The sequence below is a fragment of the Brevibacillus sp. HB1.3 genome, assembly GCF_013186635.1.
In the GTDB taxonomy this organism is placed as follows: domain Bacteria; phylum Bacillota; class Bacilli; order Brevibacillales; family Brevibacillaceae; genus Brevibacillus; species Brevibacillus brevis_D.
Window position 1 is genome coordinate 173,015 of sequence record NZ_JABMIT010000004.1, and the last position, 115,343, is coordinate 288,357.

Sequence of the window (115,343 nt, forward strand, 5' to 3'; positions counted from 1 at the left end):
TCTGTGCTTTTGCCACGATCTTTTTGACACCCAGGTCTTTCAGCGTCAACACCGTCAGGATACTCGCCTGAATATCGACCCCAATAGCCACGACAACTACGTCAAAATTACGGATGCCGATTTCCTTCAAGGCGCGTTCATCCGTAGAATCAGCTGCTACCGCGTGCGTTACATACTGAATATTTTCGTTAATGCGCTCCTCGTTCTCATCTATACCCATCACTTCATAATCCATCTCGTACAGCGTTCTCGCCACGCTAGAACCAAAACGTCCCATCCCGATAATGGCAAATTGCTTGGACATGTTAATCTTCCCCTTTACGGAACTTACCAATAACAAGCATTATAGCACAACCAAAACATCCCCCACAAAACGGTCATGAACGTTTTATACGAAAAGTATGGTATGCACAAATCAGCGTTTACAAATACTATTTCTTGAATTCATTCTCACAAGAGAGGTGCAAGCGCCGTCATGAACATTGCCTCACTCAATTTACGTCAAGCAATCATGTACAAAATGCAAGGCTCAGATCCAAACGAAGTGGAAGAGACCATCAGTGATGCTATCTCAAGCGGTCAGGAGAAGACACTGCCGGGGTTAGGCGTTTTGTTTGAAGTTCTGTGGCAAAACAGCGATGCTTCCTCACGTCAATCGATGATTACGACTATCGCGGAACACCTGCCTGAGCAAGCCGAAAAGCCAATCTAACCATTTCTTCTTCGAACAGACATGCTACAAAGGGAGGGGCTCCTATGTCCCTCCCTTTTCATTGTTCACTTCTTGACCTTTGTTGAACTGATTGCGTATGAATTGAGTGATTGCCAGCAAGATAGGGATAATGATGGTGATCAAATATCCTACGTTGGTCAAATGCTGTGTAAAAGAAAACAGCTCCACTATATTTTGCGGCACTAACGTTAGGAAAAAAAGCGGCACCATGATCACAATAGCGGTGACTTGCTGAAAACGAATGCCTTTGTGAAAAAAGCGCCGCAATGAAAAAATCGTCGCGTACAGCATATTCCCGATCGTTGTAAAAACGGAAGCAACCCAAATCGCCAGAAAGGCGGACTCAAAACGCTCCAAAAACCAGCCGGTTTTCTGCGTTACCTTGACCAGTTCAAGTGTAGGCCACACCATCCTCTGCAATTCTTCATAACCGAATACAGTAATGCCTGCGACAACAGTAATCACATAAATAACAAGAGCAAAGCTCATACCTGTCATGCTAGCCACCCCAAGCCTTGCCCCAGGAATAGCGAAGGCAAAGTAAACCATTAACAGCTCATACCCAGTGTAGAGCGTATACGTATTCAGCCCCGTTTTCACGACGTTTGTCCATGACTCGAATCGGAATGGCATTACATTGTACCAATCTGCGTTCATGAAGGAGACGAGCGGAATCAAGAGAGACGGCAACAGGAGGAAAGGAATCAACAGCTCATTTACCCTTGCCACAACTTCAATCTCATGACAACAAAGAAACACGACCAGCAATAGCAACGTGATGACAATTACTTCCAGTGGGGTTTGCGGCAATACGGAGGTCACGACGACTTCCCCGAACAATCTGGCTGTGATTCCCGCATTAAGGAACTGATAGAGTATGAAAAGAAATATACACAGGGTACCAATCGCAACACCAAATATCTTCGGCATAAACTCCACAAAGGTAAGACCAGGAAACTGGTTGCTTAAATAAACGATAGCCGCTACAGCCAAGGATGCTATGAAAGCACCTGCAATAGGGCCTATCCACCCCATTTGATGAAGCAGTTCGGTTGCCGTTCTCGGGATGATGAGGATACCCACCCCGATCATTGAACTGATCATAATGCTTGTCAGTTGCCAAGCACCAAAATTACGTTGTTGTTTCTCCACGATGATCGCTCTCCTATTGCATTTCCATACCAAGACGGCGCAGCTTGATTGTGTATGTAACGCGAATGGGGAAATCCTTAAAATCTTGCTTCCAGTTATGAGTTTTCCAGTAGTCTTGGTAATGCTTCGCACGCAGTGTAAGTCCCAGCTTCAAAATGTCACTATTGTACTGCTTTTGTAAATGCTGCAAGAGCTTCTTTGCGCGGTTTTCCATTTCTTTTTTTATAAGCGCTTGCATTTGTAAGATGAATTGCTCAGGAGGAATTTTCAGGTTTTCTGTAAGTTCGACAATATCCCCTTGGAGCTCACATTGATAAGTAGCGGAAGACGATTTGTGAATGATCACCTTCTTTTTTACAAAATGCGGACGAAAGCTCACATATCCGTTCTTGGTTTTCGGCAACGGAATCACAATGTCTCCACCCGGTTTTTCATTTCGCAGCTGAAGTAATACCCATGACTGCACGTGATCCAATATCCCCACCATCTTGTGTCCGCGAAAAACAGCAACCCCTTTCCAGCTCACCTCATTATTTCTTGCCTCTACATAATTCAAAAACGGCTCCATGGTTAAATTAGAGGTCTGATTGAAATAGTCGCCCAATGTTTGGTCTGGAATTCTTCCTAATTTCATGCCATTTTCGATCAGCCCCATCATATAGACGACTGGAATTGGTTCGATTCTCGGTTTGATTTCCAGTAAGGTTGACGCCTTACCCTTCACGACGATCGGCCACAGAAGTCGCCGTATTTGCGGTTCGCGACGAAAACTGTCCATGATGTCTTGGATTCCCTTTCTAGCGATCTCCTCACTTACGGCAAGAATACGCGTATGCCCAAGAAACAATCGTTGGTTTAGCCGCATTTGCAAGTTGTTGGAAGCATCTGTCACCGTTCTTCCTGTCACGCTCATGATTTTCACGGCATCCGCATTATTTCCTCCGCCCTTCCCACTACTCCCCGCGATTTTGATGGGAATAGGGATTTGGACGGTCATTTTATACAGATTTTCATTTTCTTCATCCTGGTCTATCGCAATGGCCAACACCGATGCGCGTTCTTCCAATTCACGTCTGTCCCAGCACCCTGTCAGCAGGATTGTAGAGATGATCAACAAAGCGAAGTATCTAAGAGACTTACCCATCGATATTCCGCTCCTCTCGTCTGGTCACCATGTCGCGGATGAGGATTGCTACCCAGTAAACGACAGGGATCAGCAAATTAATGACCAGGCTAGACAACCCCAGTAACGACGCCACCTTGAATACTTCCGTGATGTTTTGGGGAATGAGGGCAAAGAAGTATAAAGGGATGAGAAGGACAGAAGCCGTGATTCTTTGAAACCTGATTCCTTTCCGAAACAACTGTCTCAATGAATAAACAACTACGTAATACGCATTGGCTACCGTAGTAAAAACAGCCGAAACCCACACTGCCAAAAAAGCGGACTCCAATCGTTCCAAGATCAATCCAGGCACCTGGGTCGTCTTGACCAATTCTAGTGTCGGCCACGTCACCCTCTGCAGCTCTTCATAACCAAACACCGAAATACCCGCAACCACAATTAACATGTAGAGTGATGCTGCAATCAATAAACTGTACAATCCCGCCAGTTCCCTGTTCGTGTTTTGTTGCGCATAGGCGAAAAAGATGAACATAATTTCAAAACCGGAATAGGAATAAATTCCTTCGTACACTCCTTCTAGCATTGATCGGATCGACACATGATTAATCGGCAGGAGATTCCCAATTTCCGCCTTTTGAAATGACGCAATCGCGATAAAAAGAAGGGGAAAGATAATAAAAGGAAACAGCAGCTCGTTCACACGCGCTACTACTTCCACCTCATGCATACACAAAAATAGTATCAACAAAAACATCGTCATGAGCATCACTTCCAACGGAGTCTGCAAAAGAACGGATGTCACAACTACTTCACCAAATACACGCGAGACGACGGCCGTGGAGAAATACAGGTATACCAGATAGATACAAATCCAAGGAAGGCTGAAAACTTTTCCCACCCAAGGCCGTTTGGCAGATCCCCACACCTTGTGACTGTATTCAATAAAGGTTTCCCCTGGATAACGCTTGCTCAATTTGACAATTAACCATAAGGAGACATACGCACCTGCTGAGCCAATCAGAGGGGCGATCCAGCCTGCCTCATATAATTTCGAACTGGTTGTGCGAGGAAGGGTCAAAACTCCGACACCGATTAAGGTACTTGTCATGAGACAAATTTGCTGCCACATCGATAGAGTCTGGTGCCAGCCGTGCCCTTCCCTCCTGTTCATTTCTGGTTATCCTCCTCTCTGATCCGGATTTTATCTTGAACATGAAACATCATCGGTCTTGTTTTCAACATGTGATGGGGTGCCCGTATGAACAAGTCCTTCATTCCATTCAGGTTGAGCGGACTAAGCGGGCTCATATAGGGTACTCCAAACGATTTCAGTGAAGACAAATGAATGAGGATGACAATCAAAAACAGCATAATACCGTATAGACCAAACATTCCTGCCAGAATCATTACCGGAAAGCGGAGCATCCGTATAGCAATCGCTGCACTGTAACTTGGGGATGCAAACGAGCCAATTGTCGTCACAGCCACGATGATCACCATGACAGGACTGACAAGCCCAGCCGTTACCGCTGCTTCCCCAACCACGAGTGCCCCAACAATCCCAATCGTAGGACCGATTGGCCCCGGCAGCCTCACACTCGCTTCCCTCAATATTTCAATGGCCAACTCCATAGACAGAGCTTCGATTAAAGAAGGGAATGGAACGGTAGATCGTCCTGCCGCCATCGCAATGACCAGTCGAGAAGGGATCATCTCTGGATGAAACGAACTAAACGCGATATAAAGAGACGGCAACAGCAAGGCAATGCTGATACTGATAATCCGAATAAAACGAATCAAGGTCGCGATATAAAACCGCTCGTAATAATCCTCAGGACTCTGATAAAACTGCGAAAAAACAGCTGGAGCAATCAATCCGAACGGAGTCCCATCTACCAGAATGCCTACCTTCCCTTCTAAAAGATTGGCCACTACTTTGTCCGGGCGCTCCGTATTTTGAATCTGCGGAAATGGAGACCATCTCCGATCCTGGATCATTTGTTCGATGTACCCGCTCTCCAGCACAGAATCCACCCGAACATTACTCTCGATTCGCGCAATCACTTCCTCTACCATCGGGGGATACGCAATACCCTCGACGTACATGATGTAAATGTCAGTCTGCGTTCGTTCTCCGACAACCATATGTCGCACTCTGAGATTCGGGTCCTTCAAGCGGAAGCGGATTAGTGCTGAATTCACGCACAACGTCTCACAAAAGCCATCGCGTGGCCCTCGTACGACGGATTCCGTCTGAGGCTCTTCCACTGAACGCCTGTCCCAACCTCTCGTGTTATTCAAATAAGCATTTGGACATCCATCGAGGATCAGTACCGCACATCCAGACAAAATATTTCGGACGACCTGCCTCAGTTTGTCTGTCAAATCTAGCTCATTTGTCGCCGGATCATTATAGGTGATATCGGGAGTCGTCATATAGCGAATAATAAAATCACTGATGACATTTCGATCCACCATGCCATCTATAAAAACGATAGCGGCTTGCGTCTTTGTCTTCGTTTGAAAACGACGAACGACGAGATCGTCACATTTTCCAAGCTGCGCTTGAATCAATTGGATGTTTTCCTCCAGATTAGTCGTGAGCGCAACATCCGATACGCTTTCCATGCTCTTGTCGGAGTGCTGCTCCAACGTTTTTGACTGGAGGGCTTCTTTTCTTTTTTTCCATGCTTGAAAAAACTGGCTCAAGCTGCTCACCCTTATCCATGGAATGTAGAATGTAGACTGTCTACAGGTACGGATAGTGTGCCCAATAATGGAAAGGAAATCCTCGTAAATGGCGTATTACAAAAGAAAAACAGGTCCAACCTAAGTCGGACCTGTTAAGCGACTACCTCGCGCTTGTTTTCAAATTTCTCGTAGCTCTTCTCCAGCATGATCGCCTTTAAGATCTGGACACTTTCCCAAACCTCTGTATAAGTCGTATAGAAAGCAACAGGGGCTAACCGGATGATGTTTGGGGCACGGAAGTCAGGAATAATGCCGGCTTCCTTCAAGGCCTTGCATATACGTATGGCCTCTTCGTGCTCAAGGCTGACATGCCCACCTCGGCGATCGTCCTGCTGTGGGTTCGCAATCGTAAAACCCATGTCTGCCAGCTCCACCTCGATCAAATTCATCATGAACCGTGTTAAGCCGAGCGACTTGGTACGAAGCTTTTCCATGGACACCTCCTGGAACATTTCCAACGAACCAAGCAGTGGGGCGAGACTCAGCATATGTGGGGTCCCGATCTGGTAAGCGCCCGCACTTTCGCATGCCTCCAGCGTATGATCCATGTCAAATTGCTTATCCTTTTTCGAGCTGAACCATCCCGCCAATCCAGGAGTCCTGCCAAAATGCTTGCGATTGACATATAGGCTACCCACACTTCCAGGTCCTGCATTTACGTATTTGTAGTTGCACCAGTAGGCAAAGTCCACTCCCCATTTACTGAAGGAGTGCGGGATCGCTCCTACAGAGTGACATCCGTCAAAACCAATCAGAATGCCTCTCTCATGTGCGGCTGCTGTCAACCGTTCGATATCGAGCAGCTGGCCGCTGCGATACAGGACGGTAGGAAGGACAACGAGTGCTACTTCATCCGTCATCGCATCGATAATATCCTCTTCTTCGATCAAGCGGCCATCTCTTGACGCTACTCGAATTAAATGCTCTTCCGGGTCCAGCCCGTGGAGCTTCATTTGACTCTGGAGTGCGTAGATATCGGTAGGGAAATCCAGTTCGGTGGCAACGACCTTCGACCTCTTCCCAACCGGATGATAGAAGGTAGCTGCCAGCTGATGCAGGTTGATCGTCGTAGATCCCGTGACAATCACTTCCTCCGGGCTTGCCCCTACAAGCGCTGCGCTCATCTCTGCCAATTTCTCCGAAAAGAAAAACCACGGATGATGACCCGTTGTCCAGCCTTCCACACCTAGCTCCTTCCAAGACTGCATCATATCCATGACGCTCTTTTCCGCTCTTTTTGACATGAGGCCAAGCGAGTTTCCATCCAAATACAGGCTCGGAAGCAGATAAAACTCTTCGCGATAGCTCGCGAGTTCGTCCTGTGCATCCAATTGCTGTGCGTACGCTTTCGTTAAGCCGCTCGATTGAGACATAATTACCTCCTCAGCTTGTTCTATCGTTATTTCTATTATAGGCTGAATTTTCAAACAAGAGAATCCTATTTACAAAAAGAAAATCCCGTGCCACCTACGACACGAGATTCTTATCCAAATATAGTTGTATTCCCCAAATGACTAGCAAGATTTGCGCGATGCAAAAGAGCGGGAGCAGGATGCGAAAAGAGGTATGCTTGGTCTTATGCCGTTGAATGAGCATACCCTCAAACGCCCCAATCCCTCCTCCTAAAAATGCGACCAAAAAAAGGCTCATTTCTGGAACCCGAAAACCTTTTTCTTTAGCCAGACGCTTGTCTGCCTGCATCAGGTAATAAGCATAGCCATTCACCAGTAAAGCTCCTGCCGCCAGCACCCAGACATTCGAATTGAAGTATCCTACCAAGAGGAGAGCCCAACTAATAACGAGGACCAACACGAAATTGCGGCGGTGGGCAGCTAATTGTTGATGGTACATTTCTTATTCTCCTTTTGCCCGATATGCCCGATTTGCCATAAACTGCTTGCGCACGAAGAATACCACAGCCAATACAATCACGATCACCAGCAAAGCGTAGAAACCGTATTTACGGATGACCTCGATAATAGCTTCCACATTATTACCGAATACATGGCCGAGAAAGTAAAAGGCGATGGTCCAAATCAACCCGATCGGATATGACAGCATCGCATAACGCCGAAACGTCATACCACCAAGCCCGACCAAATAAGGTACGACATGACGGACAACCGGAAATAAGTAGCTGATGCAAAGAGCAGTAGTTCCATACTTCTCCAGCAAGCTCGTTGATCGATTCACAGCGTTCCTCATTTTCTCGGTTTTGCACAGCCACTTTAATATTGGTTTCCCAAAGTACTTTCCAAGTAAAAAGCCAATCGTCAATCCGGAGGCAACCCCTAAATATCCCGCCAAAAAAGAATACCAAGGGTTTAACATGCCAATGGAGGCAAGAAATCCTCCTGTAGCGACAACCAGCTCATCGGGAATCGGCAAGCCTACAATTCCCAGCCAAAGCATGAAAAAAATCGCTACGTAGCCGTATTGCTCTATGATGGACATTAGCAGGTCGACTTCCATGAGGCAAAATCCCCTATCCTTGCCACAGTGCGGTCATTTCTTGACATACTAGCAGCTATGGCATCGCACGATATCTGACTCTATGTATTACGTTATGAACCTCAAAAAAGGTACTTGTTTATTTTGCAATAGATTTGCGTATTTTATCAAGCACAGATGTAACAGACCGCCCTATCCTGATAGATGCTTGAGCGCTTCACGCCTGGACAAACTCGCAAGTGGAGTCGCTTCTACAAATTCACGTACGGCTTTGGGATTGGTTTTCGCATACTCTCTCAACGCCCAGCCGATTGCCTTCTGAATAAAAAACTCTTTGGAATCCGCGCATCTTTCCACCAAAGAAAAGAGCAGCCGCTGATCTGTCTTGTCCTTGTAAGACAATTGAAATAAAATTGCCGTTCGTTGCAGCCACATGTTGGTCCCATCCATCCAGGCTGTCGTATTCGATACGATCAGTTCGGGATGCAAGGCGAACAATTTGCCCGTTATATGGGAAGCCAAATAATCGACGGTATCCCACCACGATTTTGTCGTGATCAGTTCGACAACGAACGGGAGATGGTCAGGGGTGAGACGCTTTTTGGACTTCTCGAGTACGTCAAGCGCTACATACTGGTACTCTCGCGCTGGCAAAGCCCACAAGGAACGAACGACCTGCTCCCAATCTTCGGGTACACCATAATCACGAAAGATTTGTTTGGTCAGTTCTTTGCGCTGTGGTGATTTTATCCCCAGAAAAGGAAAATGATTTTTCATGTACTGCACCATAGGGCCAGCCACAATCGAATCACCATGTGCACGCAACCGTTCCTCGACAGCCTCCGTATACTCACTTGCGTTCATCCGCGCCTCCCCCACTCATCTAATCACCCGGTGGTTTAGCCTGCTACTTGGACGTCCTGCTTGACGACAGCAAAAGCATTTTGCTCTTCGTCTTTGTACGGATAATACACGACGAGTGTAAAATCTCCCTCGACGAGCTCACCAGTCTCCATCCATTTTTCAATATCAAAGGTCACCTTGGCAGTCAGCGTGTGTTTGAAATAATCTTTTTCCAATGCAGCATGTGCCGCAAAATCATCGCGGAGTCGCTCACGTTGCTCCGTTAGGACAGCAAACGTCTGCTGCATCTCTTCCTTGTCCATGACATCCTCCCACCACAGCTTGCGCGGGCGATGCTTCTGGTTGCGCAGGAAATCGAATTTCATCATGCTAAGCACATGACCCATACCATCTACTTCCTGGAATTGCAAAAACTTCTGCAAACGCACGAACAAATCCTCTAATTGATGACCGATTCGGCCCCAACCTTGATTTTCCCAATAATCTCCAAATGCCTGGAAGAAGTCAAAAGCCGTTTCGAACTGATTCGCCAAGAGCCACTCCACAGTATAGTCCATCCGGTGCGCATTCCAGTACTTTTCCAAAATGTCTTCTACACGCTTGATTTTTTGCATGTCATCAAAGGAAAGGACGTTATTCCCCAAAATTTCGTAAGGAGCCTCATCCATAAAAACATAGCCATGATTAGCCGCACGCGCACGAACACCTGTCCCGCGCAGCATTTTCAAGAAACCGAGCTGAAGTTCTTCCGGGCGCAGACCAAACACGTCATTGAAGGTTTTGCGGAAGGACGCATAATCTTCCTCAGGCAAACCAGCGATCAAGTCCAAATGCTGATCGATTTTTTTCGAATCCTTAATTTGTGTCACTGTCCGCGCAAGGCGATCGAAGCGCTGAATCCGCTGAACAAGGCGGTTGGTCTCATCATTCGTGGACTGAACCCCAATCTCGAAGCGGAAAATACCTGGAGGTGCGTTCTCGGTCAAGAAGTCGAGTACGTCCGCGCGCAAAATGTCTGCCGTGATCTCGAATTGAAAGACCGTGCCATTGTGGTTATCGATCAAGAACTGAAAGATTTCCAACGCATATTTCTTATTGATGTTAAACGTTCGATCCACGAACTTGATCGTTTTGACACCGTGATTGATCAAACGCATGAGATCTTCTTTCACTCGTTCCAAACTGAAATAGCGTACGCCGTCTTCAATCGAAGACAGACAGTATTGGCATTTGAACGGACAGCCACGGGATGCCTCAAAATAGACGACGCGGTTGTTCAGCTCGTCCAGATGATCCGCGTAGGGGGAAGGAATGCTGTCCATCTCTTCCACTTGCGCACGCGGCATGGAAAAACGCACGTACTCCTCTTCGCGATAAGCGATACCGGCTACATCACGCAAGCGGGGAGGCTGCTTGGTTTGCAGGGATTCCTGGTACACCTGCAAAAGCTCCAAGAAGGTCTGCTCCCCTTCACCAATGCAGATGACATCGATTTCAGGATGCTTCTTCATCCATTCGTCCGCATCATAGGTCACTTCTGGTCCGCCGAGGATAATCGGAACATCCGGGCAAATCTTTTTCAGCGTGCGCATGACACTGAGGGTCTCACGAATGTTCCAGATATAACAGGAAAATGCAACGACATCAGGCTTGCGCTTGTGTATATCTGCTACTATATTTAACGTCACATCGTTGATGGTATACTCCACCAGCTCAATCGAAGGAAATGCTTCCTGGGCATAGCTTCGCAAATAACGCAAAGCGAGTGAGGAGTGAATAAACTTGGCGTTTAAAGTCGATAGTAAAATCTTCATGAATGGGTCTACTCTCCTTGCAAAATTCGGCACCAAAAAACCATCTGCAATCGATGGTTCAGGTCTGACCGATCTTTTTCCTTTCGTAACAGTACCATACGAGGCTAGTAACGGCAAATCGTTAACGGTTTAATTCACGCACCACATGCCCCAGCTCCGGCACGATCAACCGATTCATCGCCAGTCGTACCGCACCTGTTGAACCTGGCGTGGAAAAAATCATTTTCCCTTTCCGCGTCCCTGCAATCGCACGACTGAGCATCGCTGCCGAACCGATGTCTTCTGTAAAGCTCAACATCCGAAACAGCTCGCCAAATCCTGGCATTTCCTTATCGAGTAAGCCAGAAACAGCCTCAAAGGTATTATCTCGAGGCGAAATGCCAGTACCGCCATTGAGAAGAATGACTTGAACGTCTTCATGTGCGATTCCCGCTTCGATCGCAGCAATGACCTGTACGGGCTCGTCCTTTACTATTTGATAAAGCGCAACGCTGTGACCTGCTTCAGTCAATAGTTGCTTCATTAATTGCCCGCTTTTATCTGTATCCTCTGTCCGGGTATCGGAAACGGTGATGACCATGCATGTGACTTCCTTGGGCGATAGCGCCTTGTGTTCCTGCGTACTCATCCGTATTTTCCTCATTTCTTCAATATATATCTCTTCTCATGATACCATGTTCCGGTTTCCATTACCCTCGTCGTTCCGGCAACAATTTCTTCACTCCCTATACCCGAGATGCTTCGCTTTCCTATATAATGCTGATGACTGCTATTTTTTCGACAGACCAAGGAGGCGTGCGCGAATGCCAGAGCGACCATATTTTTCTTTTCATTTCCACAAACAATCGCACACACCGATCTATGTACAACTCGCTGAACAATTAAAAACAGCGATTCTTCGTGGTGCCTTTCTTGTAGATGGACAGCAATTGATATCGCTGCGAGATATGAAAACCATTAGCGGCTGCTCATTGGAGACAGTCAAAAAAGCATACGATCATCTTGCATTGGAAGGCTGGCTGGAAGCTGTGCACGGCAAAGGTTATTACTTGACGCAGCTTGCCAAAGAAGCTCGTTTGGAAAATCGCCTCCCGCTCACAGATATTCCGATCGCTTCCCTAGCTGATTCCTCCCCTCGTCCTAGCGAAGAGCTAGTGAAACGCTTGCGTGGTGCTTTTTATGAGAGCCTGACCGTATTGGATGAACCGTCCGCGCAAAAGAAAATCAGGCGTACACAAGCTGCCAAGGTTTTTGCCGATCACCTCGGCCGCCGGGGGCTTCCTCACTCACCTGAGCGCCTCCTGCTTTTTAATAGAAGCACGAGCGGCTTCGCCTTTCTTGCCCAGCGTGTCATGAATTCACGTGATGTCGTCTATGTGGAGGAGTACAGCTATCCCGTATTTCTTCGCCTGTTGAGCCAGTGCGGAATTACCGTGCGCCCGATTCGCATGGATGAAGAAGGCGTTTGTATTCAAGCTCTCACAGAAGAGCAGGAGCATTACCCAGCGAATTGGCTTTTGATTAACCCGCATTATCAATTTCCTACCGGTATCAGCTATTCGTTGAAACGAAAGGAAGATCTGCTCGAATGGGCTCAAAGCCATAACGTACGTCTTGTGGAAAACGACCATTATGGCGACCTCTGGTTTGAAGAACCGAGTGTTCCGCTGTACCAGATGGCTGCACAGGCAAAAAGCCCTGTGGAGGTCTACTATCTGCATTCGTTGTCCAAAACGCTGGCTCGCGATCTGCAATTGGGCTTATTGATGCTTCCCTCTGATTTATCGGATGACGAGTTGGAACGCTACAGTCAGCTTGTTTCCATGACAGGAGCTGAGCCATCCTTGCTCGTCGTGGAATCCGCCGTCCGCCTCCTCGATGATCCATGGTTTTATGAAGAGTTTCTGACGGATCGTCGCGCCCTTTTCCAGACCCGCTTCCTGCGACTGTGGCAGGAAAAACGCCAGGCACTCCCTGATCATGCGCGAATGTACCCCATTTCAGGGGGGTTAAATACGTGGATCAAATGGGGCACGCCAACTGCAAGAGCAACCGAACAAGAAGAGAGAGTCGTCGCTATTCTGCGTGAGGAAGGACTCGAGCTGACTGGCGGTCATGCTTTTCGCGTAGCAGATGAGCCCACCGATATTCTGCGCTGCCCGGCTGTCCGTTTTCCACTCGCTCCACTGGAAGAACGAGAGTTGAAGCATTGGCTTCACCGATTGGGTGCTGCTCTACTTCGGTAAGTTTTCCAAGGGAAATGCCATACTAAGAAATGGATTTCCCTCTTTTCCTTTTCACTAGACTCAAAAAAAGCCGAGGTATAACATGCTATGATTAAAAAAATCGTAGAAAAGCTTCACCTTGATCCACCAAAAACGCTTGTTCTTGGGTTTTCCTTGATTATCTTTTTGGGAGCGCTGCTTTTGACTCTCCCGGTCGCTACAGTCGATGGACTTGGTCTGCATTGGCTTGATGCGCTGTTTACAGCCACCTCTGCTACATGTGTAACAGGCTTGGTTGTCGTCGATACCGGAACGACTTTTACTACCTTTGGTCAACTCGTCATTTTATCGCTCATCCAAATTGGCGGTCTCGGCTTTATGACGTTCGCTACCTTTTTCGCACTAATCATGCGCAAAAAGATCTCCTTGCGCGAGCGACTCATCCTGCAAGAATCCCTGAATCAGATGTCGATGGAAGGTATCGTTCGTTTGGCCAGAATGATCCTGGTCTTTACTGCCTTCACTGAGCTGATTGGCGGTGTGCTTCTCTCTATACGGTTTGCCTTTGATTTCCCATTGCCTAAAGCGATCTACTTCGGCTTTTTTCATGCAATTTCTAACTTTAATAATGCTGGCTTTGACTTAATGGGGGAATTCGCCAGCTTGACAGCCTACGTAGATGACCCGGTCGTCACGCTCGTTGTCTGTCTGCTGATCATCCTCGGTGGGATCGGATTCATCGTTGTGAGTGAGCTGTACGATTACCGTCAAACGCGCCGTCTTTCTCTACATACGAAGGTCGTTTTGTCTACGACCGGGATATTAGTTGTTGCAGGAGCTGCTCTGATCTTTATTTTGGAGTATGCGAATCCGAAGACCTTGCAGCCTTTGTCTATGATGGGCAAAGTGCTTGGCTCGCTTTATCAGTCAGTCACAGCACGTACGGCAGGTTCGAACACCTTGAATATCGGTGACATGTATCAGTCATCCCTTTTCCTCATTATTCTCTTAATGTTCATCGGTGCTTCCCCAGGATCAACGGGTGGCGGTATCAAGACGACGACATTCGCCACACTGATTGGTGCTGTTGTCGCCCAAATTAAAGGAAAAGAAGACGTGATCTTCTTCCGGCAGCGCATCCTGCCTCACATGGTCTACAAATCGCTGACATTGACGATGATCTCCTTGTTTATTGTCCTTGTCATGACGATGGTGCTTTCTATTACAGAGACAAGTGCCCGATTCGAGATGATCCTGTTCGAGGTCACTTCTGCGTTTGCTACGACTGGATTGTCCATGGGGCTAACCCCTCATCTGACTCCAATCGGGAAAATCCTGATCGTATTGACGATGTTTGCCGGTCGGCTCGGACCTCTCACCATTGCCTTTGCCCTCGCACAACGCAAGCAAAAGGAGTACTTCCGCTATCCAAAAGGGAAGATCACGATCGGATAAGTCGTATCCTAATGGAGAAAACCCTGCCAGAGCACCCGAAGGACTTTGGCAGGGTTTCGTTTTGTGTATGATTTATTGTGTTTGCCACTGTTTGGACAGCTCGTCGCGAACCAGTTGGCCCATCTCGATTGTACCAATCGCTTTGCTTCTGTCTGCTGCGATATCGCCCGTGCGATGTCCTGCTTCCAGTACGGACCAAACTGCGTTTTCCACCGCTGCTGCCGCTTCATCCATTCCGAGAGAGAGACGAAGCATCATCGCTACGGACAGAATGGTTGCCAGCGGATTGGCAATGCCTTTTCCTGCAATGTCAGGAGCAGAGCCATGAACCGGTTCATACAGGCCAAAGCTGCCAGCTGCCAGACTCGCCGAGGAAAGCATCCCAATCGAACCAGTCAGCATCGCTGCCTGATCACTCAAGATGTCGCCAAACATGTTTTCTGTAACGATGACATCAAACTGTTTGGGTTCACGCACAAGCTGCATCGCGCAAGAGTCTACCAACTGGTGAGACAGCTCTACATCTGGATAGTCAGCCGCCACTCGCTCGGCTACCTTCCGCCAGAGTCGGGAGCTTTCGAGAACGTTTGCCTTATCTACAGATACGAGACGCTTTTGGCGTTTGCGGGCAATGTCGAAGCCAACTCGAATGATTCGCTCGACTTCCGCTTCATGATAGATGCACTGATCTTCTGCAACTTCACCGTTTGGACCGTCATAGCGTTTTTTCTCACCGAAGTAAATCCCCCCGGTCAGTTCACGTACAACGATCAAGTCAACACCAGAAACGACTTCTGGCTTGAGGGTGGACGCATCCACCAGAGAGCTGTGCATGGTAGCTGGGCGAATGTTCGCAAACAATCCGAGTGCTTTGCGAATACCGAGCAGCCCTGTTTCTGGACGAAGATTCCCAGGATTCTGATCCCACTTCGGCCCGCCAACGGCTCCCAAGAGCACAGCATCCGCTTGTTTTGCCAGCGTTACCGTTTCTTCTGGCAACGGTGTTCCATCCGTATCGATTGCGATTCCACCGATCCGGCCTTCTTCACATGTAAAAGTGACACCTTCAAGTTCCCCTACGAGTGTAAGGACTTTGACCGCTTCCTGCATAATTTCTGGTCCAATACCGTCTCCAGGAAGAACGGCGATGCGATAGTTTTTCTTCATCGTTTATCCCGCTTTTCTATACGTAATGGTTTCCGAACGCTGCTGGTTCCTATGATCCTATCCACTTTAAAACCCTATCTTTATATCGTTGCACTGACAGGAGTAGGCTCACCTCTCCGCTCCATGATCTTGTTGACTGCCCGTACATAGGCAATAGCGCTTGCTTCCAGCACATCCGTACTCACACCGCGTCCTGTTACGATCAGATCGTCCTGTTGAAGGCGTACGAACACTTCACCCAACGCATCTTGTCCATGGGTAACAGAAAGAATTTTGTAGTCGACGAGGGAGACTTCTTCTCCGGTAGCGCGGTCAATCGCTTTGTAGATAGAATCAACCGATCCATTTCCACATGCGGCTTCTTCACATACCGATCCGTCGGCACGAATCAGTCTCACACTCGCTGTCGGAACGGAAATGTTGCCGTAAGCGAGCTGCACGGATTCCAGCTGGAACGCCTCAGGTCCACGAACCATCTTGGAATCGACTAATGCGAGGATGTCATCATCCGTGATTTCTTTCTTCTTGTCGCACAATACTTTGAATGCTGTAAACGCTGCGTTTACCTCTTCTTGCTCCAGGTGATAACCCAGATCAACCAACTTTTCTTTGAAAGCATGACGGCCAGAGTGCTTGCCGAGAACCAGTTTGTTTGACTTGAAGCCAACCGATTCCGGACGGATAATTTCGTACGTAGTGACCTCTTTTAACACACCATCCTGGTGAATACCGGATTCGTGCGCAAACGCATTTGCACCTACGACTGCTTTATTTCCTGGCACGATCATCCCTGTCAAACGGCTTACCAGCTGACTGGTCCGTGCGATTTCTTTCAAATTCAGCTTGGTCGTCGCCTGGTAGTAATCCTTGCGTGTCTCCAAGGCAAGGGCCACTTCTTCCAGAGCAGCATTTCCTGCGCGCTCTCCGATTCCATTAATGGTACCCTCTACTTGCGTAGCTCCACCCTCGACAGCAGCAAGACTGTTGGCGACTGCCATCCCGAGGTCATCATGGCAATGACAGCTCAGGCGAATCAGATCAGTAGAAGGCACGCGTTTTTTCAGCTCTCGGAAAATGTTTCCGTATTGGTACGGCGTCATGTAGCCAACCGTATCTGGAATATTTACCGTGGTAGCCCCTGCCTTGATGACCGCCTCTACAACCTCTGCCAAAAAGTCGATCTCGGTACGCGCCGCATCCTCTGCGGAAAACTGAACTTCCGTAAAATATTTTTTCGCATAGGTGACCGCTTCCACCGCCCGAGCAAGGACTTCTTCCTTGCTCATGTTCAGCTTGAACTGACGATGAATCGGAGACGTTGCGAGAAAGACGTGGAGGGAAGCGTTTTGTGCGTTGCGAAGCGCTTCGTATGCCTTATCCATGTCGTCTTTTACGGCACGAGCCAGACTGACGACGGTTGCATTCTTCACCCGTTTTGCAACTTCGGCCACAGACTTTTGATCACCAGGGGAGGCAGCAGCGAAGCCTGCCTCCATTCTGTTTACGCCCAGCTTTTCGAGTTGAAGGGCGATCTCCACCTTTTCGTTCGTGCTAATATTGACGCCCGGAGACTGCTCCCCATCGCGCAGAGTCGTATCAAAAATCTCAATGGTCCGCATGAACTTTTCACCTCCACATTTTTCCCTACATTATATATACATTTTTTACACACCTATTTATTGACCGATTTTCACTTCTTCTTTTTTCGTATCTTTGTTGATCCAAGACATCATGCCACGCAGCTGCTCCCCTACTACCTCGATACCATGCTCGGATTCCAGACGGCGACGGGAAGTGAAGCCAGGACGGTTTGCTTGGTTTTCCAAGATCCAATTGCGCGCGAATGTACCGTCTTGGATTTCTGCCAGTACTTTTTTCATTTCTTTGCGAGTCTCATCTGTGATGATGCGACGACCTGTGCTGTAGTCACCATACTCAGCAGTGTCACTGATGGAGTAGCGCATACGAGCCAAGCCACCCTCGTACATCAGGTCAACAATCAGCTTCAGCTCATGCAAGCACTCGAAGTAGGCGATCTCAGGAGCATAACCTGCTTCCACCAATGTATCGAAGCCTGCTTTTACCAGCTCGCTTGCGCCACCGCACAATACTGCTTGCTCACCGAACAGGTCTGTTTCTGTCTCTTCACGGAAAGAAGTTTCGATTACGCCCGCTTTTGTGCAACCGATACCGCTGGAGTATGCGAGTGCCAGATCTTTCGCGTTGCCAGTTGCATCTTGGTAAATTGCGATCAAACCAGGTACGCCGAAGCCTTCTTGGTATACGCGACGAACAAGGTGACCCGGGCTTTTTGGCGCTGCCATGATTACGTCTACATCAGCTGGCGGCACGATTTGCGCGTAGTGGATGTTGAACCCGTGTGAGAAGCAAAGTGCAGCCCCGGATTTCAGGTTTGGAGCGATCTCGTCGCGGTATACTTGTGCTTGACGCTCATCTGGCATCAGGATTTGAACTACGTCAGCGCGTTTGGTTGCTTCGGCTACAGTCAAAACTTCAAAACCGTCTTTCGCTGCAACATCCCAAGATTTCCCTGGACGAAGACCCACCACTACTTTATAACCGCTGTCGCGCAGGTTTTGTGCTTGTGCATGACCTTGGCTACCGTAACCGATGATTGCGATTGTTTTTCCACGCAGTACCTCTTGTTTTACGTCCGCTTCATAATACATTTTTACCATTTGTATAGCCTCCCTAAAAATGTTTAGTTTGAATTTCTATTCTGAAATTTTTCAATTTAAACCGTTGCTGCGGCTGTTACTGGAACAATACTGCGCGCCATCGCTACTGAACCTGTTCTTGTCAATTCAATAACGCCGTAGCTTTGTAATAGTACGAGCAGCGCATCAATCTTTTCGGTGTCACCCGTTACTTGCACGATTAGTGAGCTAGGACCCACATCGACGATCGCGGCACGGAACGGTTCGACAATTCCATTTAACTCTGCCAGCTGGCTGGGCGATGCCGTCACTTTTATCAGTGCCAGTTCCCGTGAAACAAAAGGGTTCTCGCTGAGATTCGTGACTGAGATGACATCGATCAGCTTGTGCAATTGCTTCATGAGCTGATTGATTTGGCGGTCATCTCCCCCGGTTGAAATGATCATCCGGGACAGCCCCTGTTCTTCCGTGCCTCCCACCGTAATGCTGTCGATGTTGAAGCCGCGTTGGCCGAACAGTGTCGCCACTCTAGTCAAAACGCCTGGTTGGTCGTTGACGAGTACGGAAATGGTATGTTGCTGCATCCTAATCGTCCCCCAATTCCATCTGATCTAGTGTGTTGCCTGATGCAACCATCGGATATACGTTTTCTTCCTGTGCAACTCGGAAGTCCACCACGACTGGTCCATCATGCGCAAGTGCCTCTGCCCAAACTGCTTCGGCTTCCTCTGGCGTGTGTGCTCGCAAGCCTTTTACGCCATATGCTTCCGCCAGTTTCACAAAATCCGGGCTGCATGTCAGATCGATTTGGCTATAGCGGTTATCGTAGAAGAGCTCCTGCCATTGACGAACCATTCCCAAGCACTGGTTGTTCACAATCGCTACTTTGACCGGAATGTTGTATTGGGAGACAATAGCCAGCTCCTGGTTGGTCATCTGGAATCCGCCATCCCCTACGACAGAGATTACCGTGCGATCTGGGTGAGCGATCTGTGCGCCAATTGCCGCCGGGAAGCCGAAGCCCATCGTGCCGAGACCACCGGAAGAGATAAAGGAGCGCGGGTGCTTGAACTTATAGTATTGAGCTGTCCACATCTGGTGTTGTCCAACGTCTGTTGTGACGATCGCTTCCCCATCTGTGGAGTTGTACAAGAGTTCAATCACTGCTTGTGGCTTCAAAACGTCGCCATCTTTTTTGTACTTGTACGGATATTGTTCTTTCCACTCTTTCAACTGGCTGATCCACGCTTCTGAATCACAAGCTTTTGCGAGCGGAGTTGCTTTTGCCAGCGTGCTCTTCACGTCGCCCGCTACTGTTACCGCTGTGTCTACGTTTTTCCCCAGCTCTGCTGGATCGATGTCGACGTGTACGATGCGGGCTTTTGGTGCGAACTCCTTCGTGCGTCCCATCGTGATCCGGTCATCAAAGCGTGCTCCTAGACCAATCACACAATCCGCATTCAAGAGTGCTTGGTTCGCTGTGTAATTTCCGTGCATCCCCGGCATTGCCAACGATAACTCATGTGTTCCTGGGAAACCGCCCAATCCCATGAAGGTGTTGATCACCGGGATGCGTGTTTTTTCAGCAAAGTCGCGCAATTCTTTCTCTGCTTGAGCTGCAATGATTCCCCCGCCCGCCAAAATGACTGGACGCTTCGCTTCACTAACGGCTTTGACAAACTCTTGTACTTCTTCGTCACTTGGTACGAGTGAAGCGCGGTAGCCGCGAATTTCCACTTTATCCGGGTAGGTAAATGGTGCCTTCTCATTGGCGACGTCTTTTGGAATGTCGATCAATACTGGGCCGGGACGGCCAGTTGTCGCAATGTGGAACGCTTCCTTTACAATCCGCGGGAGATCGCGAATATCGCGGACAAAGTAGCTGTGCTTCGTAATCGGGATGGTAATTCCCGTAATGTTCGCCTCTTGGAACGCATCGGTACCAATCAGTGACTGTGCCACGTTACCCGTGATGCAGACCAGCGGAACCGAGTCCATCTGAGCAGTTGCAATCCCTGTTACAAGGTTCGTTGCTCCCGGACCAGAAGTGGCGATACATACACCCGGTTTGCCAGTCGCTCGGGCATATCCGTCAGCAGCGTGGATAGCGCCTTGCTCGTGGCGAGTCAAAATGTGCTTGAAGTAGCTCCCGTACAGGGAGTCATAAATGGGGAGAACCGCCCCGCCTGGATAGCCGAAAATGTATTCGACCTCCTCCAGGATCAAACAGCGAAGCAGTGTTTCTGCTCCTGACACCTCTTCCCCGAACTGAATCGGTGGAATGCCGTTCTTTTTCTGCAATTCGGCCATTTCAACACTCATTGCTCTCTCCTCCTCCCAATTCCAACAGGTATTGAAAATAACTATAGACACATAGAAAAACCCTTTCGCCCCGACACGGTTCGATTTCCATGTCTTTTGGGGCGAAAGGGTTCGCGGTACCACCCAACTTTATCGGCGCCTCGCGGTCAGCCGATCTCAGCCAGTCACAACAAATGTGGACTGTAACACGTTAACGGGTGTTAAGCGGTTTGGCCTACTACCTGCAAAGCAAGTTTCAGCAAAACGGCTCGGAGGTGAGCAATGCGACGTACCCTATACCCGTTTCTCAGCATCAGGGCTCTCTGTAAAAGGGGAAACGCGCACCGTCCTCGTCATAGCCTGCTATTTAAAAAATATTTTCAATATTGTTGTTGTCAGAATAAAGTGTTACGTCTGATTATAGCTAGGCACCTAGGGGGTGTCAACGAAAACAAAAAGATTTTACTAGACTTTCGTCCGAACGAATGCTCAGTTGGAAATGGCTTTACAGCGCGGTTTTTGCGTGAAAGCGGATACAACAAAACAGTCAAAACCGTTTTGTTGACCGCAAGCAGTCGCGTATACTCTTATGAAAAAGTCGAGACGTTTTTTACCAAACTTGTCCCGTTTTTGCAACGGAAAAAGAACGGCTTTGCCGTCCCTCTCCTGCTCTTCCGGTTCCGTTTTATTGCGGAGATTTCAATCCCTCAATCAAAATCGTTGCGACTTCCGGACGTGTAAATTCCGGAGGTGGCGTCATCCCGTTTCTCAACATTTCTCTCACTTTTGTTCCCGATAAGGTCATATGAAAATCTCTGTCATGCGGGCACGTCTTGGTCGTCGCCATCCCTTGGCAGGCGTTGCAGTAAAAGCTGTGCTCAAAAAAGAGCAGCTGGATACCGAGCTCGCCTGGCGCAAACTCGGAAAAGATGTGCTGCGCATCATACGTGCCGTAGTAATCGCCTACCCCTGCGTGATCACGGCCGACGATAAAGTGTGTACAACCGTAATTTTTTCGTACCAATGCGTGGAACACCGCCTCACGCGGACCTGCATATCGCATAGCAGCCGGAAAAGCACCGAGCAGTACACGGTTGTGTGGATAGTAATTTTCCAGAAGGGCGAGATAGCTTTTCATTCGTACCTGTGCAGGAACATCGTCTGATTTCGTTTCCCCCATCAAGGGGTTGAGAAAAAGGCCATCAACAATCTCCAATGCGGCTTTTTGAATATACTCATGCGCCCGGTGAACAGGATTGCGTGTTTGGAAACCAACCACTGTTTTCCAGCCATTTTCTCGAAATCTTTTTCTGGTTTCTGCCGGCGTCAAATAAAAATCAGAGAAGCGCTCAGGCTGTGGCTTTTGCAGGATTTCTACAGGCCCACCCACGTATAGGTTTGGCTTTTCAAACAGCTTTTTCACACCGGGGTGAGCTATATCCACCGTGCGAAAAACGAGCGCTGCCTCACGCATTTTATCTGGCACAAAGCAGCTTTTCACCTGCAAAATCGCATAGTCCACTCCATCTTCCCCACGTAACAGAATGCTGTCACCAGGCACAAGATCGTCGTGCTCATCTGCATCGACAGCTAATGTCACCGGCAACGGCCAAATCGCTCCATTGGCCAGACGCATCGTTTCCACGACCGTGTGGTAATCCGCCTCTTCCATGAAACCAGTCAACGGCGAAAATGCTCCGATGGCAAGACATTCGATGTCCGACAGGGTCCATTTGTCCACGATAATGGCTTTTTTGATCCCGTGCGGCAAGATCGCTTGCTTCACATCTTTCCCTCCTGCGCTGTTCATTTGTGCAGACCGCATTCGGTCTTTTCGAAGCCAGCCCACCGTCCCGACCGAGAATCTTGGCCAGGAAGGACAGCGCGCGTGCATACTCGGCAGCCAATGCTTGGATAGTTCCGGTCGTGTAATGGATTGTAAGGGACATCATGTGCATGGATATATTCCCACACCTGGGCCTCCGTCCAATCTGCTAGCGGATTGAATTTGACCAGGTTGAATTTTTCGTCCCACTCCACTTTTTTTGTATTCGCTCGGGTAGGTGATTGCTCGCGGCGGATGCCTGTAATCCACGCCTGATAGTTGGACAGGACGCGCTTTAATGGCTCTACCTTTCGAATCTCGCAGCAAAGATTCGGTTCTCGCTCCCACAGATTGTCTCCGTGTTTTACTGCCTGCTCGGCTAACGTCACCTGTGGCTGCACTTGAATAAATGTCGTGCCGTATCTGACTTGCAGCTTGTCACGCGTATCGTACGTTTCAGCAAAATGAATGTTGGTATCGAGGTAAAATACAGGAATCGTGGGAGCCAATTTGTGCAGCATGTCGATTAAAACGACATCTTCAGCGCCAAAGCTGGCAGCTAGAATCAGACTCGCTGCATAGTTTTCCACGGCGTTCACAAGTACATCTTGGGGCGCTTGAGCTTCCAGTCTGCTTGCCCATTCCTGTAATTCCTCATCCGCCATTTTCTGGCGATTGCTCATCAGCGAAACTCCTCTCTTGCTAGGATTCACCCACCATCATATGCCTAGTGACTGGAAGTGGCGCATCGTCCACCTATATCCAACTCGCCCAAACCAAACGGTCATGATCGTTTGATTGAATGCAAGCGGTCGCATCCACTTTTTTGAAAAACATATCGAGATGTTTCGATCCCCCGATGAGAGAGGACGCTTTTCACAGGAAAAAAGCCGCCAGACAGGGTCTGACAGCTTTCTTCTGCTTTATTTCTCCTCTTTTTCGTTTACGGTGGGGGCGAAAATAAAAGAGGCTCCGGTTTGTTGCGTGTTTTTGACCTCGTTTTTTTGAACCGTTGGTACGGCGTATGAACCAGGGGTTACCAAGGAAGGTAGCACCGTGTAAGAATCATCCTTGTCTTTTGCAAACGCTCCTGGCACGAGCAATGCTGAACAGACAACTGCTGTTACACCCATCATCATCCATTTTGGTTTTCTCATCTATGTCTCTCCCTATCCAATGTTTTCCTGTAACGCTTTTTATTGTATGGCAGTAGGGAGTCTGCTCGACACGGACGAAAGATTGTTTTTTTCTCAGACTTGAGATGGATTCATTTTTTTCCAAAAGAAAAAGCATCCTGTTCGGATGCTTGAGCCCATTAGTTTTTTTCTTTCTCGTTTACATTTGGAGCGAAAATAAATGCACTTCCTGTTGTTTGGGTAGCTGTTGTTTGCGTACCTGTCACGGCATCTGTCTTCTGGACTACTGGAGCCGTCGTGTTCGAAGTAGGGGCGAAGAAAGCATTCGTCACGGAATATGCGTCATCTTTCTCTTTGGCAAACGCCCCTGGCACGACCATCGCCGAACATACAACTGCTGTAATTCCTAGCATCATCCACTTTTGTTTTCTCATTTTGATTTCTCTCCCTATCCAATGTTTTCCTCTTATGGCTTTATTGTAAGGGATCAGCCAGGTTGTCTAACACGGACGGGAGGTTGTTTTTTACTCAGACCTAGGGCGGATTCTGCTTTAGGACCATAGCCTAGTTCTGTAAACAACGACGCGAATATGTTCGATCGCATTTTTGCTTACACATCAATCGTTGTCCTTGTATGCTTATACAGCTCTTCAATTGTCTGTCCCTTTGCTCGAGCAAGTACCTCCATGCGCACACTCAGTTGCTTTTTCGCAAACTGCTTCAAATCAGTGACCTTCACTCCGAATGCACTCACCCCTTGTGGGTCATCCATCCAGTCGTACAGATGAGTTGCCATCGGAGCCAGCTCCTCCATCTTTTTGGCAATAACATCGTAAATATGCGGATGCTCACAGATCAATCGCTGCAGCAGGAATGTTCCGTAGCTGATGTGCCGCGATTCGTCTGTCTTCAAATACCCGATTCCTTGCATGAGACCAGGCATGAGCCCCGTTTTGCTGAGTGCTTCGTAAAACGCATAATAGCCAGTCTCTGCGAGCACGCCTTCCACAAACATGTTGTAGACAGTAGAAGCTTCTGCGATAGCTTCGGGCGATTTATCCGTCAGCAGACGATGAAGTGCGTTCGGCAGGATCTCATGGAAAATTCGCTTGTACACATCATCGTGCAAATGATGCAAGTCTCCTGACTCGCCGATGTTGTCGAGAACCAACCGGAAAAACTCCGTATGCTTGGCCTCTTCAAAGAGGAAGGTCGTCAAAAACATTTCCTCCTCCAGTCGCCCTTCCTCTGCAATGACCATGATCAGAGGCAAAAGATCGAGGGTGACAGCCTCTTCCCCACCAAGAAAACCAGCAATCCGTCCCAAGGTTTCTTCCTTCTGCTCTGGATTCATATTCGCGTAATCTTCGCGGTCTTGTGTAAAATCAATGTCCTGCGGGTTCCAAATGCCGTATCTCTTCGCTTTTTGATACAACTGGTATGGCAGTAGCTCCTGGTCTAATCCTTTTTGGCTGATCGAAACAAAACCATTCCTCATCCCCATCCAACCTTTCTTTTTTCTGATACGCCTTCTATTTCGAATGAATGAAAGAAGTTGTAGGATTGTTAATTTATACCAATTCTATTCTTTACGCTCTGATCTGCGGTTTGATAAAATGAAGGCGCTGTAGGTTGATTATAGGTCAGGCTGAACGATCGTTCATATCCCCAAAAATCAGGGGGGTCATCACTCAAATGGAGGTGGCAATCACTCCATGGTCAGTCCAGAGCTGAACATGTACATCGATCGAATCGAAGAAACGGCATATTACGAGGAGAAACTAGTGCTTGCTGTACGCGGTTTCGTGGATCTCTTTCCTTTTACAGGGGCCATTCTGTGCAATTACTCCACGCTCAGTCAAACGGGTGAGGGACTATGGTCAATCCTTGACAAAGAGTTATGCTCCATTCGAAATATCCGGGTGGACTTGCGTAATATGCCCCTTATCCAGCAGGCGATCCGTGAACAGAGAGCCGTACTACTAGATTCTGAGGCGATTCGTCAGTTGCCGCCCCATTTAGTGTACGGCGCCCCTTATGCGCTCATTCTCCCTATCAGCTATGGGCCTAATGTACTCGGCTACGCCGGTATTTCCTGGCATCAGGATGGCTGTTCTGGCATCAACCATCCATTGGTACAATCTTTGAGCGCATACTGTTCGATGCTGGGCAAAGTATTGGCAACCGACTCTCTTCGCCCTAAAACCGCCAAGCTCTCACGCCGAGAAGTCGAAGTCATGCAGCGAATGTCATGGGGCGAAAGCGTTAAGGAGATGGCGAACTGGATGGGAATTAGTGAGTTTACCGTACAGGATTACATCAAGTCCGCCTTAAAAAAGCTCGGTGTACAAAATCGCGCACAAGGTGTGGCAGATGCTATTCGCCAGCGAATCATTTGTTGAATAAAAATAGAAAAAACAACCGAATGTGAGCTCGGTTGTTTTTTCTTTGACTCAAACTTCCTTTTCTACGTTCTGATTTCTACCACGTTTCTCGGTGCTGTTCTCGTCCGTTGAATCTCCCTGATTTGAGAAGTAGTCAGATTGCGTCCCACAAAAATGAACGACGAGGTACGATTGTTGAAGCCGAAATTACCAAGGTCGGCAATATCTCGATTCCCCCGAAAGACACGAAAATCGCCTTGATAAGCGGTTCCTGAAAACAGAACGAGTGTCACCCGGCCATTATTCCCTGCTCGTAATCGAAAACTCGACAGTACGTCATTGAATTCAAGAGCTTGACACTCTCTAACTGCTACCCCACGTCTACGAAAACGAATACGACGAGCTTCAAAGTTTCGACCTGCCCATAGGCTTACTCGTAATTCTGCCATGCCACTCACCTCCTTCTATCTTTGCTATAAGATATGACAAGGAGATTGATAGCGTGTGGACAGGTGTAGGATGCTATTCGTTTGATTTTGCTCCAGACCACAACAAAAAAGCCAACCTTGCCCTCAATCGGGAAGATCGGCTCTTCTATTCAAAAATTAAGCGTTCAGTTTGCTTTTTGCAACTGTTGCCAGTTCGTTGAACGCAGCTTTGTCGTTAACAGCCAAGTCAGCCAGCATTTTGCGGTTAACTTCGATGCCAGCAACTTTCAGGCCGTGCATCAAACGGCTGTAGGACAGACCGTTCATGCGAGCTTGTGCGTTGATACGAGTGATCCACAATTTGCGGAAATCACGTTTCTTTTGACGACGGTCACGGTATGCATACAGCAGGGATTTCATTACCTGCGCATTAGCGGATTTAAACAGGCGATGTTTGGAACCGAAGTATCCTTTCGCCAGCTTCAGGATTTTCTTATGACGACGGCGTGTAACAATGCCACCTTTTACTCTTGGCATACTAAACTCCTCCTGGTCTTTCCAGCATGGCGGCCTACTACTAGGCGCTTAGGGAGCTCATGCTGCGTAATGGTGTGTAATAAAGAAAAACTTACAGGTAAGTGAGCATTTGCTCAATACGTTTTTGATCGCCTTTGGAAACGAGTGCAGCTTTGCGCAGGTGGCGCTTAGCTTTCGTCGATTTGTTAGCGAACAAGTGGCTACCAAACGCACGGTCGCGCTTCAATTGGCCGCTTCCAGTCTTTTTGAAACGTTTCGCAGCGGCCTTGTTGGTTTTCATTTTAGGCATCTGAAAAATCCTCCTGTCTAAACTACTATCTTACTGCTTTTCCGCTTTCGGAGCCAGAATCATGATCATGCTGCGGCCCTCGATCTTCGGCTTGCGCTCAGGCGTAGCGAGATCTTCACACTGGGCAGCTACACGTTCCATAACGCCTAGTCCAATTTCGGAGTGGGTGATTTCACGTCCACGGAAACGGATCGTACACTTCACCTTGTGTTGATCCTCCAAGAACTTGCGGACGTTGCGAAGCTTTGTTTGAAAATCGTGTTCCTCGATGTTAGAAGAAAAACGCACTTCTTTCAGCTCGATGATCTTCTGGTTTTTACGCGCTTCTTTTTCCTTTTTCGCCTGCTCGTATTTGAACTTTCCATAGTCCATGATACGGCATACAGGCGGCTTGGCTGTAGGAGCAACGTTTACCAGATCCAATTCAGCTTCCTGGGCAATGCGCAATGCTTCCCTAAAAGGTACGACTCCCAATTGGCTCCCGTCAGCACCGATTAAACGGACTTCACGGGCACGGATCGCTTCGTTAATTAACATTTGATCCTTGCTAATACTTGCCACCCCCGTCAATTTCGAGAAGGAACAAAAATGTGCGAACGCATTCTGCGCCCGCACATATCTCACCTAAGCAATTTCATCAGATCCGAGGATCCTTGCGTAAGAGTTACCTGTCAACAGTCGTATACGACGTCGACCCAGGTGAGAAGCTGGGCGCCTCTGCTTGTTCTCGAAGTATGAAGTGTTGTTTATACACGCAATTTATATTACAAGGTAGCTTGGGTTTTGTCAAGGCTAATACCTAATTATCCCCCGATATGGGACATTTCGACCTTTTCACGCTTGTCGAGACCAGGCGTTTCACTTAGCCGTTCCTCCGAGTAGCGCACGTCACGCCGCTCCCAGATCGCACGTATCAGCTCGCGAATTTCTTCATCCGAGCGTCCATCGCGGACTGGTTCGCGCAAATCATCACCGGATGAAGCGAAGAGACAATTGTACAATTTCCCTTCTGCCGACAGGCGAGCCCGCGTACAAGTGGAGCAAAAAGCTTGGGTTACCGATGAGATCAACCCGATCTCCTGGTCCGATCCCTCATAGCGATAGCGAGAAGCCACTTCTCCATAGTAGTTCGCTTCGGTTGCTACCAACGGCATCTCTTCATGGATCATACGCACAATTTCACGGGAAGGTACGACTTGATCCAGCCGCCAGCCGTTACTGTTTCCCACATCCATGAATTCAATAAATCGGAGGGTGTGCCCTTGCTCACGGAAGTACCGTGCCATCGGCAAAATATCTTGATCATTGACCCCGCGCTGTACCACCATGTTGATCTTGATCGAAAGCCCGGCATCTGCTGCAACACGAATCCCATCCAGCACAGCATCGACCTGATAGCCCCTTCCATTCAACATCCCAAAGCGCTCATTATCCAAGCTATCCAGGCTGACCGTTACCCGATCCAACCCTGCTTCTTTTAGTGCTTGCGCATGGCGGGACAAGAGAGAGCCGTTGGTCGTCATCGCAATATCTTGAACGCCTTCTACTTCACGTATCATTCGAATCAATTCAGGCAAATTTCGGCGCATTAATGGCTCTCCGCCGGTAATGCGGATTTTCCCGACCCCAAGCGAAGTAAAGATCTGGGTCAAACGGGTAATTTCCTCAAAGGTCAGCAACTTGCTTTGCGGCAAAAACTCAAAATCCGGTCCAAAAATATCAGCAGGCATGCAATAACGGCAACGAAAATTACATTTATCAGTGACAGATATTCGTAAATCTCGGAGAGGACGGTTCCGTAAATCAAGCACTTTATCTGGCATAGCTGTTCACTCTCCTTTTATCTATAGGACGACTTTTCCCATTCATCTTCATCATACCGTATTTCGACTTCGTTCCAGTCTATTATCTTAAATCGAAATCGCCAAATTTTCAAACGCAAACAGCACATTGTGGCATAAATGGGTTCGCTTTGCAAAAAAAGAGTACGAATTCCTCCTGACATTCGTACTCTTCCTGCTATGCATTCTTATATCTTAAATTTGCGAATCATTCTTTCCAGTTCGCGAGCCATCTGGTTCAAAGATTCAAATGAAACGGCAAACTCTTCCATTGTGGCCAACTGACCTTTGGAGGAAGCCGCCAGATTTTCAGCATTGTGCGCTGAAACCCTTGCAATTTGGGCAGTCTCGTCCACAGATGCTGCTACTTGTTCCGATCCGGCGGACATCTGTTCAGAGACAGCAGATACCTCTTGAATTTGATCGGTTATCTGTTGAATTTCTTGTAAAATGCGTTGGAAGGCTTCTCCGGACTCCAGGACAGTAGACAATCCAACCTGAACATCTTGATTGACGGAATCCATCGAGTTGACCGCCATGGTTGTATCTGTTTGAATCTCCTGAATCAGGGTGGCGATTTGTCGAGCAGACTCATCAGATTGTTCTGCGAGCTTTCTCACTTCATCTGCTACGACAGCAAAACCTCGCCCATGCTCTCCCGCACGAGCAGCTTCAATGGCTGCGTTGAGAGCAAGCAGATTCGTTTGAGAGGCAATTCCTGTTATCACGTCAATGATTTGCACAATTTCTTTGGAACGCTCACCCAATTGCTTGACGACGGATGCGGAATGTTCAACTGAGCCGCGGATGGAGTCCATTTGCTGGATAGCCTTTTGGATGGACTGGTTTCCTAGCTGCGCTTCATCCGCCGTACTTGTAGATGATTCCGAGATAATGGAGGTTGTCTCCGCCACGCGTTGGATGCCAATCGACATTTCTTCCATCGCTCTTGCGGATTCTTCCGTACCTCGGAGCTGATTTTGCGCCCCGCTCGCTACTTCCTGTATCGTGGTAGATATTTTGTTCGCAGTATCTACATTGTCCGCCATGCGAACCGATATGTTGTCTGACGAAGTAGAGAGGGTGTTCACCGCTTTTTGGACTTCTCGAATGAGTCCTTGGATGGATACCTGCATCACCTGAATGCTATGACCAAGCATGCCGATTTCGTCTTTTCTATCCAAAAGGTTTTTGGGCAATTCCGCGGTAAAGTCACCACGACCGATCTGTGCAATCTGGTCAACGATGGCAAGCAATGGCTTGGTAAATTTATGCGAGAAAAGAACGGAGGCAACAGCCGCTAGTAAGGCAAACAAAATACTTAATGCCCCGATGGTGAACCCGATTTGATTAGCTTCTGCAGAGAGCTCCGCTTTTTCAATAAACGAAATATATTTCCAACCGGTTTTGCTGGAAGTAAAGACGTTCGCCAAATACTCGGTATCGTTCATTGTGACCGCAAAGCTGCTGGGGGTATTCTCTGCAATAGCGGCCAATTCAGGAATTTGCGTATCTTTCAGGTTTTTCGAATTGAGCTCGGGGTTCTTGGGATCAGCTAAAATCGTTCCGTCTTTGCCCACCAGCATGAGATAACCCGTTTTCCCAATCTTAATTTCTTTCAAAATATCGGTTAGCCCTTTTAAATTCACATCCAGTCCAACAACGCCCAATGGTTCACCCTTGTTATCCTTTAGCATCGTTACGTTACTGATCACGATACTGTTGTCGCCCAAATAGAGATAAGGATCTGTCGTAATCACTTTTCCGGGATTCTCCATTGGATTTTTGTACCAATCCCTTGTACGTGGATCGTAATTCGCGATGACATCATCTGTCGGCCACTGTATGTATCCTCCGTATTTGGTCGCTAAATAAATGAAGGCAGTATTCGGATGAGAATCGACAAATCGCAGGAAATCTTGAAAAATAGCGGCTTCTACCCCGCCATTTTGCAGGGGGGTATGCTTAGTTTTGGTTGGTTTGTCCATATACGTCGTGATGGTGTTATCTGCACTCTTCAGTAAGGGACTGCTTGCGATCAGGTTGACGTTTTCACGAATCGAGTCGAAATACAAGTTAATCGCGTTGTCTACCTGAGCCACTTCTTTAGTCGAGGACTCAATAAAATAAGTCTGGATTCGCTCCTCCATACTGACATAGACAAATGAGCTAATCACCCCAATCGGGATTAAAATAATGGCAAGAAATGCTGCTATCAGTCTTTGCTTGATGCTTACCCGCATGCGAACCCCCCGCTGTCCTTCTTGATGTTGATAAGTATACTAACTCTTTTCCCGTTCTTTTTTCCAAGTAAACGTATCAAGTAACATATCATGAAAATAGCCGCCCGAAACTTTAGGGCGGCTCTACTTCTAAACGCTTTTACTTCATTTCATTGATTTCAGTGCGGATTTTTTCTACAAACGCATCCACTGTCATCGCGCCTTCATCGCCCACTCCGCGTTTACGGACGGACAGTGTACCGTCAGCCACCTCTTTTTCACCGATGACCAGCATGTACGGGATTTTTTCAACTTGTGCTTCACGGATTTTGTAGCCGATTTTTTCATTACGGCCATCCAGCTCTACACGAATGCCGGCTTGTTGCAGTTTTTCTCTTACTTGTTCTGCATATGGCATGTGCACTTCGCTGATGTTCATGATGCGTGCTTGGATTGGTGTCAGCCAAATCGGGAATGCACCTGCGTAGTGCTCGATCAGGATACCGATGAAGCGCTCCATGGAGCCGTACATCGCACGGTGCAAAACAACTGGACGGTGCTTCTCGTTGTCTTGACCAACATAAGTCAGGTCAAATTTCTCAGGCATTTGGAAGTCCAGTTGGATCGTTCCACATTGGTGACGGCGTTTCAGCGCGTCGGTAATTTGGAAGTCGATCTTCGGTCCGTAGAACGCACCGTCTCCGTCTTTGATTTCATAGGCCATACCGAGTTCTTCCAACACGGTTTTCAGAGAGCTTTCTGCTGCTTCCCACAGCTCATCAGAGCCCATGGAATCTTCTGGACGAGTGGACAGAGCCACACTGTATTCGAAACCAAATACCTTGTAGATGCTGTCAATCAAAGTGATCATGCCTTTGATTTCGCTCGCGATCTGATCAGGACGGACAAACACGTGCGCGTCATCCTGGCAGAAGGTGCGCACCCGCAGCATTCCATTCAACGCCCCGGAGTACTCATGACGGTGAACTTGCCCGAACTCAGAGTATCGGATCGGCAGGTCACGGTAAGAATGCATCTCGTTTTTATAAATCAGCATGTGACCTGGGCAGTTCATTGGCTTCAATGCGTAAGTCGCGTTGTCTACTTCAGAGAAGTACATGTTCTCTTTGTAGTGATCCCAGTGACCGGATTCTTTCCAGAGACGCTCGTTCATGAGGAACGGAGAGCGCACTTCTGTGTATTGTGCCAATTGTTGCAGACGGCGGGAGAATTGCTCCAGCTCGTTGCGAACAGTGAAGCCTTTTGGCAGGTAGAACGGCATGCCTGGTGCTTCCTCAGAGAACATAAACAGGCCCAGTTCTTTACCCAATTTGCGGTGATCGCGCTTTTTCGCTTCTTCGATGAAGTGCAGATATTCATCCATGTCTGCTTTTTTCGGCCAAGCTGTACCATATACGCGTTGCAGAACTTGGTTTTCTGCTTTTCCGCGCCAGTATGCACCTGCCACGCTCATCAGCTTGAATGCTTTAATGAAGCCAGTAGACGGCAAGTGCGGTCCACGACAGAGGTCGAAAAATTCGCCTTGCTCATACAATGTGATAGTCGCATCCTCTGGCAGGTCGCGAATCAGCTCCAGCTTCAAATGATCGTTCAGTTCTTGGAAAATCGCAGTTGCTTCTTCGCGGCTTACGACTTTGCGGCGAATCGGCAGGTCTTCCTTCACGATTTTTTCCATTTCCGCTTCGATTTTGCCCAAATCCTCTGGGGAAAGGGAAACCGGAATATCCATGTCGTAGTAGAAGCCATCTTCGATCACAGGACCGATTCCGAACTTCACTTCAGCGCCGTAAATACGTTTTACCGCTTGAGCGAGCAAGTGAGCTGTACTGTGGCGGTATACTTCCAACCCGTCGGCAGAATCGAGGGTAACGATTTCAATCGCTGCGTCATCTGTGAGTTCTGTGTACAGATCAACAACCTTGCCGTCTTTTTTACCAGCTACTGCCTTTTTCTTCAGGCTAGAGCTAATGGATCCTGCGATGTCTTCGATAGTAATCCCAGCGTCGTATTGACGAACGGCTCCATCTGGGAAAGTAACATGAATTTGTGCCACTGTGGATTCTTCCTTCCTGTATCTAGTTTGGTTGAGAAAAATAAAAAAACACTCATCCCCAAAAAGGGACGAGTGTGTTCTCGTGTTACCACCCTACTTCAAGTCTGCTCACAAAAACAGACTCCTCATTCCATGTAACGGTATCTAACCGGCATACCGATACTAAAAGCCTACGCTTCGTTCCCGGCAGCTACTCGAAGGTGGTAGATCAATAACAGTTCGCAGCGAGCTTCCAGCCTGTGGCCCGCCTCTCTAGAGCGCCCTTACTATTGTCCGTGTCCTTCTCATCGTATTTATAAGCGATGTAAAGTTGTTGTTGCTATTATAGTTTAGAGGGATTATTCCCGTCAAGTACACGTCGCTCGGATAGACAAAGGGAACAAGAGTGGCAAGTAATGAGCCGACCGTCAAAAATACTGCGGATCGTCTGTACAAGCCCAGGCTTTTCCGAAGCCATATGGAGCACGATACTCTCAGGAGCCAGTGTAACCAAAGCACTGACCAAATAATCCTCGTCTCGGCATTTTTGTTCGTCCATGTTCAGAACAGTATCCAACTGTTCAAGCCAAAGACGATCCCCTTTTTTATCATAAAGATGGAAAGGTTTGTCCACACTAGGAACGACATGAACGATTTCCTGCTTGGTTTCCTGTACAGCAATGAAATAGCGCAGCAGCTCGACAAACTCTTGGTATTGCTTGTCTTCCAGATATTCGTCAATGCCAGTTTCCACGAGTTCGAACAGCTCGTTCCAATGCTCCTGCAATCGAAAACGGATGAAGCCCAATACATTGATCGTTCTCTCCCACTCCAGATAGGAGAAGACTTTGCGATATACGTTTGCCTTGCGTGTCGTAGCCGTTAACAGTTCCCCGCCATCCAGCTCGACTTCTTGGCACATGCGTTGAATATAAGGAAAAATCTCCGTCCACTCGGTTTCCATCTGTTCGGCAGCGAGTAAGTCTGCGGCCATTTCCTCCATAATTTTCGGTTCCTTTACCTGAATGACCCATTCGGCTAATGTAAGAGCAACGAAGGCTCTTGCCCAATCGATGGTCTGCGCATCATACTCGGTCTCACACCAGCTTTGAAAGTAGAACAAGAGGTATTCATTCTCTTCTTGCTCCCTGTATGTAATGCGCACCGGTGCAGTGTTGACCCGCTCCGTCATCTCATTTACGATAGCCCGATACGTGTCACAATGCTCAGGGACATTCTCCAGCAATACGCGAAACGTCTGCATAACCATCCCCCCAACCCGCCATTGTAGTTACAGTATATGTCCCGTCAGGAGCGATATACTTTTAAACGGTTGGAAACTCAGGGAAGGTTGCAGGTAAAAAGTTCCTGATTTAAATACCAAAAAACGCTTCCCTGCCGGTTTCCCTTTGTTAACAGGGGACAGAGAAGCGTTTTTTGGATGTATTGGTTTTTTAGTTTTGCATGACAAAATCACGTTCTGCCATCTCGCCGTCTTTAAAAACGCGCAGAATGTCATACTGTGTGTTGCGCTGTGCAGGGATTTTGCCTGCGCCACGAATGAGTTCCAAAATTTGGTTCGTGTTGACCTTGTACGTACAAGCTGCTGCGGAAACAACGTTTTCTTCCATCATCGTTTGGCCGAAATCGTTCGCTCCATAAGAGAGAGAAAGCTGACCGTAATGCGGACCCATTGTCACCCAAGAAGATTGGAAGTTTTCGATATTATCCAGCATGAGGCGGCTGATTGCCAGTGTTTTTAAGTATTCCTCTGGCGTGTTGTTGACAGCCTTCATATTGGTGTTGTCCGGTTGGAAGGTCCAGACGATGAACGCTTTGAATCCGCCTGTCTCATCTTGTGCATCGCGGATGCGCAACAGAGAAAGTACGCGCTCCTCCATCTCTTCCCCAAAACCAATGACCATGGTAGCTGTACCAGGCAAGCCTGCACGGTGTGCGGCTTTTTGGGTATCAATCCACTCAGTCCACGAGCCCTTCAAACGGGAAATCTTCCGACGTGTACGATCATCGAGGATTTCGCCACCCGCTCCCGGCAAGGAATCGAGACCTGCTGCCTTCAGCTCTTTCAGCACTTCCTCGACAGACATGTTGGAAACTTCCGCGATTTTCATCACTTCCGCCACAGACAGAGAGTGCATCGTAATCTGCGGGAAGCGCTCTTTGATCGCACGCAAGAGGTCGGTGTAATAATCCAGCTTTAGATCAGGATTGGTGCCGCCTTGCATCAAGATTTCTGTACCGCCTACATCAACGGTCTCCTGAATCTTTTGGAAAATCGTCTCTCTGGGAAGAACGTATCCTTCCGAAGAGCCTGGGGGACGGTAAAAGGCACAAAAACGGCAATACGTGTCACATACGTTCGTGTAATTGACGTTGCGACTAATAACAAAGGTCGCAATCGGATCTGGATGATGCTTCTGCATAACCAGATTGGCGTAATGTCCGATCTTTTCGATTTCATTGCTCGCAAACAAAGCCAGACCGTCTTCGAGACCCAGGCGTTCACCTGCGAGAGCACGTTCCAATATAGAATCGATCATAAGGATCACTCCTTGTACCATACGTAAATTCCATCCCACATCATAACACAATACCAGGACATCGGCTATAGCCCGAGGTGCTGGCAGGCACACTTGCCATACGCGAAAAAACCCTGCAAGAGACAGGGCTTGGAATCGCAATGATTCTTATTCTTCTTCATATCCAATCTGTTCGTACACTTCTGGCTCCCAATAAATCACGGTTTGCGCTAATGGCAAATTCGTTTCGCGCGCTCCGTTTGGTTTCCCATTAAAATAGATGATTTCTGTTATGGCTACCCGATCACCACGTACGTCAATTTCCCCTGATACTTGCAAGTTAGTCCCGTTTGGTGCATAGAAAACGACTTTTCCCGAACCCAATGTTTTCATTGGTTCCTCCCATGATGTTTGTCCTGTTTCCCTACATTTTAGTGGATAATCTTTCCTAGCGTCAATGAAAAACGAGGACTTCATTACCAATATTCCGACCTAGGATCATCTCATTGGACCACTCATTTTTTAACCGTCTCCGTAACTTGATGATGATTCCGATTAAAATATATCTTCGATTGTTTGTTGTGGGTCAAAACCAAAAGAAGGGTTATATACAAGAGGGCGATCAAGAAAGTTCCATTGCTTATATCCAGTAAAATCGCCAAACTTATGCAGACAATCGACGACTTTAGTAACCTCATCTGTATGAAGATGAACAATACAGTGGTGATGATCAGTGGAAACATTAATCTTCCTTGCATTCTTCCTAACACGTAGCTTTGATCCAACATATCTTCTGGCATCGTCACCGCATTGAAAACCATTTTACTGGCCCAGTGGCTCAAGTTCATCGGATCTGCCTGTGAAACCACAAAATAGAGGCCTCCCAATACGATGACTTGCAACAGCATAAACCCTTGAATGACTTTGATAGATAATGGCATTTTCATTTAATAAATATCCCTTTCGTCATGACATTCCACACTTACTTATATTCGGGATATTTTGGAAGTCAATTGATGGGCCAATCGTCCTATTTCCTCATTTTTCCTTCCGGCATCTACCTTCCGTTGTGGTCTTTCTTTGGACAAAGTGGCATAAGATGGCTACAATAGAAAAAACCCCGTAAGGAGATGCTCATGCTCGAACATATCACACAGCTATTCATGCAATATGGGATGTGGGGACTCGCGGCCATGGCATTTTTGGACTCATTTATCAGTCCAATTCCTCCGTTTTTTATGCAAATTGCGATGAGTCTGCTCGATCCAGGCTCAGCGATTCAGTTTGCGACAGTAGCCTTTACTGCTTCCGTCCTCGGCGCTCCCATCGGATTTTTGTTGGGGAGATGGCTGGGAAAACCACTTTTGCACAAGATTCTCCCTGAAAAATGGGTTATCGTAGCGACGGAAAAATTCGCAAAAAACGGGGATGCTGCCGTACTGATTGGAGCTTTTACCCCCATTCCTTTCAAGGTTTTCACTGTGCTCTCAGGCGTATTCAATTACTCGCTGACCAAGCTCATGTTTTATGCGATCATCGGGCGGGGATTGAAGTTTTTCTTGATAGGCACCTTGTTTTATTTATACGGAAATCACGCAAAGGTTCTGATCGATGAATACTTCGAGATCACGCTGCTGGCAGTAGCAGCAGTGGTTGCTGCGACCTGGTTTATTTGGAGCATGCGCCGCAAGCGGTACGCATAAAAATCAAAAGCGCCTTTGCCACCTCACCAAGTGGACAAAAGGCGCTTTTTGATTATCGGGTCGGAACAATAGCGGACTGTTGGGCCCACTCCTCTACGCTGACAAACTGATACTCCACCAGTTGGGTAAAGAACTGAACATCCAGCAAAGAATCGACTTGAATCCCCCGCTTTTCTCGTGAAGGGAAATGCTTTTCGGCATACAGCTTTGCCAAAATGTATTTGCGCGCATTTTCCTCACGTGTCACCAGATCCTCTGCTTCACTGACGATGCATGATAAGGTGTACAAATCTACCATATGGTCTGCGAGCGTTTTTAATTTGTACGTCACATAATCGTGGGTCTGTTGCATGAGATAGGCGATATTTTCCTCCAGGATGTCCAGTTCTGTTCGAATCAGCTCGGCGTACGGCTGTGAAAAGGCATGCTTCCAGCCAGTTATGCGCTCCCGAAGCATTCTGCTAAACACTTCGTGGCTGTTTTCTTTTTGCATCACACGCAAAATATCGAGTGCCAGTATATTCGAGGTGCCTTCCCATACGGTCAAAACTTGCGCGTCACGCAACAGACGCGGCGTCACGTATTCCTCGATATAGCCGTTACCCCCATGAATTTCAATCGCGGTATGGGTAGATTTGACAGCTTCTTCCCCTGTACGGTATTTCAGCAAAGGAATCAATAGGCGAGCAAGCGCGTTATCCTCTTTGCTCGCGGAATGAGACTGCAAGCGATCATAGACAGCAATCATATCAAACACCGCACCCGTGCTGACCTCTGTATCCAATAAGAGGCTCACCAGCATTTCTTTTACCATCGGGTACTGATCAATTGGCTTCCCGAATGCACGACGTTGCTCGGCATAATACCTCGCTTCGTAAAAAGCTCGACGCATAATCCCAATCGAAGCAATCGCATTGCAAATGCGCGAGAGGTTCAGGGCTTCTGCCATGTATTTGAAGCCGTTCTGTGGCTCCCCGATTAAATAACCCTCTGCCCCGTTCAACAGTATCTCCGCAGATGGTACGGCGTTGACGCCCAGCTTTTCCTTCAAGCGGCGGACCTGGATGTGATTGCGTTCGTTGTCAGGCTTTACCCAAGGCACCAAAAACAGTCCGAGCCCTTTTGTCCCCGGTTTCTCCTCATCGATTCTCGCCAAAACAGTCGCAACAAATGCTCCGGCATTGCTCGCAAAAAACTTTTCTCCTGTCAATCGATACACTCCCGGCCGACCTGCTATTGGCTCTGCAACGGTCAAATTCGCACCGACATCCGACCCGCCCTGTCTCTCGGTCAGCCAAGTAGCCCCTTCATACAAGCGAGTGCGGTCACGAGAGGTCAGTCCTGTCAGGTACTGCTCCTTCTGTTCTTCGCTGCCGTAACGATCAAGTAAATAAGCGGCTGACATCGACAAGGTGACAGGGCAATAAAAACCTGGCTCAGACTGGCTCACGAGATAGCCCATGAAAAAGGAATAGCTGTACGGCGCTTTTCTCCCCAACTCGGGAATGTCTTGATACAAATAACTGACGATGCCTGCTCCGTAAACCTCTGCTACTGTTTCCTTGTAGCCTTCATGGGTAATAATCTCGGAAATATCCTCGCCAAGCCGATTGTACTTGCGCAATCTTGGCTTGCCTTCCCTGTCTGTATAAGCGGCACGCTCATCGATGGGTCCTGCCACTTGCGCCCCTAACCAGCTCAACTGCTGTTTGGCCCATTCATGCATGGAAGCAGGGAGATAACGTTCCAGCAAGTAATTGAGATTGGGATCTGCTTTGAAAAAGTTTTCCCCCTGTGGCATACGCGGGTGCGGGATGTTGTCACTGTACGTTCGCTGATCGATGCTCGTTTGCAAATCACTCATCGCAGCTCCACTTCCTTCTGGGAACTGACATCACGCAATACATGCTTCAGGACTTTTCCACTCGTATTCCGCGGCAGCGCAGGGACAATATGGACCTGTCGAGGGAGCTTGTAATCCGCGAGATGACCACGCAAAAAGCTTTGGATTTCCTCTAGCCAATCCCGATTGTTATCAACTCCTGATTTTAGCACCACATAGGCCGTAACCGTCTCGCCCCACTCCAGATGTGGCAAACCTACAACCGCTACCTCGCCAATCAACGGATGACACTCCAACAACTGCTCGATTTCCTTGGGGTAAACGTTAACCCCACCCGTGATCATCACGTCTTTTTTGCGATCAATCATCCACAGAAAGCCATCCTCATCTACCCGTGCAATATCACCCGTATACACCCAGCCATCTCGTATCGATTCTGCTGTAGCCTCTGGATTGTTGTAGTATCCTTTCATGGTCCCTTCTCCGCGCAAGCGAATTTCACCCACTTCGCCACTGGCGCATCGCTCTCCTCGCTCATCTACGACCTCCATTTCGGCAAACAATACACCACGATTGCCTATACTGCCGATTTTATCTGGATGCTCTCGGTGCAAAAGACACATTCCAGTCGGTCCTGCCTCCGTCAATCCGTAGACGCACGCCAGTTTATCGCGTCCATATGCTTCTTCCATGAGCGCAGCCATCTCTTTGGACAGAGGAGCCCCGCCATACATCCAATATTCGATGGAAGACAAATCGTACGCAGCAAACTCGGGATGCTTCATCGTCAACAAATACGCCACCGGAGCTCCGAAGAAATGCGTAATCCGATGCTGCTGCACCAAGTCCAATAGAAGCTGCGGGGAGAAGGTCAGAGCCATTACCTGAGTGGCGCCAAGCATGAGCCCTGCAATGAAAAAGAGATGGAGCGGAGCCGAGTGACTCAGCGGCATCAAATGTAAAATTCGAGAACGATGTGTCATCGTCAGTTCAATCGACATCATTTTCGCGACAGTCAATAAGCTTCTATGTGTATAAAGCACTCCTTTAGGTCGTCCAGTCGTTCCTGATGTATAGAGGATACTAACCTCGCTATCTTCGTTCAGGTTCACCAAATAGGGCTGTAGAGAAAGCGCATTCATTTCATCAAAAGAAACGTTTGTGGCATCCCAATCAGCAATGCCCTGCCAATTCCCTTGGCTCGTTCCTGTTTTGATTGCCACAAGCTGCGGCGTTTGAAGGACCCACTCATTCACGATCGGCACGAGGGCATCGTGAACAAGAAGTGCCTTTGCTCCGGCATGTTCACATATATGTCGTACTTCTTCTTGAGTTGAGCGCGCGTTGATCGGCACGACGAGTGCACCAGTGCGAATGACGGCGACGTAAAAAATGGCAAACTCCGGACAATTGGGCATCAGCATGACGACGCGATCCCCTTGCTCGATGCCAAGCTCTCGCAAATAGAAAGCCCACTGCGTAGAGCGTGTATCCCACTGGGAATAGCTTACCTCTACATCTCCTGCAACCAGAGCGGGCTTGTCAGGGTATTTCCTTCCGTTTGCTGCGAGCAGAGCTGATACGTTCATCGTTTCTCCTCCTCATTTTCTTCAAGCAATTTTTGTTCAAAGTTTTGCTTGTAGACGAGAATGTCTTCTCTCAGTTGTCGGAGTTCCATGATTTTCTCGTCGATCTCAGCCAGCTTTTGGTTGCCGTACTCAATCGTTCGCAAAAGCTGCGCCCTACCTGTACGATCCTCGTCAAACAGCTTAATCATCTCGCGAATCTGATCCAACGAAAATCCGAAGCGTTTCCCTCGCAGAATGAGTCGCAGCCTGGCACGATCCTTTCGGTTGTAGTGCCTGCTGCCCTTCTCTGTCCGACTGGGGAAAATCAAGCCTAGCTCTTCGTAGTACCGAATCGTTCTGGTGCTGACATCTAATTGTTGAGCAAGATCAGAGATGGTCCACGATTCTTCCTTCTGTATTCCTTCTCTGTTCATGTCCAGCGCCCCTTACTTACATTTATAAAATTCAGAATTCACCGAACAAAATGATTGTAACTGCCGTTTACGTAAACGTCAACTTGATGAAAAATTTATCGGGCCAATCACCAATCTATTATTCGCCCATATATTGTTATTGTGATTTTTGGGGAAGGAGGTGAAGCAATGGCCGTCATCAAAGCGAACTCCAAAGATGTCGATATGCTTGCCAGACTGATTCGAGCTGAGGCTGAGGGTGAAGGTGAGTTGGGCATGTTGATGGTTGGCAACGTTGGGGTAAATCGGATTTTAGGTAACTGCCTTGACTTCAAAAACATTCGCAGCATGCGTGACATGGTCTATCAATCTCCGGGAGGATTCGAAGCGGTCCAGAAGCCGTATTTCTATCAACGGACCAGGGATAAAGAAAGACGCTTGGCACAGCGCGCAGTCAATGGCGAAAAGACCCGTCCGGCTAGCAACGCATTATGGTTTTACCGGCCTGCCGGAAACTGTCCAGCTACCTGGTGGGATCAACAAAACTCCGGTCGCTATAAGGCACACTGCTTCTTCGTTCCAACACCAGCAGATTGTCCACGCGTCTATTAAAAGAATGAGATAGATAAAGGAGCGAGTTCATCATGAGTCAACAAATGCCTTACACAGGTTACCCTCAACAACAATTCGGTTACGACATGTACCCATCCGCACAATATCCATACGGCATACCTCAGCAACAGCAGCAGATGATTCAGCAGCAACAACCTCAACTGGTTCCAATGCAACCAAGCGGATCCTTGATTCCCGGAATGCCCATAACTCCTGGGCAAGTTCTGGAAGAATCGTACATCGAAAACATCCTTCGTCTGAATCGAGGCAAAGTCATTACGGTGTACCAAACGTTTGAAAACAACAGCCAATGGAACGCCAAAATTTTCCGCGGTGTCCTCGAAACTGCTGGCCGGGACCACATCATTCTCAGTGATCCGCAAACCGGCAAACGCTATTTGCTCCTCATGGTCCACACGGATTACATCACCGCGGACGAAGAATTGAATTACATCCCGCCTCAGCTTCCTACAGGAGTTCGGTAAGCAAACCAAGCACAAAAAGACAGTTTTCCCCGGCGAGAACTGTCTTTTTGACGTATCTATCATTCCATGCTATTAATGAGGGAGAGACACAACCGCTTTGCAAAGGATGAGGAAGAGTGGCATTTGGGGTTACACGAGACGAACTAAACCGTTGGAAGCAAGCCGTTAGTCAAGGCGAATTGGCATTTCTTACCCACTATTGGCTGGATCCCCGGTTTCCTGGAATCAAAACCGTTACAAAAGTAGGCTGCGCCAATTATTCGTTACTGACAGACTGGTGCCTTGCCAACGGACTCGATCCTGCCTACATTCATAATCGTGCGCCCTTCCCGCATTTTGATTTACTTGGCGAAAAACAAATCCAGATCTTGCAAAAGGAAGGTCTGTGGGATCACCTGGAGCGCTTCCGCATGCTGGAAGATGGACGAGACTAGGACGGATCTTTTTGCACGTGATAGCCTCGATCACCATATGGCGCCAGCTTTTTCATCCATTTATCCTCGAGTTTTTCCAATGCATCCTTCAGATCAAAATACGGATGGTCTTTCTTTTCAACCTTCTCTAGCACTTCGATTTCGAAAGCGTCCGGACCGTATTTATCCCAGTCTTTTTGCAGCTGTCGATTAGGATGCGAGCCATGCTGAAGCATGAACTTTCTACCGTTGATCGTTTTTAGGTTATTCGTGCTAGCGATGAAGACTTTGTCAGTTTGCTTGTTCTTTATTTGATAAACACCTGCATCGGTTTCTACTTCCTTGTACATTTGTTTGAGCTCTTGCTTGCGATTCATCTGCTGCGCTCCCCGCTCCTCTCCTTCACTTTCCACAGCGATTCGCCAATATTGACTGCCATCCGCCTGTCTATCCATCAATCCAGCATCGACTAAATATCTCCGCAAGGTCACATAATCATCGTAGAGTCCTTCCAGAATCTCATTCACTTCCCGCTCGGTGTAGAGACGATCAAGCTCGAATTTTTTGGAAATCTCTTCGAGCAGGATGAGTTTATGCTTTTGCTTGCGTGGGAAGCGCTCTAATCGACCTGATAGTCCATTCGGAAGGAATTTCTTTACGACCGCAGTATACTCTGTGACATCGCCAACTTTCGAGGGGTTCTTTTGCTTGCTTGATTTGGCATCGTTGGACGATTGCTGTTTATCCGCTTCATGCAATAACTCCATCATGACCAGGAACACCTTGGCCTGACGTTCTTTCTCCTTGAGTGCAAAGCGGTGATTACGGATCGTCGATGCACTGCCGATCCCCATTTCATTTTGAACCTCGGCGTCTGTCTTTCCTTGGTAAAAAAGGCGAAGTAAATTAACTTGATGATCAGACAAGCCCGTCAATCGTTTATCCAACTGGCTCAGATGGGTAAAGACAGAACCGTGCGCAACCTCGATATGATGGCGGATAAAGCGGGATGCTTCATACAGGACACCCCCCACGGGATAAATGATTCCTTTCTCCACCTGTTCCCCGCAGAGCAAACACATAAAATGTTCATCTTGCTCGATGTAACCTTGCTTCCATTCTTGAAGAGAAGCGCTCCAAAATGCTTCGTGAAGACTCATATATAAACACAACCTTTAATCGTTTGACTTATTATAGATAACTTATCACCGCGTTTATTCCATGTCAAATTAAAAAGCTCTCTGTTGTATTCGCACAACAGAAAGCCTTTTTATCTATGCTTCACTGGCTCGCATCGAAAGACTTGCTTGAGCCAACTCTTTTAAAAATGTCAGGCGGTCACCTTTGTAGAAACGTCCTTCTGTTGCTGTACGCTTCTGCCGATAGCGGATGGCCAATCGGTTTACCATGCGATTAATCTCAAGATGCTGTTCCTCTTCCATCGTAAACCGTACAGCGTATTCGTAATAGTCCGTTTCCCACGGAATCGTGCGAACGACGTGTCCGTACATTTTCAGAGCCTGTCCGCACAATTCCGTCGCAAACTGCAAAACGAGCTGGTCATTTGCTGGCATTTTGAGATGAGAAAGAAAACGAAGTCCACCTGCCCCAATATCCTCGATCAATACCTGCGTGCTCCCAATCTCCATGGTTTTCCCTTTAACCAGCACAATGGTCATGTCTGCACAGAGGGCGTATTCTAGACGTAAGCGAAAAAATTCACGTTGATGCCCCTCTGATCTACCTGGCATTGTTTTCTCCTTCTTTCTCTTCTCATAGTGGGTAACACGCAAAAGAAAGAGCGCCTGTCATCTTGGCGCCTTTCTTTTTATTTTTTGGGCTTTCGGTATCTGATCTCCTGCTCCTTCACCTGAAAACGGTTCCATAATTCCCTCTCATCATGTGTGATGGAATCATGCTTTTCCAGCCGGAAGAGGAGTCTAACAACCACCCAAACAATCAAAAGAAATGCAAAAAAGATAACCAGTGTTAGAAAGATCATAAACCCTACCTCCTCCCATTTACTAACAACATATGGGAGGAAGCAAAATAAGATAACCAAATGTGTCAAAAACGTGACGAACCTTCTTTTTTAAAAGGTTGTCACACTTCTCGGCTTCTCGGAAACAGCAAACAGTCTATCCAAAATGGGGAGCTTTTCTGGTGCATCCAGCTCCAACTGGCCGTATTGATACAGCTTGCGGGCCGTTACTACCCCCATCACGAGTGAAGAAAAATCCGAAATATCTAGCTCCATCGAAACGTCAGACTCCGCTGCCTCTCCTACTTCCGGACGTCCATCGACAAACTTGATGAGCCATGTTCCTTCATTCACAGGCAGGAACGAATCGCGGATCGTCAGCTTTACATTCACTGTTTCCGAACCAAATTGGTGGTGGGACAGCTGACGGAAAAATCCTGGTACATCAATGATCCGATACATCAGACCGACTCCAGATACATGGCTCTCATGATAAATGCTCCATAAAATCGAATCCGTTCCATTTCCCGGATCGGATAGCAACAAGTGAAAATCTTCGTCCGTCGTCGTGAACTCGATTCGCTGAATCTGATCGGCCTGGCTCCGTAGGAAAGAGAGCAGTTGCGCGAGTGCTTCGCGGCTCTCATACTGAAGCTCTCTTACTTCTATGTTGTTGATGAGTTTGTTTTTTTCATGAGCGCTCTGGAACTGGAAAGCGAGATAGCCGGCGAATCTCCCTTCCTTTTTGTAACCGACGACAATCATTTCAGGGACATCGAGGAGTCTGTCCCACTCACGGTCTGTTCGCTTGATCATGCCATGAGTTTGACGGGCGATGCGATGATAGCAAGCAGATAGTTCTTCTTTGTCCTCTTTTCTTATATAAACGATTTTGTCCTTGCCTACAAACGGCAGGCTGGACGGCTTGAACTTGTATTGATGAACCTTGGTCCCTATTCCAAACCCCATTTGCTTGTAGAAATCAACACGAAACGGATAAAGAGAGACCAGCGTGACTCCCCGTTCCCGATAGCTGGAAAGAAAACCTTGAAGCATCGACATCGCGACCTTTTCCTTTTTATGCAAAAGGTCTACGGCGACCAGCCCAATTCCGCCAGTCAAAAGCGGTGTACCGAGAACATTCATAGGAAAATCGTACCATTTCATTATACCCGCTAATTGTCCATCACGGTAGCAGCCGTGGTAGCTAACATGTGGGTCGTTTTCGATCGTCTCCCTTACGCGTTCGGCAAATCGCTGTCTGCTCTCTGCACCCAGTAGATTGCTTCCAGGGTAGCTCAGCGCTGCAATTCTCACGACCTCATCGATATCGTCAATGGAAACCGGGCGAATCTCCTCCATCATCTCATGCACTCCTGTCTGCAAGAAATTCGGCATCTAGGAAAATAGTAACGATGAATGTAACAGCTGGCAATATGAATTTTGCATTTTTTGGAAAACTGTAACCAAATATTAAAAAACGTCCGCACGCGGCGGACGTCTTCGAATTAGTGTGTCTGCTTTACTCGGTTTCCTTTTGCGATCAAAAGGGTCAGAACAAAGCTGCTTATCGCAAGCACAAAGGTGCCTGTGAAGACCACATGAACACCGCTAGCCAATAAGTCTCGAATCTGTGCCAGCTGGGCCACAGGGATCGAGCCGTGTTCAAACGATGCCCCTAAATTCGTATGGCCACTTGCTACAGTCACCATGTTGAACAACATTCCAAATACCGCTGCCCCGAAGGTTTGGCTAAATGTACCCGTGAATGTATTGAGGGCAATGGCAGTCCCCCTCTTGTCGACTGCAACAGACGATTGAATTTTCACCATAACGATTGGGGAAATGAGTCCCATTCCCAAACCAATTGAGCCCACAGCCACATAAATGAGGTATCCCGCTGAGTGAGTGGATAGGAAGCTCAACAATGTTGTCGCTACCGTCAGAACGGCTGTCCCTGCGATAAATAACTGTTCCGCTCGCAGCTTTCCTAACAAGTTCCCCGCAAGGATAGAGCCAATCGTCCAGCAAACTGGCATCGGTGTCAGGACAAAGCCCGCCATCGTCGCGCTTTCGCCCAAGACTCCCTGGCTCCATATCGGCAAGTAAACCACCATGCTGATTACAATTCCATTGGTCAAAAGCGTCAGCAGATTGATCATGGTTACATTTCGATTGGTAAAAAGCGAAAGCGGAATCAGCGGCTCAGCCGATTTCTTCTCCACCGATACAAACACCAGATAGGTCACCAAAGCAAAAACGATCAAGGAAATCGTCACTGGACTGGTCCAGGATTGATTCTGGCTACCTGTTAACAAGGCATACAACAAGGCGATGGTCCCGACCGAAAAAATAAGCGCGCCCGGATAATCGATATGACGCTTTTCTTTGACGGCAAGTTTTTCCTTGTACAAAAAGATGAGCATGAAAAACGATACAAGTCCAAAAGGCAAATTAAGAAAAAAGATATAACGCCACGTCAGTGTATCGACCAAAAATCCTCCGACCAACGGACCTGCCACACCGGAAAGTCCCCATACAGCACTAATCCAACCCTGCGCTTTTGCTCGGGCAGTCTGCTCCGTATACAAATCACCGATAATGGTCATCGTAATCGGCATGACTGAACCTGCACCCAAGCCTTGAATGGCACGAAAAATAATGAGCTGCCACATTGACGTCGCCACTCCACAGAGCGTAGAACCTAATAAAAAGATGCCGATCCCGATTAACAACACGTTTTTTCGGCCAAATAAATCAGCTAGTTTGCCGTAAATGGGAGCAGATACGGCAGTGGCAAGCATGTAGATGGCGTATACCCAGCTCACCTGTTCAAAGCCTGCCAAATCACTCGTAATGCGCGGTACGGCTGTACTCACAATCGTTCCTTCCATCGCAGCAAGGAATGTCGAGAGCATAAGGGCAATCATAATCTGTAGTCTCATCTCGATCTCCTCTCTCTATGTACGCATGATCGCGAGTAGCGAAAAAGCATTGTTTAGTATACCACATGAAAGAACAATCCTTCTCGACCAACGAAAAACCTCGTCTTGTCAAATAACAAGCGAGGCATTGTTTTTCCGTTCAGGGTTATCGATTGGCTGCGCGTCGTTTCACTGCTGCAAACACCTGCTGGTAATAATGCACTTCATGTGGTACAAAGTCAGCCTTGGCCGCGATCATTGCTATATCCTTTGGTTCACCATTTTCCGTTAGCAAAAATCCATTCACCGTCATCTGTCCGATCTCGCCCGCAAACAACCGCTCTAACTCAGGCAGACTGACCCAAAACAGCCCCGTGACTTCTTCTTCCTGTATACGGTACTCGTGTAAGGGTTGATCGCATTCATACAAAAATGTATGGCACATTTCCTTATCAATGATAAAGGGGGCAACCATGACATCACGAATTACGCCTAACGGGTCCAATTCCTCAAAGCTGACGGACAAGCCTAGCTCCTCCTCCAATTCCCGCATGCCGTCACACGGCTGTTCCGCGGCGAGAAGATGACCGGCAGAGGTAATGTCGAGCAGATCTGGAAAAGTATCTTTTTGTGGATGTCTTTTTTGGAACAACATTTCAATCTGGTCATCTACTACACGATAAATCCAGCAGTGAAAGGTTTGGTGCCACAGCCCCAAGCGGTGTACTTCGCTACGCGCTTCTACCCCGATATGCTGTCCTGCTTCGTCAAATATGTCTAGCTGCTCTTCCTGCATGTTTTCCACCCCGTGACTTGTCTCTTGAGCATTTCTCTTCCCCAAGTTACATTCCCGGTTCAGAACGTGAATTCCTCTATTGACGAAAAAAGGGACAGCGACAAGCGCCATCCCTTCTATCACCATTAGTTGATCGATACATCATCCAGCATCAAGTAGCCAACAGGGCTCAGCCAGAAGCCATTTACATTCTTGGATGTAACCGCCACATGGTCAATCGTACGGATTGGAAGAATCGGTACTTCCTTCAGCTCGATTTCTTGCAGCTTTGCGTAAATTTCATTGCGTTTTTGCGCATCTTTTTCGCGACGTCCTTCTTCAATCAGCTTGTCTACCTCTGGATTGTTGTAGAACGCCATGTTACCTGCGCTACCTTTCGAAGTGCTGTGGAAGACGTTGTACTGGTTGTAGTCGCCATCCCCTGTTGCATTGCCCCAGCCCCCGATGAACATCGCATGCTCACCATTGTCCGCGTACTCCAGATACGCACCGTATTCCATTACTTTGATCTCCAAATCAATGCCGATGCCTTTCAACTGTGACTGGATGACTTCTGCTACGTTCATTCGCTCTTTACGGTCATCTGTCACGATGGTTGTCTTGAAGCCGTTTGGGTAACCTGCTTCTGCGAGCAGTGCTTTTGCTGCATTGACGTCATACGCGTAATCCTGGAGATTCGGGTTGTAGCCGATGACTTTTGGTGACAGCGAGGAAACAGCCTGTGTTCCTACATTGTTGTATACCCCTTGTACAATGGCTTGCTTTTCGATAGCATGTGCGACAGCTTGACGTACACGTACATCATCAAATGGCTTCTTCTGCACGTTAAAGCCGATGTAATCCACACCCAAGCCTTCTGCACGCACCATGTTCATCCCAGGAGATGCCTGTGCACGCTCTACTTCCGTCACGGGAAGCTGATCGCCGATGTGCGCTTCGCCTGCTTCGATCATCGCTACACGCGTCGTATCTTCTGGAACAACCTTATACAATACTTCATCTACCTTTGGCTTTTCACCCCAGTAGCTATCATTTTTTGCGAGTTTCATTTCTTGACCCGGTGTCCATGATATAAATTTGAAAGGTCCGGTTCCCACAGGCTGCTTCGCCAATGTATCGGAATGCTCGCCGATTGCTTTCGGGCTGATGATACTTCCTTCTGAGCTAGCCAAGATGGAGAGCAGCGGTGCAAAAGGATATTCCAGTACGAAATGTACAGTCTTGTCATCCACGACCTTGATTTCCTTGATCATGGAGAAGTTGGATGCACGCGGTGATGCAACCTTTGGATCGCGTACTCGTTCGAACGTCTTTTTCACAGCGTCTGCTGTAAAGGGTGTACCATCGTGGAACGTAACGCCCTCACGAAGCTTAAACTCCCATGTCAAGTCATCAAGCTGTTTCCATTCAGTTGCTAGAGTAGGCTTGTACTCGCCGTTTTTATCGCGAGAAACCAAGCTCTCATACACTTTTCCATACACATAGTTTGCCGAAGGAATATTGGAGATGAAATGCGGGTCCAAATTGTTGGCGTCTGCCTTGCGAGCGACAATCAGGGTTCCCCCTTCTTTCGGAGCTTCAGCAGCAGTTGTATTCGTCGAACCGGATTGCTCCGAGCTCGCACCCCCACATCCAGTCAGCGCAACACTAACCGTCAATGTCAGAGCCAACAAGGAACCGACCACGCGCGTTTTCTTCATTTGTGTCTACCCCCTGTAGAATACTGTCGAAAATTCTGAATGTATTTCTTATTTGCATTATACGGTAGATTCCCAACCGAACCTTTCAGCATCTTTACATCAATTTATAATATTTTTACTTTTATTTAATTTTGTACAGATCAATAATTGTGAAAATACACTTGATACCGTAGCCGTGGTGGAGAAGCGTGTTTCCAGTCTTCGCTTCGGCCTACGCCCCGCAAGGGGGTGAAGACTGTCCGCTCCGGTATGAATGACGGGAAACACGCTTCTTTGGCGTTGCTTTTGCTGATTTTCCGATCTGTATATGAAAGGCAACAAGAAAATGATTGAAGGTTCTTTATGATTGACCTTTTTTAGCATTCTAATGAATGAGTTTGATATGAAAACAGCATATAGTTAACTAAGTAATTTTAATCAACTAGAATCGACTTTCAAGTAATTAATCAAAGCTACGCCGGAAGAAGTGCATTTCCAGTCCAAGCGCCTCTGGAGCCCATCTCAGCGTAGGAATAAATGGCGGGGAATTTCAGCTTTTATTACATACAAAAACGCATTCGCGTTTTCTGGTTTGAAGCGCTCCTGCCATTTATTCCGAAGCGAACAGTCGATCCCTCTTGCGGGGCGGAGGCCGAAGCGTAGACTGGAAATGCACTTCTTCCCCACTACAGCCACTTTTAAAACACATGAAAAATCCGACCTTCTGGAGAAGATCGGATTGCGCTTACTATCCCTATGAATCTTTCTGCCAAACCATATTGCCCGAGAAAACCACCGCTTCCTTCGGAGATAGTCTAGCCACAGCCTCAGCGGAGCATTTGGCACGGACAAAAACCGCATTTGCCTCATCTCCGACTTTCGGCCAAACCTGATTGCCAGCTTGATCTAGTGGAGTCACGCCACCAGTAACGAATCCCAGTGCACGCGATAGAGATCGCTCATCGATCCACCGGAACCGTTCAGCCAGACGGTTTGCTTTTTGCAGCATATCTCCGGTTCCAAATGGGTCCCAATGATCAGTAATGTTGTCATTACCCAAACCAACATGGACGCCTTTTGCATGAAGCAACGGAATCGGGATGGTTGGCATATCAATGGGAACAGCCGACATGACAGCGATTTGCTGCTCGGCGAAAAGCTCCGCGACCTCTTCGGCCACTGCGGTCGGTACCTCTCCTAGCCCGTAAGCATGGCTGACAGTGACTCGACCTTGCCAACCCGCATCCTTCGTCATTGCAGCCACTTTTTTCATAATATAAACACCCAAATGACCAGGCTCGTGCAGGTGAATGTCCACATCCGCATTCGCTTCAACCGCTATATCCATCATCGTATCAAGTGATTTCTCGATATCATCGTCAAACGTGGCAGGATCGACACCACCGACAAGTCCGGCTCCATGCTTCATCGCCTCACGAACGAGGGAAACAGAATCACTGCGCAGCAAGCCATGTTGGGGAAACGCGACAATTTCCCAGGAAAGTTTTTCGTGGTAAGCTGCCAATGCCTCCAATGTGGCTTCCAGATTTTTCAGGCCAATGACCGGGTCAATGTTACAATGCGTCCGCACGTGAGTAGCGCCGTGCGATTGCACTAACTCCAGCAGCTTTTCTGCACGCTCACGGGCGACGGGAAGCTGGCGGGGCAGCAGTTCCTGCTCTTGCTCGATTCGAAAAAAACGATTGGGAGCAGAAAGAACAGCTTGCCACGAACCTCCATAAAATGTTTTGTCTAAATGAATGTGCATTTCCCGAAAAGAAGGAAGCATCAGTAGGCCTTGTGCATCCCACACAGATACCCCGTCAGGTATATCTGACAAAGCAGGTACGATTTTCTCAACGCGACCGTCCGTGAACAAGATGTGGAAACACTGCGTCTTTGTTCCCGTCACGATGCCATTCTCCTCTATATAGCCACATTCCAGACTCGCATTTTTGATCCACAAGCTTGCTTTCATGCTTCGTCTCCCATCCTTTTCTCTCTAAATGTTTGCGTTATTCGATCGTAATGCCTTTGATCATCATGTACCCAGAAGGGCTGATCCAGAAGCCTTTGATGTTTTTGCTGACTGCAGCGACATGTTCAAGATTGCGGATCGGGACGATTGGTGCTTCTTGCTTTTCAATCTCCAACACCTTCGCATAGATTTGCTTGCGTTTTTCCGTATCCTGCTCACGGCGCCCCTCTTCGATTAGCTTGTCCACTTCTTTATTCACGTAGAATGTTGTGTTACCGCCTTTGCCCAAGGAACTGGAGTGGAACAGATTGTACTGGTTGTAGTCAGCGTCTCCAGTGGCATTGCCCCAGCCGCTGATGAACAGCTCTGTTTCACCGTTGTCTTCTGCATCCAAATAGGCTCCATACTCAAGCACTTTTACCTCTACATCAATGCCGATTCCCTTTAACTGGGACTGAATGACTTCCGCAGCATTAATCCGTTCCTTGCGATCACCTGTCCACAGGGTTGTCTTGAAGCCGTCTGGATAACCCGCTTCCTTTAACAGGGCCTTCGCCTTGTTCGGATCGAACTCGTATCCTTTTAACGCCCCATCGTATCCTAGAACCTTCGGACTCACTGCTGAATTCGCTTTCGTTCCGACATCGTTGTACACACCTTTGATGATCGCATCGGTCTCAATCGCATAGTTGATCGCCTGACGAACACGGATGTCGTCAAACGGCTTCTTCTTGGTATTGAACCCGATGAAATCTGTCCCTAAACCCTCTGTTCGGTACAAGCTCATATGAGGGGAATTACTGACGCGGTCAATTTCCGTTACCGGCAATGGTTCAGCGATGTGCGCCTCTCCCGTCTCTACCATGGCTACGCGGGTCGTGTCCTCCGGTACGACTTTGAAGACAGCCTTCTTGAATTTTACCTTCTCCCCCCAGTAATTTTCATTTTTTACAAGTCCAATCTCTTGGCCAGGTGTCCACGATTCAAATACGAACGGTCCTGTACCGACGGGATGTTTGCTCAGGTCCTTGCCGTATTGCTCTATTGCTTTTGGACTGATGATACTGCCTTCGTGGTTGGCAAGGATCGACAGCAATGGGGAATACGGGTAGGCTAACTTGAATTGCACGGTGTAATCATCCACTACTTTTATTTCCGAAAGCATCTTAAACTGAGATGCACGTGGAGAGGCGACTTTTTCATCGCGTACGCGAGCGAAGGTTGCTTTCACCGCTTCGGCGTTAAACGGCGTACCATCGTGGAAGCTAACTCCCTGACGCAGCTTGAACTCCCAGGTGACATCGTCCAACTGCTTCCATTCCGTGGCTAGCATTGGTTTGAACGCCATGTTATCATCTCGCTGGACAAGACCTTCGTACACATTGTGGTGGACGACACTCGCTGCATTGATCGCTGAAATAAAGTGCGGATCCAGATTATTTGCGTCAGACTGCCGTGCAATCACCAGCGTCTGATCTGTTGCCGGAGCTTCCTTCGCAGTCGGAGTCCCTGCCGTACCTTGCTCTGTACCCGATGAACAGCCTGTAAGTACGAGGCCAACGCTCAGGATACCTACCAGCATTGAACCTAGCATCTTCTGTTTTTTCACTAGACTCGCCCCCCTTTTATTCTTTCTGTGTATAATCAATCAGCATAGCTCGTTCCCAATGGGCGAAGCTATGCTGATCGTGAAGCACTTTTTTGCTGAAATTATGGCATTATTACATCGTCGATCTCAATGTGTCCTGCTGGGCTGATCCAAACTCCTTCTACGCCTTTTTGAATCGCTGCAAGGTTTTCTGAGAAGCGATATGGTACCATTGCCGCTTCGTCCATTTCGATTTGCTGTGCTTTTTCGTAGATTTGCTTCCGTTTTTCTTCGTCTTTCTCTTTGCGGCCCTCATCGATCAGCTTGTCCACTTCCGGATTGCTGTAGAAAGCATGGTTGCCGGCTGCCCCTTGCGACTTCGTGTGGAACAGATTGTATTGGTTGTAGTCTGCATCACCTGTGGCATTTCCCCAACCGCTGAGGAACAATTCTGTTTCGCCTTTGTTGGCTGCTTCAATATAAGCACCGAACTCTAGCACTTTCACTTCCAAATCGATATTGATTTGTTTCAGCTGTTGCTGTAGCACCTCTGCCAAGCTTACTCGTGCCTTGTTATCATTTAAGTAAATGGTTGCTTTGAAGCCGTTGGCGTATCCAGCTTCCGCCAACAGTTTTTTTGATTTTTCCAGATCGTAAGGCAAGTCTTTTACATTCGGGCTGTAACCAACCATGGACGGGGTAATGGAGGAATGGGCAACCGTCCCGACATCGTTGTAGACCCCTTGAAGGATGGTTTTCTTATCGATTGCATGTGCAATCGCTTGACGAACACGTACATCATCGAATGGCTTCTTCGAGTTGTTAATCCCGATATGATCGCTAGCGAAAGCAGGGTAACGACCAAGTGTCATACTCGGAGAAGTTTTCACCCGATCGACTTCTGTCACTGGCAATTGCTCAGCTACATTCGCTTCTCCTGTCTCGACCATCGCGAGTCTGGTCGTATCCTCTGGAACGGTCTTGAAGACGACTTTATCCAGCTTCGGTTTGTCGCCCCAATAATTATCATTTTTCACTAGGACGACCTCTTGACCAGGTGTCCATGATTCGAATTTATAAGGCCCTGTTCCCGTTGGATGCTTGGTCAAATCTTTCCCATACTGTTCAATCGCTTTTGGTGACAAAATTCCCCCCTCTGCACTGGCGAGCACTGACAGGAGTGGTGCGTATGGATAGTGCAGGATGAATCGAACCGTAGTATCATCCAAGACCTTTACTTCCTTAATGGCCTCAAACAAATTGGCGCGGTTAGAGCCTACAGCCGGGTCTTGAACACGTGCAATCGTCTTTTTCACAGCTTCCGCATTGAACGGTGTGCCATCGTGGAACGTCACACCAGAGCGAAGCTTGAATTCCCATGTCACATCATCGAGCTGCTTCCATTCAGAAGCGAGTGAGCCTACATATTTGCTTTCTTTGTCCATCCGAACGAGACCCTCGTATACCTTGTGATGAATGATGGCGGCGGAATTGATTTGCGTTAGAAAATGTGGGTCAAGGTTGTTCGCGTCAGACAAGCGGGCGATGACCAGTGTCCCGCCTTCTTTGCCAGCTGGTGATGAAGCATTGGTTTGCCCTGAAGAATTGGAAGTCCCTGCTGCTCCAGGTGCTTGTGAGCAGCCTGCCAACGCTGTAGAAACCGCAACGGTCATGGCAAGCAGCGTCTGGAAAAAGCGCGCCTTTTTCATGTAGTTATCCCCCTCTTTTGTGAAAAACGTCTCGTTGTTTTTCATCCATGTTGATGTGACCGCTTGCGGTCAAAAAAACGGTCGTGACCGCTTTTTGCGCCAGATGTACTTGAATATTTTGACCATTCTCACATATTTCATTTTACCCACTATTCTGTCACGTCGTTTTCACTCTCTTTACTTGTATTTTCACTTTCTTTACTCTTTGTTCACTTTTTCTACTTTTATGCGAATCATGCAATAAAAATAGACTTGGAGTATATGTTGCTGTAGTGGTGGGGAGGAAACAGGAGAAAATGCTCAGATTCTAGGGCCACCCCTTGGGGGATTGACTGCACGACTCCATGCAAAAAGCGAAACCGCGTCCAAAGTAGTCGATTCAGGAGGTTTTTCAGAGGTGGACGCTTAAGAGCGTGTTTCGCTTTTTGCATTCCGTCTCGGTCGGTGTCCCTAAGATCTTCGCTTATTTCTCCTGTTTCCTCTACGAGCTTTCCGTGCTTAAACGGGTTTTTAAACAATTAAAGATTGAAGAAGATCATCAGTTACGCCAGAGAAGAATATTTCCAGACGTAGCGACTTGTGGAGTCCTACCAAGCGGAGAAGGGATTTGCGGGCAAAAGAAACGCAACCGTGCCCGCGCGACGAAGCGGCTACCACTTTTGCGTTTCCCCGCAAATCCCTTCGGAGCGGACAGTCTTATCCCCCAGCAGGACGGAGCCTGGAGCCTAGACTGGAAATATTCTTCTCCCCACCGCAGCCACGATACTGGCTTCGCCAAGATTTTTGGTGAAGCCTTCCTACCCACTTATCTACTAAAAAAGACCCTCTCCATTTGGTGGAGAAGGTCTCTAGCTCCTGCTATTGAATCGTGACTTGGCTCACATCAATGTACCCGGATGGACTGATGTACACACCCTGTACATTTTTTGCAATGGCTGCGAGGTTTTCACTGCTACGGAATGGCAGCAACGGCACCTCCTCCATCTCGATTTGCTGCGCCTCTGCGTAGATTTCCTTGCGCTTCTCTGGATCTTTTTCCTTACGCCCCGCCTCGATCAGCGCATCGACTTTCGGATTATTGTAGAAGGAATGGTTGCCTGGCACACCTGCTGACGTGCTGTGGAAGAGATTGTACTGGTTGTAATCGGCATCCCCGGTCGCATTGCCCCAGCCACTAATGAACATTTGCGCTTCCCCTTTTGCCGCCAATTCCAAATACGCGCCGAACTCCATCACTTGAATCTGCAAGTCGATCCCGATTCCCTTCAGCTGGGATTGCAACACTTCTGCCACATTGATCCGTGCCTTGTTGTCATTGAGATAGATGGTTGCCTTGAATCCGTTGGCGTAGCCTGCTTCGGTGAGCAATTGCTTCGCTTTGTTCAAATCGTAGTCTGGCGTTTTAATATTCGGGCTGTAGCCGATGACTTTTGGCCCTAATGACGAGATCGCTACTTTTCCGACATTGTTATAGACCCCTTTAATAATTGCTTCCTTATCAATCGCATGGGCGATGGCCTGACGGACACGAACATCGTCAAAAGGCTTCTGCTTGACGTTCATCCCGATATGGTCAACCGCGAATGATTCGAACCGCCCCAAAGACATGCTCTGCGAGTTCTGTACCCTTTCCAGTTCAGTGACCGGTAGCTGCTCTGCGACATGAGCTTCCCCTGTCTCCACCATGGCTACACGTGTCGCGTCCTCAGGAATGGTCTTGAAAACGACTTTTTCCAGCTTCGGCTTGTTTCCCCAATACTTCTCATTTCTCACCAAGACGATTTCCTGTCCAGGTGTCCATGATTCAAAGATGAACGGCCCCGTCCCTACCGGTTTCTTGGACAACTCTTTGCCAAATTCCTTCATCGCCTTCGGACTAATGATGCCACCCTCGGCACTCGCCAGAACGGACAGGAGCCCTGCGAACGGATAATGTAAAATAATCTCCACCTTCAGTGGGTCAATGACCTTCACTTCTTTAATCATGCCAAACATGTTTGCTTTGGGAGTCGGATTGTCTTTGTCCAAAATGCGGTCGATCGTCTTTTTCACCGCTTCCGCATTAAAAGGCTCCCCATCGTGGAAGGTAACACCGTCACGCATTGTGAACTCCCAGGTGACATCATCTTTTTGTTTCCATTCCTTTGCCAAAAGAGGTTTGTACTCGCTATTCCGATCCATCATGACCAGACCTTCATAGAGCTTGTGCTGCGTCACCGCCATGGAATTAATCTGGGTACTGAAATGCGGGTCCAGATTATTGGCATCGGACAGGCGGGCAATAATCAGGGTTCCGCCTCCACCCGCTGCGGCCGATGAAGACGCGGGGCTAGTCGAAGCTTGATTGGAGTTGGACGCGGAATTCGTCCCACTGGATGTCTGACTGCCACCACAGCCTGCTAGGACTGTGGAAACCAAGAAAGACAGGGCGAGGATGGATCGTAGCATGTGCTTCTTCTTCACTGTGAATGCCCCCTTATTCTGGATGATAGAATGAAAAGAATATGACATGACTAAATATTACTAATTTTCTTACTATTAATCTTTTCATTATCTTTACCTTTCTTTTCACTTTCTTTACTAGGTCGTTTTTGAATGTTAAAAATAACTCTATTGAAGGTGCCTACATAGTGGAGGAGAAAAAGCACAGGTCTCTTCGACTCTGACACGCTCGCAAGGGGGGATTCACTGGACATCTCCACTTAAAAAAGGGGACCGTCGAGCCAAAGCCACCCTACGGGCGGACGTTTCTCGAGGAAGAAGTGTTCGACTAGCGTGGTCCCCTTTTTTAAGTTCCGTCTGGGCTGGCTTTGTCAAGGTCTGCGAGCCCTGTGCTTTTTCTTCTCGCTAGCTTGAGCGGTTTAGCGATAGCTTCTAAAACTTAAGAAGATAAAAAACCATCCCTCAAAAAGGGATGGCCGTGCATGAAAGAACATTTATAGTTCAACATCTTTGTCCCACCGTCTTTCCAGATCCCTCACGGTCGAACTTTTCTCGACATCCTGTTCATTCTTGTAAGTTCCCAGCATGACGTCAAAAACAGGGCTGGTAACACCGTACCAATAATGTTCGTTTTTGAAGTGATGCCAAAGATGGAGCTTTTTCATCCAGCGCCCCCATGGAGATATGGGTTGAACCGGGCGGTGGGCGATATAATGCGTCCATTCATAAAATAGCAGAAATCCGATCACGCCTGTAACAAAGGCATTGGTCACAATCACGTCAGAAGTAAGCAGGTAACAAATGGCTCCGGTTCCTGCAATGAGCGGCAAGCTGTACCACACGGGCAAGAATAACAGGTGCAAGTTGTTGGGATCGGCGTGATGATCATAATGTAAGCGCTTTAACATTTGGAGAAAAAATGGATTTCTAGGCGGTTTGAGGTGAAAGAGAAATCGATGAATCAAGTATTCGCTTGCCGCATATCCAATCATCCCCGCCACGAGTGCCACCCATGTTTTCAACACGTACCATTCAGAAAAAGTGATAGACAAGCTAATCAGAAATAGGATGCTCATGATGAGGATATCCGGAAACGTAAAGAATTCCTTTAGATACTTTGCCTTCAACAAAAACGCCCTCCTCTTGTGTTCCTTCACTTGTCTTGTTCCAACACGGTTCGGTTTCTCCACAGCTCCAAACTTTTTTCCATTGCCTTTCTGGCTACACGCTCTGCTTCGATGTAATCACCTTGTAAAGCGACGTTCAAAAGTTCATGGTAATAGTGCCAAGATGCCTCTCGGTGTTCCGGGGTGGAAAAATACTTTCGTGCCATTTTTAGGTAAAAGGAATCAAAACTGTTTACAATCAGTAAATAGATAGGATTTGGGGAGAGCCTCGTCAGATTTTTCTGTAGCTCCCAGTCAAATGCTGCATAAGAATCAGCATCAGGTTTGAGTTGATCGAGATTGGCAAGCAATGCGACCACCTTCGGCTGATGAGCAACAACCGCGTTACGAATGTAAACAGGCGCCAACGATATCCGCAGTTCCAGCAAGTACGAAATAAACTCATCCGTAACATCGTCGTGGTTTTGAATGATATGGACTAGGGTCATTATATTGCCTTGATGCCAATAATCGTTGACAATTGCCGGATGTCCTTTCCGCACAGTGATCCAGCCATCTCTTTCCAAGCGTTGCAGTGCTTCTCTAACGGTTGGCCGACCTACCCCGTAGCGCTCTGCCAACTCTCGTTCTGGCCGCAGCGTACTTCCTGCAGGGTACTCTCGGGTCAAAATTGCTCTGATTAATTTCTTCTCAATTTGATCCGACGTCCGTTCTTTCTTTCCCCCTTTTTTCTCCATTGTCATTGTCGCCTCCCTACGATCCTGGTCCTACAACAAATTTTTGTGGTATTACCACAAAAGGTAATATTTTACACAACTCCTGTCAAGAGGTGACCTACACAATCAAAAAAGGCATAGCCCTCTTTCGAAAAAGAGTAGGCTATGCCTCTTGTTATACTGGCGTAATTACTCTGTCACTTCTACCGACCAGCCAAACTTGTCTTCACGCTCACCGTACTGGATTCCTGTCATCTCGTCGTACAGTCTCGTCGTCAATTCTCCTGTTTTTTCACCGTTGATGATCATCTGATGTCCGTTCCAGTTCAGATCACCGACTGGGGAAATAACAGCAGCTGTTCCCGTGCCGAATGCTTCTTCCAGCTCACCGTTGACGTAAGCGGTATGCAGGTCTTCCATGGAAATCCGCTTCTCTACGACTGGAATTCCCCAGTCCTTGAGCAATTGGATCGTCGAATCTCTCGTGATACCCTCCAGGATGCTGCCGTTCAATGCTGGGGTCCACACTTCCCCTTTTACTTTGAAGAACACGTTCATGCTGCCTACTTCTTCAATATATTTGTTCTCTACGCCATCCAGCCACAGCACTTGCTCATAGCCTTTTTCTTTTGCTTCGACTTGTGCTTTCAGACCGCCTGCGTAGTTACCTGCCACTTTTGCGTTTCCTGTTCCGCCTCTTACCGCACGAACATAGTTGTTTTCTACGTAAATTTTCACGGGCTTCATGCCACCCGCATAGTACGCTCCAACTGGAGAGAGCACGATCACCAATTTGTACGTATGCGAAGCGCGCACACCAAAGCATGGCTCTGTCGCGATTACGAAGGGACGAATGTAGAGAGACTGTCCGCTTTCTGTTGGAATCCAATCTTTATCTACTGCCACCAGCTGTTTCAATGCCTCGACCATGAATTCCTCGTCGATCAGCGGCATGCTCATACGCTCCAATGAACGGTTCATACGCTTGAAATTTTGATCAGGACGGAACAAGCGAACCTTGCCCTCTTGATTGCGATAAGCTTTCAAGCCCTCAAAGACAGCTTGTCCATAATGGAACACCATTGCTGCCGGGTCCAATGTCAGCGGAGAGTAAGGGACAATTTGTGGATCATGCCATCCTTTACCTTCAGTATAATCCATGGTGAACATATGATCGGTAAAATGCACACCGAACCCCAGCTTGTCAGAAGCTGGTTTCTCTTTTTTCTGTTCTGTCCGGGTAATTGTTAACTGACACTCCATCTTCTACATCTCCCTTAGTATGAAAACCACGATTTGAAACTTCCTATATATACAAAATAGCAACAATTTTGCATGATTTCCAGCGTAAGTTTGTCCTACCTCTACAATTTCTGGTTATTTAGCGAAAACTTCGCAAAAATTTCGTGATCGATTTTTTTCTTCGCAGGCAGGTTGAAAGGAATAGGTATCCCGAAAAGAATGGATAGTGACAGAATGAGGAGGGATATGTATGACCACGCACCTTCGCTTGCACGGAAAAATTGCCATCGTAACAGGAGCCAGCCGCCTTCAAGGGATTGGGGCTGCTATTTGTAAAATGCTTGCCTCACACGGAGCCGATATTTTCCATACATATTGGACCGCCTATGACCAATCCATGCCCTATGGAATGCAAAAGGATGAACCCGCCATCTTGCAGGAAGAGATCAGACGCTACGGAGTCAGGTGCGCCGGGATCGAGGTCGACCTTTCCCAGCCCGATGCCTACAAGGAGGTGCTCGACGCAGCTACAGCACAATTGGGCGCTCCGAGCATCCTCGTCAACAACGCTTGCCATTCAACAAATGACGGCTTCGAGGCGCTGGATATCGCCAGTTTGGACGCACATTATGCCATCAATGTGCGGGCAACCACAATGCTCAGTGTGGAATTTGCACGTCGCTTCTCCCAACAACGAGGAGGCCGAATCATCAACATGACATCTGGTCAGTCCAAAGGCCCGATGGTCGGCGAGATCGCGTATGCGGCAACAAAAGGAGCCGTGGATGCCCTGACGACGACACTGGCTGCCGAAGTAGCCACGAGAGGGATTACGGTCAACGCTGTAAATCCAGGACCCACCGATACAGGCTGGATGAATGACGAAATCAAGCATTACCTTTTGAAGCAATTTCCATTCGGACGGATCGGTCAGCCCGAGGATGCAGCACGTCTTGTCGCTTTTCTGGCAAGTGACGAAGCGGAGTGGATTACGGGACAGATTATGCATTCCGAAGGCGGGTTCATCCGATAACTGAAAAAGCACAATCCGCCGTTTCTAGCAGATTGTGCTTCTTCTATTTATTCAAGCTATGGTTTACTCACGATTGGGAAAGAAGGCTTGAACAGCTCTTTTTCGCCCAGCTGTTGATAGTCGCGCTCGACGTAGCCCAGACGCATTTTGTCAAAGTAACGCTGTCCCTTTGCTTTGATCTCTTCCAGATCAACTCCTGGCAGTAGACGGTCTTTCATCACGGTGCGCCCAGCGATGATGGAGAGCTTCACATCACGGCCTGAGCCACACGTGATGATCGTACGGATTGGATCATCAACCGCACCCATGTGGAAACCGTCCAGATCGATGGCAATGATATCTGCTTTTGCCCCCGGCGCCAATCGTCCCAAATCATCTCTGCCAAGGAAACGTGCGCCGCCCAATGTCGCTGCGCGGTAAATATCCGCGTAGCTGGAATCCGCGACATCGCCTTCCACTAAACGGGACAGCATGCTGGCTGTGCGAATGTTTTGGATGAAGTCAGGCGGGAACGTATCGGTTCCAATCGCGATGTTGACGCCACGACGCTTGTAACGGGCAAACGATTCGAGTGCCTCACCGTGGCGGCCTACTACGAGCGGGCAGTGAATCACGGTCGTACCTGTCTCTTGCAGGATCGCCAAATCGTCTCCCTCGCCGAATTTCGCTTTACTAAAGCCTGGAATGAAATGCGCGTGCGGAATTGCTGTTTTCTTTCCGAGGAAGCCGATCTCATTCAGGAACTGAATCGGTGATTTGTTATGACGACGATGGATTTCCGTATATTCATAGAGACCTTGTGCAGCATGCAGACGGATCGGACATCCGAGCTCCTCGCTGTAGCGCTTTGTGTTGATCAGGTTCTCTACAGACTGTGACTCGATTCGCTCTGGTGCCAGCATTCCACGGATGAGTCCGTTGTGAGCCCCATCGAAATCTTTGACAAATTGGACAGCCCGCTCCAGTCCTGCTTGTCCTTCTGCTTCGTTCCACAGTACTTCGATCTCTCCATTTGCCTTCACGACACGCATGCCGGACTGATAGCTCGGCCCCATGTACATACGCAATCCCAAGCGTCCTGCATGAACAGCTGCGGCTGCCAGCTCCTCATACGTTTCCGCCCAGCGCTTATAGAAAACGGATGTAATCGGCATCGCTGTCGTTACTCCATTTAGAATCAATTGACTATAGGCGTAGAGCGATTTGAATGCCTCTTCCTCAGGTGTCATTACCTCATGGTAGCCTTTACGGTAGTAGTCTTCCGACCAGAGCATGTTTTTGTTTCGAGCAGAGGCTTGCTCCAAATGTACGATGTCGTGATCAATATCACCCAACGCATTCAGGTCAATGAAGCCCGGACTGACTACTGCATTGCCCGCATCGATTACTTCATCTACCTCGCCATCAAAATGATGCCCCACATACAAAATGGTGTCATTCTCGTAAACGACTTCCCCATCTTTGATAATCACATGATCTTCGCCGTCAAAACCGATGACATATTTTGCGGTTATTTTCTTTTTCATGATGATCCTCCCTACTCTTTCTCGTTCCGGCCTCTCCACTCTGCTGTATCCTTCGTTATTATAGGAAATATTCTGTAAAATTTGTTTCAAAACCTTTACGTGTATTTGCATAATCTTTACTCCTTTTTGAAAACAGGCAAAATTCCATACAACACGTAAAGATCATGCAAAAACTAGTAAAAAAGATGAACAACCTTGTTCGAAATATTCACTACAATTAGGAGAGACAGCTAGACTGGACTCTCATCCACTACTTGCAAGATAGAGAAAGGGCTGATTTCTAATGATACAAGCTTTTTGGTTAACGAACGTCCGTCTCGATAAAGGATTTGAAACAGGAGACGACGGCGTCTTTCACACAATCTCGGAGATCTGTCATTTGAAAATCGAAGACGGCAAAATCGCAGAGATCGTATCCGCGAACGAACCACTCGACACCCCTTTCCCACAAGAAGATGCAAAAGGTTTATTGGCCCTCCCCTCTTTTGTTGAAAAGCATAATCATCTGGATAAAACGTATGCGGGTGCAACCTGGAAATCCTGCCTTCCTCCGAAAAAACTGATCGATCGCTTAGAGTTCGAAGCAAAAGAAATGCCACTGATGACAGGGACGACCAAAGAGCGCGCACAAGCGATGCTCCAGCTCCATATCAAAGGTGGTGCCACGCATGTCCGCACACACGTGAACATCGATCCATACATCGGGCTGAAAAACCTGGAGGGTGTTCGTGCAGCACTAGAAGAGTACAGTGATCGTCTGACGTATGAAATCGTTGCTTTCCCACAGCAGGGGCTCCTGCGCACACAAGCAAGCTCCTTGATGAGACAAGCGATGAAGGAAGGCGCAACACTGGTTGGGGGCTTGGACCCGGCTGGGATTGATAATGAATTGGAAGGCTCCTTGCGTGAAATGATGGACATTGCGGTGGAAGCAGATGCGGATGTCGATATTCACCTACATGATCCGGGGACACTCGGCTTTTATACGATCAAAAGACTGCTCGATCTAACCGAGGAAGCTGGCTGGCAGAACCGGATGGCAATCAGTCATGCCTTTGCGCTCGGAGATGTGTCGATGGAGGAGTCCTCGGATATGGCAGATCGATTGTCCCAGCTGGGCACGATGATCATGACAACCGTTCCGATTAATCGTGCAATGCCTCCTGTTCCGATGCTTCATGCCAAAGGCGTACAAGTCGCACTTGGTTATGATGGGTTCTACGATTCGTGGTCGCCATATGGTACAGGCGATATGCTGGATAAGCTAAACCGTCTGGTCGAGCGCTACCGTTGGGTCGATGAGAAATCATTGGTGCAATCGTTGTACTTCATCACCGGAGGAAAAACAACGCTCGATAAAGATGGCAACCGTGCATGGCCAAAGGTTGGCGATGAGGCGAGCATCGTGTTTGCAGAAAGCTCCTGCTCTGCGGAAGCGATTGCGAGAAAATCTCGTCGGGCTGCTGTTATGTTTAAAGGGAAAATTGTGCATGGTGCTTTGGAGAGAACGGAAGAAACAAAGTAGCCAGTTAGACACGAAGGCTTCGCTGATTTTTCAGGGAAGCCTTTTTTCTTTGGGTTTAAATCGAGCTTTTGGTGGTGGGGAGAAAAAAGAAGAAAACGCTCAAGTTCTTGGGCTACCTGCTATGGGGTCATCCCTGCCCAGCTCCATGGAAAAAAAGAAACCCGCGTCCAAAGTCGCGCCTCTGCGAAGTATTTCAGAGGTGGACGCTAAAGGCAGGTTTCTTTTTTGCCATTGCGCTTCGGCTGGTATCCCAAAGACTTTCGCTTATTTCTTCTTTTTTCTCTTACCAGCTTGGGTGTTTGTCCCCGCTTAAAAGCTTTTTTTATAACCAAGCTTTTTTTAAAAGCTTCACACCAAGTTGGATTTCATCCGTTGATAAATTACTGAACCCAAGTCTGACGATTGGGTGATCCGTTTTGTTTTTAATGAAATAGAGTGAAGTCGGATAGACTTTAACTCCCTGAAGGGAAGCTTGTTGAATGAGCCATTCTTCTGAACGCTCCAGGTGTACTTTGACTAATACGTACAAACCAGACTGCTCCCCGATGATTGATATATGGTGTTTGAAATGCTTCCTTAATTCATAGACGAAGTGCTGCATTTTTCGTTTATAAACAAGACGCATGCGTTTAATATGGCGATTCCATTCTCCTTCTTCCATAAATTTCGCCATGGCGAATTGGCTAAGGAGTGAAGTGGTGCTCTCGAAATGTGCGAATTGATTTTTATAAGAGTTGATCAGTGGCTGTGGCAATACCATATAACTTAAACGAATTCCTGGCAGAAAGCACTTCGAGAAGTTTCCGAGATAAATAACCCTCGTTGAATCAATGGAAGCGAGAGCCGGAAATGGCTGTTGGGTATAGCGGTATTCACTATCATAATCGTCTTCGATAATATAGCCTTGCCTATTTTTTGCCCAATGGATGAGTGCGTGCCTTTGCTGAATGGGCATACTTACCCCATATGGACTGTGATGGGACGGCGCTACATAAATCAATCGTGATTTCATTTGTTCCAGGTGTGAAAAATCAGCACCTGTCTCATAAACGGGTAACGTTTCCAGTGTAAAACGATTTAATTGAAAAGCTTTCCTAGCGCCATCATAACCAGGGTCCTCCACAATCACGCTAGAAAAATCATGTTTCAGGACAAGACCGAGATACACCAGCATTTGTTGGGTACTACTGCCGATAATGATGGCATCTGGTTCTGTTTTCACCCCACGAGACTGGAGTAAATAGGCTGCAATCTGCTCACGCAGGCTCTTTTCACCAAAAGGTTCTCCGTACCGAAAGCTGTCCTTTTCCGTTAATACCTGATTCGAAATCCTCCGCCACGTTTTTAAAGGGAAATGCGATTGATCGACAACGTCTGCGCGAAAATCAATGCGCACAGAGGGTACCGACTCTGTTTGCTTGTGAGTAGAAGAGCTGCGGGCCTCATGAAATAAAACGGGCTCTAACTCATTTACAAAATACCCTTTTCGGCCCTCTCCTCGAATATATCCTTCCGCAACAAGCTGTTCATACGCCATTAACGTTGTATTACGGCTTACATGTAAGGAATCTGCGAGCTGACGAATGGACGGCAATGGCTCATCCGCCTTTATGTCGCCTTGTTCAATAAATGATTTAAATTTCTCATAGATTTGTTTGTATTTAGGAGAGCTATCCTTAAATGTAAAAATGGTATTTTTCATTTGCCCCTCCTGACATGTATGTTTGTTTGTTATTGTATCTTTTTTTATGTCAGTTTGTATCATAAGCTTGGTTTAAATACAAGTTGAAAGGATGGTTACTATGTACATTCCTAAGCTATATCGTATGGAACATGATGAGGCCGTTCAGATGATGAAGGCTAACCCGTTTGCCCTATTGATTACGGTTGATGAACATCGCCCGTTGGCTACACATATCCCGTTGGAAATTCGTGAAGAGGACGGGAAAATCTATGCGACTGGGCACATCGCATACGGAAACATGCAGAAAAAAACGTTGGATAACAATCAAGATGTTTTGCTAATTTTTCAAGGACCGCACGCTTACATTTCGTCAAGCTGGTATGAGAATGAACAGGTTCCCACATGGGACTATCTCGCTGTACATGCGTATGGGGCAGCACGTATTCTCACGAAGGATGAACTCAAGTCGGCTTTGGATACGATGCTGACACACTATGAATCTCACCGAGAAAATGGTCGGCTCTGGGAGACATTTGATCCTGAATTGCTTGAGAGAGAAATGAAAGGAATCGTCGGTTTTGAAATTGAAATCACCTCGATCCAAGGGGCAGCCAAAATGAGCCAAAATCGCAACAACACCGATTATCAATCAATTGTGACAGAGCTTGAAAAATCAAAGGATCAAGAAGAAATTCAGGTTGCTCAGTGGATGCGTGAGCAACGAAAAGAGTTATTTAAGTGATCAGCCTATAGATACAACAAGGAGTTGCTTCTTATGGAGTTTTCAACTATTTGGCTATTTGTCGTTGCCGCTTCTACATTGTTACTCATACCTGGACCAGCTGTGCTCTATATTATGGCAAGAAGTATCGACCAAGGGAAGAAAGCAGGTCTGGTATCCGTTCTAGGAGTGTCTCTTGGTGGTTCTGTTCATGTTTTAGCTGGAGCAATCGGAGTTTCTGCGATCCTGATGACATCAGCAACAGCCTTCCATATCGTGAAATACTTGGGCGCTGCTTATCTTATCTATTTGGGGTGCAAGACATTATTTTCAAAATCTGATAGCACGGCTTCCGAAATTCCAAAAGCCCCTCGCAAAAAATTGCGAAAGATTTTTTACGAATCAGCGCTTGTGGAGATAACGAACCCCAAGACAGCACTCTTCTTTTTAGCCTTCTTTCCGCAATTTATCGCACCTACTGCCGGGTCAGTCACCGTTCAATTTTTGCTGTTAGGAACGATATTTATTATCCTCGCTTTTATTAGCGATGGTCTGTATGCCGTTCTCGCCGCAAGTATGAGAAAGCGGATTGTGGGTAGTACAGCGAGTTCAAAGGTAATGAATCGGATCACTGGTTATTTCTATATTGCTCTCGGGATTTTCTCCGCCTTTGCCAGTCCCTCCAAAACATAATCAACGAAATGAAACGGAGAGATAGGTTATGTCCAGATTTATCATAGAAGATGATTTTTGGTCGTTATTTCCGCATGCAAAAATAGGCATCGTGATATGTCAGGGAATTGATAATTCAAGTAGCGATGTTGAAAAATACGAGAAGCTGCTTCGGGAGGCAGAAAAAGAAGCACACAAATTTTTACGCCTGGAGGAATTTAGCAGTAATCCTGTCATTTCCGTTTGGCGGGAAGCTTTTCAGAAATTCAAGACCAAGAAAGGGGCACGGTGTTCCATTGAAGCTTTATTAAAAAGAGTGAAAAATGGTAATCCGATCGGAACCATAAACCCGCTTGTTGACATCTATAATTCCATTTCCTTGCGTTATGGACTTCCCTGTGGTGGAGAAGATATCGATACTTTTGTAGGCGATATTCGGCTAACACAAGCAAATGGAAACGAACCGTTTCTCCCATTGGGACAGGATGAAAATGCTTCACCTTATGAAGGGGAAATTGTTTATAAAGATGATGAGGGTGCCATATGCAGATGCTGGAATTGGCGTGAAGCTCAGAGGACGATGCTAACAGAAAACACGAAAAATGCATTCCTCTGTATCGAATTAGTAGATGAAACAAGAATCGATGAATTCCATATGGCGCTAAAAGAATTGTCTGATCTCGTGCCACATTATCTTGGCGGTATAGTGAAGATGGAAGTGCTAGATATCCATCAGAAGGAAATGACCCTCTATAGTTAAACAACCGGCAGCCAAATTCACTGGCTGCCGTACTTCGTGTTTTAGAACATTCCATTCTCATTGGGGGAAGCAGCCGGTATAGGTTGGCCAACATCCCACAATTCAACGATCTGGTCGTTATGGAAACGGAAGATATGAACTACAGCTCCCCCAAGATCCTCTTGGTTTTGCTTCACATGAGAATGAACAGCAACCATATCCCCCTCTTCGATTGCACGTTTCACTTCGAGAAGCTTATGCGGATTCTTTACGGCGTTCTCTTCCATTGCGAGCATGAGAGAATGAGCATCGCCACGGAAAAAGGGATTATGGTGACGGAAATTCGGACTAGCGTATCTTTGGTATGCTTCTCGCACATTCCCTGACGCAACCAGTTGCAAAAACGACACCGCATTCTCTTTGAAAGTAGTCCCCATAACAAATCATCCTTTCTTGATAAAGATACCCGTTCGTACAACACGTCTATCTATGCCCAACTTTTTGCACTTTTTAACACTCCTCGTCACTTGCTATGCTTTCAATCTTGCCATACGTATTTACTATTTCTTCTGTATACCTAATTAACCTTTTTCCCACATCCGTTACTCCTCTATTCTGTCATTACCATTTTCTAGAGGATACCGCTCATCTTGCCTGCTACGGTGAGGTATAATAGTCAAAGCAAAGGGGGCGGGAAGCTGTGGCATGGTTAATCGGTCTGGCCTGTAGCGCTGGAATTGCGGGGGCGGCTTATGTAAAACGGTCGCTGTCTGGTTCCGGCTTTTTGGCGGCGTTGATATTGGGCACCGTGATGTACGCACTCGGAAGCCCTATCTGGTTCGGTTCCCTCATCGCTTTTTTTGTCTCGTCCACCTTATTATCCAAGTGGAAAAAGCATAAAAAGGAAGAGGCAGAGAGTGGTTATGAGAAAACAGGGAGACGCGATGCTGGCCAGGTGCTCGCAAACGGCGGGCTCGGGTTGCTGTTATGTATAGCAAATTGGGCGTGGCCGCATCCGCTTTGGTGGTACGCGTTCCTCGGCGTGATGGCAGCGGTCACAGCCGATACATGGGCGACAGAAATCGGCGGCTTGAGCCGGAAGCCTCCGCGATCGATCAAGACGGGGCAGCGTGTTCCGCCTGGTACTTCTGGTGGCGTTTCTAGTCTCGGCATGGGTGCTTCGCTTGCCGGTGGACTATTTATCGGCTGCGTAGCTTGGTTGCTGCTTGCGGTAGCCGGTCAACCCGCGCCAGATGTGATCACACCTGCCCTTAGACTGGCAGTGTGGATCGGCATAGCAGGACTGGCGGGCCTGGTAGGGTCACTGGTCGATTCATGGATCGGTGCAACATGGCAGCAAATGTACCGTTGCAGCGTTTGCGGTCGTGAAATCGAGCAGGCTCGTCACTGCGGTAAGCCAGCCGTGCGAATCCGCGGTCGCGCTGGTTGGAACAACGATGCCGTCAATGTCGCTGGCTCACTTGCAGGTGGTGCTTTCGCCGTCTTACTGGCGCTGGCAATCGGCTTGCTGTTTAACCTATGACTTATAAAAAAACGGAAAGACTTCGTATCACGAAACGATACTGAGTTTTTCCGTTTCTTTATGTTGAGGCACAAGTCTAGGCGATTTTCGTCACTTTCTTCGCGTTCTGTACCATTTTTGAGACACACGCCCAAAGTATAAAGCCAATGAGGAGAAAGCCGACATTCATACTGATGACGCCTCCCCATCCGTATGCGGACCAGAACATTCCTCCGAGTGTTCCTCCTACACTTGAACCCGTGTAATAGAAAAACAAATACAAAGAAGAGGCCTGTGCTTTGTTCTGTAAAGCAAGCTGTCCCACCCAACTGCTTGCAACGGCATGCGCTCCAAAAAATCCAAAAGTAAAAAGTCCAAGTCCTACGATCTTCATCATAAGATTCGCTTCCCACGTCAAACAGACACCGATCAAGGCAAGGAATAAGCTTGTGAATAACAGCCTTTGCTTACCGTGACGATCTATTAATTTTCCTGTCCACACAGAGCTGAACATCCCGATGATCATAATTAAAAATGTCCAACTTATATATGTCGGGCTGAGTGAATAGGGCTTCTCGAGCAATACATAAGCGATGTAATTGAACAACGCTACATTACTCCCTAAAAGGATAAAACCGATGACAAATAAACAAATAAGACTTGGAGCCTTTAGATGGTCCATTAAAGACAGACCTAACTTTCTCATGACGAATGGGCGTGCCTTGAAATTTTGTGAAGGTGGTAAGGTGTTCCAAAAGACCAGTGTGGCAGCCAAACTGATGAGGCCAATTCCCCCTATCGCGATCTGCCAGCCGAAGTAGTCACTCATCATGCCTGAGAAAACCCTGCCAAACACAGCACCAATTGAGTTGCCGCATATATAGAGACCCATAGCCGCTCCCAAACTTTTGGATTCGATTTCTTCTCCAAGATAGGCCATTGCTATGGAGGGTAAACCCGCCAATGAAATACCTTCAATCGTTCGCATTACCAGGAGAACATGAAAATTCGAACTGAATGCTGTGAGAATACAAAACACAGATGAAGCGAGCATAGAAACGATCATGATTGGTTTGCGTCCCCATACTTCAGACAACGAACCAAAAATGAGCATACTGACGGCAAGAACCATTGTTGTAATGGAGAGGGAAAGGCTTGCTGTCGTTGGACTAACCGCAAATTCCTTTGAAAATTCTGGCATCAAGGGCTGTACGCAGTAAAGAATCGCAAACGTATTGAAACCAGCGGCAAAAAAAGCAAAGCTTGTCTTGCGGAAGAGTGATGTGCCTTGTTGTATCATGTGATCACCATATCATTTCAGGATGATTATGGTTTCATGGTACCACCATTTATTTATGATGTATAATTCATTATAATCATGTCTTCCATGCATTTATGTAATGATTAATCCGAACGGAAAGCGGTGCTTCGAATGGAATGGCAACAGTTCGAATATTTTCAAACCCTAGCAAGAATCCAACACGTGACACATGCTGCCGAAGCTCTTTCGATTTCCCAGCCTGCCCTCAGTCGTTCGATTGCCCGATTTGAGGATGAAATAGGCGTGCCTCTGTTTGACCGTCAGGGACGTTCGATTCGACTTAATAAATATGGTCAGCTCTTTTTAAAGCGAGTCGAAAATATGATGAAGGAATTTCATGAAGGAAAACAAGAAATCATGGATTTACTTGATCCCGATAAGGGAGAGGTGTCTCTTGGATTTCTGCACACGTTAAGTACGAGTCGTATCCCTGATTTACTGGCTTCTTTTCGCTCCCACTACCCAAACATTCATTTTCGACTCGGACAAGGTCCCTCTCATACGCTTATGAATCAGTTGCAAGGAGGAGAATTTGATCTTTGTCTACTTGCTCCTATGGATATGAAATCTCCCTTTGTATGGAAGCCGCTTTGGGATGAAGAGCTTTTTGTGATTGTCCCCAAAGACCACAAATATGCAAATCGTACCTCGATTACTTTGAAAGAGATTGCAGATGAAGCCTTTATCCATTTAAAAGAAGGATACTCCCTTCGTATCACTGTCGAGCAATTGTTTCAAGAAGCGGGAATTACACCTCCCATTACATTTGAAGGAGAGGAAGCAGATACCGTTGCAGGGCTGGTCGCTGCTGGACTGGGAATCTCCCTTTTGCCCAATTTAAAGGGAACGGATCAGAGTAAGATTACACAAATCCCTGTCAAAAGCCCGAAGTGCCAACGAACAATTGGAATTGCTTGGGTAGAAGGGAGATATTTATCACCTGCCACTGAAAAATTTCAACAATTTGTTATGGATCATGCCTGCGATTTTGAATAAGGGATGGATCTACGACTCCCCCGCTTGCCTTGATTCCCGTCGCCAACTCATGAGTACCAAAGACAATGAGATTGTCGTGAGGATCATGCCAAGCACTTGCAAACCCTCGGCGCTAAACGTATCTCCCATTACAATGCCGATCAATAATGAGGAGAGAATGGTTCCCAGGTATCTGGATGTTTGAAATAATCCGGATGCAACGCCGATGATTTCTTTTGGAGAGCTTTTGAACAAGGCTGCTTGCATTCCGACATTGTTTAACCCGTTACTAATGCCGAATGCCGCTAACGCCACACAAACACTGACGACCGGTGAATCTTGGTTGAACATCACGAGCCACAATGACCCAAATGTCATCAGTATGGCGGATGCTAACAATGCTGGCCGAGGTCCTGAGTGATCAATCCATCGTCCTGCTAGTGGAGACACAATGAGTGAGCATAAACCTAAGCTGAGCATAAGCATTCCCGTATGAAACTCGCTGATATGACGAACCATTTGCAAGTAGGATGGAAGGCCGAAAAAAAGCGAATAAAAAAGGACGTTAACGAGCATGAATTCGATATTGACCCACGTCATCGCAGGGTACTTCGCGAATGTCCGCAAAGGAATAAACGGAGAAGTCGTTTTTAACTCATGTCGTACGAAAGCCCCCAGTGTAACGAGGCCGATCCCTCCAACTATGATATGCCACCATGAGACATGCCCCGATGATTTTGCTGACAGTAATCCAACGAGCAGTGCAACCAGACCGACTGCGAAGAGCACGATCCCTGTTGCATCAATCAGCTCCAACCATTTTCGAAAGGACATGTTTTGTGCAACAGATGCTGTCAAATCATCCTTTGGAATCATCCTCCAAGCTAACAGCAGGCTCGCCACCACGAACGGAATATTAACGAGAAAGATCGCAGACCAATCCCAATAATGAAGCAATACCCCGCCGATAAAAGGTCCAATCGCTGCTGCTCCAGATAGGAATATGGACAGTACGGAAAGCGCAGTCGCTTGCTTCTCGGTAATATGAATTCGTACAATCGCAATTCCAACGGCAACCATCATGCTAGTTCCGATCGATTGCACAATTCGGAATACAATGAGCCACCCGAAGTTTGGGGATAATGGAGCCAATAAGGAAGCAACGAAAGATACGACAAGCCCGGTAAGAAATATCTTCTTGCGGCCGAACAAATCACTTGCCTTTCCCATGACAGGTTGAGCGATTGCACTCGCAATGTAGAACGAAAAAATAATCCACGAAACAACCGTGAAATCAAGACGGTACACACTTTGCAGCCTTGCAATCGCAACAGAAATCATCGAAGAATTTAATGGGTTCAACAATATCCCTAGTCCAACGGCAATCATCAACCACCTGTTGTGAGCCCCCATTTCCAGCCCTCCTTAAAAGCGTTTTGATGATATCGTACTGGAAACCATATATTTACTCCAACGCATTTCATGTTATGATTTCATAGATTGAAAGGAATGAATGGAGGAGCTACATGGAACTTCTTCAACTGCAATACTTTCTTACCGTAGCTCGTATGGAGCATGTGACAGAAGCTGCACGAAGTCTGCATGTAACCCAATCGTCTCTAAGCAAAACGATTCAACGATTAGAGGAGGATCTGGGAGTCCCTCTCTTTGATCGTACAGGGAGAAAGCTACGACTGAATGAGTTCGGAAGCAAATTCCTCAGCCGGGTGGAAAGAGCTTTGTTTGAATTGGAACAAGGGAAACTGGAGCTTCGCGATTTGTCCAACCCGGAGCATGGAACGCTTGAATTAGCAGTGACTACGGCAAGCACCCTGCCCAATATCCTTCGAGAGTTTCGAAAAAAGCGGCCCGATATCCAATTCCATGTACAAATGCTCTCCACGCAGGAAATGATTACGCTTCTTCATAGAGGCGAGGTCGATTTTTGCTTGTCCTCCCCTCCTATCCAAGACGATGATATTGAATGTGAAATCGTGTTCATTGACCCTATTCTCGTAGCTGTTCCAAGGGGACATCGACTAGCTGACCGAAGCATCGTATCTTTGACAGAACTGAAGGATGAATCGTTTGTCGGTGTAAAGAAAGGGTACGGTACACGCGATTTGGTAGACGCTATCTGCAAGTCGGTTGGCTTTGTACCTACCTATGTGTATGAGGGAGATGAACCTGCAAGGCTGATTCAGCTGGTGGAAGCAGAAATTGGCATAGCCTTCATCCCAAGCACGGCAAGAGATTCTCGTGAACAAATCACGTATCTAAGAGTCGAGAATCACGAATTGGTACGGGAAATCGCATTATTATGGCACAAGAGTCGGTACATTTCGCGAGCTGCCCAAGAATTCCGTGAGGTTGTTGTCGATTATTTTGGGGATGTATGCAAACTTGAGAGGTGATGAATCATGAAATTTCACGATTGTCCTACTTGTAATACCAACAGTCAAGAATGTATGATCGTCATCGAGAATGCGTTGCACCCTACAGCAGAGAGATTAACGTGCAGGAAATGTTCCTGGAGTGGAAAGTGGTCGGACATGAAAGTGCGCGAGATTCCAGACGAACCAATCCCGGGTGTCGAACCGATTACCGACTACGGTGTGCTTCATTCAGATAAAATTCGACTTCGCTATACAGGTGGTTGTTGCCCTCATTGTGGTGGAGATGATCCTTTATGCTGGTGCCATGCATTTTAGGTGCAGGCAAATGAACATAAAAACAGACACGTCACAATCGCGTGTCTGTTTTTGTGGAGGCTACAGGAGCCTTTAGGATAATGCGATCTTCTTCCAGCTCGATTCGCAGCTTGCCATCCGCCTGAATCGCCTGAAGGTACTCCATTGGGATCTGCAGCCTCCCCACCTGATCAAGCACCGCCAATTCCTCATGTGTGTCCGCGTTGGCTGACTCTTCCAACGAATCGGAAGTGTTTTCTTCCGTTCCTTTTCGCCGCAACAACTCGCTGGACGTTTTCCCATCCCTAATAGCTACGACGCGATCCACTTTTCGTGCCAGCTCCAAATCATGCGTCACGATGACGACGGTTAGCCCAAACGATCGGTTCAGCTCTTGAAACAAATCGAGGATGATAGCTGCCGTTCGAGTGTCTACACTGCCAGTCGGTTCATCTGCCAAAAGCAGCTTAGGTTCGTTCGCCAACGCGATTGCAATGGCTACCCGCTGTTGCTCCCCGCCGGAAAGTTCGCTTAGCTTGTTCTTTTTGCGGTGGCCCAGCCCCACCAGTTCCAACAACTCGTGGGCGCGCTCCCTTTTTCGCTTGCCCCGTAAAAGCATTGGCATTTCCACATTTTGCAGAGCTGATAGATAAGGGATCAGATTGCGGGCGTTGTTCTGCCAGACAAAGCCTACGGTCTGCAAGCGGTACAAAACCAGCTCGGAAGTCGTCAATCGAAATAAATCAGCTCCCGCGACGGAAAGCTTTCCTGCCGAGGGCCGGTCTAGCCCACCCAGCATGTTCAGAAGCGTTGATTTTCCGCTGCCGCTATTCCCGATGATCCCCATCAGCTCTCCGGTCTCTACACGCAAATCCAACCCTTGCAGCGCCACCACTTCCAGATCATTTGCCTTGTAGATTTTCACCAAATTTTCGCATACGATCATTTGATTAGTCCTCCCCCAGCTTTACGGCTTGATGGATCTGCATCCGTGACAGCAGAATACCGACGACCCCGATTCCGATAACCAGTGTCACAGCAATGAACGTATAAATGATTTGTTCATCTTGCGGCATCGAAATGACGGTAAAGGGAGGAACTTGCTTATCGGCATGCAAATAGAGACTGAGTGCAGGCAAAAACAGGCTATTTGCCAGCTTGCCAGCTGTCATTCCCATCGCAAAAGCGACGCCAAACGTCAAAAGCTGCTCCCACGCGAGTATGGCAAGAAGCTGTCTGAAGGGCATTCCCATCGCGCGGAACACGCCGTATTGCAATTTTCTGGCTCCAAGTGTAAGCACCCAGTACAACACGTAGCCGATAAAGGTGACCAGCATGGAAAGCAGGAACCCAAGCGTCAGCGATCCATTCAGCCCCAAATAAAATGCGTTGTTTTTCATCTGGATGACTTGCTGTTTGGCATTATTCAGCATGGCGAGCTTGACTCCCTCTTGTGACAGACCCTTGTAAAGCGATTCAGAAGACGATCCCTCTTTCATTTTGATCCAAACCTCATACGGCTCCATGCGAATCTTGTCTTGCACGAACGGTAGGTTGGCGACTGCTAAATACTGTTCTTCTACGCTGTTTCCGTATGTGCTTTTTACAGGAGTAGGGTTCCATCCCGGCCAGTAATCTACGATGGCATACACAATCATTTCAACCCTGCGAGAATCCCCCCAACCGAGCAGGATGGTTTGTCCCTCCACCACGTGCAGTTTGTCAGCGAGGCTGCGAGACAGCAATAAGGCATGTGGTTCTTTTGCGATCAAATTCAAATAATCGTGGAAGTGATGCGGCAGCAAGTCAGACTTCATCCAAGCGGTCTTTGCAAACTCTTTGGGGTCGATCCCCATCAAAGTGATGTCCTTCACAGGATCTCCCTGAAAAGAAGCCTCCGCCAAGCCGTTCACAAAGACTTTTGTTGCATGCTCAACCTCAGGCAGTCGACTGTAGACTTCGAAATCCGGCTCTACATACTGAACGGGAGGAGCTGCAGGCGCTTGTTCCACTTCTGCACCCTCACCATCTTCTGCATTCATTCCTCCCCGATAGACCGTTACTTCCGGTTTGTCGCTCTGCCACTCTGCCTTCAAGCGAACATCCGCGCCAATTTGGTAACGGATTCTCTCCTCTGCATTTTGATTGATCGTCCGTGCCATGCTTGCACTGAACATTCCTACTGCGACCGTAATCGTCACAAACAGCATGAGAAAATGATACTGCCGTGGAGCTCTCCCTACCTGAACCAGCGTCGTATGCAGAGAAAGCGGGAAGAAGGAACGTCCTGCCCAAGACATCAGACGCAGGAGCCAAGGGTACAATCGGAGAAGCAGCAGGCCAAAACCGAGCGAGAACAGAACGGGCACAAAAAAGAGAAGGAAATCGATTGAGATGGCCGAAGCCCCTTCGCTCGTTTTTGCTGCGGTTTCAGCGGCGTTTTGATAGGAATACCATCCATACCACGAGACCGCAAGCAGCAATACGTCCAAAAACAGTCGGTGCCAAATGGCATGTCCACTCATTCTCGCCATGTTTTGCTTGTGCGTGACGATATTTTGCTTGGTTGCCAGAAATACAGAAATCAAAACGAGTGTGATACAGGCAAGCACCATCCACGCAGCATACACAAAAACTTCGCGACTCATGGTGACATCCAAACCTTTGCGATCGACGAATTCGAGAAATCCATTCGAGATGCCGAGTATCTTGCTAAGCTGTATCCCCACAAATGGACCGATCAGAAAAGCGCATAACCCCAAAATGGCGATCTCCATGAAATAAATAGAAAAAATCTGCATTCTGCTGGCTCCCCTGCTGCCCAGCACAGCGATTTCCGTTCGTTGCCTTTCCACAATTAATCCCGAAATCATCACGAGATAAATGCCCAGCATAATGAAAATGGGGATGTAGAGCGACCAGAGAATGGTTTTGAATTGCTTCTCTTGCTCATTGTACTTGCCCACGAGATTAGCCGCCGGAAACTGAACGTTGATCTCCGCTTTTTTCAATCCATGCTGTTGCAGCTTCCCTTCGATTCCGGTCACCAATGAATTCAGCTTCTCTGTATCGCTGATTCGAAAGGATTGGTAGTGAAGGGCCGTATACATTTGGCTGGAAATCACCAGATTTTTCTCTTCCAAAAACACACTCCGAAAAAGCCGTTCATCCAATACGAAGCCACTGGAATATTCACTCATCGAAGCAAACCAATAAGGATCGTTCCCCTCTTTTTCCTTGAAAACACCGACCGGCTTGATTCGCACCTTGAGTCCTTCTACCTGGCTCGTAGTCAGCTCATACAAGCTGCCTAGCACCATCCGGCGGTCCTTTAGCGCTTTTTCCGTTACCAGCGCCTCGTACACGCCATCAACAGGGGTTGCAGCAGGCAGGCGACCGTCAACGAGCGTCATATGCTGCGCGAGTCCACTCAGCGAATAAATCCGCGAGCTGTCGGAACTGAGCGGGCTCTTCTCCTGTATGTTTTCCTGAATGGCATTAAACGGGATGGTCCGCAAAACTGTCACTTCTGCATACACCGGGACATTCAGTTGAGCGATTACTTCGTTTTGCAAATGAGCGGTCATTTCGTCTACAAGAACCGCCCCATTCTCCCCTAGTTTGTTTTGATTGACTGCGACTAGTAAGCCACCAGGGAAGCGCTTCACATTCTTCTGGTATTCCTCCATATCCTTGATCAACATGCGTTGAAGTACCCCTGACGTGAACGCTGGTATACTCGATACCAGTCCGACAGCGACGACCAGCCCGATCAACAGACTGCCGACCAGCCAGCGGTTATTCATCATTTTCCGCAGGATCATTTGCAGCATCGCCACGAGTTTGTCCCCCTATTCCAAAATAACCAGTTGGCCTGCCGAAAGACCTTTGCGAATCTCAACCTCTGTCTGGGTCATGATCCCAGTTTCCACGTCCACTTCCTTCTTGCTATTCCCGTCGAGCACCCGGACGTACTTCCTGCCCGATAAATCATGAAGTGCTTTTCTCGGTATAAAAAGCGTCTGATCCTGCTTGTCCACAATCACTTCCATACTGACTCCTGTCCCGATCTCCAAGCCCTTTGGAGGAATTTTCGGAGTAATGAGCAGACTTCTCTGATACAGCTTCGTCAAATCCTCTGGTAAATTGGAAGGGACATGCAGGGGCGTCTGAACAACTGTCCCCTCGCCTTTTTCGCCGTCTTTACCGGTGAGAATCACTTTCATCCCTTCCCTCACATCTTGCAGCGCCTCTTTCTCGGGCGCGATATACATGACGAACAGCTTGTTCGGGTCGCCTATCGTTACCAACTTTTGATGCGCTTCCACCTCATCTCCTACCTGCCCGTTGCTTGTAAACAGCACGATGCCGTCAAAGGGCGCGATCAGCTTGGTCTCGTTCCAACGCTGTTGCAGGTTCTTCAGGTCCATCTCTTTTTGCTTCACGTTTAGTCTGGCACGCTCCACCACGTACTGCTGCTTCTTAGGATCCTGCAATTTCGCCAAGTCTAGCTTAACCTTTTCCAATTCGATCTTGGCTAGCTTGGTCTCGTTTACCTTGGCGTTCATCTCTGCCTTCAAAACGTCCAGCTTCGCGGATTCGACCTCGTAGTGATTATCCTGCTGGGCTTCAAGCAGCTCCAGCTTTGCCTTCTCCACTTCATACTTGGCCGACTCGATCTCCCTCTCCATTTCAGCTGCATCCAATTCAGCAAGTACCTGTCCTTTTTTCACCTTATCGCCGCCTTGGACAGAGAACGACTTCAGCCGCAGTCCCTTCGTCTCTGGGAAAGAGAGCTCCGCCGTTTTCACGGTCGTGAATGAGGCGTTTCCTTTCACACTTTTTACAATCGGCCCTTGTAAAACTTCTGCCACCTCATATTTGATAGGCGACGGCTCTACTAATGGCGGAGCCAGAACCTCCTCCTCCTTAGGGAATAGGGAACAGCCCGTCAACAAAAGGAAAACACTCAAGTACGCCCATTTTATTTTGCTATTCCTTGATACGACCGTCCTCCAATTCATAGACATCATCCGCCACCTCCATTACACCAGGATCATGTGTCGTCATGACAATGCTCATCGCACCTTCATCGACCAATTGACGAAACAAACGGCTAATTTGCAGACCCGTTTTACTATCCAGCTCAGCTGTCGGCTCATCCGCCAATAGTAGCGTCGGTCTGTTCGCAACAGCCCTTGCAATCGCACAGCGTTGCTGTTCTCCACCGGACATCTCAAACGGCCGATGATGCGCCCGTTTGGACAGCCCAACGAAATCGAGCGCTTCGCCAACACGCTCCCTCCATTCGGCAGCAGGCGCACCTGACAGGCGGAGCCCAAACTCGACGTTTTCAGCGGCTGACATGAGCGGAAGCAGGCCAAACGACTGGAAGATAAAGCCCATGTTCTTTCGCCTGATCCTCGTTCGTTCATAATCCGATAGCTGGCCGATTTCTCGTCCCTGAAAGTACACGCTTCCTACCGTCGGACGATCGAGTCCACCCAAAAGGTTTAATAGCGTTGTTTTTCCTGATCCTGATCTGCCTTTTAGTACGAGCAATTGTCCTGCTTCTACGCGCATTTTCACACCCGCAAGCGCTCTAACGGCAGCTGCCCCTCTACCAAACGTGCGCTCTACGTTTTCTGTCTCTGCAATGAACGACAAAATGACACCCCCGAATAAATATCTGAAAAATACAATATTTATTTATAGTAACTCAATTAGAAACTATTATTTAATAAAACTGGAATAAATTAAAATAAACAAAAATAAACAACTGACCACTATAACCACTTACAAAAAGAAAAAAGGCAAAACCCTGTGGTTCTGCCTTTTTCTTATTTCCTTTTCGATATTACAAAGTCCCAGAAACGACATTCCCTCGGAACATGACTGCTTGGCGCTTCGCACGGCGTGCAACTGCTTCTGCTGCCGAGGATGCATGAACGAATACAATATCCGCTTCGTCGCCAACATTCGGCCACAGGTGATTACCCTCTTTATCCAACGGCGTTTTCCCACCTGTAATGAAGCCCAGTGCTTGGGACAGGGAACGCTCATCCTGCATTCGGAAGCGCTCTGCCAAGCGGCCTGCCTTTTCCAAGCTGTCTCCTTGACCAAATGGCGACCAGTGATCGGTAATACTATCGTCTCCGAGAGACACCGACACGCCTTTCTCATGCAGCAATGGGATTGGAATTGTTCCTCTGTTCACTGGTACAGTGGAAGTGATCGAAATGCCCAAGCCAGCGAGCATTTCAGCTACTTCTCCTGCTTCTTCCAGACTGATGTCAGCAAGGGAGTTGGCATGGCTGATGGTAACGCGACCTTGCCACCCTGCTTCTTCGGTCATTTTAGCCAGACGTTTGAATGTAAACACCCCGAGATGATCTGGATCATGCAAGTGAACGTCGATTGGTGCATTCGCTTCGACTGCCAGCTCAAAAATGGTAGCGAGCGATTTCTCGATGTTTTGATCCACGGTCGCCGGGTCTACACCACCAACGTAGGTCGCGCCCATCTTCAAGGCTTGGCGGATGTTTTCCACTTGGTTGCTTCGCAAAAGACCTTGCTGTGGGAAGGCAACCACCTCGCACTGCAATCTGCCACTAAATGTCTCCAGTGCAGCCATGGTCGCTTCCAGGTTTTTGAGTCCGATGTACGGATCGATATTACAATGGGAGCGAATATGGGTAGAGCCTGCGGACAGCAGCAATTCCAGCATTTTTTCTGCGCGCTCTTGTGCTGTTGGCAACAGCTTCGGCATGAGCTGGCTCTCTTCTTCCAGTCGACCCAGGATGCTTTTTACTGGCGTCACGGCTTTCCAAGGGCCACCATAGTACGTTTTATCGATGTGGATGTGCATATCCCTAAATGACGGCAGTGCCAACAGACCGCTGGCATCCTTCGTTGGCAGCTCAGTTTGTGGAGCAGCTCCACTCACGATCTGTGCAATACGTCCGTCTTCGATTAATAGATGCGCCACTTCAGTATCTGTAGCAACCACCTTGTCATTTTCTTTGCGGTATCCGCTCTCCAAGCGGACGTTGGTAATCCAATAGGCTGTAGACATCTATCCATGACATCCTTTCTATTTAAAAGTAGTACTACTACCACTCACCTGCGACCCGGTTGCCTTGGAAAAGAACGACCTTACGCTTCGCACGTCTCGCAACAGCTTCTGCTGAACATGTCGCTTCAACCGCCATCAGGCTCGCCTCATCGCCAACCAATGGCCACAGACGATTACCGGTTTCATCGAGAGTGATCCGCCCCTCTGTCACAAAGCCGAGTGCTACGCCTAACGATCTTTCATCCGTCAAACGGAAGCGTTCAGCCAGTCGTCCTGCTTTTTCCAGCAAGTCTCCACTGCCAAAGGGGGTCCAGTTGTCTGTCAGGCTATCGTTGCCGAGCATGACAGCTACGCCTTCTTGATGCAGCAACGGAATCGGAATCGTCGGGCGATTGATCGGAACAGTCGATGCGATGGAGATGCCAAGCGAGGCGAGGCGTTGCGCCATCTCTCTGGCTTCTTCCTGCGAAACATCGCCCAATCCCATCGCGTGACTAATCGTGACACGTCCCTGCCAGCCTGCCTCTTCCGTCAGAGCAACGAGACGCTTCATCGTAAATACTCCGAGATGCCCTGGATCATGCAAATGCATGTCAATGTCGGCATCCGCTTCTACAGCCAGCTCTAGCATCGTTTGCAGGGAACGCTCGATGTCTCCGTCTACTCCACCCGGATCGACGCCACCTACATGAGTGGCGCCTTGGCGCAGTGCCTCACGTACCATGTCGCGTGCTTGTGTACGCAGCATGCCATAATGCGGGAAAGCAACGATTTCGTGGGAGACGCGGTCTGCATACGTCTCAAACGCACTCTTCATTCCTTCCAAAAACCCTAGCCCAACCTGTGGGTCCACATGACAATGCGTTCTTACATGCGTAACGCCTGTTTCCACCAGCAGCGAAAGTATATTTTCTGCTCCTGTCTGTGCCTGCTTGAGATACATCGGCAAAAGCCCTCTGTCCTCAGCGTGGCGTTCGAACAAGTTTTTTACGGGAGTTGTTGCCTTCCATGGGCCGCCGTAATACGTTTTTTCCAGATGAATGTGCTTCTCCGCCATAGACGGCAAAATCAGTAAGCCCTTCGCGTCCTTTTTAGGCAGCCCATCCTCCAAAATTTCACTGGAAGGGACAATGCGTGTGATTTTTCCATGTTCAATGAGCAAATCGCACAGCTCTGTCCGCGTTCCACTGATCACGCCTTCTTCCCACTCATACCCGATTTCCAATCGAGCGTTGACGATCCAATAAGGAGAAGATTTCACCGGCTTTTCCCCCCTCTTAAACGTTCACTTCTTCCACTTGACCAGAAGCAAGCTTGCCTTTAAAGAATACAGCGTGTCGATCTGCACGGCGCGCGATCGCTTCTGCCGAGCAGGTCGCATCCACGAGAATCAGGCTCGCGTCTTCCCCTTGTACAGGCCACAGCTGTGTTCCGTTAGCATCCAGCGTCGTTTTGCCACCTGTGATAAAACGCAGCGATTGAGACAAAGACAGCTCATCCAGCCAACGATTGCGTTCTGCCAGTCGCCAGAGGCGCTCCAGTACATCGCCATTTCCGTAAGGCTGCCATGTGTCAAAAATGTTGTCGCAGCCGACCGCAACGTCAACGCCATTTTGGTGCAGTAGCTGCACAGGTGGGATCACGCGGCTAAATGGCACGCTGGTGATAATCGTAATGCCTGCTTCCCGCAAGATCGTCGCCATCTCTTCAGCTTCTTGCACTGAGATGTCTCCGAGCGCGAACGCATGGCTGACTGCTACGCGGCCTTGCCAGCCAGCGTCTACGGTCATAGCTGCCAATCGCTTCATCGTGTAGGTCCCCAAATGGCCTGGGTCATGCAAATGCAAATCCACTCCTGCGTTTGCTTCTACCGCCAGCTCCATCATTTGGTGCAAGGATTCTTCTATATCGCCATCTACATTAGCTGGGTCTACGCCCCCGACATGAGTCGCACCTTGGCGCAATGCCTCACGCAAGAGTGCTTTTGCATCTGTACGCAACAAGCCATGCTGCGGGAATGCCACGATCTCGTGGGTGACTCGATCCGCGTAGGTTGCTAACGCTGCTTTCACTGATTCCAAATTGGAGATTCCCACCTCCGGGTAAATGTCCACATGTGTACGCACGTGTGTCGAGCCATAGGACAAGAGGATCTCCAACAGATTCTCTGCACGCTCTTGTGTCGTTGTCGGCAATCCCGGCAGTGTGCGCTTTTCAATTTCGCAGCGTTCAATGATATTGGATACAGGAATGACAGCCCGCCATGGCTCTCCTTGAAGCGTCTTGTCCAAATGAACATGCTTCTCTACAAAAGATGGAAGTGCCAATAAGCCTTTTGCATCCTTTTGCAAAATACCGTCTGTAAGCTTCTCTGTCGCTGGTACAATACGCGTGAATTTTCCGTCTTTAACCAAAATGTGAAACAAGGATGCCTCTGTCCCCGTGACGACACCGTTTTCCCGACGGTAGCCCGTCTCCAAACGAACATTGGTCAACCAATAGGTAACGCCCATCCATTATCCACCCTCTCTTTGTCTCTCTCCATTCCTTTCTCCCCCATTATCTAGGAAGCCGAAAGACTTGATTTGCACAATCTTTACGTCTATTTTCACTATTTTTACGACTTGTTCAAATTGCCTTTACTTCGTACATTTTTCTGATAACTTTGACGTAAGCAAAGGAGGGGTTACACCATGAAGGTTGAGATCGCACCAACCAATCAAGCTCTTCCGCCGAAAGCAGAGGCTACACGCCCTAGCAGATGGCGGACTTTTTACAGGAAACTACGAAAAAACAAACTCGCCATGGTAGGCGGCTGTATCGTGATTTTTTACATCGCGATTGCCCTGCTGGCACCTTTTATCGCTCCCCACGATCCATATGAGATTGACTTGGTTAACAAGTTGAAGTCACCATCTTCTGAACACTGGATGGGTACCGATGACAAAGGTCGGGATGTACTGAGCCGTCTTTTATACGGAACACAGCTCTCGATGTCCGTCGGATTTGTCGCCGTCTTTATTGGTGCATTTTTCGGAATTATTCTCGGCTTATTATCCGGTTACTACGGAGGCTGGGTAGATACGATCATCTCCCGTATCATCGATGTCCTCCTCGCCTTCCCGGGAATCCTGCTTTCTTTAGCCATTGTCAGTGCTTTAGGGCCGAGTCTTTTTAACGTTATGATCGCCGTTGGTATCTTCTCGATTCCTGTATTTGCACGGATCGTCCGCGGCTCTACTTTGACGGTGAAAAAACTGGAGTACATCGATGCGATCCGCTCACTCGGTGCCAATGACTTCACGATTATCTTTCGGCACATTTTTCCAAACATTTTGTCTCCTATTATTGTACAGGCAACGATGCGCCTAGCTACCGCGATTCTTTCCGCCGCTGGGCTTTCGTTCCTCGGACTGGGAGCACAGCCTCCTCTGCCGGAGTGGGGCGCCATGCTCAGTAACGGACGCGACTTCTTGTTTACCGCTCCGCATCTGGCCATGTTCCCTGGTTTCGCTATTGCCACTCTTGTTCTCGGCTTCAACATCTTTGGGGACGGCCTCAGGGACGCTCTCGATCCACGAATGAAACAATAGGAGGGAATGCTACATGTTTGTTTACATTACTCGTCGCCTGCTGCAAATGATTCCCGTCCTGCTCGGTGTCGTTCTGGTCGTCTTTTTGATCATGCAAATGGTTCCTGGCGATCCGGCGGTATTGCTTGCTGGTGAAGGCGCTTCTGCAGAAACGATTGCGAAAATGCGTACACAGCTCGGCTTGGATCAGCCGATTATGGTTCAATACGCGCAATATGTCGTCAACGTGTTCCAAGGCGATCTTGGTACATCACTTCGCTCCAACCTCCCCGTGTGGGATGAGATTATGGCACGCTTGCCTGCTACCATCGAGCTCGCCGTTGCCAGTATTTTTGTAACGGTTGTCCTCGGGATGGTCGCAGGGATCATCTCTGCTACCAAGCAATACTCTGCTGCTGATATTACGATCATGGTTATTGCCTTGCTCGGTGTATCCTTGCCAAGCTTTTGGCTCGGTTTGAGCTTGATCTACACGTTCTCCGTCAAGCTGCAACTCTTCCCTGTTGCAGGCTGGGGCACCTGGAAGCACATGGTTTTGCCAGCGATCACACTCGGTACCGCCGGAGCCGCCATCGTTGCTCGTATGACACGCTCCAGTATGCTCGACGTCGTACGTCAAGACTACATCCGCACAGCAAAAGCAAAAGGCTTGCGTGAAACAGTCATCATTTACAAGCATGCTTTGAAAAACGCCTTGATCCCGATTATTACTGTCGTTGGCTTGCAGTTCGGTTTCCTTTTGGGGGGTACGGTTCTCGTAGAATCTGTCTTTGCCATCAACGGCTTGGGTCGTCTGATCGTCGATGCGATCCGCATGCGTGATTTGCCTGTCGTACAAGGCGGCGTACTGATCGCTTCCATTATCTTCGTGTTTGTGAACCTGCTCGTCGATGTATTGTATCGCTACTTCAATAAACGAATTGATCTGAACTAAGGAGGGATCACCATGGCGGAACAACAAGATATCATCCTGGACGTTCGCAATCTGCAAACGCATTTTTTCACAGAAGATGGCGTCAGTAAAGCAGTGGACGGCGTTGATTTCTCTCTAAATAGAGGAGAGACACTCGGGCTGGTAGGAGAATCGGGCTGTGGAAAAAGTATCACTTCCCTCTCGATCCTGCGTTTGATTGCCAGTCCTCCGGGAAAAATTGTAGGAGGAGAAATCCTTTTCAAAGGGCAAGACCTGACGAAAAAATCAGAAGCAGATATGCGTGCGATCCGTGGCAACGAGATTTCGATGATTTTCCAAGAGCCAATGACCTCGCTTAATCCGGTTTATTCGGTTGGGGAGCAAATCGCAGAGGTATTGCGCCTGCACCAAAACATGGGACGGAAGGAAGCATGGGACAAAGCAGTAGACATGCTGCGCCTGGTCGGTATTCCTTCCCCGGAAAAACGCGCGACTCAAGAGCCGCATGAATTGTCTGGGGGTATGCGCCAGCGTGTCATGATCGCGATGGCTCTCGCCTGCCGCCCGGAGATTTTGATCGCCGATGAACCGACGACAGCTTTGGACGTTACCATTCAGGCTCAGATTCTCGAGCTGATGAAAAAGCTGCAGGTCGAAATGGGCATGAGCATTATCATGATTACCCACGATCTTGGCGTCGTTGCAGAAACATGCGATCGGGTCGCGGTCATGTACGCAGGAAAAGTCGTAGAGTACACGACTGCACAAAACCTGTTCGCAAATCCACGCCATCCTTATACAGTAGGGCTGATGAACTCCCTCCCCCGTCTGGATGAGGACGTGGAAGAGCTGCAAGCAATTAAAGGGAATGTACCAAGTCCGTTTAATATGCCAGTTGGCTGCCGATTCGCTCCACGTTGCCCGCATGCAACAGAGCTGTGCCATACAAAGCTTCCTGAACTCTTGGAGTATGCAGACGGAAGCAAAGTACGCTGCTGGATGTATACGTCTGAGTGGGACGGCGACACCAAGACTGCAACGGAAGTGGGGGTATGACCATGATGACGACACAAGCGAATCCAACGAAAAAACCACTGCTGGAAGTAAAAAATCTCAAGCAGCACTTCCCGATCAAAGGCGGCATTTTAGGCCGTACCGTCAACCATGTAAAAGCCGTGGATGACATCAGCTTCACGATCCATGAAGGAGAAACACTGAGTATTGTAGGCGAATCCGGTTGTGGCAAATCCACTACCGGTCGTGCCATCCTCCGTCTGGATGAACCGACGAGCGGAACGGTACTGTTCGAGGGACAGGATCTGCTGGCGATGTCCAAGAAGCAAATGCGCGACATGCGCAAGCATTTGCAGGTCATTTTCCAGGACCCGTTTGCTTCGCTCAACCCGCGCCAATCTGTATCCGCTATTCTCGGGGAAGCGTTGGCTATCCAAAATATCGTACCGGCGCATCAACGCCGCGAGCGCATTATCGAGCTGCTCGGCTATGTAGGCTTGCGTCCGGATCAAATTGACCGTTTCCCGCATGAGTTCAGTGGTGGTCAACGCCAACGGATCGGGATTGCCCGTGCCCTCGCAATGCAGCCGAAGCTGATCATTTGTGACGAAGCCGTATCGGCACTCGACGTATCCATTCAGGCTCAAGTGCTGAATCTCCTGAAATCGTTGCAGAAGCAATTCAAGCTTACCTATTTGTTCATCTCCCATGACCTCGGCGTCGTTCGTCACATCTCGGATCGCGTCATGGTGATGTACCTGGGTAAAGTGGTAGAGATCGCGGATAAAAAGTCGCTGTTCGACAACCCGCAGCATCCTTACACACAGGCTCTCTTATCTGCGATCCCGGTACCGGACATCAATAAAAAGCAGGAGCGGATCATTCTGCGTGGAGATGTACCTTCTCCGATCAATCCTCCGCAAGGCTGCCGCTTCCATACGCGTTGCCCGTATGCGATTGATCGCTGCAAAACAGAAGTACCTGGACTGACGAGCCTGCACGATACGCACCAAGTCGCCTGCCACCTTGCCCAAGAGGTTGTTCAAAAAGTCGACTTTTGATCACGTAGTAATTCTGAAAGCGAATTCGGCATCGAAACTGGCGTTCACCTTTGAAGTCCGGTGCTCATGTAGGTTTCCTACACTCCGCTCCTCCTTCTTCAGGTTCTCGCCACTTTCTCGGTGCTGAAAAGTCGACATTTTGAACTTTACCGTAAAGAGATTAAAATTTTCTAAAAACGCAAGAGATCAAGAAGCAGCATGATATGATGGTAACTGCAAAATCTCTCCATACAGAAGGGATCTCATGATAAGCTTCGAAGGCTTCACTTTACTCATTCTGCTGTTTATTTTGGCTCCTATCATAGGAGCTATTGCTTTATTGTTTCTGTTCATTTTCGAGAAGCGGATTGATCTCTTAGAAAACAAGAATCTAAAGATCGAGCTGGAAAAAGAGTTGCAGCAAGCGCTCTACAATCAATTGAATCAACAAATCCAGCCTCACTTCTTGTTTAATACGCTAAATGTCATTCTGAGTCTGGCGCGACTGAACCGAACGAAGGAACTGGTGAGAGCGCTCGAAGTCCTCTCCCAGTTTCTCAAATTCAAATACAAATCCACCGAGCCGTTGATTTCATTGGCGCGGGAGATTACGTACACGGAGCAGTATTTGGAGATTCAAAAGCTGCGCTTCGGCGATCGGCTCCGAATTCAGCTGGATTGTGCAGATGATCTCATGCAAGCATCCATTCCGCCATTCGTCTTGCAAACGCTCGTGGAAAATGCATTTAAGCATGGATTGGAACGAAAAATGGGCGAAGCGACCATAGACATCCGCGTAAGCCGACAAGATGACGATGTCCTGCTTACAGTCATCGACAACGGTTCTTCCGGACTCACAGCATTCCAGAATGAAAGTGAGATCGAAACTGAACAGCCACATGAGGAGAGCGGTCACGGGTTGGACAACATCCGCAGGCGGCTCCACCTTTGTTTTGGTGATCATGCACATCTGGAGCTTGCTCCGATAGCTGAAGGAGGAACTCTTGTGTCTGTCAGGTGGCCCTGTACGTATGAACAAATCGATCTGAGGTGAGAAGATGAACGTACTACTCGTGGATGACGAACCATTGGAGCTGGACCAACTCGAGTATTTGATTCAGCCCATGTTCCCCTTGTGGAAATTCTACAAGGCCGCAGATGGCAGCCAAGCCATGGCGATCAGCCAGAAGGTTCCTCTTCATCTTGCCTTTCTGGACATTAATCTTCCGGGGAAATCCGGGCTGGTGCTTGGCGAAGAGCTGAGAGCCCAGCACAAAGACATCGAGCTCATCATTGTAACGGCTTATCAAGATTTTCATTATGCCAAGCAATCGATCCGACTCGGTGTCGTGGATTACATCACGAAGCCCGTCATTGAGAGCGAGCTGGTCGACATTCTGAAAAAATATCAGAAGAGCCCTGCCCTCTCTGCTTACACCCGAATTATTTCTGATGCGATGAACATCATTCATCAAAAATACGCGGAGAAGCTGAATTTGGCTGATCTGGCCGCAGAGGTCCATATTAATCCGACGTATTTGAGCCGCCGTTTTCATGAAGAAGTAGGCGTCTCATTCTCTGAGTATTTAATGCAGTACCGCATTCAAATGTCGAAGAAGTTCCTGATCGCTCATCCTGATTGGAGCATATCGACGGTTGCGGAGCGGACTGGCTTCAACAGCCAACACTATTTCAGCACCATTTTTCGCAAGGTAGTGGGGAAAACCCCGAAAGAATACCGGGACAAGGGGAATGCATCTTGACCTACTTATCGTTTCGCGAATACGTGGTCGGTGCAGCAAAGATCGGCATCGGACTTGGGGTCGTCTCGATCCTCGCCCGCTGGGTGACCGGAAACACGATCTTCGGTTCACCGGAAGCACTCGTCAAATACGGGATATTTGGCGGGATCGGCTTCGCTTTGATGGGCGCATTTGCCCTCAGTATGTTTGGACTGCTTGGGCGTAAGGTCCGCCGTGAGTTCTCAGAAGGGATGACCATCGGGGATTACATGCGAGACAAGCTGCATCCGTTTGGTTACTGGCTGATGATCATCATCCTTTTGATTACGACGATTGAAGCGATGTTCGTACAGGGAATGGCTGGGGGCGTATTGCTGAACATCTTGTTTGGCTTCCCGATCCCGCTCGGCTTGCTCTGCTTTTTCGGATTTTGTGTGCTGTTTGCAGGCATCGGGGGAATCCGCTCGATCCATCGTTTTGCCATCGTGCAAATTGTCATTACGTTTGCGGCCGTCATCCTGATTCCCGTCTACTTTTTTGTTGGAAAAGGTGTCGAGCACGTCTATAACGGACTGCGCCTTTACCATCCTTACCTTCTGGTGCTCAACAACAACGAGGGTCTTTTTTTTATCATTACCGGGCTGTTGATTGGGTTTGGTCAAGTGTTTGTCGATCAGGCATCGTGGCAGCGGCTCTATATGATGGAAGAGAAAAAGATCGTCCCTACCTTTCTGGTGTCCGGACTCATTTTTGCTACCGTACCACTGGCGTTTTCCTCGCTCATCATCATCGTCCTTTTTACGGGCGGCTTTGATGATATTTACTCGCTGTTGTTTGATCTCGTACGCAAGATTGACACGATGATTTTACTTGTATTATTTGTCCTCTGTGCCTTTGGTGCGATCATGTCCGCTTTTGGCGCGGGGCTTCATTCCATGATCAGTCTGATGGTCAACAACGTCTATCAGCTGTTCCGCCCAGACGCTTCGGAACGGCAAAAAATCCGTTTGGGCTACATCCTTGCCATTGCCATCGGTGCGCTTTCGTATGGTTTGACGATCTACTTCCAGCCGACCTTGCTGGATTTGCTGTTCTTCTTTGGCATTATGTACGCCTCGCTGTTTTTGCCTGTCGTCGTCATCGTGTTGACGAAGGGTAAAGCACCTACTTTCATTTTGATCAGCGCGGTAATGGGATTCGTCGCAGGCTATAGCAGCCGGATGTACGTCGATCCGATGATGGCAATCTGGATTGCCTCCTTATGTACAGCTCTGGTCTTAACGGCCTACTTGTGCATCACCTGGCTATGGAAACGGTACATCCGAACGCCGGCTCACACTCGCTGACCCACAGGAAGGAACGAATCCTATGCTACGCTCCTACTTGCTGCTCATTTTTTGCGTAACCGCTTGGGGTAGCAATTTCGTCTTCGGGAAAATGCTCGTCGCCGAGTTTTCTCCGCTCTTTTTATCGGCTATGCGTCTCTTGTTTATCGTCTTGTTTCTGCTCATCTGGTCCAGAGGGCGGTTGAAAATGCCAAAGCTCACTCGTACGGACTGGCTCTTGCTCGCGGTATTGGGGGTTGTCGGCGTATTCATTAACCAGTGGTCCTTCTACAAAGGGCTCGTTACAGCTGATCCGACCACCTCTGCCCTGATCCTGGCGCTGACGCCGATTACAACCGCTCTTTTGGCTGCCTTGTTCTTAAAGGAATCGCTGACTGGCCGCATGGCAATCGGTTCGGTAATCGGTACATCAGGTGTTATATTCGTCATTTATACAGGGGCAGAGCTGCATTTTGATGTCGGTATCCTCTGGATTGTATTGACGATGCTGACGTTCGCTACCTCGATCATCCTCGTCAGGCTGTTGGGACATCGACTCCCTCCACTCGTGACGACGCTCGTATCCAATTTGATCGGCTTCGGATCGATGCTGCCTTTCGTCCTGATCAGCATCCCTACGGCCACAGTAAGCACCAGCCTTTCCTCCTGGCTTCTCTTGTTTGTCACCGCTGTCGTCATGCACGGCATTGTGACCTTAATCTGGAACAGCCAACTACAGAAGGTAGGCGCTGCCAAAGCCGCGATGTTTGCCAACCTGGAACCGTTTATTGCCATGCTTTTCGGTTTGTTATTGCTGGCAAAGCCTGTAACAGGCGTACAGTTTTTCGGTGCGATTCTCATCATCGCGGGCGTGACCTTGACCACAACCTCCAAGGAGCCGCGTAAAAAGAAGAACCCCTCCTCGCTTTCATCCTGAGCAAAACAGCTCGCTGCACTTTTCATAGTAAAACAGTCGGAATTACAGTTGAGAAGTACAATTCCATTGTTTTATACTAGAAGAAAGGCTGGCGATGTCTGTGCCGTTACATCGTGATAAGAGGAGGGACAGTCCATGTCTACCGTAAAGCTATCCCAGTGGGAAACGATGCTGTTAGAGGCAGCCCGTGCCCATGGATTCGTCGATGAAGCAATCATCCACAAGCTGAGAACAGGTGACCCTGCGCCTTTTTCGGACGTGGAGGGCGGCAAGTACGATTACACCCCTCTGTTTGAACTGTCTAAAAATGATCCATCTACGCTGGAAGCTGCGATTCGCGAAGGCTACCAGATCAAGTTCACCACTTTTAACGGGATCAAGTTTTTGCTGAACAAACGTTACAACATCCAAGCGGAGCATGACTATCAAGTTGAGGAGACAGCGCTGCACCACGTTCGCTTACAAGACGATGCGTTGGCGTGGATGCGCAGGACAATCTCCCCTAACTGGCGAATTGTTGAACTAGAAAAGCTCGCAAACACCAAAGAAACGCTCGTCAGATTTGAACTGGCAGCATCGTAAATACGAAAGAGCACTTTCCTCAGGGGAGAGTGCTCTTTTTTCGAAATGCGGGGTATTGGAAGGAGAATCATGATGACAACGACAACGCAAGCGTATATCCAACACATTCAAGCAACTTATCCCGAATTGACCATCACTTCCGCCTACTTTAACGAGATGGGCCAAAACAATGATGTGCTCATCGTCAATGACGAGTACGTGTTTCGCTTTCCGAAGTACAGCTCCGGAATCGAGCAACTGAAGGTCGAAACGAGCATATTACGCACGGTAAAACCATATCTCTCCCTGCCGATTCCGGCTCCGATCTATTTGTCCTTTGCTGAAGAAACACCTGGGCGGGTGTTTGCCGGATATCCGCTACTCGAAGGCGAGCCTTTTACCCGAGAAGCTTTTCAAGCAGCCTCTCGTCAAAACGCGGTACCGACTGTCGCTACCCAGCTGGCACAATTTCTTCATGAGCTGCACCAGCTCCCCGTCTCCTCCTTGCTCCCGGAGCTTATGCCTGACGATTTTGACATGGCCAAGCAGTTGACTGAGCTGTATGAACAGATTGCTTCGAAGTTGTTCCCTGCCATGCGTGAGCAAGCGAAAAAGGATGTAGCTGAGCGCTTTGAAGCATACCTGGCAAACCCTGCCCACTTTGATTTTCAGCCTTGCTTGACTCACGGAGATTTTGGCACAGGGAATATCTTGTACTCCCCCACAAAACAACGCATCACAGGAATCATCGACTTTGGCGGTTCGGGTGTAGGCGATCCTGCTTACGACCTCGCAGGACTATGCGCGAGCTACGGGGAAGCGTTTTTGCAGCATTTCACCCCGGTGTACCCCCAGCTTGAGCAGGTGCTTACACGAATGAGATTTTACCGCAGTACATTTGCCTTGGAAGAAGCTTTGTTTGGTTTGGAAAACAACGATGAAGCAGCGTACCAAGCTGGCATGCAAAACTACCTCTAGCCTTTTACAGCACCCTGTGTGAGCCCTTCCACCAAGTACTTTTGACAAAAGGCAAACAACAGCATCGTCGGGATGACTGACAGCACCGTAGCTGCCGACATCGCTCCCCATTCGATATCGTATTTTTTGATAAAGGCGTTCATCGCGACGGGAATCGTTTTGACCGACTCTTCATCAATGAACAGAACGGCCATAATCAGCTCGTTCCAGCATTGAACGAAGGCGAAAATAAACGTGGCCGCAATTCCGGGGAGCATGATCGGCACGATGACGCGAAACAGGGCGCTCAATCGGGAGCAGCCGTCCATCATCGCTGCTTCCTCCAAGGCATTGGGTATCCGTTGGAAAAAGCCCGACATGATAATCGTACAAAAAGGAATCAGCATGACCGTGTAAATGAGCATCAACGAAAATAGGCTGTTCAAGATGTGCATGTTGGACATCATCACGTACAACGGCGCCATGCCAATGAACATCGGAATCATTTGGGTGACGAGAAATCCGAACATCACCTGACGCTTCCCTTTAAACGAAAAGCGGGCCAACACGTAACCGCCGAGCATCGCGATGAACACGACTATAGCCGAAGCGACCAAGGAAACGAGAAAGCTGTTCCAGATGTACACCTGGAAGTGGGATATCTGAAAGATCTCCAGGTAATTGTTCAACGTCACCTGTTGTGGCCAATATTGAATCGGCAGCGAAAAGATTTCCTTTTGACCTTTGAGCGAGGTAATGATAATCCAATACAGCGGGAAAATCGCAAATGCAAGAAACAAGGTCAAGACAATCGCTCTGCCAGTCCTCCACCCTAGATGATCACGATGCATCAGAACTCCCCTCCCTTCTCTACTTTGGTCGCTTTCACGTAGAAGATCGTGAATAACATCAAAATCACCACGATGATGACACCCACTGCCGAGGCTTGCCCGTAGTCTTGACCGAAGATGACTTTATCGATCATGTAGGTAGCGAATATATGCGTGGAGCCTGCAGGAGCTCCATTCGTCATCGCGTAAATGATGTCCGGGAAATTGAGAATCCAGATAACCCGCAACAGGATCGTCACCAGCATCGTAGGCATGATATACGGAAGTGTCACCCGCCAAAACTGCTGAATCCGCCCCGCTCCATCCATCGCCGCCGCCTCGTACAGCTCCTCTGGGATCGATTGCAGGGCAGCCAGAATCATGATGGCAAAAAACGCGACGCCATACCAAATATTCGCGATAATCACGGCAGCCATCGCCCAAGTTCCGTCCGCCAAAAAGGAGATCGGCGCATCGATCAGACCCGTTTTCAAGAGCAAATCATTAATGACGCCAAACTGGGCATTGAACATCCACCGCCAAATCAGCCCAATCAGAAAGCCGGACATCGCCCACGGAAAAAAGATAAATGCCTGATAAATCCCTCTCCCACGAAATTTTTTACGCATCAAGAGGGCCAGCATGAAGCCAAACAGCAATTGAAAGACAAGGGAGAAAAACACCCAGTAAAAGCTGTTCATGGCAACACGCGGAAAATCTGGGCTTGTCAGTACGTTCACAAAATTGTCCAGCCCGATGAACTGAATATTCATCAAATCAAAAAGCGTGTAGTTCTGAAAAGACATGATGATGCCACGAGCGAGTGGATAATACGTAAAGACCGAAACAAACAAAATCGCGGGCAAGAGGCACAAAAATATAAAGCGACCTTCTTTGGAAATCCGGAACGATTTCTTCCCTTCCGGCACAACCTGCTTCGTCATCATGACGATGGGTTTTTGTGTGTCCAAGCTACCATCCCCCCACGTCTACTTTCGCTCGGCTTTTTCTTTTGTCCAGTATTGATCCCATTTTTTCAACAGGTCCTCCGCGGTGAGCTGATCGAGCAAAAAGCTCTGGATGTCTTTATCCGCCGTGCTTTGCCAAGCTCCCCAGCCTTTGTAGTCCACAGGACGTGAAACATCGAGGAACTTCGTCGACTGCTGGCTCATCTCAATAAACGGCTGGAAGTAACCAGTCTTGTAAAATTCATCTTCGGCCGCGCTTTTCACGACAGGGATTGTGGAAGTCTTTTTCGCAAAATGAGTGCTCTGTTCAGGATCAGAGAGGAATGCAATCAGCTTCCACACCTCTTCCTTGTGCTTCGAGTACGCAGTCATCCCCCACCCAGGTCCACCGACTACTTGCTGAGCGACACCTGAAGGACCAATCGGAATCGGAGCGGTCGCCCAAGTCCCTTCCTGCATCTTCTCCTTGGCTCCATCAATGACGTCAGGGTCTTGAATCAGCATGGCAGTCGAACCCGCTACAAAGCCCTGTACCATCTCCTGAAAGCCCCAGCTCACGGAATCTTTTGGAGAGCCTTCCTTGTAAAGCTGTTTGTAATACTGCATCGCTTCCAATGATTGTGGCGTGGAGAAGAGCGTGCGTCCATCCTTCATGAAAAAGGCTGAGTCAGGGTCGACCTCCGTCCCGTTGTAGGCCCACATCGTGATCAGCGCGTAATCCCACCCGGTCGCTCCTCCCCGGAAGCTGTACCCATAGCGGTTTTTGGAAGGGTCGGTCAGCTTTTTGGCTGCGACTAAGAGCTCATCCCACGTCTTCGGCACCTCGATCCCTGCTTCCTTAAACCAATCTGTCCGATAATACAAGACGCGCTGGTACAGTCCATTCGGAATGTAATAAGGAGTCTTGTCCACCCAAGTGGCACGCCGTTTGGCGACGTCAGTCAGCTGATCGTAATTTTTCCATTTGTCTGTGTAGGGCTTCAAATTTTCAATAAAGCCGTTCATCGAAAACTGCTTGGCATTGAATTCGCGAACTTCTAGCACGTCCAGCTCTTCTTTTGCCATCAGCATTTGAGTGATCTTCTGATCCGCTCCTTCGAATGGAGGTGAAATCAGATCGACTTTGATCCCCGGATTCTTCGCTTCAAACTGGGCTAGCATGTCTTTTAACAGCGCAGTTCGTTGCGGGCTAGTAATGCTCTCGACCATTTTTAGCGTGACGCCATTCGCACCTGAAGGCGATGCTGAGTCAGGAGTGGCCGCCGGTTGACTACAGCCTACAAGCAAGGCTGTCGCCATCGTTAATTGGAGCGCCACAGAAATCCAGGAACGAAATCCCATACACGAACCCCCTCATGCTTCTTTTTTTGTTGGACAGTTCGTATTATATTAAATATTCTGAATTATAAGTTTTAATATCTTTACCCGTTTTTTCGTTTTCTTTACTCTTTTTTCAGTGAGGCTTTCCCGGCACTCTATATTTGACTAACGGGAAAAAATACGTTAGCATCTTATATGCTATAGCATATAAATAAAGGGGTTTGGATTCTCTATGGAATTATTCAATCTGACCGGATTTCTTCTTCACCGTACAGATATGAAAATGACGAACTATTTTAAGAAGAGGTTAAAGCAATTGGAGATCACGCCAGAGCAATGGGGCATTCTCAGTGTCATGGATGGAGAAAGAGCGATCACACAAAAGGAGCTTTCGGATGCGATTGACCGCGATCAAACCACTGTCGTCAGAATGATTTACTCGCTTGAAAAAAAGGGAATCGTCATTCGCACTTTAAATGACGTGGATCGACGCTCACATAATTTGTTACTGAGTGACAAAGGGATGGAGCTAAAATCAAAGCTTCTACCCGTCGTTACCGATGCGCATAACCATGTGACGCAAAACCTTACCGATGTAGAGATTGCGGAATTGCATGCTTTGCTCGACAAACTCTATCAAGTCGTAAAAGATGAGTAAATAGAGGTCAGATACTTTCTCCACCAAATACATGCTATAGCATACATTTAGTTTGATACAAAATAACGAAAGTGAGGAAGCTGTCATGGTTATGACCCTAATCGTTTTGCAAGTCATTGTAGCGATCTTCTTTATGTTTACAGGTACAAAAATTATTTCCGGTAAAATGGCGAATGAATTTGACCGCTTTGGACTCCCACCTATCTTTAACTTCTTAACTGGCTTTATCGAGATCATCAGTTCCATTGGCTTGATTATTGGGATATGGTTTTCAATCGCGGCATTATTATCTGGATTGCTTTTAGGCGTGACTATGTTAGTTGCTGCCTTCATCCTGCTTGTGATTGCTAGAGATCCTTTTCCGAAAGCAATACCGGCACTCGTTCTTTGCATTCTCTCCTTTTTCATCTCGACGTATCATTATTTAGCCTAGACAGAGGAATTCCCATACAGTGATAACAGCGGCGAGTTGAAGACTTTATGATCATGTCTTCGGTCGCCGCTGTTTCATTTATGGAGTCCGTCTAAAACTTGTCTTCGCTCCTACAAAGCATCCTCAGCCCCATGAGGACCGCCCATGCTTGTTGCTGTTTTTTGAAAAAGAAGCGCAGGGGTTGTCCATTTTGTACATCGATCAGCGTATCGTGGCTACTGGCCCGTAACGCGTACTCCATACCAGCTACTTCTGCTACAGGAGCATCCTCTCGAAGGAAGAGCCGCAATCTTCCGCCTTCTCCTGACGTGTACGTCCCGACGAGCTTCTCTAGCTCTTCTCTCGTTGGCGTATAAAGCGGAGCTTCGTCTTCTTTGTGTGTAACCGGTAAACCAAGGGCAGCATTCACAGCAGCCAGCCAGACGTAGCGGATCGGCACATTTTCCAGATTGGAAAGAACGGTGACGACTAGCCCTTTTTCCGGAACGAATCCAAAGTTCGACGACACCCCGGGCTGACCTCCACCATGCTCAACGAGCGTTATTCCTGAATAACCAGGCGTTGTTTTGAGCGCATAGCCATACCAGGTGTCTTTTGTGAGTCGATAAACTGGCTGCCACATGGCTCTAAGTGAGGCCCCATCTACTACCTGCTTCTCTTGATAACGCCCGGCATTGACATAGAGCTGGCCGTATTTCAGCAAATCAACAACGCAGGAGCGGATGCCTCCCCCGACTTCATAGTTGCCGAGCGTGGGCCACGGCACCTTTTTCAGCTGCTGCTCCTCCCCTTTGACATAAGGGACGGAGACATCGGCAAAGCCAGCCACTTCTTCCAGGTTATAGGTCGAGCGATTCATTTCGAGCGGCGCTAGCAGGCGTTCTGTTACATAGGTACGGTAGCGTTGCCCAGTGACACGCTCAATAATAGCTCCCAGCAGGAGAAACATGTCGTTACTGTAACTGATATACTCACCCGGCATACCAAGGGGGTCAAATTGGACTTCGTTCAAATAGGCAATATGCTCGGGCAGTCTCGTCAGTTCTTCACGGCGTAGCAGCGGTGGAACACCTGAAGTATGAGAGAGCAAATGATGGATCGTGATTTTGTCAGTTTGTATGTCTCCCTTTCCTTGTAAATCAGGCAAATAGTTGCAAATCGGGTCGTCAACAGACAGCTTGCCTTCCGCCACGAGCTGCATGATAGCGGCAGCCGTAAACGATTTGGTAACCGAAGCAATGCCGAAAATGGTCTCGGGTGTTACGGGCTGATTCGTCCCCAGATCGGTAACACCAAAGCCTTGTTGATAGATGGTCTCACCATCCCGAGAGATGCCAATGGAGAGCCCCGGCACCTTTTCCTTCTGCATGAACTGTTGCACAAATGCTTCCAGAGCTGAAACGCTCGCGTGGTCCATTCCATTCCCCTGCCTTTGGCTGAAAGATTCTAGCTAGCAAAAAGAGTGTTCCAAAAGTCATTCGACCTCTTCCCACTCAAAAGAATAGGCCAACACATCGATACATGAGTCATGCGCGCATAATACCCAATGCTTGACTCTAGGGGACGTAAATCCAAATGCTTCTTTTGCTGTCGACTCCATAACTTCGTAAAATCCCGGATTTGGGCAAACATCCGTTTTATCCCATTCATCACCCAAAGACAGTCTCCCATCATAGTACTGATCGAGCATGCTGAAATCATATCGCTCGTAGCCCTGCATTTTACCGTACATCGTAAAAAGACAAATTGGCCGGAAAGTAATTTTGATGATAGCACTGCCCGCCTTATTGTATTCGTCGTCTGGGATATCCTCCCCATATTGCTCTTGCAGCTTAGACAAGACTTTATCGTAGCGCTTTTTATTATATCCACACATCATTTCCACGCTTACTCCCCGCTCCTCATAACCAGTAAAACCTACGAAATCATGTGAGGGGCTGATCATCCAGGGAACTTCGACAGGTACAACTTTCATTTGACTCATAGATTTACCCCCGCTTCAAAGAACACCCTTTCATCAAATGTTATCCCAAGATAGCTGTACTTTACATGCACTCTGTCTATTGCTTCATGATGAACAACACTAAGCCCATAAATTTCATCGTTTTTCGTAGCAGTACCCTCATCCATTTTTTTGAAATTAACAGAAGGAGATGTGCCAGCTTTTATCGCTACATCCTCTAGATTCTGAAATCCATACGGCTTGAAGCCCGGATTATCAAAATCATCCGTTATGATGAACCCTTGCAATGCATTACTAACCTGCACTTTTGTTGTTGATGGTGTTTCATCGTTATTCACTGAAACATCTATGATTTTCACTTCACCAAAGCCCTTATTACCCATGCCCACAACAACAGATTTATGATCTTCGCTTGAAGCACGGGTGCCAATATCCAATGGCGGATTACCTTTTACAAGAGAATAAAAACCTCCCACAACGATCGCTAGAAGTAGTATAGAAATCCACAATCTTTTCTTCAATTTCCCCATCCTTACTCGTTGTTTTTTCCAGTGCTATTGAAAACTATAATTTGGTAAGTTCTATCAGAAACAGCCGATATCCTGCACGTAAGGCAGAAGATCGGCTGTCAGTTCCCTTACGAATTATGATTGAACAAACGCCATCAGCTTCTTATTAAAGTCATCCGCCTGACATATCGGCAAGCCGTGTCCACTGTTATCAAACGGAAACAGCTTCGACCCTTTGATTTGCTGCTGGGTGAGCTCGGCGCTTTTGAATGGAATCAATTGATCGTGAATCCCATGAAAAATTCCGGTGGGCACGCGGATTTGACCCAAGTCATTGATGACATTCTCCCTCACTGCTGCTTGCATGATTTTGATGAGCGCATAGGAAGCGGAATCCAGCCCCATTTTAACAAACCACTGGAGCGTAGCAGTCCCTAAATTGCGATTGAAAAACTGCAAGGAAACTGTGTTTAATAACTCAGGCAAATTGGCGTACATCTGACTGATCAGCCCCTCCGCTTGCTCCTTCGAGACACCGTATGGAGAACCCGGCATTTTCACAAAAGAAGGAGAAACCGCATCCACTAACGCTAGCTTGGAAATATGCCGCCCCTCATAACGAGACATATACCGAATCGAAATGGCTCCGCCCACCGAAAAGCCTAACAAGACAGCATCCCTAATCTGTAATGCTTCCAAAACGACATAGATGTCATCTGCCAAGCGATCATACGTATATCCGCTCCATGGTTTGTCCGATTGGCCGTTGCCGCGTATGTCCATGGCAACACAGCGGAAACCGTGCTGGGGAAGTACGTTGATTTGGTAGGAAAACATGTTATGGTTGAGCGGCCAGCCGTGAACGAAAAAAATCGTTTTGCTATTCGGGCCAGGATTGAGGTCTTCAACGAAAACCGTGACACCCTTTTCGACTTCTATGTACATAACCCTACCTCCCGTATCGCACCATGCACCTCTTTACACTCAAGGTATGTCACCAGTTGTAGGGTTATGTTACTACTGTCCTAATCCCTGACTTGGATACGCATGAACGATGCGTCCTTTTCTTCCCGTGGTCGTGACTGCTTGCGCCAAAGAATGGTAGATGGCTTCTTCTGTCGCTTCTGCCGCAGCAGCAAATAGTTCGTTCATGATCGGATGATCCTCGCGTAGTTGCACGCGCGTTTCCGTAATGGTTGTTGGCTGATGGGGGATTTTTTGTGCTGTGGAAAAAGCGATGACGATGTCGCCGCTTCCATGCCCAAAATGGCTGCCCGTTCGTCCCAAGCCGATTCCTGCGCGCTTTGCTACCCGAAGCAGCTGTCGATCACTGAGCGGCGCATCTGTCGCCAGTACGATGATAATGGAGCCATCCTCGGACTTCTCTACTGCGTTTTCATTGCTTTTGCAGCTTGTGAACAGATTTGCTCCCAAGAAATCATTTTTGTTGCCAAAGTTGCTGAGTACCAAACTCCCCAATGTATAGGCATGCTCCTCAGCCTCTACGATACGAGAAGACGAGCCGATACCACCTTTATAGCCAAAGGCAATCATCCCCGTCCCTGCCCCGACAGCTCCTTCTTCTACGGCTTGGTCCGTTGCGTTCTGAATCGCTTCTCTAGCATCCTCCGGGCGAACGACACAGCGGCGAATGGAATTGAGATGACCATCGTTGCATTCGCCCACGACAATGTTGATCGTCCCAGTCGTGTCCCCGATCTCTTCATTCGTATCCAGCATGTATTGCAGAGTCCCTTGTGTAACCGCAGGGACGGAAAACGTATTGGTGAGCATGATCGGCGATTCCAACACCCCCAGCTCATTTACTTGCACGAGTCCCGTCGTTTTGCCGAAGCCGTTGATCACATAGCTGGCTGCGGTTACCTTTTCCCGAAACAAGCTGCCGCCATGTGGCAAAATGGCTGTCACTCCTGTACATGCATAGTCGTCGTTGTCCAGCTCATGCTGGATCGTCACATGTCCAACTCGGACTCCGACTACATCCGTAATGTCATTTTTCTCACCAACCAGCAGTCTCCCGATTGTCGCACCAAGCTGCCGCATTTTTTTCGTCATACATTCCCTTCCTTTCGTGCATCTATGCCGATTGCTTACACGGGACGATTGCGCAGAAAGTTTTCATAGGCAAACCCGCGCACTTCTTCTTCCTTATAATGCTTGAGCAGCTCATTGATCAGGTTTTGGCTCTGCCCCGCATGCTCCAAGCCCACGACTTTTGCGGTAATGCCGTCAAAGTCAGAGCCGAGCCCGATATGACGCACGCCACCGAGTGAACAAAAATGCTCGATGTGCTTGATTAGATCATCTATCGTGGTTGGTGTCGTTTCATTGATAAACTGGGTGCAGTAAACGACATGTACATTCGCGCCTTTGGCAAATAACGCTTTTGCCTGTTCATCTGTCAGATTGCGTGGATGGTCGCAGATCGCTCGTGCATTTGAATGACTCGCGATCGGATAGGTAGCCAGCTCCATCGTATCCCAGAAGCTGCCCTCTCCTAGATGCGAGACGTCCGTCAACATTTTATGCTCATTGTGGAATTGAATGATTTCCTTGCCAAAGGTCGTCAGTCCGGCATTCCTCGGTTCCAGCGCACCATCCGCTGCGAGATTCGCGAAGTTCCAGGTGAGGCCCACAGAACGAACCCCTAGCTGATAAAAAATGTGCAGCTTCTTCAAATCGTTGCCGATTGGCTCTACCCCTTCCAGCGTCAGCAACGCTCCGATCTCTCCCTCTTGCAAATGGTCGAGATCGCTCCAATCACGGATCTGTTTCATTTCTGGATGTTTTCCGAGAACCTCTGTATAAAAGTAATGAATTTGATCCAAAGCTTTTTGAAAACGTTGTTCCGTGGACAATTCAGGTGATGTCCAGATCGCATAGCACTGTAGCTTCACTCCGCCATCGTGTAGCCGTTTCCTATTGACGTCCAACTCGTCCGCATCTGCAAAGGACAGAGCCCCATTTTTCTCCCAAATTTTCAGAAGTGCATCACAGTGCAAATCGATAATCGGCATTCTGACCATTTTCATCCATCCCTTGGGCTATTTTCTTTTGATAACTCTACCTATTCTGCTAATTTTACGGTAATGTAATTTTATAAGCGATTCTAATTAAAATTTGCAATAGTCCACTTTAAAAATTCACATAATGGAGCCACTACTTATGAATATGGAGCAAATGGAAGCATTCATCTTTGTCGCCCTGACCGGGAGCTTCAGCAAAACGGCTGATTTGCTCTATCTGTCACAGCCCACGGTCAGCATGCGAATCAAGGCACTCGAAACGACTATGGGCTGTAAGCTGTTTCAACGTACGGGTCATACGATTTCTCTTACAAAGGAAGGCGATCTGTTCCTTCCCTATGCCAAAAACATCATGCATATGCTACAAGAGGGACAGCAAGCCATTCAGCGATCGCAAGGCGATGTAGAGGGAGAATTGACCATCTCCACCGTTTTTGTCTCCGCCTTTTACATTTTGCCTGACCTCGTCCAGCAGTTCCAGCAGTTGTACCCCAAAATCAAGCTGACGATCCTCACCGGACATTCTCATCAGGTACTCGATATGGTTCTAAACCATGAGGTGTCGTTCGGAATTGCTCGTGCCGTTACCCATCCACAGATTAACCGGATTCAACTGATGCCGGATGACATGGTCTTAGCGATTTATCCTGACCATCCGTTTGGATTCCGCCACCAGGTTTCCATTGAAGAAGTCGCACGTGAACGATTGATCTTGTTCAATCGGGGCTCGCTCGACTGGAAGCTGATCAACAATGCGTTCAGCCATTTTCAGCTACAAAACAACGTCATCATGGAGGCTGACAATATCGAGGTCGTGAAGCGGATGGTCAAACAACGGCTGGGCATCGCCTTTTTGCCTCGGTTTGCCATCTCCAAAGACTTGGACGAAGGGGAACTCCAGGAGGTAGACGTCTTGAATCTGCCGCAAATCAACCGGAACTTCGAGCTGATTTACCTTAAGGATACACCTGTCCACGGGATTATGCGTACGTTTATCGACTTTTTGATGCAGTGCAAGACCTTACAGCAGTAGGAAAGGATAATGGCTTACCCCCTAAAAAAGCTTCACATCTGAACCAATGGAGTTGGTTGATGCGAAGCTTTTTTTAAGAAGCGCTGCGTCTCTCTCATGCCTTTTTCTGTGCTCGCAACTTTGTACGAATGATGATCTCTGCCGTCACGACAAGTCCAATCATGGCGGCATATACACTGATTGTGTAGCTGAGCTCATACGGCAAGCCTACCACCTTCTCTACGATCAGCTTCATGAGATGAATCAGCATGTTGGTAAATAAGAAGACGAAACTCCGGACCATCCATTCCTTATGCTTTATGACTTGGCGCTTTTTAATTTTGACGAGCGCCGTAATAGTGATTGCCGGCCAGATGATGTTCAACAGGTGGAAGGGCCAACTCGCCACTTTTCCACCCGTTACATAAGGAGCCATATACCCCGATGTGACTACCACAACCAACACACTAAAAAGATAAACATAACCTGTTACTTTATGTAGCTTGCGGTTCTGGGCGAGCAGCTTGTCCGAAAAGTTAGCCACCCCACAGATTAGGGCAATCAGGGCAAAAAACAAATGGACGTACATGACCGTAAGCCAAATCGATGTGTTCATTCGCTCTTTGTTGAAATCAGACTTGTGACTGAGAAAGCCTTTTGCTTCTGGGTCGATGATAAAGTTTTGCACGAGTGCATACGTGATCGCTATACAGACGACGAAAATGATAATCGAATACGGTTTGATACGGTTCATCCTGTCACACAACCCTTTGTTCGATTTTTTGATACCGAACGGTTCGGTCTCTTTTTGATTTTACATGATTGCCTTCTTTCGTACACGAGAGAAATGTTACAATAACTTGGACGAATATAGACCGTGTTGGCCGAATGAAAGGACTATCGCGATGCGAAAAGGCGAAAAAACAAAGCTGTATATTATCCAGAAGTCAGCAGAGCTGTTTAATCAATACGGATATACAGGAACCTCCATGCAAGACATCATGGATGCCACGGGACTTACCAAAGGTGCCCTCTACAGAGGTTTTGCCAGTAAAGATGAAATTGCCATAGAGGCCTTCAAATATGCGGGTGAAGTGTTACAAGAACATTTTGCGGCTGCACTAGAAAAACAGGACACAGCCACTGGAAAAATCGTAGCCATGGCAAAGGTGTATTCTGATGCGGTAAACAATCCCCCGCTCCAAGGTGGCTGCCCGCTTCTCAACACAGCCGTCGAAAGTGACCATTCGTTCCCTGTTCTTCGCGATTATGCCGTCACCGCTTACCGAGAGGTCATTTCGTTCATGCAGGGATTGTTGGAAGAAGGAATCGCCCAGGGAGAATTTCGTTCTGACATGGACGCAGAAGCCCTCGCTTCGTTTATCTTTTCCTCCATTGAAGGGGCCATCATGGCAAGCAGACTCACACAGGATAACAAGCATGTCCATTTTGCCATCAAGCATATTGAGCAGCTTTTACAGACATACAGGCCCTAGCAAAAAGAAAAGAGCAGTCGCGCAGGATGTGCTACCCCTGCCTACCTGCTCTTTTTTCGTGGACTTTTCCTGCTACTATCTATTTGATGTAATGTACTTTTTCATGTCCGAGCAATGCTTCCAGCACTTGCTGTACTTTCACGCCTGTTTCAAATGTAACCAGTCTGGCATCGCCACCGTTTATCGCAATGGACAGCTCATCCAACAACAGGGAGAGACGGTCTTGCTGCGGAACTTCAGCCGGAACGAGTGCTTCGCCGTGTCCACCCACAAACAGATTGCTCCAGTTCACGACACTCAGCGTTCCTTTTGAACCGTACACGCGATAATCCAAATGCTCCTCATGCGCGATACCCGCCAAGCCATTGATCGTAACCGGGGTACCATCTGTCAGACGTAGAAAGGCCGATACACCTGTCTCACATAGCGCAGGATCTGCTGGATAGTCTACCTCTGAGTGGACTACATGCAGGTCTCCGAAGAGCTCGTAAGTCAGGTGAGTGAAATGAGGCAGCACTTCACGGATGAAACCGCCTTGCTCACGACCAGCCAGCCAAGGTGTTTGCTGCCATGGACGCGGCCACTGGTGAAAATGCGTCAGGATATCGATACGGCGGACATCTCCGATTGCTTCGAGTCTGCGGGTTAGCTCAGGAAAAACACCTTGATAGTAGAGCGGGAAGTTCATCACATGGACAACCCCTGCGTTATTTGCTGCTTCCAACATTTCTTGCGCTTCTGTCAAGGAATTAGCCAACGGCTTTTCACAGAGCAAATGCTTTTTGTGCGCCAGCACATCCAGGGCAATCGCATGATGGAATTTCGGAGGAACTGCCAAATAGATGACGTCCAGCTCTACCTTTTTCAATAATTCCTTATAATTTGTGTACCAAGGCACATCGCCGGACTTTTGCGCGGCTTCCTGTGCTCTTTCCGCTGATACATCACTCACTGCGGCTACTCGAAATTTTTCGTGGGTACGGATCGCGTTCATCATGCGTTCGCCCATGACGCCTGCGCCAATCACCCCAACGTTCCATTTCACTTGATCCATCTGCCTTTCCTCGCTTCCTGATGAATGTTCGTCTTCGTGCCTCTACCCCTTTCTCCATTGATTTGAACATTCCTTCTGAAAAGCTCAGATTGTCAGCTGCTGCTGAGCTTCCTTTTTTATCCGATTTGCAAACCTAACGTTTTGTCTCCGATCGAAACGGTCTCCCTATCTGCTATTTTCGCAAAAGACACATCTGAAACGAGTACACTCCCACGCAAAACATGATCAAAACGCTCTAATGCTGCTCGCAGCTCATCGTCCACATCCAAGGTGAGCCGGACACGTTTATCGATGGGCAAATCCAGCTTTTTGCGTGCATCCTGAATGACGCGAATGACTTCACGAACCAAGCCTTCTTGCTCAAGCTCTTCTGTAAGTGTCGTATTCAAGGCCACGTGAAGCTGATAGCCGGATGCAGAAGCGAAGCCTTGCTTCCCTTGCTTTTCCACAAGCAGCTCATCTAGCGTAAGCCGCACACTCTCGCCTGCGACCTCCACATCCAAGTAGCCATTGTCCACTGCCTTCTGTGCATCGGCTGCTTTCCATTCTTTTAAATAGCCTTGGATTGGCCCAACGAGCTTGCCGTACTTTTTCCCGGCTACCTTCAGGTTGAGCTTGAAATGATACGTCACAAAGCTGCTGTCGCTTTGCTCTACCCGAATGTTTTTGACATTGATCTCGTCTTCGATAATGCCAGCAAACCGCTCGAGGTTAAATGGCTGCTCCATCGTTACGATCAGCTCGGACAGAGGCTGTCTGGTCTTGAGTCCGGTTTCGTTGCGGACATTTCGCGCCAGCTCCACGATGTTTCGAGCCGTTTCCATGTCCCGCTCAAGGGTTTCGTCGATTGCTTCTGCGTTTACCTTCGGATAGTCAGTCAAATGAACACTGCCGTCTCCCCCCAAATTGCCATACATATCTTCTGCAATCAGCGGCGCGTATGGTGCGATCATCTTCGCCAGCGTCAGCAACACTTCTCGTAGGGTCTGGTAAGCAGATACTTTGTCAGGCGTCATCCCACTGCTCCAGAAGCGATCCCGCGAACGACGGATGTACCAGTTGCTCAACTCGTCGACGAACGCTTCGATATGTCCCGCCGAGTTCATGAAATCATAGGTTTCCAGACCTTTTACCACATGCTGCAAGGTGGTATGCAAGCGGGAAAGTATCCAACGATCCAGCTCGTTCACAAGTGGTTGCGATGGATGCTCTTCTGGCTTGAATGCATCGATCAAGGCGTATAACGTATAAAAATCATGCGTGTTATGGATCTTATCGATCACTTTGTACTTCGCCTCGGCAACGATCCGCTTGGAGAACCGCTTGCTGCTCCACGGCGCACTGTCAGACAAAAGAGCCCAGCGGAACGCATCCGCTCCGAACTCCTCGATTACCTCCCACGGATCGATCCCGTTTCCTTTGCTTTTAGACATCTTCTGACCGTGTTCATCCAAAACGTGACCGGTAGAGATGACCGCCTTGTAGGGTGCTTTTCCGTTATACAGGGTAGATACTGCCAACAAACTGAAGAACCAGCCCCGCGTCTGATCGATTCCTTCCGAAATGATGTCGGCAGGGTACTGCTCCTCGAACACCTTTTCGTCTCCGAATGGATGATGGTATTGAGCAAACGGCATCGAACCGCTGTCGAACCATACATCGATGACCTCAGGTGTCCGCTCCATCGTACCACCGCAAGAGCAGCGCAGCTTCACCTCATCCACAAATGGCTTGTGCAGCTCCAGCTTCTCGTCGATTGGTACCACAGATTTCTCACGCAACTCTGCTACACTGCCTGGCGCATATTCGCTGCCACAATCCTGACATAGCCACAAATTGAGCGGCGTCCCCCAATACCGATTGCGGCTAATATTCCAGTCTACAAGCTCTTCGAGGAATTTCCCGAAGCGTCCTTCGCGCAAGTGGCCCGGATACCAGTCGATCTTACGATTGTTTTCGATCAGCTGATCCTTGATCGCTGTCGTTTTGATGAACCAGCTCTCCATCGCGTAGTAGAGCAGTGGCGATTTGCAGCGCCAGCAGAACGGATAGCTATGCTCGTAGCGCTCCTTGGAAAACAGCAGACCGCGATGTGACAAGTCCTTGACGATATCGACGTCGCAATCCTTCACGAACCGACCTGCGAAATCTGAGATTTGATCCATATAGCGACCAGCCAAATTCACGACGTTCACGAAATCAAGTCCATGCTGACGAGTTGTGCGATAGTCATCCTCCCCATGCGCTGGCGCAGTATGCACGATGCCCGTTCCGCTCGTGTCACTGACATAGTCTGCATCGACGACGAAATGCCCATGGTTTACCTTGATATAGCCAAAAGGCGGCTCATACGGGGTCCCGACCAATTCTGCGCCTTTGTGCGTGGACAAAACCTCGTAGTCTTCCTTGAAGACCTTCTCCGCGAGATTTTTTGCTACGACGTACACTTCATCCTTGTGCTTCACCCGCACGTAATCGAGCTCTTTGTTTACAGCCAAAGCCACGTTGGCTGGAAGTGTCCATGGCGTTGTCGTCCACGCGAGGAAGTAGTCATCGCTTGTCTTGCTTTTGAATTTGACCGTCGCACTCAAGTCCTTCACGTCTTCATAGCCCTGCGCCACTTCATGGGAGCTGAGCGTCGTCTGGCAATCCGGGCAATACGGACTGACACGATGGCCTTTGTACAACAGTTCTTTTTTATGGATCTCGGAAAGAATGTGCCAGACACTTTCGATGTAGTCGTTGGTCAGCGTCACATATGGATGCTCCATATCCGTCCAATAGGCAATGCCTTCCGTCAGCTCGCGCCATTGCTTTTCGTACTCGAATACACTGTTTTTACACTCTTCAACGAACTTGGCCACCCCGTAGTTTTCGATCTCCTGCTTGCCAGAAATGCCAAGTCGCTTTTCCACCCCAAGCTCTACCGGAAGACCATGTGTATCCCAGCCTGCTTTGCGGACGACCCGGTAGCCGGACATCGTTTTGTAGCGCCCGATAAAATCCTTAATGACCCGTCCGAGCACGTGACCGATATGCGGCTGTCCGTTGGCGGTCGGAGGACCTTCATAAAAGACGAAGTTTGGCTTTCCCAGCCGATTGTCCATTGACTTGCGGAATGTATCGTCTTTCCTCCACTGTTCCAAAACACGTAACTCTCGTGCCCTTGCTTTTTCTTTTACGTCTACTTTCCTCATCATGTACACTCCTTCTTCTGTAGTTTGCGTAGAAGTGTAGGTTCATAGAACGCAAAAAAATCCCGCCCCCTAAGGGACGAGATTTGATCTCGCGATACCACCCTTGTTCCGAAATCTTCATGCAAGCATGTTATTTCGGCACCTCTACTACGTACCATCATACGCGTCCCTTGTAACGGTGGGATTCCGGGTCAGCTTACTCCAAATGCTTCAGCTTTCCTTCTCGGAGAGGATTTTCGGCTAAGTCTTGAACGTTGGCTTTCAGCACTAGGGCCAACTCTCTGGGGAACAAGGGGATTAGCTTACTCTTTCTCGTCAATGAATTTGTTGGTGTTATTCTTGTTACTTTACTTTTTACACGGTTTTCTAGAAACTGTCAAGGGTTAGGCCACGACGCGCTTCACGCTGCGACGGCTTTCCACCTGCGACAAGAACAAGCTAAGAACCAGGATAATCGCGCCAAACAAATACGGTGCGTTCAAATGCACCCCGTACAACGTACCTGCCACCGCTGGACCAAAAATATTCCCCAGACTCATATACGCATTGTTCATCCCCGCTACGAAGCCCTGTTCATCCCCCGCACGCTTGGAGATCAGCGTGTTGATTGCTGGACGCATAATCGACGTCAGGGTAAAGAAGAGAACCGTCATAATCAGCATATACCAGAAGTTACCCGACAATAACATCATCACCATCGAAACAGCAGACAAGAAGAACGTCACGTTAATGAGTTTTTTCTCGCCAAAACGAGTAATGAGCTTGCCGATCAGCGCTGCCTGCACAATCGTACCAGCAAGTGCTCCCACTGTGATAATGATGGAAATATCACGTGGAGTATAAGCGAACTTTGCATCGACGAACAGCGGGAAGATAACTTCGAAGTTCGCCAAGCCAAACGTCATCGTAAAGACCAGTACCAGCATGATGAAGTACGACGATTGGAACGACTTGCCGAGCTGTACGAAGATGTTTTCCTGTTTGTCTTTGGCGTTTCGTAACGCGAGCTGCTTCTCTTTCGGAAGAGATTCTGACAAGAAGAAGATGGAACCGAGTGTGGCTACCGCACCAACTGCCGCGGAAATGTAGAACGGCATACGCAAGCCAAGCTCTGCCAAAAATCCGCCAATACCAGGTCCGATAACAAATCCGAGAGACATGGCGGCTCCGAGCATCCCCAGTCCTTTTCCACGTTTATCCTCGGTCGTAATGTCCGCAACATACGCCAGCATGGACGGAATCATCGCTGCTGCCCCGATCCCGCCGATCAGACGGGAAAGGTAGAGCACCCATGTCTGTTCAGCCAAGGCAAAAACCAGGTTGGAGATCGTAAACAGGACGAGTCCCATTACAATCATGATTTTACGACCGTACTTATCCGACCATTCCCCCGCAATCGGAGAAAAAAGAAATTGAGTCACACCAAAAGCCGCCACCAGGTATCCAGCCGTCTCCCCACCCGCGCCGAACTCTTTAAGAAACTCGGGCAAAATCGGAATAATCAAGCCAATCCCCAGCATGGCGATAAACATGTTAATCATCAGGAAGAGAATCGGTCGCTCACTATTCTCTTGTGCATTCATTTTCATTTATCCAGTCCTATCCTAGTAGATTTTTCTCTTTAGCCTTGCAGCTTCGCTTTCACACTCTCAATCACCGTACGCCAAATGGCAGGGTCTGTTGAAATCTGTTGCTTAAAGTTGCGGTACAGCTCCTTTTGCTTTTCCTCAAAATCAGGAGCGTCAGCAGCCGGCAATCCAGCACGGGCAGTCGTAATCATTTCCTGCACTTCTGGAGAACGAGGTCCCCAAACTCTTGCCTCGTAGCCATCCTGGTCGAGGAAAATAAAGATCGGGATCGCACGTGCTGTACCATTGGTCAAGTACTGATCCATCAGCTCGAGATTTTCGTCACGGATGAGAAAGCGCAATTCGATGTTGCTCTCCTCGGCAATTCGCTGAATGACAGGAACACATAGGGAAGCATCCCCACACCAGTCTGCGGTCAGCACGATCCCTTTCCAATTACGCTGGGAGAGATCCTTCCAGACAGCCAGATCCTCGTCAGTAAATGTGAGCTGATCGTACACACGGGACAGCTCTTCTTTATTGACGTTCATGCTTTCTTTGTACGCCGTAAAGCTCATTCCTTTTTCAAACCAACTGTTATGATTCACGACAGACATACTCCGTACTCCTCCTGTATAGTGAAAAATTATTGCTCCCAAATAGCAGAAGTTCCCAAGCGATTGCGAATGGAAGAGCTTCTTGTTTTGCGGGCTTCTTTCCCTGACTGTTTCACGTTGCTTGCCTTGGCAGTCAGATCCATAAACCACTCTCTATCTTTGGTTGCGAGGGCGAGGTCGATCAAATCATGCATATGCTCTTCATCATCAAAAGAGCCTACTGGAATGCGATCCATCCACTGTCTCGGAATCACCACCAGCTTGCCGATCGTCTCTTCGTTGTCGCATTGAACCACATATACTTTCGCGGTACCTCGCAATGAATCATCTGTTTCGACGAAGCCTTGAACTAACTCGCCGAATTTGGTTTTGCCCAAAACCCATTCTCCGACTTCCAATAACTCATCTCGATTCATTCTGGTGCACCTCCTAATTGTAACGGAAATCATTACAGTTTCCATGTTAAATATTTGTATGGTTACTGTTGCGAACTCTCCTGACATCCATGACGGACTTTATCTAATACGGTTTGGATCGTGATTTGTTCCAAATATTTTGTAAAGTACATCTCTGCTTCGGTAAAAATCTGATCCATAACTCCGTGCATATTCGCAGAAACCTGACACGCTTCTTGCGGATCTCCCGAACACCAGTGCGGCTTCAGCGTACCATTCGAGATCGAACGATATATCTCGGCCAAGGTGACCTCATTCGGGTCGCATGCGAGTATATAACCGCCGCCAATTCCCTCTTTGGTCTTCACAAATCCGTTCTTACGCAGAATGCTCATGATTTTGCGAATTCTGGCTGGATTCGTACATACATTTTTTGCGATGAGCTCACTGCTTGCCATATGCTCTGGGATATGAGCCAACAAAGCCAAGCTGTGAACAGCAATGGTAAATTCACTATTCACGTCACAGACGGCCTCCTTGCGAAGAGTACTGTAATAATAATTCGTACAGTTACGAATGTCAACAATTGTGTGGGGGCAAACTTTTTTTAAAAACCGAGAGGTTTTTCATCTTTGGTGGTCGGGGGAAGCGAAGGCACATGTTTTCCAGTCGCCTTTTTCCTCACTACGTTCGGGCGGTCTCCTTCCAAACATGTACCTTCGCTTTTCGGACAGCTATTGCTTCTTCGGGGCTATTTTAAAAAAGATTTTTAATAAAAAGAATTTCATCGCGGATTGGGATGCCATTGTCTGCAATAAGGGGGATTTCTGGTTTGATTTGCCGGGCCTTGTCCACAGCATGGATGTACAGCTCGTTAAACTGATAGCCTCTTTTTTGGTAAAAGCCCATGGCGTGCAGGTTATCGTTGGTGGTGACGAGCTTCATGCGGTGGCAGCCTTTTTCTTTGGAGGTCTGCTCTACTTGGTTGAGAAGGGCGGTCCCGATTCCTTTGTTTTCGATCACACTGTCCAAGGAAATGATTTCACATTCCTGATCTTCGAGCGCATAGGAAATAAATCCATTGATTACACCCTCTTCACCCATTATTGCGTAGCCGTCCAGCGCATCGCATTGGAAAACGCCACTGGAGATGACCATTTGCGGACTTCCCCAATGTTTGATGAAAAATTCAGTGATGACGTTTTTGTCCAGTTCACTTGTTGAAATCATCTGCATAGCATTCACCTCTCCAAAAATGATAGAAAATAAGCCCTCGCTTTTGAGTCAGCAAGGGCTTCACATCGTTACGAACGCACATCCAGCAGTACTTTTCCTGTACTCGCCCTACTCTCTACCAACGCATGGGCTCTTGCTGCTTCTTCCAATGCAAAATGCTTGCCGATCTTGATGTCCAGCTGTCCATTAGCCAAATAGTCCAAAACTTGCTTGGCAGTATCCTGTAACAAGTGTGGACGCAGCTTACGTGTCGTACCAAAGCTGAAGCCTAATACAGAGCGGCA

At 48.1% G+C, this 115,343-nt stretch carries 112 protein-coding genes and 1 other annotated feature (2 of these 113 running past the window's edge); of the genes, 33 read left to right on the forward strand and 79 right to left on the reverse strand.

All coding sequences use genetic code 11. The annotated features are described in order from the left end of the window. Window positions 1-304 carry the beginning of a potassium channel family protein gene (locus tag HPY31_RS11270; RefSeq protein WP_007728524.1) on the reverse strand. The gene continues 350 nt to the left of window position 1, outside the view, so 304 of the gene's 654 nt are visible here — the first part of the coding sequence; its start codon is at window positions 302-304; its stop codon lies beyond the left edge, outside the window. 171 nt (window positions 305-475) lie between these two features. Between HPY31_RS11270 and sspI the strand changes: the two genes are divergently transcribed. Continuing rightward, complete coding sequence (gene sspI, locus HPY31_RS11275; protein ID WP_012685360.1) at window positions 476-712, forward strand: small acid-soluble spore protein SspI; 237 nt, start codon at window positions 476-478, stop codon at window positions 710-712. A gap of 42 nt (window positions 713-754) precedes the next feature. Here the strand turns inward: sspI and HPY31_RS11280 are convergent, their stop codons facing one another. The 10 genes from HPY31_RS11280 to HPY31_RS11325 form a co-directional block, all read right to left on the reverse strand. Then, on the reverse strand, window positions 755-1,885 hold the full coding sequence (locus HPY31_RS11280; protein ID WP_172140776.1) for a GerAB/ArcD/ProY family transporter: 1,131 nt from the start codon (window positions 1,883-1,885) through the stop codon (window positions 755-757). 13 nt (window positions 1,886-1,898) lie between these two features. Beyond that, the gene (locus HPY31_RS11285; protein WP_172140777.1) at window positions 1,899-3,029 is read right to left on the reverse strand and encodes a Ger(x)C family spore germination protein; all 1,131 of its coding nucleotides are present in this window, start codon (window positions 3,027-3,029) and stop codon (window positions 1,899-1,901) included. Beyond that, window positions 3,022-4,182 (reverse strand): GerAB/ArcD/ProY family transporter, encoded by a 1,161-nt coding sequence (locus HPY31_RS11290; RefSeq protein ID WP_172140778.1) that lies wholly within the window; start codon window positions 4,180-4,182, stop codon window positions 3,022-3,024. Before HPY31_RS11290 ends, HPY31_RS11285 begins: the two co-directional genes overlap by 8 nt. Next, complete coding sequence (locus HPY31_RS11295; RefSeq protein ID WP_172140779.1) at window positions 4,179-5,720, reverse strand: spore germination protein; 1,542 nt, start codon at window positions 5,718-5,720, stop codon at window positions 4,179-4,181. The genes HPY31_RS11290 and HPY31_RS11295 overlap by 4 nt, the downstream gene beginning before the upstream one ends. A gap of 134 nt (window positions 5,721-5,854) precedes the next feature. Next, on the reverse strand, window positions 5,855-7,135 hold the full coding sequence (gene kynU, locus HPY31_RS11300) for a kynureninase (protein WP_172140780.1): 1,281 nt from the start codon (window positions 7,133-7,135) through the stop codon (window positions 5,855-5,857). Window positions 7,136-7,229: 94 nt separating this feature from the next. Further along, on the reverse strand, window positions 7,230-7,613 hold the full coding sequence (locus tag HPY31_RS11305; RefSeq protein WP_172140781.1) for a DUF1294 domain-containing protein: 384 nt from the start codon (window positions 7,611-7,613) through the stop codon (window positions 7,230-7,232). A 3-nt stretch (window positions 7,614-7,616) separates the two neighbouring features. After that, a complete protein-coding gene (locus tag HPY31_RS11310) occupies window positions 7,617-8,234 on the reverse strand; it encodes a DedA family protein (protein ID WP_172140782.1) in 618 nt (205 codons plus the stop codon). A 171-nt stretch (window positions 8,235-8,405) separates the two neighbouring features. Next, window positions 8,406-9,077: a DNA alkylation repair protein gene (locus tag HPY31_RS11315; RefSeq protein ID WP_172140783.1), complete on the reverse strand. Its 672-nt coding sequence runs from the start codon at window positions 9,075-9,077 to the stop codon at window positions 8,406-8,408. Between the two features lie 35 nt (window positions 9,078-9,112). Beyond that, window positions 9,113-10,891, reverse strand: a complete 1,779-nt coding sequence (locus HPY31_RS11320) for a B12-binding domain-containing radical SAM protein (RefSeq protein ID WP_172140784.1) — start codon at window positions 10,889-10,891, stop codon at window positions 9,113-9,115. A 121-nt stretch (window positions 10,892-11,012) separates the two neighbouring features. Next, window positions 11,013-11,519: a MogA/MoaB family molybdenum cofactor biosynthesis protein gene (locus HPY31_RS11325; protein ID WP_172140785.1), complete on the reverse strand. Its 507-nt coding sequence runs from the start codon at window positions 11,517-11,519 to the stop codon at window positions 11,013-11,015. A 175-nt stretch (window positions 11,520-11,694) separates the two neighbouring features. On the opposite strand from HPY31_RS11325, the gene HPY31_RS11330 reads away from it, so the two are divergent. After that, on the forward strand, window positions 11,695-13,137 hold the full coding sequence (locus tag HPY31_RS11330) for an aminotransferase-like domain-containing protein (protein ID WP_172140786.1): 1,443 nt from the start codon (window positions 11,695-11,697) through the stop codon (window positions 13,135-13,137). Window positions 13,138-13,224: 87 nt separating this feature from the next. Further along, a complete protein-coding gene (locus tag HPY31_RS11335; protein ID WP_172140787.1) occupies window positions 13,225-14,571 on the forward strand; it encodes a TrkH family potassium uptake protein in 1,347 nt (448 codons plus the stop codon). A 72-nt stretch (window positions 14,572-14,643) separates the two neighbouring features. On the opposite strand, the gene leuB is transcribed toward HPY31_RS11335, so the two are convergent. The 10 genes from leuB to HPY31_RS11385 all read right to left on the reverse strand — a co-directional run bounded on the left by leuB (window position 14,644) and on the right by HPY31_RS11385 (window position 25,182). Then, window positions 14,644-15,738 carry a 3-isopropylmalate dehydrogenase gene (leuB, locus tag HPY31_RS11340; RefSeq protein WP_172140788.1) on the reverse strand — a complete coding sequence of 365 codons (1,095 nt, stop codon included), beginning with the start codon at window positions 15,736-15,738 and terminating at the stop codon, window positions 14,644-14,646. An 80-nt stretch (window positions 15,739-15,818) separates the two neighbouring features. Beyond that, window positions 15,819-17,357, reverse strand: a complete 1,539-nt coding sequence (locus HPY31_RS11345) for a 2-isopropylmalate synthase (RefSeq protein WP_172140789.1) — start codon at window positions 17,355-17,357, stop codon at window positions 15,819-15,821. A 57-nt stretch (window positions 17,358-17,414) separates the two neighbouring features. Next, on the reverse strand, window positions 17,415-18,437 hold the full coding sequence (gene ilvC, locus HPY31_RS11350) for a ketol-acid reductoisomerase (protein WP_012685345.1): 1,023 nt from the start codon (window positions 18,435-18,437) through the stop codon (window positions 17,415-17,417). Between the two features lie 56 nt (window positions 18,438-18,493). Next, complete coding sequence (ilvN, locus tag HPY31_RS11355; protein WP_012685344.1) at window positions 18,494-19,000, reverse strand: acetolactate synthase small subunit; 507 nt, start codon at window positions 18,998-19,000, stop codon at window positions 18,494-18,496. Window position 19,001: 1 nt separating this feature from the next. Beyond that, window positions 19,002-20,738, reverse strand: a complete 1,737-nt coding sequence (ilvB, locus tag HPY31_RS11360; RefSeq protein WP_172140790.1) for a biosynthetic-type acetolactate synthase large subunit — start codon at window positions 20,736-20,738, stop codon at window positions 19,002-19,004. A gap of 664 nt (window positions 20,739-21,402) precedes the next feature. After that, window positions 21,403-22,542 (reverse strand): sulfate adenylyltransferase, encoded by a 1,140-nt coding sequence (sat, locus tag HPY31_RS11365; protein ID WP_172140791.1) that lies wholly within the window; start codon window positions 22,540-22,542, stop codon window positions 21,403-21,405. Continuing rightward, window positions 22,524-23,225 (reverse strand): phosphoadenylyl-sulfate reductase, encoded by a 702-nt coding sequence (locus HPY31_RS11370; protein WP_172140792.1) that lies wholly within the window; start codon window positions 23,223-23,225, stop codon window positions 22,524-22,526. Before HPY31_RS11370 ends, sat begins: the two co-directional genes overlap by 19 nt. A gap of 240 nt (window positions 23,226-23,465) precedes the next feature. Continuing rightward, window positions 23,466-23,699 carry a hypothetical protein gene (locus tag HPY31_RS11375; protein ID WP_172140793.1) on the reverse strand — a complete coding sequence of 78 codons (234 nt, stop codon included), beginning with the start codon at window positions 23,697-23,699 and terminating at the stop codon, window positions 23,466-23,468. 158 nt (window positions 23,700-23,857) lie between these two features. Next, window positions 23,858-24,112 carry a hypothetical protein gene (locus HPY31_RS11380; RefSeq protein ID WP_172140794.1) on the reverse strand — a complete coding sequence of 85 codons (255 nt, stop codon included), beginning with the start codon at window positions 24,110-24,112 and terminating at the stop codon, window positions 23,858-23,860. 176 nt (window positions 24,113-24,288) lie between these two features. Beyond that, on the reverse strand, window positions 24,289-25,182 hold the full coding sequence (locus tag HPY31_RS11385) for a R2-like ligand-binding oxidase (protein ID WP_256434406.1): 894 nt from the start codon (window positions 25,180-25,182) through the stop codon (window positions 24,289-24,291). Between the two features lie 211 nt (window positions 25,183-25,393). Between HPY31_RS11385 and HPY31_RS11390 the strand changes: the two genes are divergently transcribed. Next, the gene (locus tag HPY31_RS11390) at window positions 25,394-26,080 is read left to right on the forward strand and encodes a helix-turn-helix transcriptional regulator (protein ID WP_172140796.1); all 687 of its coding nucleotides are present in this window, start codon (window positions 25,394-25,396) and stop codon (window positions 26,078-26,080) included. 65 nt (window positions 26,081-26,145) lie between these two features. On the opposite strand, the gene HPY31_RS11395 is transcribed toward HPY31_RS11390, so the two are convergent. The 11 genes from HPY31_RS11395 to HPY31_RS11445 all read right to left on the reverse strand — a co-directional run bounded on the left by HPY31_RS11395 (window position 26,146) and on the right by HPY31_RS11445 (window position 36,913). After that, on the reverse strand, window positions 26,146-26,511 hold the full coding sequence (locus HPY31_RS11395; RefSeq protein WP_172140797.1) for a hypothetical protein: 366 nt from the start codon (window positions 26,509-26,511) through the stop codon (window positions 26,146-26,148). A gap of 156 nt (window positions 26,512-26,667) precedes the next feature. After that, window positions 26,668-27,027, reverse strand: a complete 360-nt coding sequence (gene rplT, locus HPY31_RS11400; RefSeq protein ID WP_007728568.1) for a 50S ribosomal protein L20 — start codon at window positions 27,025-27,027, stop codon at window positions 26,668-26,670. Between the two features lie 91 nt (window positions 27,028-27,118). Next, complete coding sequence (gene rpmI / locus HPY31_RS11405; protein WP_012685334.1) at window positions 27,119-27,316, reverse strand: 50S ribosomal protein L35; 198 nt, start codon at window positions 27,314-27,316, stop codon at window positions 27,119-27,121. 30 nt (window positions 27,317-27,346) lie between these two features. Next, window positions 27,347-27,853: a translation initiation factor IF-3 gene (infC, locus tag HPY31_RS11410; RefSeq protein WP_035984450.1), complete on the reverse strand. Its 507-nt coding sequence runs from the start codon at window positions 27,851-27,853 to the stop codon at window positions 27,347-27,349. A 266-nt stretch (window positions 27,854-28,119) separates the two neighbouring features. Beyond that, window positions 28,120-29,139, reverse strand: coding sequence for a GTP 3',8-cyclase MoaA (gene moaA, locus HPY31_RS11415; RefSeq protein ID WP_172140798.1), 1,020 nt, complete (start codon window positions 29,137-29,139; stop codon window positions 28,120-28,122). A 206-nt stretch (window positions 29,140-29,345) separates the two neighbouring features. Beyond that, the gene (locus HPY31_RS11420; protein ID WP_172140799.1) at window positions 29,346-31,400 is read right to left on the reverse strand and encodes a methyl-accepting chemotaxis protein; all 2,055 of its coding nucleotides are present in this window, start codon (window positions 31,398-31,400) and stop codon (window positions 29,346-29,348) included. 139 nt (window positions 31,401-31,539) lie between these two features. After that, on the reverse strand, window positions 31,540-33,453 hold the full coding sequence (gene thrS, locus HPY31_RS11425; RefSeq protein WP_172140800.1) for a threonine--tRNA ligase: 1,914 nt from the start codon (window positions 33,451-33,453) through the stop codon (window positions 31,540-31,542). Between the two features lie 322 nt (window positions 33,454-33,775). Then, window positions 33,776-34,696 carry a putative sporulation protein YtxC gene (ytxC, locus tag HPY31_RS11430; RefSeq protein ID WP_172140801.1) on the reverse strand — a complete coding sequence of 307 codons (921 nt, stop codon included), beginning with the start codon at window positions 34,694-34,696 and terminating at the stop codon, window positions 33,776-33,778. Window positions 34,697-34,886: 190 nt separating this feature from the next. After that, window positions 34,887-35,993: a cyclic dehypoxanthinyl futalosine synthase gene (mqnC, locus tag HPY31_RS11435; RefSeq protein WP_172140802.1), complete on the reverse strand. Its 1,107-nt coding sequence runs from the start codon at window positions 35,991-35,993 to the stop codon at window positions 34,887-34,889. A gap of 147 nt (window positions 35,994-36,140) precedes the next feature. Next, on the reverse strand, window positions 36,141-36,365 hold the full coding sequence (locus tag HPY31_RS11440) for a hypothetical protein (RefSeq protein WP_016739066.1): 225 nt from the start codon (window positions 36,363-36,365) through the stop codon (window positions 36,141-36,143). A gap of 122 nt (window positions 36,366-36,487) precedes the next feature. Continuing rightward, window positions 36,488-36,913, reverse strand: coding sequence for a hypothetical protein (locus tag HPY31_RS11445; protein ID WP_253901770.1), 426 nt, complete (start codon window positions 36,911-36,913; stop codon window positions 36,488-36,490). A gap of 195 nt (window positions 36,914-37,108) precedes the next feature. Here HPY31_RS11445 and HPY31_RS11450 point away from each other — a divergent pair, with 195 nt between their 5' ends. After that, a complete protein-coding gene (locus tag HPY31_RS11450; protein ID WP_016739068.1) occupies window positions 37,109-37,675 on the forward strand; it encodes a YqaA family protein in 567 nt (188 codons plus the stop codon). Between the two features lie 52 nt (window positions 37,676-37,727). Here the strand turns inward: HPY31_RS11450 and HPY31_RS11455 are convergent, their stop codons facing one another. From HPY31_RS11455 to HPY31_RS11465, 3 genes are read right to left on the reverse strand one after another with little or no spacing between them, the layout of a single operon-like run. Then, the gene (locus HPY31_RS11455; protein ID WP_172140803.1) at window positions 37,728-39,539 is read right to left on the reverse strand and encodes an acyl-CoA dehydrogenase family protein; all 1,812 of its coding nucleotides are present in this window, start codon (window positions 39,537-39,539) and stop codon (window positions 37,728-37,730) included. Next, complete coding sequence (locus HPY31_RS11460) at window positions 39,536-41,107, reverse strand: class I adenylate-forming enzyme family protein (protein ID WP_172140804.1); 1,572 nt, start codon at window positions 41,105-41,107, stop codon at window positions 39,536-39,538. The genes HPY31_RS11455 and HPY31_RS11460 overlap by 4 nt, the downstream gene beginning before the upstream one ends. Next, window positions 41,104-41,520 carry a MerR family transcriptional regulator gene (locus tag HPY31_RS11465; RefSeq protein WP_172140805.1) on the reverse strand — a complete coding sequence of 139 codons (417 nt, stop codon included), beginning with the start codon at window positions 41,518-41,520 and terminating at the stop codon, window positions 41,104-41,106. The genes HPY31_RS11460 and HPY31_RS11465 overlap by 4 nt, the downstream gene beginning before the upstream one ends. A 168-nt stretch (window positions 41,521-41,688) precedes the next feature. Between HPY31_RS11465 and HPY31_RS11470 the strand changes: the two genes are divergently transcribed. The 3 genes from HPY31_RS11470 to HPY31_RS11480 all read left to right on the forward strand — a co-directional run bounded on the left by HPY31_RS11470 (window position 41,689) and on the right by HPY31_RS11480 (window position 43,030). After that, complete coding sequence (locus HPY31_RS11470; protein ID WP_012685322.1) at window positions 41,689-42,111, forward strand: cell wall hydrolase; 423 nt, start codon at window positions 41,689-41,691, stop codon at window positions 42,109-42,111. Window positions 42,112-42,143: 32 nt separating this feature from the next. Further along, on the forward strand, window positions 42,144-42,596 hold the full coding sequence (gene gerQ, locus HPY31_RS11475; RefSeq protein ID WP_016739072.1) for a spore coat protein GerQ: 453 nt from the start codon (window positions 42,144-42,146) through the stop codon (window positions 42,594-42,596). Window positions 42,597-42,712: 116 nt separating this feature from the next. Next, on the forward strand, window positions 42,713-43,030 hold the full coding sequence (locus HPY31_RS11480) for a hypothetical protein (RefSeq protein WP_172140806.1): 318 nt from the start codon (window positions 42,713-42,715) through the stop codon (window positions 43,028-43,030). Here HPY31_RS11480 and HPY31_RS11485 read toward each other — a convergent pair. The 10 genes from HPY31_RS11485 to HPY31_RS11530 all read right to left on the reverse strand — a co-directional run bounded on the left by HPY31_RS11485 (window position 43,027) and on the right by HPY31_RS11530 (window position 55,664). Next, window positions 43,027-44,169: a DUF2087 domain-containing protein gene (locus HPY31_RS11485; protein ID WP_172140807.1), complete on the reverse strand. Its 1,143-nt coding sequence runs from the start codon at window positions 44,167-44,169 to the stop codon at window positions 43,027-43,029. The genes HPY31_RS11480 and HPY31_RS11485 overlap by 4 nt on opposite strands. A gap of 114 nt (window positions 44,170-44,283) precedes the next feature. After that, complete coding sequence (locus HPY31_RS11490; protein ID WP_172140808.1) at window positions 44,284-44,760, reverse strand: PilZ domain-containing protein; 477 nt, start codon at window positions 44,758-44,760, stop codon at window positions 44,284-44,286. A 77-nt stretch (window positions 44,761-44,837) separates the two neighbouring features. After that, on the reverse strand, window positions 44,838-45,011 hold the full coding sequence (locus tag HPY31_RS11495) for a hypothetical protein (protein WP_016739076.1): 174 nt from the start codon (window positions 45,009-45,011) through the stop codon (window positions 44,838-44,840). Window positions 45,012-45,101: 90 nt separating this feature from the next. Beyond that, entirely contained in the window at window positions 45,102-46,352 is a 1,251-nt protein-coding gene (locus HPY31_RS11500; protein ID WP_172141020.1) for a GNAT family N-acetyltransferase, read from the reverse strand. 146 nt (window positions 46,353-46,498) lie between these two features. Continuing rightward, on the reverse strand, window positions 46,499-47,935 hold the full coding sequence (locus HPY31_RS11505; protein ID WP_172140809.1) for an MDR family MFS transporter: 1,437 nt from the start codon (window positions 47,933-47,935) through the stop codon (window positions 46,499-46,501). Between the two features lie 145 nt (window positions 47,936-48,080). Further along, window positions 48,081-48,710: an NUDIX hydrolase gene (locus HPY31_RS11510; protein ID WP_172141021.1), complete on the reverse strand. Its 630-nt coding sequence runs from the start codon at window positions 48,708-48,710 to the stop codon at window positions 48,081-48,083. A gap of 125 nt (window positions 48,711-48,835) precedes the next feature. Next, window positions 48,836-50,410: a glutathione ABC transporter substrate-binding protein gene (locus HPY31_RS11515; protein ID WP_172140810.1), complete on the reverse strand. Its 1,575-nt coding sequence runs from the start codon at window positions 50,408-50,410 to the stop codon at window positions 48,836-48,838. Window positions 50,411-51,143: 733 nt separating this feature from the next. Further along, window positions 51,144-52,367, reverse strand: a complete 1,224-nt coding sequence (locus tag HPY31_RS11520) for an amidohydrolase family protein (RefSeq protein ID WP_172140811.1) — start codon at window positions 52,365-52,367, stop codon at window positions 51,144-51,146. A 37-nt stretch (window positions 52,368-52,404) separates the two neighbouring features. Further along, window positions 52,405-53,976 (reverse strand): glutathione ABC transporter substrate-binding protein, encoded by a 1,572-nt coding sequence (locus HPY31_RS11525; protein WP_172140812.1) that lies wholly within the window; start codon window positions 53,974-53,976, stop codon window positions 52,405-52,407. 101 nt (window positions 53,977-54,077) lie between these two features. Next, complete coding sequence (locus HPY31_RS11530) at window positions 54,078-55,664, reverse strand: glutathione ABC transporter substrate-binding protein (RefSeq protein ID WP_172140813.1); 1,587 nt, start codon at window positions 55,662-55,664, stop codon at window positions 54,078-54,080. A 413-nt stretch (window positions 55,665-56,077) separates the two neighbouring features. Between HPY31_RS11530 and HPY31_RS11535 the strand changes: the two genes are divergently transcribed. Continuing rightward, entirely contained in the window at window positions 56,078-56,536 is a 459-nt protein-coding gene (locus tag HPY31_RS11535; RefSeq protein ID WP_172140814.1) for a hypothetical protein, read from the forward strand. Here the strand turns inward: HPY31_RS11535 and HPY31_RS11540 are convergent. The 4 genes from HPY31_RS11540 to HPY31_RS11555 all read right to left on the reverse strand — a co-directional run bounded on the left by HPY31_RS11540 (window position 56,523) and on the right by HPY31_RS11555 (window position 61,212). Further along, the gene (locus HPY31_RS11540) at window positions 56,523-58,127 is read right to left on the reverse strand and encodes a glutathione ABC transporter substrate-binding protein (RefSeq protein ID WP_172140815.1); all 1,605 of its coding nucleotides are present in this window, start codon (window positions 58,125-58,127) and stop codon (window positions 56,523-56,525) included. The genes HPY31_RS11535 and HPY31_RS11540 overlap by 14 nt on opposite strands. A 473-nt stretch (window positions 58,128-58,600) precedes the next feature. Further along, on the reverse strand, window positions 58,601-59,233 hold the full coding sequence (locus HPY31_RS11545) for a sterol desaturase family protein (protein WP_172140817.1): 633 nt from the start codon (window positions 59,231-59,233) through the stop codon (window positions 58,601-58,603). 26 nt (window positions 59,234-59,259) lie between these two features. Continuing rightward, complete coding sequence (locus HPY31_RS11550; protein WP_172140819.1) at window positions 59,260-59,976, reverse strand: GntR family transcriptional regulator; 717 nt, start codon at window positions 59,974-59,976, stop codon at window positions 59,260-59,262. 162 nt (window positions 59,977-60,138) lie between these two features. Further along, window positions 60,139-61,212 (reverse strand): branched-chain amino acid aminotransferase, encoded by a 1,074-nt coding sequence (locus HPY31_RS11555; protein WP_172140821.1) that lies wholly within the window; start codon window positions 61,210-61,212, stop codon window positions 60,139-60,141. 229 nt (window positions 61,213-61,441) lie between these two features. Between HPY31_RS11555 and HPY31_RS11560 the strand changes: the two genes are divergently transcribed. Next, a complete protein-coding gene (locus HPY31_RS11560) occupies window positions 61,442-62,224 on the forward strand; it encodes an SDR family oxidoreductase (protein WP_172140823.1) in 783 nt (260 codons plus the stop codon). A gap of 56 nt (window positions 62,225-62,280) precedes the next feature. Here the strand turns inward: HPY31_RS11560 and HPY31_RS11565 are convergent, their stop codons facing one another. After that, entirely contained in the window at window positions 62,281-63,750 is a 1,470-nt protein-coding gene (locus HPY31_RS11565) for an amidohydrolase family protein (protein WP_172140824.1), read from the reverse strand. Between the two features lie 283 nt (window positions 63,751-64,033). On the opposite strand from HPY31_RS11565, the gene HPY31_RS11570 reads away from it, so the two are divergent. Then, on the forward strand, window positions 64,034-65,275 hold the full coding sequence (locus HPY31_RS11570) for an amidohydrolase family protein (RefSeq protein ID WP_172140825.1): 1,242 nt from the start codon (window positions 64,034-64,036) through the stop codon (window positions 65,273-65,275). Then, window positions 65,241-65,588: a hypothetical protein gene (locus tag HPY31_RS11575; RefSeq protein ID WP_172140673.1), complete on the forward strand. Its 348-nt coding sequence runs from the start codon at window positions 65,241-65,243 to the stop codon at window positions 65,586-65,588. The genes HPY31_RS11570 and HPY31_RS11575 overlap by 35 nt, the downstream gene beginning before the upstream one ends. Before the next feature lie 9 nt (window positions 65,589-65,597). Here the strand turns inward: HPY31_RS11575 and pdxR are convergent, their stop codons facing one another. After that, window positions 65,598-66,977, reverse strand: a complete 1,380-nt coding sequence (gene pdxR, locus HPY31_RS11580) for a MocR-like pyridoxine biosynthesis transcription factor PdxR (protein WP_172140826.1) — start codon at window positions 66,975-66,977, stop codon at window positions 65,598-65,600. A 100-nt stretch (window positions 66,978-67,077) separates the two neighbouring features. On the opposite strand from pdxR, the gene HPY31_RS11585 reads away from it, so the two are divergent. From HPY31_RS11585 to HPY31_RS11595, 3 genes are read left to right on the forward strand one after another with little or no spacing between them, the layout of a single operon-like run. Further along, on the forward strand, window positions 67,078-67,701 hold the full coding sequence (locus HPY31_RS11585) for an FMN-binding negative transcriptional regulator (RefSeq protein WP_172140827.1): 624 nt from the start codon (window positions 67,078-67,080) through the stop codon (window positions 67,699-67,701). Window positions 67,702-67,734: 33 nt separating this feature from the next. Further along, window positions 67,735-68,373: a LysE family translocator gene (locus HPY31_RS11590; RefSeq protein ID WP_016739096.1), complete on the forward strand. Its 639-nt coding sequence runs from the start codon at window positions 67,735-67,737 to the stop codon at window positions 68,371-68,373. Between the two features lie 28 nt (window positions 68,374-68,401). Further along, window positions 68,402-69,112, forward strand: coding sequence for a B3/B4 domain-containing protein (locus HPY31_RS11595; RefSeq protein ID WP_172140828.1), 711 nt, complete (start codon window positions 68,402-68,404; stop codon window positions 69,110-69,112). A gap of 41 nt (window positions 69,113-69,153) precedes the next feature. Here the strand turns inward: HPY31_RS11595 and HPY31_RS11600 are convergent, their stop codons facing one another. Beyond that, on the reverse strand, window positions 69,154-69,528 hold the full coding sequence (locus HPY31_RS11600; protein WP_172140829.1) for a nuclear transport factor 2 family protein: 375 nt from the start codon (window positions 69,526-69,528) through the stop codon (window positions 69,154-69,156). Between the two features lie 263 nt (window positions 69,529-69,791). On the opposite strand from HPY31_RS11600, the gene HPY31_RS11605 reads away from it, so the two are divergent. Then, entirely contained in the window at window positions 69,792-70,634 is an 843-nt protein-coding gene (locus HPY31_RS11605; protein ID WP_172140830.1) for a DUF92 domain-containing protein, read from the forward strand. Window positions 70,635-70,710: 76 nt separating this feature from the next. On the opposite strand, the gene HPY31_RS11610 is transcribed toward HPY31_RS11605, so the two are convergent. Then, window positions 70,711-71,913, reverse strand: a complete 1,203-nt coding sequence (locus HPY31_RS11610; protein WP_172140831.1) for an MFS transporter — start codon at window positions 71,911-71,913, stop codon at window positions 70,711-70,713. 132 nt (window positions 71,914-72,045) lie between these two features. Between HPY31_RS11610 and HPY31_RS11615 the strand changes: the two genes are divergently transcribed. Then, window positions 72,046-72,930: a LysR family transcriptional regulator gene (locus HPY31_RS11615; RefSeq protein ID WP_172140832.1), complete on the forward strand. Its 885-nt coding sequence runs from the start codon at window positions 72,046-72,048 to the stop codon at window positions 72,928-72,930. A gap of 9 nt (window positions 72,931-72,939) precedes the next feature. Here HPY31_RS11615 and HPY31_RS11620 read toward each other — a convergent pair whose 3' ends face one another. After that, window positions 72,940-74,322 (reverse strand): MFS transporter, encoded by a 1,383-nt coding sequence (locus HPY31_RS11620; protein ID WP_172140833.1) that lies wholly within the window; start codon window positions 74,320-74,322, stop codon window positions 72,940-72,942. Between the two features lie 113 nt (window positions 74,323-74,435). On the opposite strand from HPY31_RS11620, the gene HPY31_RS11625 reads away from it, so the two are divergent. Both HPY31_RS11625 and HPY31_RS28635 read left to right on the forward strand, forming a co-directional pair. Continuing rightward, the gene (locus HPY31_RS11625; protein WP_172140834.1) at window positions 74,436-75,323 is read left to right on the forward strand and encodes a LysR family transcriptional regulator; all 888 of its coding nucleotides are present in this window, start codon (window positions 74,436-74,438) and stop codon (window positions 75,321-75,323) included. A 6-nt stretch (window positions 75,324-75,329) separates the two neighbouring features. Then, window positions 75,330-75,620, forward strand: a complete 291-nt coding sequence (locus HPY31_RS28635) for a hypothetical protein (RefSeq protein ID WP_216675594.1) — start codon at window positions 75,330-75,332, stop codon at window positions 75,618-75,620. Window positions 75,621-75,651: 31 nt separating this feature from the next. Here HPY31_RS28635 and HPY31_RS11635 read toward each other — a convergent pair whose 3' ends face one another. From HPY31_RS11635 to HPY31_RS11665, 7 genes are all read right to left on the reverse strand, one after another. Beyond that, a complete protein-coding gene (locus tag HPY31_RS11635) occupies window positions 75,652-76,545 on the reverse strand; it encodes an ABC transporter ATP-binding protein (RefSeq protein ID WP_172140836.1) in 894 nt (297 codons plus the stop codon). A gap of 4 nt (window positions 76,546-76,549) precedes the next feature. Then, window positions 76,550-79,432: an ABC transporter permease gene (locus tag HPY31_RS11640; RefSeq protein ID WP_216675609.1), complete on the reverse strand. Its 2,883-nt coding sequence runs from the start codon at window positions 79,430-79,432 to the stop codon at window positions 76,550-76,552. Window positions 79,433-79,450: 18 nt separating this feature from the next. Continuing rightward, complete coding sequence (locus HPY31_RS11645) at window positions 79,451-80,632, reverse strand: efflux RND transporter periplasmic adaptor subunit (RefSeq protein ID WP_234127354.1); 1,182 nt, start codon at window positions 80,630-80,632, stop codon at window positions 79,451-79,453. Next, window positions 80,592-81,266, reverse strand: a complete 675-nt coding sequence (locus tag HPY31_RS11650; RefSeq protein WP_172140838.1) for an ABC transporter ATP-binding protein — start codon at window positions 81,264-81,266, stop codon at window positions 80,592-80,594. Before HPY31_RS11650 ends, HPY31_RS11645 begins: the two co-directional genes overlap by 41 nt. 190 nt (window positions 81,267-81,456) lie before the next feature. Beyond that, window positions 81,457-82,674, reverse strand: a complete 1,218-nt coding sequence (locus HPY31_RS11655; protein WP_142495489.1) for an amidohydrolase family protein — start codon at window positions 82,672-82,674, stop codon at window positions 81,457-81,459. A 37-nt stretch (window positions 82,675-82,711) separates the two neighbouring features. Next, window positions 82,712-83,935: an amidohydrolase gene (locus HPY31_RS11660; protein WP_172140839.1), complete on the reverse strand. Its 1,224-nt coding sequence runs from the start codon at window positions 83,933-83,935 to the stop codon at window positions 82,712-82,714. Between the two features lie 16 nt (window positions 83,936-83,951). After that, entirely contained in the window at window positions 83,952-85,187 is a 1,236-nt protein-coding gene (locus tag HPY31_RS11665) for an amidohydrolase (RefSeq protein WP_172140840.1), read from the reverse strand. A 180-nt stretch (window positions 85,188-85,367) separates the two neighbouring features. Between HPY31_RS11665 and nikC the strand changes: the two genes are divergently transcribed. From nikC to HPY31_RS11715, 10 genes are all read left to right on the forward strand, one after another. Further along, entirely contained in the window at window positions 85,368-86,267 is a 900-nt protein-coding gene (gene nikC / locus HPY31_RS11670) for a nickel transporter permease (protein WP_172140841.1), read from the forward strand. 13 nt (window positions 86,268-86,280) lie between these two features. Continuing rightward, window positions 86,281-87,201 carry a nickel ABC transporter permease gene (gene nikB / locus HPY31_RS11675; protein ID WP_172140842.1) on the forward strand — a complete coding sequence of 307 codons (921 nt, stop codon included), beginning with the start codon at window positions 86,281-86,283 and terminating at the stop codon, window positions 87,199-87,201. Window positions 87,202-87,213: 12 nt separating this feature from the next. Next, a complete protein-coding gene (locus HPY31_RS11680) occupies window positions 87,214-88,236 on the forward strand; it encodes an ABC transporter ATP-binding protein (RefSeq protein ID WP_016741083.1) in 1,023 nt (340 codons plus the stop codon). A gap of 2 nt (window positions 88,237-88,238) precedes the next feature. Then, complete coding sequence (locus HPY31_RS11685; protein ID WP_016741082.1) at window positions 88,239-89,255, forward strand: ABC transporter ATP-binding protein; 1,017 nt, start codon at window positions 88,239-88,241, stop codon at window positions 89,253-89,255. A gap of 244 nt (window positions 89,256-89,499) precedes the next feature. Then, the gene (locus HPY31_RS11690) at window positions 89,500-90,288 is read left to right on the forward strand and encodes a sensor histidine kinase (protein ID WP_172140843.1); all 789 of its coding nucleotides are present in this window, start codon (window positions 89,500-89,502) and stop codon (window positions 90,286-90,288) included. A gap of 4 nt (window positions 90,289-90,292) precedes the next feature. Further along, on the forward strand, window positions 90,293-90,997 hold the full coding sequence (locus HPY31_RS11695; RefSeq protein ID WP_016741081.1) for a response regulator transcription factor: 705 nt from the start codon (window positions 90,293-90,295) through the stop codon (window positions 90,995-90,997). Further along, entirely contained in the window at window positions 90,994-92,322 is a 1,329-nt protein-coding gene (locus HPY31_RS11700; protein ID WP_172140844.1) for a sodium:solute symporter family transporter, read from the forward strand. The genes HPY31_RS11695 and HPY31_RS11700 overlap by 4 nt, the downstream gene beginning before the upstream one ends. A 22-nt stretch (window positions 92,323-92,344) precedes the next feature. Next, the gene (locus HPY31_RS11705; protein WP_064201198.1) at window positions 92,345-93,238 is read left to right on the forward strand and encodes a DMT family transporter; all 894 of its coding nucleotides are present in this window, start codon (window positions 92,345-92,347) and stop codon (window positions 93,236-93,238) included. Window positions 93,239-93,373: 135 nt separating this feature from the next. Further along, on the forward strand, window positions 93,374-93,820 hold the full coding sequence (locus HPY31_RS11710) for a hypothetical protein (RefSeq protein WP_172140845.1): 447 nt from the start codon (window positions 93,374-93,376) through the stop codon (window positions 93,818-93,820). Window positions 93,821-93,892: 72 nt separating this feature from the next. Then, window positions 93,893-94,777, forward strand: a complete 885-nt coding sequence (locus HPY31_RS11715; RefSeq protein ID WP_172141023.1) for a phosphotransferase family protein — start codon at window positions 93,893-93,895, stop codon at window positions 94,775-94,777. On the opposite strand, the gene HPY31_RS11720 is transcribed toward HPY31_RS11715, so the two are convergent. The 3 genes from HPY31_RS11720 to HPY31_RS11730 are packed head-to-tail and all read right to left on the reverse strand — an operon-like array spanning window position 94,774 to window position 97,895. Continuing rightward, the gene (locus HPY31_RS11720; RefSeq protein WP_172140846.1) at window positions 94,774-95,607 is read right to left on the reverse strand and encodes a carbohydrate ABC transporter permease; all 834 of its coding nucleotides are present in this window, start codon (window positions 95,605-95,607) and stop codon (window positions 94,774-94,776) included. The two genes, HPY31_RS11715 and HPY31_RS11720, sit on opposite strands and share 4 nt — an antisense overlap. Continuing rightward, window positions 95,607-96,557 (reverse strand): carbohydrate ABC transporter permease, encoded by a 951-nt coding sequence (locus tag HPY31_RS11725; RefSeq protein ID WP_172140847.1) that lies wholly within the window; start codon window positions 96,555-96,557, stop codon window positions 95,607-95,609. The genes HPY31_RS11720 and HPY31_RS11725 overlap by 1 nt, the downstream gene beginning before the upstream one ends. 18 nt (window positions 96,558-96,575) lie before the next feature. Next, window positions 96,576-97,895 carry an ABC transporter substrate-binding protein gene (locus tag HPY31_RS11730; RefSeq protein WP_172140848.1) on the reverse strand — a complete coding sequence of 440 codons (1,320 nt, stop codon included), beginning with the start codon at window positions 97,893-97,895 and terminating at the stop codon, window positions 96,576-96,578. Between the two features lie 211 nt (window positions 97,896-98,106). Between HPY31_RS11730 and HPY31_RS11735 the strand changes: the two genes are divergently transcribed. Together HPY31_RS11735 and HPY31_RS11740 are read left to right on the forward strand one after the other, a co-directional pair. Next, window positions 98,107-98,532 (forward strand): MarR family winged helix-turn-helix transcriptional regulator, encoded by a 426-nt coding sequence (locus HPY31_RS11735; RefSeq protein ID WP_172140849.1) that lies wholly within the window; start codon window positions 98,107-98,109, stop codon window positions 98,530-98,532. Between the two features lie 91 nt (window positions 98,533-98,623). Next, window positions 98,624-98,965, forward strand: coding sequence for a DoxX family protein (locus HPY31_RS11740; RefSeq protein WP_172141024.1), 342 nt, complete (start codon window positions 98,624-98,626; stop codon window positions 98,963-98,965). Window positions 98,966-99,056: 91 nt separating this feature from the next. On the opposite strand, the gene HPY31_RS11745 is transcribed toward HPY31_RS11740, so the two are convergent. The 6 genes from HPY31_RS11745 to HPY31_RS11770 all read right to left on the reverse strand — a co-directional run bounded on the left by HPY31_RS11745 (window position 99,057) and on the right by HPY31_RS11770 (window position 104,484). Next, complete coding sequence (locus tag HPY31_RS11745) at window positions 99,057-100,382, reverse strand: serine hydrolase domain-containing protein (RefSeq protein ID WP_172140850.1); 1,326 nt, start codon at window positions 100,380-100,382, stop codon at window positions 99,057-99,059. Window positions 100,383-100,439: 57 nt separating this feature from the next. Further along, the gene (locus HPY31_RS11750) at window positions 100,440-100,949 is read right to left on the reverse strand and encodes a hypothetical protein (protein ID WP_172140851.1); all 510 of its coding nucleotides are present in this window, start codon (window positions 100,947-100,949) and stop codon (window positions 100,440-100,442) included. After that, window positions 100,946-101,458, reverse strand: a complete 513-nt coding sequence (locus HPY31_RS11755; protein ID WP_172140852.1) for a hypothetical protein — start codon at window positions 101,456-101,458, stop codon at window positions 100,946-100,948. The genes HPY31_RS11750 and HPY31_RS11755 overlap by 4 nt, the downstream gene beginning before the upstream one ends. A gap of 114 nt (window positions 101,459-101,572) precedes the next feature. Further along, window positions 101,573-102,382, reverse strand: coding sequence for an alpha/beta fold hydrolase (locus HPY31_RS11760; RefSeq protein WP_172140853.1), 810 nt, complete (start codon window positions 102,380-102,382; stop codon window positions 101,573-101,575). Between the two features lie 72 nt (window positions 102,383-102,454). Next, complete coding sequence (locus HPY31_RS11765) at window positions 102,455-103,513, reverse strand: P1 family peptidase (RefSeq protein ID WP_172140854.1); 1,059 nt, start codon at window positions 103,511-103,513, stop codon at window positions 102,455-102,457. 35 nt (window positions 103,514-103,548) lie between these two features. Beyond that, the gene (locus HPY31_RS11770) at window positions 103,549-104,484 is read right to left on the reverse strand and encodes a dipeptidase (RefSeq protein WP_172141025.1); all 936 of its coding nucleotides are present in this window, start codon (window positions 104,482-104,484) and stop codon (window positions 103,549-103,551) included. 139 nt (window positions 104,485-104,623) lie between these two features. Between HPY31_RS11770 and HPY31_RS11775 the strand changes: the two genes are divergently transcribed. Next, complete coding sequence (locus tag HPY31_RS11775) at window positions 104,624-105,517, forward strand: LysR family transcriptional regulator (protein WP_172140855.1); 894 nt, start codon at window positions 104,624-104,626, stop codon at window positions 105,515-105,517. A gap of 94 nt (window positions 105,518-105,611) precedes the next feature. Here the strand turns inward: HPY31_RS11775 and HPY31_RS11780 are convergent, their stop codons facing one another. Further along, complete coding sequence (locus HPY31_RS11780) at window positions 105,612-106,250, reverse strand: DUF2306 domain-containing protein (protein WP_172140856.1); 639 nt, start codon at window positions 106,248-106,250, stop codon at window positions 105,612-105,614. Between the two features lie 151 nt (window positions 106,251-106,401). On the opposite strand from HPY31_RS11780, the gene HPY31_RS11785 reads away from it, so the two are divergent. Further along, window positions 106,402-106,992: a TetR/AcrR family transcriptional regulator gene (locus HPY31_RS11785; RefSeq protein ID WP_172140857.1), complete on the forward strand. Its 591-nt coding sequence runs from the start codon at window positions 106,402-106,404 to the stop codon at window positions 106,990-106,992. Window positions 106,993-107,071: 79 nt separating this feature from the next. Here the strand turns inward: HPY31_RS11785 and HPY31_RS11790 are convergent, their stop codons facing one another. From HPY31_RS11790 to HPY31_RS11825, 8 genes are all read right to left on the reverse strand, one after another. After that, window positions 107,072-108,046: a Gfo/Idh/MocA family protein gene (locus HPY31_RS11790; RefSeq protein ID WP_172140858.1), complete on the reverse strand. Its 975-nt coding sequence runs from the start codon at window positions 108,044-108,046 to the stop codon at window positions 107,072-107,074. A 116-nt stretch (window positions 108,047-108,162) separates the two neighbouring features. After that, entirely contained in the window at window positions 108,163-111,243 is a 3,081-nt protein-coding gene (ileS, locus tag HPY31_RS11795; protein WP_172141026.1) for an isoleucine--tRNA ligase, read from the reverse strand. Window positions 111,244-111,312: 69 nt separating this feature from the next. Next, window positions 111,313-111,571 (reverse strand) — a binding site (T-box leader). A 55-nt stretch (window positions 111,572-111,626) separates the two neighbouring features. Continuing rightward, complete coding sequence (locus HPY31_RS11800) at window positions 111,627-112,832, reverse strand: MFS transporter (protein ID WP_172140859.1); 1,206 nt, start codon at window positions 112,830-112,832, stop codon at window positions 111,627-111,629. A 32-nt stretch (window positions 112,833-112,864) separates the two neighbouring features. Beyond that, a complete protein-coding gene (locus tag HPY31_RS11805) occupies window positions 112,865-113,428 on the reverse strand; it encodes a thioredoxin family protein (RefSeq protein ID WP_172140860.1) in 564 nt (187 codons plus the stop codon). Between the two features lie 29 nt (window positions 113,429-113,457). Beyond that, window positions 113,458-113,844, reverse strand: a complete 387-nt coding sequence (locus HPY31_RS11810; protein ID WP_172140861.1) for an IDEAL domain-containing protein — start codon at window positions 113,842-113,844, stop codon at window positions 113,458-113,460. A gap of 62 nt (window positions 113,845-113,906) precedes the next feature. Next, on the reverse strand, window positions 113,907-114,344 hold the full coding sequence (locus HPY31_RS11815; RefSeq protein ID WP_016741060.1) for an RrF2 family transcriptional regulator: 438 nt from the start codon (window positions 114,342-114,344) through the stop codon (window positions 113,907-113,909). Between the two features lie 235 nt (window positions 114,345-114,579). Then, the gene (locus HPY31_RS11820; protein WP_172140862.1) at window positions 114,580-115,059 is read right to left on the reverse strand and encodes a GNAT family N-acetyltransferase; all 480 of its coding nucleotides are present in this window, start codon (window positions 115,057-115,059) and stop codon (window positions 114,580-114,582) included. 68 nt (window positions 115,060-115,127) lie between these two features. After that, window positions 115,128-115,343: the final stretch of a quinone oxidoreductase family protein gene (locus HPY31_RS11825; RefSeq protein WP_172140863.1), read on the reverse strand. The gene runs 765 nt beyond the window's last position; the window shows 216 of its 981 coding nt (coding positions 766-981); its start codon lies beyond the right edge, outside the window; the stop codon is at window positions 115,128-115,130.

Coding starts and splice junctions, on each gene's coding strand:
- sspI (WP_012685360.1), top strand. CDS start 476: ATGAACATTGCCTCACTCAATTTACGTCAAGCAATCATGTACAAAATG.
- HPY31_RS11285 (WP_172140777.1), bottom strand. CDS start 3,029: ATGGGTAAGTCTCTTAGATACTTCGCTTTGTTGATCATCTCTACAATC.
- HPY31_RS11290 (WP_172140778.1), bottom strand. CDS start 4,182: ATGAACAGGAGGGAAGGGCACGGCTGGCACCAGACTCTATCGATGTGG.
- kynU (WP_172140780.1), bottom strand. CDS start 7,135: ATGTCTCAATCGAGCGGCTTAACGAAAGCGTACGCACAGCAATTGGAT.
- HPY31_RS11305 (WP_172140781.1), bottom strand. CDS start 7,613: ATGTACCATCAACAATTAGCTGCCCACCGCCGCAATTTCGTGTTGGTC.
- HPY31_RS11310 (WP_172140782.1), bottom strand. CDS start 8,234: ATGGAAGTCGACCTGCTAATGTCCATCATAGAGCAATACGGCTACGTA.
- HPY31_RS11315 (WP_172140783.1), bottom strand. CDS start 9,077: ATGAACGCAAGTGAGTATACGGAGGCTGTCGAGGAACGGTTGCGTGCA.
- HPY31_RS11320 (WP_172140784.1), bottom strand. CDS start 10,891: ATGAAGATTTTACTATCGACTTTAAACGCCAAGTTTATTCACTCCTCA.
- HPY31_RS11325 (WP_172140785.1), bottom strand. CDS start 11,519: ATGAGTACGCAGGAACACAAGGCGCTATCGCCCAAGGAAGTCACATGC.
- HPY31_RS11330 (WP_172140786.1), top strand. CDS start 11,695: ATGCCAGAGCGACCATATTTTTCTTTTCATTTCCACAAACAATCGCAC.
- HPY31_RS11335 (WP_172140787.1), top strand. CDS start 13,225: ATGATTAAAAAAATCGTAGAAAAGCTTCACCTTGATCCACCAAAAACG.
- leuB (WP_172140788.1), bottom strand. CDS start 15,738: ATGAAGAAAAACTATCGCATCGCCGTTCTTCCTGGAGACGGTATTGGA.
- HPY31_RS11345 (WP_172140789.1), bottom strand. CDS start 17,357: ATGCGGACCATTGAGATTTTTGATACGACTCTGCGCGATGGGGAGCAG.
- ilvC (WP_012685345.1), bottom strand. CDS start 18,437: ATGGTAAAAATGTATTATGAAGCGGACGTAAAACAAGAGGTACTGCGT.
- ilvN (WP_012685344.1), bottom strand. CDS start 19,000: ATGCAGCAACATACCATTTCCGTACTCGTCAACGACCAACCAGGCGTT.
- ilvB (WP_172140790.1), bottom strand. CDS start 20,738: ATGAGTGTTGAAATGGCCGAATTGCAGAAAAAGAACGGCATTCCACCG.
- sat (WP_172140791.1), bottom strand. CDS start 22,542: ATGCGGTCTGCACAAATGAACAGCGCAGGAGGGAAAGATGTGAAGCAA.
- HPY31_RS11370 (WP_172140792.1), bottom strand. CDS start 23,225: ATGAGCAATCGCCAGAAAATGGCGGATGAGGAATTACAGGAATGGGCA.
- HPY31_RS11375 (WP_172140793.1), bottom strand. CDS start 23,699: ATGAGAAAACCAAAATGGATGATGATGGGTGTAACAGCAGTTGTCTGT.
- HPY31_RS11380 (WP_172140794.1), bottom strand. CDS start 24,112: ATGAGAAAACAAAAGTGGATGATGCTAGGAATTACAGCAGTTGTATGT.
- HPY31_RS11385 (WP_256434406.1), bottom strand. CDS start 25,182: ATGGGGATGAGGAATGGTTTTGTTTCGATCAGCCAAAAAGGATTAGAC.
- HPY31_RS11390 (WP_172140796.1), top strand. CDS start 25,394: ATGGTCAGTCCAGAGCTGAACATGTACATCGATCGAATCGAAGAAACG.
- HPY31_RS11395 (WP_172140797.1), bottom strand. CDS start 26,511: ATGGCAGAATTACGAGTAAGCCTATGGGCAGGTCGAAACTTTGAAGCT.
- rplT (WP_007728568.1), bottom strand. CDS start 27,027: ATGCCAAGAGTAAAAGGTGGCATTGTTACACGCCGTCGTCATAAGAAA.
- rpmI (WP_012685334.1), bottom strand. CDS start 27,316: ATGCCTAAAATGAAAACCAACAAGGCCGCTGCGAAACGTTTCAAAAAG.
- infC (WP_035984450.1), bottom strand. CDS start 27,853: ATGTTAATTAACGAAGCGATCCGTGCCCGTGAAGTCCGTTTAATCGGT.
- moaA (WP_172140798.1), bottom strand. CDS start 29,139: ATGCCAGATAAAGTGCTTGATTTACGGAACCGTCCTCTCCGAGATTTA.
- HPY31_RS11420 (WP_172140799.1), bottom strand. CDS start 31,400: ATGCGGGTAAGCATCAAGCAAAGACTGATAGCAGCATTTCTTGCCATT.
- ytxC (WP_172140801.1), bottom strand. CDS start 34,696: ATGCAGACGTTTCGCGTATTGCTGGAGAATGTCCCTGAGCATTGTGAC.
- mqnC (WP_172140802.1), bottom strand. CDS start 35,993: ATGATCGATTCTATATTGGAACGTGCTCTCGCAGGTGAACGCCTGGGT.
- HPY31_RS11440 (WP_016739066.1), bottom strand. CDS start 36,365: ATGAAAACATTGGGTTCGGGAAAAGTCGTTTTCTATGCACCAAACGGG.
- HPY31_RS11445 (WP_253901770.1), bottom strand. CDS start 36,913: ATGCCATTATCTATCAAAGTCATTCAAGGGTTTATGCTGTTGCAAGTC.
- HPY31_RS11450 (WP_016739068.1), top strand. CDS start 37,109: ATGCTCGAACATATCACACAGCTATTCATGCAATATGGGATGTGGGGA.
- HPY31_RS11455 (WP_172140803.1), bottom strand. CDS start 39,539: ATGAGTGATTTGCAAACGAGCATCGATCAGCGAACGTACAGTGACAAC.
- HPY31_RS11460 (WP_172140804.1), bottom strand. CDS start 41,107: ATGAACGTATCAGCTCTGCTCGCAGCAAACGGAAGGAAATACCCTGAC.
- HPY31_RS11465 (WP_172140805.1), bottom strand. CDS start 41,520: ATGAACAGAGAAGGAATACAGAAGGAAGAATCGTGGACCATCTCTGAT.
- HPY31_RS11470 (WP_012685322.1), top strand. CDS start 41,689: ATGGCCGTCATCAAAGCGAACTCCAAAGATGTCGATATGCTTGCCAGA.
- gerQ (WP_016739072.1), top strand. CDS start 42,144: ATGAGTCAACAAATGCCTTACACAGGTTACCCTCAACAACAATTCGGT.
- HPY31_RS11485 (WP_172140807.1), bottom strand. CDS start 44,169: ATGAGTCTTCACGAAGCATTTTGGAGCGCTTCTCTTCAAGAATGGAAG.
- HPY31_RS11490 (WP_172140808.1), bottom strand. CDS start 44,760: ATGCCAGGTAGATCAGAGGGGCATCAACGTGAATTTTTTCGCTTACGT.
- HPY31_RS11495 (WP_016739076.1), bottom strand. CDS start 45,011: ATGATCTTTCTAACACTGGTTATCTTTTTTGCATTTCTTTTGATTGTT.
- HPY31_RS11500 (WP_172141020.1), bottom strand. CDS start 46,352: ATGGAGGAGATTCGCCCGGTTTCCATTGACGATATCGATGAGGTCGTG.
- HPY31_RS11505 (WP_172140809.1), bottom strand. CDS start 47,935: ATGAGACTACAGATTATGATTGCCCTTATGCTCTCGACATTCCTTGCT.
- HPY31_RS11510 (WP_172141021.1), bottom strand. CDS start 48,710: ATGCAGGAAGAGCAGCTAGACATATTTGACGAAGCAGGACAGCATATC.
- HPY31_RS11515 (WP_172140810.1), bottom strand. CDS start 50,410: ATGAAGAAAACGCGCGTGGTCGGTTCCTTGTTGGCTCTGACATTGACG.
- HPY31_RS11520 (WP_172140811.1), bottom strand. CDS start 52,367: ATGAAAGCAAGCTTGTGGATCAAAAATGCGAGTCTGGAATGTGGCTAT.
- HPY31_RS11530 (WP_172140813.1), bottom strand. CDS start 55,664: ATGAAAAAGGCGCGCTTTTTCCAGACGCTGCTTGCCATGACCGTTGCG.
- HPY31_RS11550 (WP_172140819.1), bottom strand. CDS start 59,976: ATGACAATGGAGAAAAAAGGGGGAAAGAAAGAACGGACGTCGGATCAA.
- HPY31_RS11555 (WP_172140821.1), bottom strand. CDS start 61,212: ATGGAGTGTCAGTTAACAATTACCCGGACAGAACAGAAAAAAGAGAAA.
- HPY31_RS11560 (WP_172140823.1), top strand. CDS start 61,442: ATGACCACGCACCTTCGCTTGCACGGAAAAATTGCCATCGTAACAGGA.
- HPY31_RS11565 (WP_172140824.1), bottom strand. CDS start 63,750: ATGAAAAAGAAAATAACCGCAAAATATGTCATCGGTTTTGACGGCGAA.
- HPY31_RS11570 (WP_172140825.1), top strand. CDS start 64,034: ATGATACAAGCTTTTTGGTTAACGAACGTCCGTCTCGATAAAGGATTT.
- HPY31_RS11575 (WP_172140673.1), top strand. CDS start 65,241: ATGGTGCTTTGGAGAGAACGGAAGAAACAAAGTAGCCAGTTAGACACG.
- pdxR (WP_172140826.1), bottom strand. CDS start 66,977: ATGAAAAATACCATTTTTACATTTAAGGATAGCTCTCCTAAATACAAA.
- HPY31_RS11585 (WP_172140827.1), top strand. CDS start 67,078: ATGTACATTCCTAAGCTATATCGTATGGAACATGATGAGGCCGTTCAG.
- HPY31_RS11590 (WP_016739096.1), top strand. CDS start 67,735: ATGGAGTTTTCAACTATTTGGCTATTTGTCGTTGCCGCTTCTACATTG.
- HPY31_RS11595 (WP_172140828.1), top strand. CDS start 68,402: ATGTCCAGATTTATCATAGAAGATGATTTTTGGTCGTTATTTCCGCAT.
- HPY31_RS11600 (WP_172140829.1), bottom strand. CDS start 69,528: ATGGGGACTACTTTCAAAGAGAATGCGGTGTCGTTTTTGCAACTGGTT.
- HPY31_RS11610 (WP_172140831.1), bottom strand. CDS start 71,913: ATGATACAACAAGGCACATCACTCTTCCGCAAGACAAGCTTTGCTTTT.
- HPY31_RS11615 (WP_172140832.1), top strand. CDS start 72,046: ATGGAATGGCAACAGTTCGAATATTTTCAAACCCTAGCAAGAATCCAA.
- HPY31_RS11620 (WP_172140833.1), bottom strand. CDS start 74,322: ATGGGGGCTCACAACAGGTGGTTGATGATTGCCGTTGGACTAGGGATA.
- HPY31_RS11625 (WP_172140834.1), top strand. CDS start 74,436: ATGGAACTTCTTCAACTGCAATACTTTCTTACCGTAGCTCGTATGGAG.
- HPY31_RS28635 (WP_216675594.1), top strand. CDS start 75,330: ATGAAATTTCACGATTGTCCTACTTGTAATACCAACAGTCAAGAATGT.
- HPY31_RS11635 (WP_172140836.1), bottom strand. CDS start 76,545: ATGATCGTATGCGAAAATTTGGTGAAAATCTACAAGGCAAATGATCTG.
- HPY31_RS11640 (WP_216675609.1), bottom strand. CDS start 79,432: ATGCTGCAAATGATCCTGCGGAAAATGATGAATAACCGCTGGCTGGTC.
- HPY31_RS11645 (WP_234127354.1), bottom strand. CDS start 80,632: ATGATGTCTATGAATTGGAGGACGGTCGTATCAAGGAATAGCAAAATA.
- HPY31_RS11655 (WP_142495489.1), bottom strand. CDS start 82,674: ATGTCTACAGCCTATTGGATTACCAACGTCCGCTTGGAGAGCGGATAC.
- HPY31_RS11665 (WP_172140840.1), bottom strand. CDS start 85,187: ATGGGCGTTACCTATTGGTTGACCAATGTTCGTTTGGAGACGGGCTAC.
- nikC (WP_172140841.1), top strand. CDS start 85,368: ATGAAGGTTGAGATCGCACCAACCAATCAAGCTCTTCCGCCGAAAGCA.
- nikB (WP_172140842.1), top strand. CDS start 86,281: ATGTTTGTTTACATTACTCGTCGCCTGCTGCAAATGATTCCCGTCCTG.
- HPY31_RS11680 (WP_016741083.1), top strand. CDS start 87,214: ATGGCGGAACAACAAGATATCATCCTGGACGTTCGCAATCTGCAAACG.
- HPY31_RS11685 (WP_016741082.1), top strand. CDS start 88,239: ATGATGACGACACAAGCGAATCCAACGAAAAAACCACTGCTGGAAGTA.
- HPY31_RS11690 (WP_172140843.1), top strand. CDS start 89,500: ATGATAAGCTTCGAAGGCTTCACTTTACTCATTCTGCTGTTTATTTTG.
- HPY31_RS11695 (WP_016741081.1), top strand. CDS start 90,293: ATGAACGTACTACTCGTGGATGACGAACCATTGGAGCTGGACCAACTC.
- HPY31_RS11705 (WP_064201198.1), top strand. CDS start 92,345: ATGCTACGCTCCTACTTGCTGCTCATTTTTTGCGTAACCGCTTGGGGT.
- HPY31_RS11710 (WP_172140845.1), top strand. CDS start 93,374: ATGTCTACCGTAAAGCTATCCCAGTGGGAAACGATGCTGTTAGAGGCA.
- HPY31_RS11715 (WP_172141023.1), top strand. CDS start 93,893: ATGACAACGACAACGCAAGCGTATATCCAACACATTCAAGCAACTTAT.
- HPY31_RS11720 (WP_172140846.1), bottom strand. CDS start 95,607: ATGCATCGTGATCATCTAGGGTGGAGGACTGGCAGAGCGATTGTCTTG.
- HPY31_RS11730 (WP_172140848.1), bottom strand. CDS start 97,895: ATGGGATTTCGTTCCTGGATTTCTGTGGCGCTCCAATTAACGATGGCG.
- HPY31_RS11735 (WP_172140849.1), top strand. CDS start 98,107: ATGGAATTATTCAATCTGACCGGATTTCTTCTTCACCGTACAGATATG.
- HPY31_RS11740 (WP_172141024.1), top strand. CDS start 98,624: ATGACCCTAATCGTTTTGCAAGTCATTGTAGCGATCTTCTTTATGTTT.
- HPY31_RS11745 (WP_172140850.1), bottom strand. CDS start 100,382: ATGGACCACGCGAGCGTTTCAGCTCTGGAAGCATTTGTGCAACAGTTC.
- HPY31_RS11750 (WP_172140851.1), bottom strand. CDS start 100,949: ATGAGTCAAATGAAAGTTGTACCTGTCGAAGTTCCCTGGATGATCAGC.
- HPY31_RS11755 (WP_172140852.1), bottom strand. CDS start 101,458: ATGGGGAAATTGAAGAAAAGATTGTGGATTTCTATACTACTTCTAGCG.
- HPY31_RS11760 (WP_172140853.1), bottom strand. CDS start 102,382: ATGTACATAGAAGTCGAAAAGGGTGTCACGGTTTTCGTTGAAGACCTC.
- HPY31_RS11765 (WP_172140854.1), bottom strand. CDS start 103,513: ATGACGAAAAAAATGCGGCAGCTTGGTGCGACAATCGGGAGACTGCTG.
- HPY31_RS11770 (WP_172141025.1), bottom strand. CDS start 104,484: ATGGTCAGAATGCCGATTATCGATTTGCACTGTGATGCACTTCTGAAA.
- HPY31_RS11775 (WP_172140855.1), top strand. CDS start 104,624: ATGAATATGGAGCAAATGGAAGCATTCATCTTTGTCGCCCTGACCGGG.
- HPY31_RS11780 (WP_172140856.1), bottom strand. CDS start 106,250: ATGAACCGTATCAAACCGTATTCGATTATCATTTTCGTCGTCTGTATA.
- HPY31_RS11785 (WP_172140857.1), top strand. CDS start 106,402: ATGCGAAAAGGCGAAAAAACAAAGCTGTATATTATCCAGAAGTCAGCA.
- HPY31_RS11790 (WP_172140858.1), bottom strand. CDS start 108,046: ATGGATCAAGTGAAATGGAACGTTGGGGTGATTGGCGCAGGCGTCATG.
- ileS (WP_172141026.1), bottom strand. CDS start 111,243: ATGAGGAAAGTAGACGTAAAAGAAAAAGCAAGGGCACGAGAGTTACGT.
- HPY31_RS11800 (WP_172140859.1), bottom strand. CDS start 112,832: ATGAAAATGAATGCACAAGAGAATAGTGAGCGACCGATTCTCTTCCTG.
- HPY31_RS11805 (WP_172140860.1), bottom strand. CDS start 113,428: ATGTCTGTCGTGAATCATAACAGTTGGTTTGAAAAAGGAATGAGCTTT.
- HPY31_RS11810 (WP_172140861.1), bottom strand. CDS start 113,844: ATGAATCGAGATGAGTTATTGGAAGTCGGAGAATGGGTTTTGGGCAAA.
- HPY31_RS11820 (WP_172140862.1), bottom strand. CDS start 115,059: ATGCAGATGATTTCAACAAGTGAACTGGACAAAAACGTCATCACTGAA.